The organism is Ewingella sp. AOP9-I1-14, assembly GCF_052375995.1.
GTDB lineage: Bacteria > Pseudomonadota > Gammaproteobacteria > Enterobacterales > Enterobacteriaceae > Ewingella > Ewingella allii.
Genome location: NZ_JBQSVA010000002.1, coordinates 740370 through 855712, shown reverse-complemented (window position 1 = coordinate 855712; position 115343 = coordinate 740370). Strand labels below are relative to the sequence as shown.

Below are 115343 nucleotides of genomic sequence, written 5' to 3'. Positions count from 1 at the left end.
TCTTATGTCTTTCTCCGCCCATAAAATCTATGGCCCGAAAGGCATCGGCGGCCTGTACGTTCGCCGCAAACCCAAGGTGCGGATTGAAGCGCAGATCCACGGCGGCGGGCACGAGCGCGGTATGCGTTCCGGGACTCTGCCGGTGCATCAGATTGTTGGCATGGGTGAAGCTTTCCGCATTGCTAAAGAGGAGCTGGCCGATGAGGCGCAGCGCCTGCATGCATTGCGTGACCGTCTGTGGCAAGGTATCCAGCAATTAGAGGGCGTGCAGATTAATGGCTCGCCTGAGCATAGCGCGCCAAACATTCTTAACGTCAGTTTCAGCGGCGTTGAGGGCGAGTCGCTGATTATGGCGTTGAAAGATTTGGCCGTTTCTTCTGGCTCTGCCTGTACTTCGGCAAGCCTCGAACCATCTTATGTTTTACGTGCACTGGGGTTAGGCGAGGATCTGGCTCACAGTTCTCTGCGTTTCTCCCTCGGACGTTACACCACGGCGGAAGAGATAGATTACGCTAGCAACCTGATTGTGAAATCAGTCCGTCGTTTACGCGAGCTACCGCCGGTATTCTCGTCTTAAGTGACCCGATCACAGCAACAATGTATTAGAGAACGTCAGGGCTAAACGCCTGTTATTGAAGATAATACTTTCATTGAAAAATAAAAAAGCAGGAGTGCAGTTATGAGTTCCGAAGTCACCACCAATGAATCCATGCCGATTTTCTTGTCTTCTCAGCCTGCCGACACACGCTGGGGCGAAAAAGCGATATTAAGCACGAATGCCGAAGGCATGATTATTCATTTGACCTCCGACAACCCGCTGGTGACCATTGCCCGCGCAGCTCGCCGTATCGACGGTCAGGGTGTGAAAAACGTAGCGCTGGCCGGTGAAGGCTGGGATCTGGAAAACAGCTGGGCGTTCTGGCAGGGCTTCCGCGGGCCAAAAGGCAGCCGCAACGTTGAGTGGGCTGAACTGTCAGCTGAAGACACTCAAACCCTGAATCAACGTCTGAAAATTATCGACTGGGTTCGCGACACCATCAACCTGCCAGCAGAAGAGTTGGGGCCAGAGCAGTTGGCGACTCGCGCCGTGGATTTGATGTGCGAATTCGGCAATGGCCATGTTAACTATCGCATTACGAAAGGCGACGACCTGCGCCAGCAAAACTACGCGGGTATCCACACCGTGGGCCGTGCTTCAGACCGCGCTCCGGCATTCCTGGCGCTGGATTACAACCCTAGCGGCAATGCCGATGAGCCGGTGTATGCGTGTCTGGTCGGCAAAGGCATCACCTTTGATACCGGCGGCTACAGCCTGAAACCAAGTGCAGGCATGGACTCGATGAAGTCCGACATGGGCGGCGCAGCGACGCTGACGGGTGCTCTGGCACTGGCTGCGGCTAATGGCCTGAACAAACGCGTTAAGCTGTACCTGTGCTGCGCGGACAACATGGTCAGCGGCAACGCGATGAAGCTGGGCGATATCATTCGCTATCGCAATGGCAAAACTGTTGAAGTGATGAACACCGACGCCGAAGGCCGTCTGGTGCTGGCTGATGGCCTGATCGACGCTTCTGAACAGAATCCAGAGTTGTTGATTGATGCAGCAACCCTGACCGGTGCTGCCAAAATGGCGCTGGGCAACGATTACCACGCGCTGTTCAGCTTCGACGATGAGCTGGCCGCTGAGCTGCAAAACAGCGCGAAAGAAGAGTTTGAACCCTTCTGGCGTCTGCCTCTGGCTGAGTTCCACCGTTCATACCTGCCATCCAACTTCGCTGAATTGAACAACATGGGCAGCCCGTCACACACTGCCGGTGCCAGCAACGCAGCGGGCTTCCTGTCCCATTTCGTCAAGAACTACAAAAAAGGCTGGTTGCACATCGACTGTTCAGCCACTTACCGTAAAGGTGCCGTAGACCAATGGGCCGCTGGCGCTACCGGCATCGGGGTGCGTACCGTAGCTAACCTGCTGTTGGCTAAAGCAAAATAAATCAATCGGTAAGATAGAAAGACCCTAGCGGGGCACTGAGAAGTGCCCCGTTTTATCGGAGTGAAACAACATGAGTGTCCCGCACGATCACCTGCCAGCGGCAGCCGCGGCCAATAATGGCGAAAATGAACTTGAGCGTCTGCTGCGCCTTTCCGTGACAGAAGCGGCTTATCGCCCGGCGTTTTACCAGACTCTATTAGAAGCTACTGTCTACGTGCTGGGTGACGCGGGTCAGGAAGAAGAGGGCGCGGGAGAAGTCGCGATCCACGCGGGTAGCGAGTTGAACCTGCTGCATTGGGAAAAGCAGGATGGCACCTCCATCATTCCTCTGTTTTCCTCGCTGGAAGTGCTCGAGCGCGCCAGTGCGGGTGAAAGCCCCGACGAGCAGGCTTTTGTTGCCCTTCCTGCGCGGGTGTTGTTTGAAATGACCCAGGGCGAAGAGCTGTTCCTCAATCCGAAGTCAGAATACGGCAAAGAATTCACCCCAAGTGAAGTGACGCTGCTGCTGAATACCGGCGGTTTGACCGCACCGGCCGAGCTGGTGTTGGACAAAGAGAGCCAGATAATGATTGGTCAGCCAGAAGAGTATCCCTCAGCGATGATTGATGCGCTGACCACCCTGTTCAGCCAGAAAAAGCCGGTGCGCCGTGCCTTTCTGGCACTGATTCATGACAAAGCCGTGGATGAGCTGCCAAACCTGCTGGTGGGCGTGGAAGCTGATGGTACTGACGCCGAAGTCGACGCGTTAATCCGCGAAGCGGGCAACGTGGCGAGCGAAACCTCGCCAGACGACCAACCGGTTGATTTCTGTATTGTTTCTGAGAAAGAACGCGGCATTAGCCACTATCTGATCAGCCACACTCAGCCTTTCTATCAGCGTAAGTGGGGCAGTTGGCTGCGTAACATTATTCCGTCTTCCGGCAAGGCGTAATGATCATGAAAGTGGGCTTTAGGTTACAGATGTAGTCTCAGCTCACTTTTTTTTAACGAAATGTTGTGATTCGGGTAGGCAAGCGTAACTTCGCCCCCTATAATCGGCGCCATTTTACGGCAGGTATAACATTAAATTAACCGGCCCTACCTATAAGAGTCAGCCAGAGGTTTTTCATGACTATCGAACGTACTTTTTCCATCATCAAGCCAAACTCAGTAGCTAACAACGACATCGGCGCAATCTACGCGCGTTTCGAACGTGCTGGTTTCACCATCATTGCTTCTAAAATGCTGAAACTGACCAAAGAGCAGGCTGAAGGCTTCTACGCAGAACACAAAGGTCGTCCTTTCTTCGACGGTCTGGTTGAGTTCATGACTTCTGGTCCAATCATGGTTCAGGTTCTGGAAGGTGAAAACGCCGTTCAGCGTAACCGTGACATCATGGGCGCAACTAACCCAGACAACGCACTGGCTGGCACTCTGCGTGCTGACTTCGCTGACAGCTTCACTGCTAACGCCGTTCACGGTTCTGATGCAGTTGAATCTGCACAGCGCGAAATCGCTTACTTCTTCACCGAAAGCGAAATCTGCCCGCGTTAAGATTTTCTGGCCGGGCTTTTTTGCCTCTGTTCACTCATATGTACAATAAATATGTGAGTGAGACGCGGCAAACATAGCAACCTCGCCTTAAAATTTGTACAATGTTGCGCCCCGAATGAGTCAGTCTCTTCGGGGCGCAAGTATTTTAAATACCAAATATTGAAATACACTACATTGCAGGTCGCCACTCAATGACTCTGCACTTCCCTGACGCCATAACGTGTAACAACGAGGCTAATTCGAATTATGTTTGAAACAAACACGCCTGAGCAAAACTTGTCTGATATGACTGCACAACCGACTCCACAGCCAGCCGATGCAGTGAATACTGTCAAGCCTGACGCTGCCAAAATTAACCTTCTTGACCTTAACCGTAAGCAAATGCGCGAGTTCTTCATCAACATGGGCGAAAAACCGTTCCGTGCTGATCAGGTCATGAAGTGGATGTACCACTATTGCAGCGATGATTTCGAGCAAATGACCGATATCAACAAAGCGCTGCGTGAGAAGTTGGCCCGCGTTGCTGAAATTCGCGCGCCGGAAGTAGCTTCTGAACAACGCTCCACCGATGGCACCATCAAATGGGCTATTCAAGTCGGCGGGCAGTTGGTCGAAACCGTTTATATCCCTGATGGCGATCGCGCCACGCTGTGCGTTTCTTCCCAAGTAGGTTGTGCCCTTGAGTGTACTTTCTGCTCCACGGCGCAGCAGGGCTTCAACCGTAACCTGCGCGTGTCTGAAATCATCGGGCAAGTCTGGCGTGCGGCGAAAATCATTGGTGCCGCTAAGGTTGCCGGGACCCGCCCAATCACCAACGTGGTGATGATGGGGATGGGGGAGCCGCTGCTTAACCTGAACAACGTGGTTCCGGCAATGGAGATCATGCTGGACGATTTCGGTTTCGGTCTGTCAAAACGTCGCGTTACGCTGTCAACCTCAGGCGTCGTGCCTGCGCTGGACAAGCTGGGCGACATGATTGACGTCGCGCTGGCTATCTCTCTTCACGCGCCGAATGACACCATTCGCGATGAAATCGTACCGATTAACCGCAAATACAACATTGATACTTTCCTCGCCGCCGTTGAGCGTTACATTGGTAAATCCAATGCTAACCAAGGCCGCGTGACCATTGAGTACGTGATGCTTGACCATATTAACGATGGCACCGAGCACGCGCACGAATTGGCTGAACGCCTGAAGAACACCCCGTGCAAGATCAACCTGATCCCATGGAACCCGTTCCCAGGCGCGCCATATGGCCGCAGCTCTAACAGCCGTATCGATCGCTTCTCTAAAGTATTGATGGATTATGGATTTACCGTCATTGTGCGTAAGACCCGTGGTGATGATATCGATGCCGCTTGTGGTCAGTTGGCGGGCGATGTTATCGACCGTACTAAACGCACGCTGAAGAAGAAAATGGCCGGTGACGCTATCGCTATTAAAGCCGTCTAAATTCAGCAGCCTATCTATAATAGGCGAGTAACTAGTTGTGTTTTCTGGAGCCCGGTCAGCCAGATCGCCGGGCTTAATCTGAACAGCATCTGCTGGAGCCAATAGGCTTCACCAAGATGAAACGTGGTCGGTGGCAGAATAAAGGGATTTAGCATGACGATTAAAACCAGATGGACCAAGGCAATTGCGCTAAGCTTTACAGTCTGCCTGTTGGCGAGCTGTTCCAGCTCTCCCAAGGAGTCTGAGCTCGCCGCGCCGGGCAGTGCTTCACAGACCCGTTTGCAGTTGGGCATGGCCTATTTGTCTCAGGGCAATATGGCCAGTGCGAAGCAGAATCTACAGAAAGCAGTGGATAGTGCACCAAACGATTATCGCACCCAGTTAGGCATGGCGCTTTACGAGCAAAAAAACGGCGATAATGGTGCAGCAGAAAGCCGTTATCAGCAGGCATTGAAGCTGGCTCCGCAAAATGGAACTGTGCTTAATAATTACGGTGCGTTTTTGTGTGGTTTAGGGCAGTATGTACCGGCACAACAGCAGTTTAGCGCCGCTGCCAATGTCCCTGATTACGGTCAGGTGGCTGACAGTCTGGAAAACGCAGGCTACTGTTTTCTGAAGGCCAATCAGAATGAGGAAGCACGTGTGTTACTGAGTCGGGCATTGAAAATTGATCCTGATAAAGGTGCGCCTTTGCTCACTGAGGCAACCAAACAGTTTGGTGAAGGGAACCGCGCTCAGGCGCAAGTGTTGCTCGATGTCTACCAACATGTTCTGCCAGCCAGTGCTGAAAGCCTCATGTTACAAATTCGTTTCGCTGCGTTAGCAAGCAACCCGGTTAGCGTTCAACGCTACGGCAAGCAGCTGGCGCGAAGTTTTCCACAATCCCAACAGTACCAGCAGTTCTTAGCTAATGAATACTGAAGCCTCTCAAGAAAATAAAGCCACAATGACGACGGGCGAACGCCTGCGTCAAGCTCGTGAACAGCTGGGACTTAGTCATCAGGCCGTTGCAGAACGCCTATGCCTGAAAGTCTCGACTATTCGCCAAATTGAAGAAGAAACCACGCCGGCCGACCTCGCGCCGACTTTCCTGCGTGGCTATATTCGCTCGTACGCTAAATTAGTTCACGTTCCTGAAGAAGAGCTTTCAAGCATGATTGGCAAACAAGCGCCAATCAAAGTGCCGAAAGTTGCCTCGATGCAAGGGTTCGCACTCGGCAAATCTCGCAAGAAGCGCGATGGCTGGTTGATGGGCTTTACCTGGCTCGTGGTGTTCGTGGTGATTGGTTTGACTGGTGCGTGGTGGTGGCAAAATCATCAAGCCCAGCAGCAAGAAATCGCCACGATGGCTGACCAGTCAACGGCTCAGCTGAATCAGGACAACGGCCAGGGGCAGTCTATTGCTCTGAATACGGGTGATAACCCAAATTCAGCCCCGGTTGAAACCACGCCAACGCAGGGTACAGCACCTGCTGACGCCACGGCGGGCGCGGCTTCTTCACAGCCAGCTAATTCAGTTCCTTTAGATACGTCTACTGCAGCCAATGCACCGGCCAGCAATACTGAGCAAGCGCCTGCTGCCGTATCGCCAAGCCAGCCAGTGGCTCAAAACGGCCTGCCGACGGGAAATGCAGACTCTGCTACCCCAGCGGCCGACGCCGATGCTGTTGCGATGACCTTTAAGTCAGACTGCTGGTTGCAGATTGACGATGCCTCTGGCAAGACTTTGTTCAGCGGCATGAAGAAGGGCGGTGAAACCTTGAGCGTTAAAGGTACTGCGCCTTACAAATTAAAAATCGGGGCACCTGCTGCTGTTGAAATTCAGTATCAAGGTAAGCCGGTTGATTTAAGTCGTTTTATCAAGTCCAGCCGTGTTGCTCGTCTGACTTTGGCTGCCGAATAATCGGCAGCTGTTCAGATTCTTTGCAACTGTGGAGAGTAAGTAATGCATAACCAAGCACCCATCACCCGTCGGAAATCAACCCGGATTTACGTCGGCAAGGTGCCTATCGGTGATGGTGCGCCGATTGCTGTGCAATCAATGACCAACACCCGTACCACCGATGTCGCCGCAACCGTGGCACAGATCAAAGCCCTTGAACGTGTTGGCGTTGATATCGTCCGTGTTTCTGTTCCTACCATGGACGCCGCCGAAGCTTTCAAACTCATCAAGCAGCAGGTTAATGTCCCGCTGGTCGCTGATATCCATTTTGACTACCGTATTGCGCTGCAAGTTGCCGAGTACGGCGTTGACTGCTTACGCATCAACCCGGGTAATATCGGTAATGAATCTCGCATTCGCTCGGTAGTCGATTGCGCTCGTGACAAAAATATCCCGATTCGTATCGGTGTTAACGGCGGCTCGCTCGAGAAAGACATTCAGGAAAAGTACGGCGAACCTACGCCGGAAGCCCTGCTTGAGTCGGCGATGCGCCACGTTGATATCCTTGATCGCCTGAATTTCGACCAGTTTAAAGTCAGCGTGAAAGCCTCCGACGTGTTCCTCGCCGTGCAGTCTTATCGCTTACTCGCTGCACGCATTGATCAACCTCTGCACCTTGGGATCACCGAGGCGGGTGGCATGCGTAGTGGATCGGTTAAGTCAGCGATCGGCTTGGGTATGCTGCTTTCTGAAGGGATCGGCGACACGCTGCGTATTTCTCTGGCGGCGGATCCGGTGGAAGAAGTTAAAGTTGGCTTCGATATCTTGAAGTCACTGCGCATTCGTTCGCGCGGTATTAACTTTATTGCTTGCCCGACCTGCTCACGTCAGGAGTTTGACGTCATTGGTACCGTGAACGCCTTGGAACAGCGCCTTGAAGATCTGATCACGCCGATGGACGTGTCGATCATTGGCTGCGTGGTTAACGGCCCTGGCGAAGCGCTGGTGTCGACCATTGGTGTGACCGGCGGCCACAACAAGAGCGGTTTCTATGAAGATGGCGTGCGCCAGAAGGATCGTTTCGACAACGAGCAAATGATCGACCAGCTCGAAGCCAAGATCCGCGCCAAAGCAGCCATTATGGATGAGAGTAAACGTATCGTTATCAATCATCTTGAAAAGTAACATCGGTTGCAGGCGCCCATCCGCGCCTGCATTATATTGAACCCGACTATCGGGTTCATTTTTTATAAAAACGATAGAGAATTGACGTGGCAAAGAATATCCAGGCCATCCGTGGCATGAACGACTACCTGCCGGAAGATACCGCGCTGTGGCAACGTGTCGAAGGCATCCTTAAGCAGGTGCTGGGTAGTTACGGTTACAGCGAAATCCGTATGCCGATTGTAGAGCAGACCCCGTTATTCAAACGCGCCATCGGTGAAGTTACCGACGTGGTCGAAAAAGAGATGTATACCTTCGAGGACCGCAATGGCGAAAGCCTGACCCTGCGCCCGGAAGGGACTGCTGGCTGCGTGCGCGCCGGTATTGAACATGGTCTGCTGTACAATCAAGAACAACGCCTGTGGTACATCGGCCCGATGTTCCGCTACGAGCGCCCGCAAAAAGGTCGCTATCGTCAATTCTTCCAGATGGGTGTTGAAGTCTTTGGCCTGCAAGGCCCGGACGTTGACGCTGAACTGATCATGATGACTGCACGCTGGTGGCGTGCGCTGGGTATCGCCGATCACGTTGCGCTGGAACTGAACTCTATTGGCTCTCTGGAAGCGCGTGCGAACTACCGTGAAGCACTGGTGGCTTTCCTTGAGCAGCATAAAGAGAAGCTGGACGAAGACTGCAAACGTCGCATGTACACCAACCCAATGCGCGTTTTGGACTCAAAAAATCCAGACGTTCAACTGTTGTTGAATGACGCGCCGGCGCTGGCGGACTATCTTGATGCTGAATCTAAAGAACACTTTGCTGGCTTGTGTGAACTTTTAGAGCAAGCAGGTATCCCATATACGGTTAACCAGCGTCTGGTTCGCGGTTTGGATTACTACAACCGCACCGTGTTCGAATGGGTAACGACTAGCCTCGGCTCACAGGGTACTGTGTGTGGCGGCGGCCGTTATGATGGTTTGGTCGAACAACTGGGTGGGCGTGCAACGCCAGCCGTCGGTTTTGCTATGGGGCTTGAGCGTCTGATCTTATTGATTCAGGCTGTTAACCCAGACTTTAAAGCACCTGCGACAGTAGATGCTTATGTGATTTCTGTCGGCGCTGGAACTCAGGGCGCAGCAATGCAATTAGCAGAGTCACTGCGTGACGAGCTTCCTGCATTAAGAGTGATGACTAACTACGGCGGCGGTAATTTCAAAAAGCAATTTGCCCGCGCTGATAAATGGGGAGCGCGCGTCGCTCTGGTATTAGGTGAAAACGAAGTCGCGGCCCGTCAGGTAGTGGTTAAAGACCTGCAAAGCGGTGAGCAAGAAACGCTGGCGCAAAGCGAACTCGCTGCGCGCTTGGCCTCGATGATAGGTTAAGGAGAAGGACCACGTGGAAATCTATACCACTGAAAACGAACAAGTTGACGCTGTACGTCGTTTCTTTGCAGAAAACGGTAAAGCGCTGGCGATTGGCGTTGTACTCGGGATCGCCGCTCTAGGTGGTTGGCGTTATTGGCAGTCTCATGAGAGCTCGGCCATGGCTGACTCTTCTGTTGCTTTCCAGCAGGCCAATCAGGCCGTAACTGATAAGAAAGCGCAGGGCGTTGAAGATTTAGAGAAATTCGCGCAGAGCAATAAAAACAACTACGGCGTGTTCGCTTCGCTCCAGCTTGCTGATCATTTCGTGGAAGCGAAAGATTTCGCTAACGCGGAAAAGCAGCTGGTTGCCGCACAATCTCAGGCGAAAGAAGAGAATTTACTCTCTCTGGTCAGCCTGCGTTTGGCTCGCGTTCAATCGCAGCAAAAGAAATTTGATGACGCACTCAAAACGCTCGACGGCGTTAAGGGTGAGGGCTGGATTGCACTGCAACAAGATGTTCGCGGTGACGTTTTGCTGGCGAAAGGCGATGCCAAGGGCGCGCGTGAAGCCTTCAGCAAAGGCCTTGATTCTAAACCTTCTCAGACGCTACAGAACGTGTTGCGTATGAAATTGAACAACTTATCCAGCTAAGGGGAACCCCGATGCAATTGCGTAAAACACTCTTGGTAGGATGGGTTTCCGTTGCCCTGTTGAGTGGCTGTTCTTTGTTTAACAGCGAAGAAGACGTCGTTAAGATGTCCCCGTTGCCGAAAGTTGAAAATCAGTTCACACCAACCAAAGTGTGGAGCACGTCGGTGGGTGATGGCGTAGGCGATTTCTACTCTCATCTGCGTCCGGCCTGGCAGGACAATACTATCTTCGCCGCCGATCGTTTCGGTATTGTGAAATCTCTGGATGCTGACAGCGGCAAAGAAAACTGGAAAGTGGATCTGTCGGAAAAAACCGGCTTCTTCTCCAAAAATCGTCCTGCTCTGCTGTCTGGCGGCGTGACCGCTGCTGGCTCACATATCTACGTGGGCAGCGAAAAAGCGATCGTTTATGCACTGAACAGCGCTGACGGTACTGTGGCATGGCAGACCAAAGTGGCGGGTGAAGCACTCTCTCGCCCAGTGGTCAGCGACGGTCTGGTGATCATCCACACCGGCAACGGTATGCTGCAAGGCTTAAGCGAGACTGACGGGACTATCCAATGGACCGCCAACCTCGATATGCCAACGCTGTCACTGCGCGGTGAGTCAGCCCCTGCAACTGCCTTCGGTGCAGCCATTGTCGGTGGCGACAACGGACGCGTGAGCGCGGTGCTGATGAAAGAAGGCCAGCTGATCTGGCAGCAACGTATTTCTCAGCCAAGCGGCGCGACTGAAATCGATCGTCTGAGCGACGTGGACACCACGCCAGTTATCGTTGACGGCGTAGTTTACGCGCTGGCTTACAACGGCAATCTGGTGGCAATGGATCTGCGTTCTGGCCAAATCATGTGGAAACGTGACGTTGGCTCTATCAATGACTTCATCGTCGACGCCGGTCACATCTATATGGTTGACCAAGATGACCGCGTGATGGCGCTCGACACCCAAGGCGGCGTTAGCCTGTGGCGTCAAAGTGATTTGCTGCACCGTAACCTGACCGCGCCAGTGTTGTATAATGGTTATATTGTGGTTGGTGACTCGGAAGGCTACCTGCACTGGATCAACACCACTGATGGCCGTTTCGTGGCTCAGCAGAAAGTTGACAGCTCCGGCTTCTTGGCTGCGCCAATCGTGGCAAGCGACAAGCTGGTCGTGCAGGCGAAGGGCGGTGAGGTTTACTCCTTCACCCGCTGATCGTCGCAAATAGTCGCTCGTCGCGTCTGGCCCAGTCGGGCTTAAAAACGGCTCCTGAAAAAATCAGGGGCCGTTTCGTATTCTGAAATATGCGCAGGTGAATTTCACAGCTTGCGATGTAATGATTTGATTTATAGCGTTTTATGGCTTTATGCCGTGCTGTAACTCTTTGCGTTTTGCACTTAGTTTATAAAAACAGAGGCTTTAAAATGATACCTGTCGTCGCGCTTGTTGGGCGCCCGAATGTGGGTAAATCCACCTTATTTAACCGTTTAACCAAGACGCGTGACGCGCTGGTTGCGGATTTCCCGGGGCTAACGCGTGACCGCAAGTACGGTCGTGCTGAAATTGAGGGTAATGAGTTCATCATTGTTGATACCGGCGGTATCGACGGCACTGAAGATGGTGTCGAAACTCGCATGGCAGGCCAGTCTCTGTTAGCCATTGAAGAAGCCGACATCGTGTTGTTCATGGTGGATGCGCGCGCGGGCCTGATGCCTGCCGATCAGGGCATCGCCCAGCATCTGCGTAGCCGTGAAAAAGCCACCTTCCTGGTCGCTAACAAAACTGACGGTCTGGACCCAGACACCGCCACCGGCGATTTCTACTCGCTGGGCCTTGGTGATGTGTACGCCATTGCTGCCTCACATGGCCGTGGTGTAACTCAGCTTATCGAACACGTATTAGTGCCGTTCGTCGGCGAGAAGCCTGAAGAAGTTGAGCTGACTGAAGAAGAAGCCAACGCCGCGTACTGGGCTGAGTTGGAAGGCGGTCAGGACGACGATGAGATCCCAGCCGACGTTGAAGATGACTTCGACCCGCAATCTCTGCCAATCAAACTGGCTATTGTCGGCCGTCCGAACGTAGGGAAGTCCACACTGACTAACCGTATTCTCGGCGAAGAGCGGGTGGTGGTGTACGACATGCCGGGCACCACTCGCGACAGTATCTACATCCCGATGACCCGTGATGAGCGTGAATACGTTCTGATCGACACCGCAGGTGTGCGTAAGCGCGGAAAAGTCACTGAAATCGTTGAGAAGTTCTCAGTGATCAAGACCCTGCAAGCGATTGAAGATGCCAACGTGGTGATGCTGGTTATCGACGCCCGCGAAGGCATCTCTGACCAAGACCTCTCGCTGTTAGGCTTTATCCTCAATAGTGGGCGCTCACTGGTTATCGTGGTGAACAAATGGGATGGCATGAGCGAAGATGCCCGTGCTCAGGTGAAAGACCAGTTAGACCTGCGCCTCGGCTTTGTCGATTTCGCCCGTATCCACTTCATTTCTGCTCTGCACGGCAGCGGCGTAGGCAATCTGTTCGAATCCGTCATTGAAGCCTATACCTGTGCTACCACCCGTGTAAGCACTTCCTTACTGACGCGCATCATGCAGATGGCGGCCGACGACCATCAGCCACCGTTGGTGAATGGTCGCCGCGTGAAGCTGAAATATGCGCATGCCGGGGGGTATAACCCGCCTATCGTGGTTATCCACGGTAATCAGGTGAAAGATCTGGCCGATTCGTACAAACGCTATCTGATGAACTACTTCCGTCGTTCACTGAAAGTGATGGGTACGCCAATTCGTATTCAATTTAAAGAAGGCGAAAACCCGTATGAAGGCAAGAAGAACACGCTCTCTCCGCACCAGCAGCGTAAGCGTAAGCGCCTGTTACAGCACCTGAAAAATAAATCTTAATCTGATGAGGTACATGAAAATGTACCTCGTTTTTTTTGGCCTCGACGGCAGGGAAGGAACGGATGTTTTGGGAAACCTGGAGTTTTGCGTTTGGCGTTACGGTTCCTAATTTATTGATATTAATCCTCGGCATGTGGTTGCGTCGTACCGGACTGATGGACGACAACTTCAATGAAAAAGCCAGTCGTCTGGTATTCAATATCGCGCTGCCCTGCCTGCTGTTTTTCAGCGTGGCGCAAGGGCACGACACCTCGGGTTCTAACCTGCCGCTGGCGGTCTATGGCGCAGTCGGTACTATCATTTCATTTCTGCTTCTAGAACTGGTCGCCATCAAGCTGGTGAAAGATCCGCGCGAGCGGGGCATCTTTGTGCAAGGCGGATTTCGCGCCAACACGGGGATTGCTGGGCTGGCCTATGCCTCGCTGGCTTTCGGCAATGACGGCATCGCGCTGGGGTCGATGTATCTGGCGGTCACGGTGATTTTGTTCAACGTGCTTTCGGTCATAACCTTAACCCGCAGTTTGCAGGGCGGCTCCGGCAAGCGCGTCGGGCTACGCCCGATTCTGCGCGGCATTGTCACTAACCCACTGATTATTGGATTGCTGCTCGGGCTGGCCTTCCAGTACAGCCACCTGCCGATGCCTGACACCATTGGCAAAACCGGCGAATTTATTTCAGGCATGGCGCTGCCGTTGGCGATGCTCTGTGCCGGAGCCAGTCTGGATTGGCGAACCATGTTCCGCAGCTCAAACGTGGCGGCCTGGTCCTCGGCGTCGCGGGTGATTTTTGTCCCAGCGTTGATGACGTTAGGCGGCTGGCTGCTCGGCTTTCGCGGCGCGGCGCTCGGGGTGATTTTCCTCTTCTCCTGTACGCCAACGGCGGCGGGCAGCTATGTTATGACGCGCGCGTTGGGCGGAAATGCTACGCTGGCTGCCAACATTATTGCTGTAACCACGCTAGGTTCATTTTTCACCACCGCGCTGGGGCTTTATCTGTTACGAGCCTTGGGCGTGATTTAACGGGAGCGAGAGAAGATGGAAGCACTTTGCCCGGTTTGCACTCAACCTATGAGTTGGGTGAGCAATCACTTTCACTGTGACAGCTGTAACGCCGACTATCAGCAGACGGCGCTCTGCCCGGATTGCCAGCAGCCGCTGCAAACCCTAAAAGCCTGCGGCGCGGTGGATTATTTCTGCCAAAACGGCCACGGCATGATTTCCAAAAAGCGCGTGCTGTTCAGCTATCAGCCCTACAGCGACTAGCCCTCGGGCTGGGCCGATTTCCACAATTCGATTAGCTCAGCGGGTGTCTGGGTCTCCGGAATAATCAGCACCAGACTGCCCGATTGCTGGGCAGTAGCATAAGAGATCTCCAGCCGGTAATAGCGCTGGTCGCCGCGCCCGGCCTGCTCCGGCGGCTCGGCGTAGGGCAGCGACTGATTGATTAATTGGCAGATCTGCTGGCGTTTGTCCTCACTCATCCCCGCCATAGCGACTCGGCGGGGACCGTTGAGTTTAGGGATAAACGCCATGCCGCCTTCGCGATACATTTCGATGACGGCGCTGCTTTCCAGCGATTCCAGTGGTTTCATTAGATAACCCCAACTTGCCCCCACGCCTCTTTCACCGCCTGTGCTACGGCGGCGTCGAAGCGCTTCTCAGCATGTTCGATTGTTTTCTTGGCGAAAGTTGCAAAATCGGCATCCTGCGGCAGCGATTTATCACACACGGTGTCGTACCAGACGTAGCCCGCGCGCTCCCACGCAAAGCCGCCCAGCGCGGTGGCAGCCAGATAGAAGGCGCGGTTAGGGATGCCGGAGTTGATGTGGACGCCGCCGTTGTCGTCCCGGGTGTTCACATAGCCTTTCATGTCGGCGGGCTGTGGGTCTTTGCCAAGCAGCGGGTCGTTGTAAGCTGTCCCCGGATGCGCCATCGAGCGCAGCCCCTTGCCTTTAATTCCCTTAGCTAACAGGCCTTCGCCGATGATCCAGTCGGCTTTATCCGCCGTCTGTTTTTTGCTGAACTGCTTGACCAGAGAGCCGAACACGTCGGACAGCGATTCATTCAACGCGCCAGACTGGCCGCTATAAACCAGCCCGGCCTCGCTCTCGGTCACGCCGTGCGACAGTTCGTGGCCAATGACGTCGATGGCGATGGTGAAACGGTTAAAAATCTCACCGTCCCCGTCGCCAAATACCATCTGCTGGCCATTCCAAAAGGCGTTTTGATACTCCTTGTCGTAATGCACCGAGCCAAGCAGCGCCAGCCCTTTATTGTCCAAAGAGTTGCGTTGGTAGGCCTGCCAGAAGAAATCATAAGTCACGCCAAGATAGTCATAGGCTTCATCAACCGCCACGTCGTCATTGCTCGGCTGCCCCTCTTTTCTCACCGACTTGCCGGGCAGGCGAGTGCCGTTTTCGGCGTCATAAATATCACGCTCGACATGACCCGCCTTGGCGGTTTTCACGCCTTTGGGTTTGGCGTAAGCCTCGGCCATCAGGGTGTTGACGTGAACCAGCGTCTGGCGCGCGCACTTCTTCTGCGGCTCTGAGCCGTGCTCAATAATGCGATTGAGGATATAGGGAGGAATAACGCCGAGGGGGGATCTCTGTTTGGTACCGTGACTCATAACAACTCTCCTTATCGATAAGTGAAGCTTAAGAGTGACAAGTATTCATTGATATTGAGTATAGTCCGGTCGCGCTCCCCGCCAGCAAAAGATGGGATTTATCTGTTCTCTACCGCCTCTTGGTTATCATCATAAAGCTGATGATTGTGCGAGGTGACGGCAGGATGAAGCGCGCTGCCTCTGACCTTGCGCACGGAGTTGCGTGTCACCAGCTTGCCCTGTAGCAGCACGCTAGAGCAGGGGGCTTCGGGGCGGAACAGGCGGCGCTGGAGCAGGGCGATTGCTTCCACACCCAGCTCGTCGCGCGGCACGTGCACGGCGGTGAGCGCCACATCGTGAATTTCTGCCAGATTAAAGCCGTCGGTGCTCATCACGCTGATGTCCGTCGGCACCGCAAACCCGCGTTTTACCAAGGCCGCCACGGCACCGGATGCCATAAAATCGCCTCCCGCCAGAATCGCCGTCGGCATGGGCTGGCCGCCGGGCAGGGTATCCAGATAATTCAGCATGGCCTGTTCAGCTTCCTGCGCGCCAAACCCCGATGTCGTGACCAGATGCTGGCCGTCGTCAAAGGCCAGATTATGCCGCGAGAAGGCCTCTTTGATGCCCGCCAGGCGCAGCTCCATGGTGTGGCGGCGCAGACATTGCAGGGTCAGAATTCGGTGATGCCCTTGGGTGAACAGGTAGTCGGTGGCGAAGTCGCCCATGGTTTGATGATCCGGCGACACGCTGTCGTGGCGCATCAGCCGATCGTGGCAGTTGATCAACACGCAGGGTTTAGCCAAGTCGGCGGCAAGCTGGTGGATATGCACATCGTCAATGCCAACCAGCAGCGCGGCGTCGGTTTGGGGATCGGTCATTTTGGCGATAAACAGCGCGACGTCGGCGTCACTCTCTTCTAACGCGCAGTAGCGAACCCGCACGTCGTGCTGGCTGACGGCGGCGACAATCCCCTGAATCACCTTGTAGTAGAAGATATCGCTGCGAGCGTCGAAGGCACGGGCCGGGGCGAAGACCACGATGTTATTGAGCATGAGGCGCCCGGTGGACAAGCCGCTGAGTACGCCCTGTGATTTTGCATAGCTCAACACCTGCTCTCTGGCCCGCGCGCTGGTATTGCTTTTTCCAGCCAACACGCGCGAAACCGTGCTGATCGACAGCCCCGTATGGTCAGCAATTTGCTGGATTTTTAGCTTTCCGTTCAAATTGTGATCTCCTTCAAATTCGAAAATGAAAAAATTTTCATAAAGGATTTTGTCCGTAATCTTAGGCTTTTTCAGGGCGAGGCTCGCAAATCCGGCCACTCCATGAAAATTCTTGCAAAGAATCACGTTCCGCTCACAAATCAGCCTGCATACAGTCGTCTAGGGTACTCAAACAATAACCATCACTGGCAGCTAGAGTGCTGACCCGTGAGGAGAAATTAACAATGACGATTGAGATCAATACCGACGTCGTGACGGCAGGAAGACGCAAAATCAGGGCCTTACGCTGGTGGATGCTGGCGCTGTTTCTACTCGGCGTGACGGTCAACTACATCACCCGCAACTCACTGGGGTTGCTGGCGGCTGAACTGAAAACCAGCCTGAATATGACCACCGAACAATACTCTTACATCGTGGCGGCGTTTCAGGCGGCCTACACCATTTTCCAACCGCTGTGTGGCTGGCTGATTGACGTCATTGGCTTGAAGCTGGGCTTCCTGATTTGTGCCTCGGTCTGGGCCGTGGTCTGCATGCTGCATGCCGGAGCAGGCGGCTGGATCCAACTGGCTATCCTGCGCTTCTTCATGGGCAGCGCCGAGGCCGCGGCCACGCCTGCCAACGCCAAAGCCATCTCCGACTGGTTCCCGCGTAAAGAGCGCCCGGTGGCCGCAGGCTGGGCTGGGGTAGGCTTCTCCATTGGTGCCATGCTGGCTCCGCCGATTATTCTGGTGGCTCATCTCTCTTTCGGCTGGCGCGGCGCTTTCCTGTTCTGCGGCATCTTGTCGATGCTGTGGGTGCTGCTGTGGTGGAAGTTCTACCACGCGCCGGAAAATCACCCCAACCTGAGCAAAGAAGAGCTCGCGCTGATTCGCCAAGACAATGAGCCTCAGCAGACCCGTTTACCTTTCATCAAATCGCTAAAAATCGTCTGCAAAAACAAGAAATTCTACGGCATTGCCATCCCGGCATTTCTGGCGGAACCCGCGTGGGCGGTGTTCAGCTTCTGGGTGCCGCTGTATCTGGCAAACGAGCGCGGCATGGACCTCAAGCACATTGTGATGTTCGCGTGGTTGCCGTTCTTGGCGGCGGATTTAGGCAGCGTCGCCAGTGGCTATCTCACCACGCTGTATCGCAAATTCTTCGGCTGCACCCGCATTAACTCGATTGTTGCCAGCTCGGTGACCGGCGCTTTCTTGATGCTGTCGCTGGCGATGATTGCACTCACCGAAAGCCCGTACGCCGCCATCGCGCTGATCTCCATCGGCGGCTTTGGGCATCAGGTTATCTCCTGCATGCTGAGTGCGGTGGTGGTGGAGTCATTCGATAAAAGTCAGGTGGCGACGGTCAACGGCATGCGCGGCTCCTCCGCGTGGATCGCCAGCTTCTTGTTTTCATTATTGATAGGTGCGGTGGCCGACAATATCGGCTTCAACCCGCTGTTTATCGCGATGGGATTTTTTGACCTGATTGGGGCGGTTTTCCTGATTGCCCTGATAGCAGAACGCCGCACACCGGCAGATAAAAGGAAAAGTGCATGAAGACGTTAAAGCATTGGGTGCTGGCAGCACAGGACGCCGCGGGCGTGGAGCTGCGGGTGGACGATCAACATCTGTTTTGCCTGCGGATACTGGAGCAGGGCCTATTCCGCGTGCTGATCAAACGCCGTGGCGAGCTGGCGCTGGACCGAACCTGGAGCATTGCGCCAACGGACGATGTGCCTTGGGAGGGGCGCGATCGTCTGAGTAATCATGGATTTAGTCTGCCGGGCTACACGCTGGAGCAGTTTGAGGATCGGCTGGTGATCAGCAGCGAAAAGCTGCGGGTGACGGTTCACCAGCCTTTGTGGCTCGAATGGGAATATCGCCACACCGATGGCAGCTGGCAACCGCTGGCCAGTGACCGTAAAACCGGGGCCTATATGCTGTCGGTGAAGGGCGACGGTTCGGCCCACTATCAGCGCCGCTATCCCGAAGAGAGCTATTACGGTCTGGGGGAAAAAGCCGGGGATCTCAATCGCGCTGGTCGCCGTTTTGAAATGCGCAATCTGGACGCCATGGGCTATAACGCCGCCAGCACCGATCCGCTCTACAAGCATATTCCCTTTACGTTAACGCGACGGGGTGATGTCAGTTTTGGCCTGTTCTACGATAATCTCAGCAATGTCTGGCTTGATCTCGGCCAAGAGCTGGATAATTACCATTTGCCTTATCGCCGCTTTAACGCCGAAGCGGGGGATCTCGATTACTATATGTTCCTCGGCCCGACGGCCCTTGACGTGACAAAAGCCTTGGTGCGGCTGACCGGCAAAACTACCTTTGGCCCGAAATGGAGCCTCGGCTACAGCGGCTCGACCATGTACTACACCGACGCGTCAGACGCCCAGCAGCAGCTGATGAAGTTCATCAACCTGTGCCGCGAGCAGGATATTGCCTGCGACTCGTTCCAGCTCTCTTCCGGCTACACCTCGATTGGCAATAAGCGTTATGTGTTCAACTGGAATTACGACAAAATCCCTGAGCCGAAAGCCATGTCGCAGGCCTTTCTCGACGCGGGGATCCGCCTGGCCGCCAACATCAAACCCTGCCTGTTGCAGGACCACCCGCAATACGCGCTTGTCGCCCAGCAGGGGCTGTTTATTCGCGATTCGCAAGAGGATGTCCCTGAGCGCTCGGTATTTTGGGACGACGAAGGCTCCCATCTGGACTTCACCAATCTAGCGACCATTCGCTGGTGGCAGCACGGCGTTACCACGCAACTGCTGAAAAACGGCATTGGCTCAACGTGGAATGATAATAATGAATATGAAGTGTGGGACAGCAACGCGCGCTGCTTTGGCTTCGGAAAATCCATTGCTATCAAGCACATTCGCCCGGTGATGCCGCTGTTAATGATGCGCGCCTCCTTCGAGGCTCAGCAGGTATTTGCGCCCAACCTGCGGCCTTATCTCATCTCCCGTTCTGGCTGCGCCGGGATGCAGCGCTACGTGCAAACATGGAGCGGCGATAACCGCACTTGCTGGCAAACGCTGCGCTACAACACGCGCATGGGGCTGGGCATGAGCCTCTCCGGCTTGTACAACGTGGGTCATGACGTCGGCGGCTTTGCCGGGGATCGCCCGGATGAAGAGCTGTTTGTGCGCTGGGTGCAGAATGGCGTGATGCACCCGCGCTTTACTATTCACTCTTGGAATGATGACGGCACGGTGAATGAGCCATGGATGTTTAGCCAGAGCACGGCGTTGATCCGCGACGCCATCAACCTGCGCTATCGCCTGCTGCCTTACTTCTACACCTTGCTGTGGCAGGCCCATGAGGATGACGAGCCGATGCTGCGCCCGACCTTCCTCGACCACGAGCACGACGCCAACACCTTCGCCGAAACCGACGATTTTATGCTGGGCAAAGAGCTGCTGGTGGCAAGCGTGGTGGAGCAGGGGCAGCGTCAGCGCGAGGTTTATCTGCCTGCCAACGAGAGCGGCTGGTGCGATTTCTACAGTGGAAAATGGTTCGCCGGTGGGCAGAGCATCAAGCTGGACGCGCCGCTGGATCGCCTGCCACTGCTGGTGCGCGCCGGTGCGGCACTGCCCATGTCTCAGCGCACGGCTTATGTCGATCAGCAGCAGGACAAGGTGCGCGAGCTGCACATTTTCCCAAGCCCGGCGGCCACGTCTTATGGCATGCTGTTTGAAGATGACGGCGAGAGCCACGGCTGGAAAGAGGGCAATGCGCTGTGGCTAAGCTGGGAGATTAAAACGGACGGCGAGAAAATCAGTATCGACTTTACTCAGCGCGGCGATTTCAGACCGGCGTGGGACAGTTTGGGCATCGTGCTGCCAGCCGGAGAGACGCGCCCGCTGTGGATTAATGGCGCGAAGTCAGACAGTTATAGGTTGTAAGCTTTTAGCGCCTCCCCCGAAAAAAGGGGGAGGCTGGGAAGGGGTATACAGCGACCGTTATTGCTTCGCAGCGGGCTTGCGCGTTTTCTTCGCAAGCGTCACGGCTTTCACTTCACTCTCAATCCAACCATCCGCCAGACGGGTTTTCAGCGTGTCGCCCGGCGCGGTCTGCGTGGTTTTCTTCAGCAATTCACCCTTCGGCGTGGTGGTCACGCTATAACCGCGCGCCAGCGTGGCCAAAGGACTCACGGCTTCCAGCTGGGTACAGGCCGTGCCAAAACGCTGGCGGCTATTGGATAGTTGCAGGGCCAGCGCCTGTTGCAGACGGTACTGCAATTGCTGGACTCGCTGCTGGGCGCGATGAATGCGCGACTGCGGCTGCTGCTGGTTCAGGCGCTGCTGCAGGCGATCGATGCGACGCAGCATCTGGCGCAGCTGGTTTTGCATGGCCTCATCAAGCCGACGGCGCAGTTTGAACAGCGCGGTTTGCTGGCGAGCCAGGCGCAGGTGCGGGTGCTGTTGCTGCAAACGATGGTTCAGGCGAGTAAAACGCTGAGCCAGCTGGGCGAGGTAATAGTCCATCGCCATTTCCAAACGCTGCTGCTGAGATTGAATCTGGCGCAGCAGTTCCAGCTGATTGCGGCTGATTAACTCGGCGGCGGCAGACGGCGTCGGCGCGCGCAGGTCGGCCACAAAGTCGGCAATAGTGACGTCGGTTTCATGGCCGACGGCGCTAACAATCGGGATGGCGCTTTTGAAAATAGCGCGCGCCACGCGCTCATCGTTAAAGCTCCACAAGTCTTCTAATGAGCCGCCGCCGCGCCCGACAATCAACACATCCACTTCCTGACGCGAGTTTGCCAGTTCGATGGCGCGGACGATTTGCATCGGCGCATCGACACCCTGCACCGCGGTCGGGTAGATGATGACCGGCAGTGACGGGTCACGGCGTTTCAGCACGTTTAATACGTCATGCAGCGCCGCGCCGCTCGATGAGGTGATCACCCCGACACACTTGGCAGGCGAGGGCAGGGGCTGCTTGAATTGGGCGTCGAACAACCCTTCGGCGGCCAGCTGCTGCTTGAGCAGGTCAAATTTCTGCTGCAACAGCCCGTCACCGGCTTCCTGCATGCTTTCGGCAATCAGCTGATAGTCGCCGCGCGGTTCATACAGCGTAATAGTGGCGCGAACCAACACCTGCTGGCCGTTTTGCGGGCGGAAGGTGGTGCGGCGATTGGTGTTGCGGAACATGGCACAGCGAACCTGCGCCCGGTCGTCTTTCAAGGTGAAATACCAGTGACCGGAGGAAGGTTGAGAGAAGTTGGAGATCTCGCCTGAAAGCCAGACCTGGCCCATTTCGTTCTCCAGCAGCTGTCGAACCGTCTGATTCAGGCGGCTTACGGTAAAAATTGGCGGGGAAGAAGGTAGTGGCATGTGATCCAGATCAAATTCAAAAACAGAGACTTAATCGGTCGATACTACATGCCCAAAAAAGGTAATCAAGAAGTTTCGTAAATAGTACTAGTCGCAATGGGCCCTCACCTGTATAATCCCGCTGCAATATTTTATCCTTTCCGCATCCACCTTGGTGAGATATTGCCCATGCTACGTATCGCAAAAGAAGCTCTAACGTTCGACGACGTCCTCCTTGTACCAGCTCACTCCACAGTTCTGCCTAATACTGCCGACCTAAGCACTCAGCTGACCGCTAAAATCCGTCTCAATATTCCAATGCTCTCTGCAGCAATGGATACCGTGACTGAAGCGAATCTGGCGATTGCTCTGGCGCAAGAGGGCGGTCTGGGATTCATTCACAAGAACATGTCCATTGAACGTCAGGCCGAAGAAGTTCGCCGCGTTAAGAAGCATGAAAGCGGCGTGGTCGCCGACCCGAAAACGGTCACCCCTTCTACCACCCTGCGTCAAGTTAAAGAACTCACCGAAATCAACGGCTTTGCTGGTTATCCTGTTGTAACCGAAGGCAACGAACTGGTCGGCATCATTACCGGTCGTGACGTGCGCTTCGTGACCGATTTGGAACAGCCAGTGACCGCAGTGATGACCCCGAAAGAGCGTCTGGTGACGGTCAAAGAAGGCGAAGCACGCGAAGTTGTGTTGCAGAAAATGCACGAAAAACGTGTTGAGAAAGCGCTGGTTGTTGACGCGCAATTCCACCTGCTGGGTATGATCACCGTTAAAGACTTCCAGAAAGCGGAACGTAAACCTAACGCCTGTAAAGATGAGCACGGCAGCCTGCGCGTTGGCGCGGCAGTTGGCGCTGGCGAAGGCAACGAAGAGCGTATCGACGCACTGGTTGCAGCGGGCGTTGACGTCCTGCTGATCGACTCCTCACACGGCCACTCCGAAGGCGTTCTTTCCCGTATTCGCGCAACTCGCGCTAAATATCCAGACTTGGAAATCATCGGCGGTAACGTGGCGACCGGCGCTGGCGCACTGGCGCTGGTGGAAGCTGGCGTGAGCGCGGTGAAAGTGGGTATCGGCCCTGGCTCAATCTGTACCACGCGTATTGTGACCGGCGTGGGCGTTCCACAAATCACTGCCGTTTCTGACGCAGTGGCTGCGCTGGAAGGCACCGGTATTCCGGTTATCGCTGACGGCGGTATCCGCTTCTCTGGCGACATCGCTAAAGCTATCGCCGCTGGCGCAAGCTGCGTGATGGTTGGCGGCATGCTGGCTGGTACTGAAGAATCACCGGGCGAAATCGAGCTGTACCAAGGCCGTGCATTCAAATCTTATCGCGGCATGGGTTCTCTGGGCGCGATGTCCAAAGGCTCTTCTGACCGTTATTTCCAGACGGATAACGCCGCTGACAAACTGGTGCCGGAAGGTATCGAAGGTCGCGTAGCCTATAAAGGCCGTCTGAAAGAGATCGTTCACCAGCAAATGGGTGGTCTGCGCTCATGTATGGGCCTGACCGGTTGTGGTACTATCCACGACCTGCGTACCAAGGCTGAATTTGTTCGCATCAGCGGTGCGGGGATTCAGGAGAGTCATGTTCATGATGTGACTATCACCAAGGAATCGCCGAACTACCGCATGGGTTCCTAACCCCATCGGCGCTGCTGCGCGTTGGTGATGCTGCGTTGGAAGTCGGCTTAAAATGCTCATTTACTTATGTAAACTGCGCTTTTTCGCCAACTTCCGCCTTGCCTCACCTTAGCTCGCGAGCGCCTTGTATCGAGTTATAAAGTAAGATTTTCCAGTCCGGCTTACACCGGACTGATTAATATTCCGTTTTTAATGCTTTTATTGCTTTCTGGAAAACGCCCCCTCATGAGCGAAAATATTCACAAGCACCGTATCCTGATCCTCGATTTCGGCTCCCAGTACACCCAACTTGTTGCACGCCGCGTGCGTGAGCTGGGCGTGTATTGCGAACTCTGGGCTTGGGACGTAACCGAAGCCCAAATCCGCGAATTCAATCCGAACGGTATTATCCTGTCCGGTGGCCCGGAAAGTACTACCGCCACCGACAGCCCGCGCGCACCGGACTACGTGTTCGAAGCTGGCGTACCGGTTCTCGGCGTATGCTACGGCATGCAGACCATGGCAATGCAACTTGGCGGCCATGTTGAAGGTTCCAACGAGCGTGAGTTCGGCTATGCGCAGGTTGAAGTTCAGACCGAAAGCGCGCTGATCCGCGACATTCAGGACGCTCTGAGCGACAGCGCCAAGCCGCTGCTCGACGTGTGGATGAGCCACGGCGATAAAGTCACCGCTATCCCGTCTGACTTCGTGACCGTTGCCAGCACCGATACCTGCCCATTTGCCATTATGGCTAACGAGGAAAAACGCTTCTACGGCGTACAGTTCCACCCAGAAGTGACGCACACCCGTCAGGGCCTGCGCATTCTGGAGCGTTTCGTGATGGACATCTGCCAGTGCGAAGCCCTGTGGACGCCGGCTAAAATCATCGAAGACGCCGTTGAACGCCTGCGCGAGCAAGTGGGCAACGACCATGTGATCCTCGGCCTGTCCGGCGGCGTTGACTCTTCCGTTACTGCCATGCTGCTGCATCGCGCCATCGGCGACCGTCTGACCTGTGTGTTTGTCGACAACGGCCTGCTGCGTCTGAACGAGGCCGATCAGGTGCTGGAAATGTTCGGCGACCGTTTCGGTCTGAACATCGTTCACGTGGCGGCGGAAGATCGCTTCCTGTCTGCTCTGGCCGGCGTTGATGAGCCAGAGGCTAAGCGTAAAATCATTGGTCGCGTGTTCGTTGAAGTGTTCGACGAAGAAGCCTGCAAACAAGAAGAAGTGAAATGGCTGGCACAGGGCACCATCTACCCTGACGTGATTGAGTCTGCGGCCTCTGCCACCGGCAAAGCGCACGTCATCAAGTCACACCACAACGTGGGTGGCCTGCCGAAAGAGATGAAACTGGGTCTGGTTGAGCCGCTGAAAGAGCTGTTCAAAGACGAAGTGCGCAAAATCGGTCTGGAACTCGGCCTGCCGTACGACATGCTGTACCGCCACCCGTTCCCGGGTCCAGGTTTAGGTGTTCGCGTACTGGGCGAAGTGAAGAAAGAGTACTGCGACCTGCTGCGTCGCGCCGATGCTATCTTCATCGAAGAGCTGCATAAAGCCGACCTGTACAACAAAGTCAGCCAAGCTTTCACCGTCTTCCTGCCAGTTCGCTCTGTCGGCGTAATGGGCGATGGCCGTAAATACGACTGGGTTGTTTCACTGCGCGCAGTAGAAACCATCGACTTCATGACCGCGCACTGGGCGCACCTGCCGTACGATTTCCTCGGCCGCTGCTCCAACCGCATCATCAACGAAGTCGACGGCATCTCCCGCGTGGTTTACGACATCTCCGGTAAACCGCCAGCTACGATTGAGTGGGAATAACCCCCCAACCGCAGCCAGCCTGACGGCGTTCAAATAAAACGAAAGCCCGCAATCGCGGGCTTTTTTTTGTACTGAATTCAGCAAGCAGCCATCAACCATCAACAATCAGAGCTTTTCGCCGTTGGTGGCAATCACCTCTTTATACCAGTTAAAGGACTTCTTACGGCTGCGGTTCAGAGTGCCGTTGCCGTCATTGTCTTTATCGACGTAGATCAGGCCGTAGCGTTTTTTCATCTCGCCGGTACCGGCGGAGACCAAATCGATACATCCCCACGGCGTATAACCCATCAGCTCGACGCCGTCCTCGACCACGGCTTTCTTCATTTCGGCAATATGAGCGGACATATAGTCGATGCGGTACTGGTCATTGACCGTGCCGTCGCTCTCTTGCACGTCAATCGCGCCGAAGCCGTTTTCCACGATAAACAGCGGCAGTTGATAGTGATCCCAGAACCAGTTCAGCGAATAGCGCAGGCCGACGGGGTCAATCTGCCAGCCCCAGTCGGACTTCTGGACATAAGGGTTAGAGACCAGACTCTTGGTTTCGTCGTAATCCAGCTGCGGGTTGTCGTCAGTGGCTTTGGTAGCAAACGACATGTAGTAGCTAAAGCCGATATAGTCGACGCAGCCCTGTTTGAGTGCCGCCAGATCGTTCTCGGTGATATCTAGCTCGAAGCCCCGGCGTTCGAAATATTTCAGCAGGTGCTGAGGATATTCGCCGCGCACATGAACATCGGTGAACCAGTAGCGGCGGTGCATCGCGGTCATCGCCATCATCATATCGCGCGGCGCACAGGTCAGCGGGTAGATAGGGCACATGGCTATCATGCAGCCAACCTGCAAATCTGGGTTAATGGCCTTGGCGGCGCTGACGGCAAGCGCACTGGCGACCAGCTCGTAATGGGCGGCCTGATACATCACCGGCTCGCGATCTTCCCCCGCGACATACTTCAACCCGGAGTTGGTGAAGGGGGCGAAATCTTCGTGATAGTTGGCCTGATTATTGATCTCGTTGAAGGTCATCCAGTACTTCACTTTGTGCTGGTAGCGCGTAAACACTACTTTGGAAAAGCGCACGAAGAAGTCGATCAGCTTGCGATTGCGCCAGCCGCCGTACTCGGCCACCAAGTGATAAGGCATCTCGAAGTGCGACAGGGTGATCACTGGCTCAATGCCGTGTTTCAGGCACTCGTCGAACAGGTCATCGTAAAATTGCAGGCCCGCCTCGTTTGGCTCTAACTCATCCCCCTGTGGGAAGATGCGCGTCCAGGCAATGGAGGTGCGGAAGCATTTAAACCCCAGCTCGGCGAACAGCGCGATATCTTCTTTATAGCGATGATAAAAATCGATGGCTTGGTGGTTAGGGTAGTTTTTGCCCGGCAACACGCCATCGGTGATCACGCGCGGGACGCCGTGCGCGCCAGCGGTCATGACGTCAGCCACGCTGACCCCTTTGCCACCTTCTTTCCAACCTCCTTCCAGCTGGTGCGCGGCCACCGCGCCTCCCCACAGAAATCCTTCTTTGAATCCGGACATATTCTTTCCCTCAATTAGAGATCGCTTATCGGCGACCGATACTGTTGATTGAAATGGTAGACCGCGCCGATGAGTCCGGCGTCATTGCCGTGGCTGACGATATCGACATAATCATCAATCCCGAACCAGGCCAGATGTTGACGAAGTAACGCAAGAAATCCGGGGCGCTCAACAATGCCGCCGCCCACCAGAATGATTTGGGGATCAAACAAATTCACCAGGTTGTAGAGGCCGCTGCCGATATCATTCAAAAACTCGGACACCAAGCGCTGGCAGACGACGTCCCCGGCCTCGTAGCAGTCGAAGATCTCCTCTCCGCTCACCTCATTGAGCGACTTACCAACGTGCCCTGCGTAGTTCTGGCGCAGAGTGCGCAGGGTGCAATTGTCATTCATGGTGTACTGGCGAACATCGCGCGGGCCTGGGCGCTCGGTCAGCATGTAACCGAATTCTCCGGCGCGAAATCGGGCACCGTGAACCAGCTGGTTATTGCAAAAAATAGCCCCGCCGATGCCCGTGCCGATGGTCAGCACCAAAAAGTTAGCCATCTCGGTGGCCTTGCCTTGCCAACGCTCGGCAAGTAGCGCGCAGTTGGCGTCATTTTCGATGGCGACGGGAAGCTGCGTTTGCTGCTCGAGCCACTCTTTCATGGCGAAATTATCAAAGCGGCGAATGGCTCCGCCCATTTCGATAAAGCCGGTATGAGGATTCACATAACCCGGCGCGCTGATGGCGATCCCTTCACAGTCAGGATGCGCCGCGACCCATTGCACCATCGCCTGTAAAATCTGTTCTCCGTCGCTGTCGTTAATGGGCTGGTTGGCCTTTTCTTGTACTTTTCCATCAGAGGTAAGGACGCCCATTTTTAACGCCGTGCCACCAATATCAAATGCGGCAATCTTCATGTGGTTAATTCCTTCTGAGTTTTTATTTCTGCACAGTGAAAGAATTCAATCTTATTTATTTTTAATTATTCGTTCTGAAAGCGAATAAAAGCTTAATCAATTGAAAGGAGGGTAGGCAAGGTTGTGCCTCATCTTGAATTGCACCTCTTTTGCACCTCTTTAACAGTAGGTTATACAAAGAGTTATGTCTTCTTTCAGGGGCTTAAAGGAGGGAGGTTCATTTATTATCTGATTTATGCACCACTTTTTTGAGCGGAACTGTGATCAATATGACGCTAGGGGACCAAACCCAAGCGTCGGATTTGGTCGATTAAATTAAATAACTTTTATTGAGCCATTAAGCTGGCTGGCGGGCCATCTTGCGCGGAAGGAAATACTTCACTTGGAATTCAAACACATTGGTATAGAGGATGGAAAAATCGATGGGCGCATGGTTGGCATCAACAGATTGGGTTTCCATTCTGATAATTGGATCCCGGACGCTGATATTGAGCATTTTGGCCACTTCGAGGGGAGGAAGCACGGGGTGGAGTGATTCATAGCAGCCGTGTATTTTGACGCCACACTCATGCTCGATATAGAAAAACTTGGATTTTTTCATATGGTTAATCGTCAAATCTGGGAAGCGATTAACCGAAAGCCACGTCTCCTCCAGTTGCATCGGAACATTGTCGATGTAACGCAACCGTTTGGCATAATAAACCGGTTCGCCGATAGCTAAATGCAGGCGACTGGCAATGTCCTCGGAGGCTTGCTGCAATTCAAATCTCAGGACCTGACTGGTCGGTTTTTTCCCTTCGCTTTTGGCAATTTCGGTAAAACTGTCCAGGTGGGTGACCGAGGCTTGAAAATGTTTATTGCGCAGATAGGTGCCCGAGCCGTGCCTGCGCTCAATAAGCTCTTCATCTTCAAGAACTTTCAGCGCCTTTCTCATGGTATTTCGCGACACATTATAAAGTTTAGCCAGCTCTATTTCCGCCGGAAAGATATCGCCAATATTGTATGTCGGACTACTAATTCTTTTTTTTAGTAAGTTCACAATATCTTTGTATACCACTTTTGAACCTCCTTAATTCTTTATAAAACAGTAAACTACAAGTTTCCGAGACAAAAAATTAATCACACGTTCATTTTTATCGATTTTTTTAAACAACTCCGCTCTTACTAACTGTGATCGCAATGGCAATTTCTTTCATTGAAATTCATTAAGTTACCCGACGGGTAGACCATCAACATATATTAATTGGGTGACAAATGAAGAATATTTTATTGGTATGCGCTGCTGGCATGTCCACCAGTATGCTGGTCAAGCGAATGAGAGAACACGCCGAGGCGGGAAACGTTGCTGTAAATATCGACGCTTTTTCCGTTCCTGAGGCCAAGGAAAAAATAAAAAGAAATGAGGCTGACGTTGTCCTATTAGGACCGCAGGTTCGCTTCCAAAAAAGTGAAATAGAAACTGCTGCTCAAGGGAAAATCCCCGTTGCGGTGATCGATATGAAACATTATGGGCAGATGGATGGTAAAGCCGTTTTAGAGAGTGCTTTAGCGCTTTTGTCAGGCAACTAAACTATTACGCTGTAGATAATTAAAAAATAAATTAAATTTCACCGAGGTGTATTTCGGTGATTGCTTATGGACACAATATAGTCAGGCGGCTTTTAAAAATATAATGCCTGATTTTATCAACTGATCAAAGTGCACGTTTAATAATTCATTCTACTATAAAAGGACTCATCATGAGTTTAATGAATGCCTTTGAACGCGGTATGGAGAAGATCCTTGTTCCAATCGCGATTAAATTAAATTCTCAGATACACGTCTCTGCTATTCGCGATGCGTTTATTTTGTCATTCCCCATCGTAATGGCAAGCTCCCTTATCGTGTTAATTAACTTTGCGATTCTCTCGCCGGAAGGCTTTATTGCTTCTATTCTGCATTTGGGGACGATATTCCCGAATTTAGCCGAAGCACAAAATATCTTTGCGCCGGTGATGAATGGCTCGGTGAATATCATGTCCATTATGATCACCTTTCTGGTAGCAAGAAATATCGCGATTAGCTATCAGCAGGATGACCTATTATGTGGTCTGACGGCCATCGGCGCTTTCTTTGTGGTTTATACCCCTTATCATATGGAAGGGGAGCAAGCCTATTTAACCACGCAATATCTGGGTCCACAGGGGCTATTTGTTGCCATTATAGTGGCGATGCTAACCAGCGAGATTTTCTGCCGTCTGGCGCGCAACCCTAAAATTACCATCACCATGCCGGACACGGTTCCGCCAGCCGTGGCGCGCTCCTTTAAAGTCCTTATCCCCATTTTCTTCGTGATGGTGTTTTTCTCGGTGGTTAACTACTGCTTGACGAAAATATCACCCAATGGCCTGAACGAGCTAATTTACAACTTCATTCAAGCCCCGCTGAAAAATATGGGCACCAATATCGTTACGGTTCTAATACTTGGCGTGGTGGCTAACTTCCTGTGGGTGCTGGGAATTCATGGCCCGAACACCGTAGCGGCGGTCCGTGAAACGATTTTCTCCGAAGCCAATCTGGAAAATCTCTCTTTCGCCGCCAACAACGGCACCACTTGGGGCGCACCATATCCCATCACCTGGGGCGGCATTAACGATGCCTTCGCCAACTATGGTGGTTCGGGCATGACGCTGGGTCTGGTGCTGGCGATTTTTATTGCCTCGCGCCGCGCTGATTATCGCGATATGGCAAAAATGGCCTTTGTGCCAGGGTTGTTTAATATCAATGAGCCGATTATTTTTGGCCTGCCCATCGTGCTTAACCCCATTCTTATTATTCCCTTTATTATGGCGCCGTTTGTTAACTCCATTGTTGGCTATTTCTTTGTGAGCTTGGAAATTATCCCGCCAATTGCTTATGCCGTCCCTTGGACAACGCCCGGACCGCTAATTGCATTCTTTGGGACAGGAGGGAACTGGATGGCGCTATTTGTCGGCATGCTCTGCCTGGCGATATCGACGTTAATTTATTTACCTTTCGTCATCGCTGCAAATAAGGTTAACGCCGCGCAGGCAGCACAATAATAGATCAAGGAGAAGCAAGATGTTTGCTGATGAAAGTACCGTTATGGAGTTACTTATCTACGCCGGTCAGGCGCGTTCCGATGCCATGGAGGCGATACGTGCCTCACGCCAAAAATTATGGGACGAGGCTGAACAGCTAATGGCCTCGTCGGAAGCGGCCTGTCGCGAGGCACACAAAATCCAAACAGCGCTTATTGGGCTGGATGAAGGTTGCGGAAAAATAAACGTCAACCTGATTCTGGTTCATGCTCAAGACCATTTAATGACCGCCATGCTGTGTCAGGATTTAGCAAAAGAGATTATTAGTTTACGAAAAGAAGTCTTTGCTTAATTTCACCCGCCTTTAGTCGTAAAGGCTAAAGGCAAAATAATAACTATATTTCTGGGATACTATAATGCATTCAAGTTCATTGAAAGTTAGATTATTATATTTATCAATCCTTCTTGCTTTATCCTCTACTGATGCCACGGCTGCTAAATTAACCGTTGAACAGCGCCTTGAACTTCTAGAAAATCAATTATCAGAGAATAAATCAGAGCTTAAAAAAACGCAGGCAGAGCTGGCGGTTTATAAAGATAGAGTGACGCTTTTACAAGGTGGCGCTCAAGGGAATAAACCAACAGTAGAATCTCCGACCACACAAACAGCACTTTCACCGGTGGCGGACAATATCAAAAATGAAAATAATGAGATTGGTACCGCGCCAGCGCGAACGCCGGTGAAAGGATCGCAGAGCGTCGCGGTAGTGAATAACGATGGCGGGAAAACCAGCGTTGAAAACGTCACCCTGACTGACATCAGTAAATTCGTTAAAGAGGATATCGGATTCAGCTACGAGGGTTATTTCCGCTCCGGCTGGGCGGCCTCTAATCGCGGATCGGCACAAACTTATGCCGCAGGCTCGCTGGGCCGTTTCGGCAACGAAATGAGCGGCTGGTTCGATTTAACCCTCAACCAGCGCGTCTATAATCAGGACGGAAAAACCGCCAACGCCATCGTCACCTATGATGGCAACGTCGGCGAGCAGTATAACGATGCCTGGTTTGGCGATACCAATAATGAAAATATCCTGCAATTCAGCGATATATTCCTGACCACCCGAGGATTCCTGCCATTTGCCCAAGAGGCTGATTTTTGGGTAGGCAAACATAAATTGCCGGAATACGAAATCCAAATGCTTGACTGGAAATCGTTAACTACCGACGTCGCCGCCGCCGTGGGGATTCAAAACTGGGACTTGGGGCCGGGCCAGTTAGACGCGTCACTGAGCCGTAATGACGTGGATGTTTATTCGCGGGATTTCAACCGCACCACGCAGATGAACACCAACTCAGTGGACTTACGCTATCGCAATATTCCGCTGTGGCAGGATGGCTCGCTGTCACTGATGGCGAAATATGCTTTCGCCAATAAAACTGACGAACAGAAGGACAACGAAGACAGTGGCGACTTCTTTAAGCTGAAAGACACCTGGATGACCACCGCCATCGTGCGCCAAGAGCTGCCTCGCGACGCATTCAACGAGTTCACGCTACAGGTGGCCAATAACTCCTATGCTAGCAGTTTCGCCAACTTCTCTGGGGCCAGCAACTCCATGGCGCAGGGGCGTTACTACTATGGCGACCAAACCAACGGCATCGCATGGCGCCTGATCTCGCAGGGGGAAATGTATCTCGCCGACAGAATCATCATGGCTAACGCGCTGGTCTGGTCGCACGGCAGTGATGTCTATAGCTATGAGAGCGGGGCGCACAGCGACTTCAACAGCTTCCGCGCTGCCGTTCGCCCGGCATGGATTTGGGATACCTGGAACCAAACCGGCGTCGAGTTAAGCTGGTTTACCCAGAAAAACAAAACCGAACAGGGTGAAGACCTGAAAGAGTCTGGCTATAAAACCACGCTCTACCACGCGCTGAAAGTCGGCCCAAGCCTGCTCGGCTCCCGCCCAGAAATCCGTTTCTACGGCACTTATCTCAGCATTCTGGACAACGAACTGTCGCAGTTCAGATTCAATGACAACAGCAAAAACGAGTTCATGGCCGGGGTGCAAGCCGAGGTGTGGTGGTGATGGTTTGGTAAACTGTTTAGCCCGCAAATGCGGGCTTTTTTATGCCTTCCTTCACGCCAGCTTCAATTAAAAAACGCCAGCTTTATCGCGAAGATAGTGAGGAACAGCCCGGCGGTTTTCTCCAGCAGGAAGATCATGCCGGGGCGGGCTTTGACCGTTTCGGCGAGGGATGAGGTCAGGGCAATCATTATGGCACCGTAGAGTAGCGTCAGTACCGCGGCGGTGCCCGCCAGCGTGGCGAAAGTCAGCAGGCCCTGGCTGTGAACCGGGTCGATAAACAGCGGCAAGAACATCACGTAAAATAGAATCGGTTTGGGGTTAGTGAGGGTAATAACCATGCCTTGCAGGAAAGGCGTTCTCTTGCGCGTTACCGGCGGTGGTGGGGCGGTGGCGCGCGATTTCATCAGCAGTTGTATACCCAGCCACAAGAGGTAAGCCGCCCCCAGCCATTTGATAGCCTGAAACACATGGGGAGAGGATTCCAGCAGGGCTGCCACGCCTGCAATCGCCAGCCACAGCAGCACCTGATCGCCGAAAATGATTCCAAACAGGCTGAGCAATCCGCTGCGCGCCCCGCCTTTACTGGTGCTGGTGATCAGTACTAGATTGCCCGGCCCTGGGATAATTAACATAAAAATGAATGACAGGATGAAAGTCCCGTAGTTGATAATGCCCGGCATACTCAGATGTCCTTTAAAAATCCATTGCGTAAGGTGATTTCTTATTGGTTTGGTTTTACAGAGAGAGGAGTAACACTCCCGCTCTGCCTACATCATGAAAATCCCTCCCATGACCGGCAACCGAAAATCGTGATATGTTTGATGTTTCTATGAAGAAATTCGATTTGTCATTGCAAACTGATCCTGAGAACTGACTGACACAATGTCCAAGATAAAGCTCAATCAGCTGGAAATGTTGATTGCTGTAGTGGAAAACAACGGTTTTAGCGCCGCTGCTGCGGTATTAGGCTGCACGCAGTCGCGCATCAGTCACGCCATTGCCGAGCTGGAGCAGCACCTCAAGACTAGACTGTTACACCGTTCCCGCACCGGATGTGTGCCGACTCCGGCTTGTACTCGCATCCTGCAAGATGCGCAAAAAGTGATGCAACTGCTGGCGGGCATTGAGCAAGTCGCCGCAGAGATGCCGCAAATCGCTGGCCGACTGCGCGTCGCCTGCTTTCGCAGCGCGACGGCTTATATCCTGCCACCCTGTCTGGAAGCGTTGGCGAAGTCGTGGCCGGACATTCATCTGGACATTGATGATAGCGCCACCGAGTACCACCACATCGACGAAGCCGTGGCGTCGGGCCGCGCCGATATTGGTGTGACGATAAACGGTCAGTTGCCCGATATGCACAGCGTGCCCTATGTCAGCGACCCTTATGTGTTGATGATCCCGCGCTCGTTCCGGCTAAAACATCCGTTAAGCTGGCAGCAGCTGGAAACTCTGCCTTTCATCCAGCCCAGCGTGAATACATTGACCACGGTGATTGAACGATGTCGTGAAATGGGCCTGCGCAATGAGGCCACGCACAAACTTGCCAGCGATAGCGGCATTGTTGGGCTGGTAAATCAGGGGATTGGTTTTTCGGTTATGCCGTGGCTGTCGGTGCTGCCGGTGCCTGAAAATATCCGTATTCTGGAGTTGCCTCAGCCCTTGCGCCGCCACTCTTACATCATAACTCGCGCCGAAAATCGCCACGACCGGCTTATCTCAACCCTGATTAATTTCCTACGAGATAAATCCCTGATCCTCACCACCAGCGTCTGGCGCTCCGGGATGATGGCCTTGGATTATTGATAATGCCCTCGAGCAATGAGGGCCTTTCTCCTCAGGTCGAAGTTCATTACCCGCTAAAACTGTGTTCTCCCGACTAGTCATTTTATGCCTTTGGTGTCTTTTTAGCCGCTCCCCTCATTGTGTAACGCGTTACACCTAATCTAAGATGCCACGACAGTGAAAGGTGAGCGCCGTCAAGTTTTGCAGACTGAAACGCCGTCGTGCCGCCTGCTGAGCATCCTCAACATTTGATGAATCCTATGAACTCAACTTCAACATCAACTGATTCACAGACTGCGATTCACCCTGCGTGGGGCGCGGTATTCGCTATGGCGATGGGCGTTTTCAGTCTGGTCACGGCGGAGTTTTTGCCTGCCAGTTTATTAACCCCGATGGCAATCGGACTGCATATGTCAGAAGGGTTGGCAGGGCAGGCCGTGACCACCACGGCGGCGGTGGCGTTGGTCACCAGCCTGCTGATTTCAGCCGCGACCAAGGGTATTGATCGCAAATACGTGCTGCTGGCTTTCTCATTGCTGCTAGTGGTCGCTAACCTGTTCGTGGCGCTGGCGAATGGCTTTACTGCCGTGTTGATTGGCCGAGTGCTGTTGGGTGTCGCGCTGGGCGGTTTTTGGACCATGGCCGCGGCCACGACAATGCGACTGGTGCCTGAAGATAAAGTGCCAAGGGCGCTGTCGATCATCTTTAGCGGCGTGTCCGTTGCCACTATCGCGGCGGCGCCGATGGGTAGCTACTTCGGCAATCTGTTCGGCTGGCGCAGCGTGTTTTTCGCTGCCAGCGCGCTCGGCGCGGTGACTTTTGTCGCCCAGTTGCTGACCCTGCCTTCACTGCCCGCTAAAGGCAGCGCCGGGTTGAAAACGATTATCGACGTGCTGCGCCGTCCCTCGGTCGGCATTGCTATGGTGGCGACCATTCTGGTCTTCACCGGCCACTTTATTTTCTTCACCTATATGCGGGCTGCTTTGGAGCAGGCGGCAGGTGTCGGCGTGAATACGCTGTCGGCGATTCTGTTGGGCTTTGGGGTAGCGAACTTTATCGGCACGGCGCTGGCTGGCCGAGTGCTTGAGCATCGGCTGCGTTTAATGCTGATTGCCATGCCCGCGCTGATGGCCGTTCTTGCGGCTCTGTTAGCGCTCTTCGGCTCATCTTCGGTGCTGGACTTCGTGCTGGTGGCGCTGTGGGGCATGGCCTTTGGTGGCGTTCCCGTTGCCTGGTCAACCTGGGTAACGCGCGCAGTGCCCGACGAAGCAGAAAGCGCCGGTGGTCTGATTGTGGCGGCGATTCAGTTGGCCATCAGCCTCGGTGCGGCCTTTGGTGGAGTGATGTTTGACCTCAACGGGGCCAACGGCATCTTCTCCTCTTCGGCGGTGATCTTACTGCTCGCCATGCTGCTGATTATGTACAGCGTACCCTCAAAAGCACCGGCACAGGGCGCCAAAGCCCAGAGTTTTCATTGAGTAAACTGCGAGAGGCGTGATCGTTTTTGCACCTGGAGACATGTTATCCTGCGACTGTTTCAAGACCTTTATCTCAAGAGAAGGCAACATGAGCAGGATAAACATACGGCAAGTGGCGAAGGCTGCGGGTGTTTCGACCGCGACTGTATCGCGGGTGATTAATGGCACCGGGCCGGTAAAGCCAGAAACTCGTGAAAAAGTCATGCGCGTCGTTGAGCAGGAAGGCTTTTATCCTAATCGTCTCGGTCAAAAGTTGAGGAATTCCCACAGCGGCATGCTGTTGGTAATGGTTTCAAGTATTGGCAATCCGTTCTGTGCGCTGGTGGTCTGCGGAATCGAGTCCGAGGCCGAGCGGCGCGGATATCACATCATTCTGTGCAATTCAGAATCCAGCCCGCAGCGGGAAGCCGCCTACCTGAAGTTGCTGCACGAGCGCACCGTGGACGGCGTGATCACCATGGATGCCACCACCCAAATTGATGCGCTGAAAGAGCATATTGGCCACCACCCTTGGGTGCAGTGTGGTGAGTACAAGCAGGGCGCTGCGCCTTTTGTTTCTATCGATAGTTATTCCGCTGCCCGTGCCGCCGTCGACCATTTAGTTCAATCCGGCAAAAAGCGTATCGCGATGATCAGCGCCCGCGAAGGCTATAAGTACGCGCAAGAGCGTGAGCAGGGCTATCTCGACAGTCTCGCCGAGGCCGGGCTGTCATGGCATAAAATTGTTCATGCCCGCAATGTAATGAGCTTCACCGACGGGGCATCGGCCTATGAGGCGCTGACGTCAGGCGATGAGCCTTGCGATGCGATTTTTGGGATCTCAGATATCCTGGCCTGTGGCGCATTGAACGCCGCAGTTAAAGCAGGTAAAGCCATTCCCGATCAACTGGCGCTGGTGGGTTTTGACGGCGTGCCCTGTTCTGAAATCACATTGCCAATGCTAACCACTATTCAGCAGCCGATGTTGGAGATGGGGTGTAGAAGCGCGGGATTGTTAATCGATCAGATTGAAGGGAAGGCGTTGACCAGCCACGAAAGCGAGCTTCTTCTCCCTTGGAATCTGGTTCCGAGGGATTCCACCTAATAAAGCCAGTGGTGTTTGTGCCGCCATTCGTGACTGTTTATTCAGGCATTGATGTCAGATCAATGCCTGTTCAGGGAACCGATTTCTAGTTTTCAAGCTGATAGTCGAGGGTGATTTCGGCTTTCAGCAGCTTAGAAACCGGGCAACCGGCTTTGGCTTTCTGAATGATCTCGTCGAACTTTGCCTTATCAATCCCCGGCAGCTTCACTTTGCTTTGCAGCGCGACTTTGCTAATCGCGAATCCGCCGTCCACTTTATCTAACGAGACGTTAGCCTCGGTATCAATGCTTTTGGCGACATGCCCGGCTTCTGTGAGCATCAAAGAGAGCGCCATAGAGAAGCAAGCCGCGTGCGCCGCGCCAATCAGCTCTTCCGGGTTAGTGCCGGGTTTACCTTCAAAGCGAGTGTTGAAGCCATAGGGTTGTTTATCCAGAGCGCCACTCTCCGTGGAGATAGTCCCTTTACCTTCCTTAATGTTACCTTCCCAGTGAGCCTGTCCTTTCTTGTGAATGGTCATGTTAATCCTCCGGTTTGTGAACATTGAGGATAAGTATAGTCATGAACTCGGAGGTTGAAGGGCTGAAGGGGATTAAACAGATTTATCTGTGTGCATTGGGTCATACACCATGCGTGAGAGCATATCGTTAATCCATTGATTAACACTTTTGCCTGAAATCTCCGCGGCAACATTAATGGCTGAATGGACTTCAGGTGGGATGCGTAAACTGATTTTTCCGCTGGCTGGGCGCTGTGGTGACCTGCCTTGTTCGGCGCAATAGCTGAGATAGTCATCGACAGCTTCCTCAAAAGCATTTCGCAAATCAGTCACATTATCGGCATGAAAGCCTATGACGTCCCTAATGCCAGCGATATGCCCGATCAGGCATTGGTCTTCTTCGCTGTATTCAATTTTTGCCGCATAACCCTGATAAATCATGGTACTCATGGAATGACTCCTATTGTTTCAAGAAAGATTCTGGCACTTCTGACTTGATAAACTTTTGCCTCTTTCTCTGGATGGGGACGATGAAATGAGGCAACCACTCGCTGAATTTCAAACCTCACTCGCGATCCTTTCCCTTCTGTAACGAGTGCGCCAAGCGCAACAAATAAATTCTCGATCTTACGCCATTCCAGCGTGCGAGATGTTGGTGTGGAAAAGATGATATTCAATGTCTTTAGATGGTTAGCGTTCAACATGCTGGTGCCCTAAATCCTTTTAGTTGCAATGCGCCATGTTGGCTTAATGATATCATTTTTTGATATCGCCTGCGGCATTTGAGTTGAATTATTAATCAATAACAATATTCAAGGATTAGAGACCAATCTCGGCGCTACATAAAGTCATTGGCTTAATTTTCAAAAAATTACATGCTTATTTGCGAGACATTTTCCAACCATTTTCTGATTTTTTTCCAACACCCGTCCTAAAAACAAAAAAAGCAGCCCGCAGGCTGCTTTTTCACTTCCACTCGAACACTTACTTTTGCGGGGCTGGGTTGAACTGCACGGCGTCGGTCGCCAGGCTGTCTACCACGCCTTTCAGGTCGTTCAGGGTCACTTTTTGGCTGTCGTTAGAGACTTGTTTACCCAGGCCTTTACGCACCACTTTCACAACCACTTTACCGGTGCTGGCGTCGATCAGCTCAGCTTCGAAATAGAGTTCGGTATCGCGGGTGCGGTGGCCACTGGCGGTTTCTGCGCCAGCAACAACTAACGCCACTGGGATCACTTCATAGAACTGCAAACCCTCTGCCGCAGTGCTCACCCCGGTGATGGCACCTTTAAAGATTAAGGTGCGAGGACCAGCGTGGTCGGTCAGCGGAAGACGCTGCGCGATAGACGATTTCAGACGGTTATTGGTGTAATCCAGCACGCCATCCAAGGTCTGTTTGTCGATTTGCGCATTTGGCTGAGGCTGCGGGTAGAAGGTGATTGGCTGGTAGAGAACATGTGAATAGTTAGAAGCGTTGAAGGACGGATCAACCCAGCGTAATACCGTTTTTCCGGACGGTGTTTTGGTCTCTTTTAAACCAGAATAATCGCCGAGGAAGCCAGAATATTTATCCGATTTAGTGATCTGACTTGTACACCCTGCAAGCAATACTGCACCGGCAATGAGCGCAGCTTGCAAAATCTTCGTTTTTTTCATTGGAGGAGCCTTAAGTGTGTAAGTGGCTTGTCAAATTATGTATAGCACTAAAAGCAAATTTCACCGTGCGATAATCATCAAAAACGGCGTGAAAGCAGAATAGCAAAATAAAAGTCTGTGCTATCAACAACAACAAGATTTTTTGACGTAGAGGGGTAAAAAATTACGGTTGCCCTGAGACAGCTAAAAAATGCGCATCAAACAAGAAAAATTTGCTGATTTATTTCACGCTATAAAATAAATAAAAAACAACTAAATACTTGTATTTATTGATTTAATTTTTTGTGTAAATCAATATTTAGCACGAAATGAACCACATCAACATATTATCCCTGCATATCGTGTTGTATCATGCCGACGTTTCTTTACATATCGGCTACTTTTATAACAATGATGCGCATAAAAAATAATCCTCTCCGCATCATACAAGCCGGTAGATAACACCGCGTACAACCATTGAATTGTGCACTTTACTCACCCGTTAGGGTGACAGCGCGTTGATGAAGGGCGCAGCCCACGGATGTCCGTTCATCCGCCATCCCGCTGTTTTTTAGGAGAAAATGCAATGTCTGATACCCCTTCGAAGACGCTTCGCGTCAGCGGCGTTTCACGTCGTCGCTTATTGGGTTATATCGGCGTCGGACTGGCCAGCAGCCTGATGATGCCTATTCCGCTAAAAGCTTTTGCCGCCGACGGCGAACCTTCGCCGGTCGATGTCGACAAGTTCTTACGTATTTCCCGCGCACTGACCGGCAAAAAGCACCTCAACCCGGTGATTGGCCAACGTCTGTATGCGGCGATTTTACAGCGCAAACCTGACATCGCCGCGCAGTTGGACTCACTGCAAACACTGCCTGCCGGGGCGCCGTCGAGCTGGGCTCAGCCACAGCAAGACGCCGCGCGCATTATCCTGCAAGGCTGGTATTTGGGGCAGGTGGGCGAAGGGCAAGACATTGCAGTCGTGACTTATGAAAAAGCGCTGATGTTTGAGGCGGTCTCCGATGTGCTGGTGATCCGCTCTTACTGTACCAATCGTCCTGGCTACTGGGCTGCCAAGCCCGATGTCGCGCTTTAATTAAGGAAAAAAGAACATGGCTGACACATTAAAAGCTGACGTCGTTGTCATTGGCTCAGGCGTTGCCGGTGGTTTAGTGGCAAACGAGCTGGCGAAGGCGGGGAAAAACGTCTTAATTTTGGAAGCAGGCCCGCGCCTGTCTCGCTGGGAAATTGTCGAGAATTTCCGCAATCAGGCCGACAAGTCGGACAACATGAAGCCGTATCCGTCTACCGACTACGCGCCGCATCCTGAAGCGAATCCAAGCAATAACTATCTGATTCAGAAGGGTGAACACCCGTACGACGCGCAGTTTATCCGCGTGGTGGGTGGCACAACCTGGCACTGGGCGGCCTCCGCGTGGCGCTTCCTGCCGAACGACTTCAAGATTAAATCTCTCTACGGCGTTGGCCGCGACTGGCCGATGGAGTACGGCGAGTTGGAGAAATGGTACTTCCGCGCCGAGCAAGAGCTGGGCGTGTGGGGGCCGAACAATGAAGAGCTGGGTTCGCCGCGCAGTGCGCCATACCCAATGGAACCTCTGCCGCTCTCTTATAACGAACAGCGCCTGAAAACCGTGCTCAACAACAATGGTTACTATGTAGTGACTGAGCCGGTGGCGCGTAACAGCCGCCCTTACGATGGCCGCCCGACCTGCTGTGGTAATAACAACTGCATGCCGATCTGCCCGATTGGCGCGATGTACAACGGCATCACCCACGTTGAGAAAGCCGAGAAAAACGGTGCAGTTCTGCGTCCTGAATCCGTGGTGTACAAGCTGGAAGTCAATGACAAGCAGGAGATCACCGCCGCGCTGTTCAAAGACCCGCAGGGCAATGAGCATCGTGCTGAAGCGAAATACTTCGTGTTGGCGGCGAACGGCATCGAAATCCCTAAACTGATGCTGATGTCCACCAATGACAAGAACCCGAACGGCGTGGGTAACAGTTCTGACCAAGTGGGCCGCAACCTTATGGACCACCCGGGCGTCGGCGTTGAGTTTTACGCCAACGAGCCGCTGTGGCCGGGGCGCGGGCCGCAGGAGATGACCTCCATGGTGGGCTTCCGCGACGGTGACTTCCGCAAAGAGTACGCCGCGAAGAAAATCCACCTGTCGAACGTCTCCCGGACCGATCAGGAAGCAGGGCGTCTGCTGAGCCAAAAGGGCGAGCTGATCCTTGGGCCAGACCTCGACAAGCGTATTCGCGATCGTTCTTCGCGCTACGTGCGTTTCGACAGCTTTCACGAGATCCTGCCGCACGCGGAAAACCGCATCATTCCGAGTGCCACTGAGAAAGACAAACTGGGCATTCCGAAGCCGGAGTTCTACTACGCGATGGACGACTATGTGCGTAAAAGTGCTGAGCACACCTACAAAGTCTATGCCGATGCTGCGCGCCTGATGGGCGGCACCGACATCACTTACTTCAAAGACTTTGCCAACAACAACCACATTACCGGCACCACTATCATGGGCCACGACCCGAAAGACTCGGTGGTGGATACCGACTGTCGCACCCATGACCATAAGAACCTGTTTATCGCCAGTAGCGCGGTCATGCCGACCGTCGGCTCGGTAAACTGTACCTTGACCATTGCGGCGCTCTCGCTGCGGATTGCAGAAACATTAAAGGCGGAGGTGTAATGATGAAAAAGTTAACCCTTAGCCTGATGGCAGCTGTCGGTTTGTTCAGTCTGGCGGCGCAGGCCGAAGAGTCTGGCGTGGACCTGATTAAACGCGGTGAATACCTGACGCAGGCCGCGGACTGCGTGGCCTGTCACACCACCAAAGACGGTAAACCTTTTGCCGGCGGCTTAGCCTTTAAAACCCCAATGGGTACCCTATATTCGCCAAATATCACGGCGGATAAAGAGACGGGCATCGGCACATGGAGCGACGAAGACTTCCTGCGCGCGGTCCACGAGGGTAAGAACAAAGAGGGTCAGCACTTGTATCCAGCCTTCCCGTACACCTCTTACACGCTGTTGAAAGATGACGACGTGAAAGCCATTAAGGCCTACTTGTTCAGCCTGCCGCCGGTGCATCAGCAAAATCGTGAAAACGAGATGCCGTTCCCGTTCAACCAGCGCTGGGGCATGTGGTTCTGGAATCTGGTGAACTTCGACAGCAAGCGTTTTGAGCCAGACACCGCGCAGTCTGCCGAGTGGAATCAGGGTAAATATCTGGTCGAAGGCTTAGGTCACTGCGGCGAGTGCCACACCCCGCGTAACATCACCATGGGGATGAAAGACGGCAAGCCTTACGCCGGAACCGAGGTTGACGGCTGGACCGCGTTCAACATCTCTTCCGACAAAAACGCCGGGATTGGTAGCTGGAGCAAAGGCGACATCGTGCAGTATCTGCGTTCTGGTCACGTCAGTGGCAAAGCGCAGGCCGCAGGCCCGATGGCGGAAGTTATCGAGAACAGTACTCGTCATCTGACCGATGCCGACCTGAACGCGATGGCGACTTACATCCAGACGCTGAAGCCGCAGGCGGATTCATCCGTCACCAAGAGCCGTTCTGATTGGGGCCATGAGAGCACCAGCGTAGACAACCTGCGCGGCGTGCCATTCAAAGCCAGTCAGGAAACCGACGGCGCGCGCCTGTTCCTCGGCAACTGCGCAAGCTGCCACAGCTTCGGCGGTCAGGGCAGCCAAGACGGCTATTACCCATCGCTGATGAAAAACAGCGTAGTAGGTGCCCAGACGCCAAACAACTTGGTCAACGTTATCCTGCACGGCGTATCGCGCAAAACTAACGACGGCGACGTGTTTATGCCGGGCTTTGCTGACACCCTGAGTGACAAGCAGATCGCCACGCTGAGCACTTATATGTTTAAAGAGTTTGGTGCTCAGCCAGCGTTAAATGTGAAAGATAAAGATGTGAAGGATTTGCGCGGGGAGTGATCCCCGGCTGATCATCACTGCCCAGTGAAGGGGGGAGTGGGGTAAACGTTGCGGCGTTTAATCCCGCTTTCCCCTTTTTCTATTGCATCTTTAAATTCAAATTCAAATTCAAATTCAAGGTCGTGGGCGTCGGCCCACACCGACCAAGGGAGGCGTAAACGCGCCTCCCTTGGAACCCTGCGTTTTTATTGCTGTGTGATCGAGGCTTCGCAGGAGCGGGATGGACGTGTTTCAGCGGCCACGGTGATTGTCGCGAAGTGCCGCCGCTTAGGCGGTTCCCGAATTTCAGGCTTCGAGACCTTAGGCTCGAAGCCTGAAGCGAAGGCACCGCCTAAGCGGCGACATTTTGCGGTGGAGAACTGAATTACCTGAAACACGTCCGCCTAACGAGCGGAGCGCGCAGTAAAGAGCCGGGGATTCTCAAGGGGCGCGGCGATAGGCGCCCCTTGAGGCCGGTGTGGCGGCAGCGCACGGTTTTGAATTTGAATTTGAATTTAAAGATTTAGGCCGCCCGCCAAGGGCATTATTTCTTCAAGAAATGAAAAAGATAATAATCCCCTTTTGGACTCTCGCCCTCGGCGACAACCTCCCATCCCTTGGCGAGATAAAATCCGACGGAGTTTTTACTCTTGAGCAAACACTTCAGTGAACCAGTGCCGGTGAACATGGCTTCGCTGGCGTGGAGCAGGGCGCTGCCGACGCCGGTGCCTTTGTGGGCGGGGTCTACGAACAGGTTATGCAGGAAATTCTCTTGAGTGAAGATGGAAGCGAAACCTAGCAGTTTCCCTTGGTGTTCGGCGACGATCACCGTTTCTCCAAGGATGGCGCGGTCGAAATCTTCGAGTTGAAAATCATCGGTGTCCATCCAAGTCCACGTATCCTTGCGTGACGCGAGGTACAGGGTGCGTAAAAAAGGGCGATCGGCTTCTTCATAAGGGCGTATCTGCAAGACATCTTCTCCATTGTTACCCGCTTCGACGATTCTAGGTTGATCTTCCAGACGTGCCAACCAATAATGGCTTTCGTTGACTCGGGGTGTCCTTCTTGTGAAAGAAAGGGCTGAGACCTTACCCGTATTACCTGATCTGGATTATGCCAGCGTAGGGAAGTCAGGTATCTCTCCCGATACCGCCTTCTTTAGCGCCGGTTGGGAGAAATATGAACACTCGACCTTCCGTTTTTTCCGGCAACTCTGCTGCCGCTGCCCTCGAAAACCTGCGTCACGCTAAGCCGCTGGTTCACTGTCTGACTAATGATGTTGTGCAATCCTTTACGGCCAATGTGCTGCTGGCGTTGAATGCCTCCCCCGCGATGGTGGTGGACCCAACCGAAGCCGCGCAGTTCAGCGCCATTGCTGATGCGGTGCTGATTAACGTCGGGACGCTGACTCAGCCTCATGCCGACGCCATGCTGGCGGCGGTTAACTCGGCTAATCAAGCTGGGAAGCCTTGGGTGCTGGACCCGGTGGCCGTCGGCGGGCTGGGTCTGCGCACTGAGTTTTGCCGCCAGTTAATCAAACTTCATCCTGCCGCGATTCGTGGAAACGCCTCTGAGATCCGTGCGTTAAGTGGCTTAACCTCTACCGGGCGCGGCGTGGATAGCGGCGACGACTCGCTCTCCGCGCTGCCCGCCGCCGAAGCCTTGGCTCGCGAAACCGGGGCTATCGTGGCGGTGACGGGGGAAGTTGATTATGTCACTGACGGCGCGCGTAGCCTTGCTGTGACAGGCGGCGACGCCCTGATGACCCGCATTGTCGGCACCGGCTGCGCGCTGTCGGCGGTGGTGGCGGCTTTTGTTTCCCTGCCCGGCGATCTGCTGGATAACGTCGCGGCGGCTTGCCGGGTGATGTCGTGCGCGGGCGAAAGAGCTTGCCACGAGGCGCGCGGGCCGGGCAGCTTTACCCCGGCTTTCCTCGACAACCTGTGGCTGCTGAATGGTGAGATGCTGACGTCGGGGGAAGCAGTATGAAGCGTATCAATGCTTTAACCATTGCCGGGACTGACCCGAGCGGCGGTGCGGGGATTCAGGCTGACCTGAAAACCTTCTCGGCGCTGGCGGCTTACGGCACCAGCGTTATCACCGCGCTGGTGGCGCAAAACACCCGTGGCGTGCAGTCGGTTTACAACATCGACCCGGCTTTTGTGGCGGCGCAGCTGGACTCGGTACTCGGCGACGTGCGCATTGATACCGCCAAAATCGGCATGCTGGCTAACAGCGATATTGTCGACGCCGTGGCCGAGCGCCTTCGGCACTATCAGCCGCCGTTTGTGGTGCTGGACACCGTGATGCTGGCTAAAAGCGGCGATCCGCTGCTGTCGGCGGATTCGGTTGAAGCTTTGCGACGCCTGCTGCTGCCGCAGGTAGCGATTATCACGCCAAACCTGCCGGAGGCGGCGGCGCTGCTGGAGTGCGACATGGCGCAGAATGAGCAAGAGATGCGAGAGCAGGGAGAAGCGTTGCTGGCGATGGGCTGTGACGCGGTGCTGATGAAGGGCGGGCATTTAACGGATAGCGAAAGCCCGGACTGGCTGTTTATGCGCGGATCCCGCGAGCGCTTTACCGCGCCGCGGGTTGAGACTCGACACACTCATGGCACAGGCTGCACGCTGTCGGCGGCGTTGGCGGCTCTGCGCCCGCGCCACGATAACTGGCCGGACACCGTCCGCGCCGCGAAGGCTTATCTGCAGCAGGCGCTGGTGCAGGCGGATTCGCTGGAGGTGGGGCAAGGTATCGGCCCGGTTCACCATTTTCACCAGTGGTGGTAACCGCGCGAACTCTGCCGTCAGGCTCGGATCTTGTTATGGCATAACTCAGGTTCTACCTGCTTGAACATCGACAGCGCCTGCTGCAAATGCTCGGCGTCGAACGGGTTCAACGGGTAGAACTTCTCCTCTTTGCGCGGGCGCAGCGACAGCCGAATCTGGTTGGCGGTCACCCGTTCATAGAGGTAGCTGGCGATGTCATCATTCTCCTCGTCGCGCCAGGAAATCAGCAGCGCCGCGTGCTCGCCAGTGCGGCGGCCGAGGAAACGATTCTTGGTCCACATCCCTTCAAAATCGCCATCCTTTTGCAGTTTCTTACCGCTGAACAGATCGCTGTCAGCCAGATACCACAGGGCCTGCGGCGAGATCTCCCGCTGCACGCTGCGCCACATTGGCTGATTGTTTTCCATCTGCCAGCACGCCATGCCGAGGTAGTCATTAAGCTCGCGCCAGTCGTTTTCCAACTGTTGTTTCAAACTTTTGTCGGCCAGCGTGTGGAACTGCTGCAAGCCGGTAGCCTGTGCGCCAAGGCGGGTATAACCGACCACCGACATGGTGCGCGGCCTGCGGCGCAGCGTCATCCACAGCAGGAATTTCGGAATGCGGAACTTGATGGCCTGCACGCTGAGCTTGTAACGCTGGCCGCGTGACATCACCAAGCCGTTAGACGCGCCGCGTTTGTCTTGATAATTGCGTACCAGCACCACGCTGTTTTGCCCCATCCAGCCGGTGACGTAATGCTCTTTGTCGCTGGCTGAAATATCCAAATCACGGGCGATCTGCTCGATTTTCTCCACGTCCAATTGGCCGAGGGAGAGGCTTTGATCCGCGCTGTAATAGCTCTTCTTTAAAACGGAGGAGGTCGGGTGAGTGGCTAACGACATAACCGGGCTTCCAGCAAAATGACATTATTTATAGCGTAGCCTAAGTTGTCGGACATATTTATGTCAGTGCTAGCAAAAACCACAATTTTAATATCCCGCGCCCAAAATAAGGCGCGGGGGAAGGGCGTTACGTCAGACTGCCTTCAATACGCAGTTCGTGTTCATCGGGGATTTCATTGAAGGAGAGCACGTGCAGCCCCGGCGCGAATAAACGGGCATAGCGCGACAGCAGCGGGCGCAGCTGCGGCGGCACCAGCAGCACCGGCTCTTTACCAATGGCTTTCATCTGCTCTTTGACTTTTGGCAGCGTATTTTGGAACTGTGTCAGCAGGTTAGGGTCCAGCGGAATGCTGTCGAGCGGCGTTTTACCCGCCGTTTGCGTCTGATTAAAGGCCGTCATCAGCAGCGTTTCCAGCTCGTGATGCAGGGTGTAAACCGACAGCGCGCTGCCCTGCACCATGCTCGCCGTGATGCTGCGGCGTAGGGCATAACGCACGTCGGCCGCCAGCAGGAAGGCGTCTTTGGTGGTGGCTGCGCTTTCCAGCAGCGTAGTGCCGATCACCACGATATCGCGCAGCGACACCCCTTCTTGCAGCAGCATGCGATAGATGCGCAGCAGCTGGCTGTAATTGAGGGCGCCGTTGAGATCTTCCGCCAGTTTGGGGGACATCGACGCCAGCCGGTTGTGCAGCAGGGTGATGTCGTCATAGTTAAACAGGTCAGGAATATGCTGGCGCAGCACCTTGTTGACGTGAGTTGCCACTACGCTGGCGCAGTCCACCACCTGATAGCCCAGATTAAGCGCGTGCGGCTTCTGGTCCGGCGTTATCCAGGTCACCGGCATGCCGTAGGCCGGGTCATTATCGAGCTGGCCGTCCACCTCGCCATAGGTTTCGCTGGAGGGTAGCGCCATCAGTTTATCGGCGGGCAGCGTGCCGCTGGCCTGCTTGATGCCGTTAACGGTAATAATGTACTGGGTCGGCTTTAGGCGGAAATTCTCACGAATTCGCACCTCGGGCAGCAGCACGCCGTAGGTTTCTGACACCACCTGCCGCACGCCGCGTATTCGCTGAGTGAGCGGGCTGCCTTTGGACTTATCAACCAGCGTCACCAGCTTGTAGCCAAGGCTAATCGCCACTGGCTCAATCAGCGGAATGCTTTCCCAACTGACAGTTTGCTCGATATCTTCGCTGATATTTTTCGAGATTTCCGCCAGTTGCTCGGCTTCATTGACTGCCGCCTTAGGCTGGCGGCTGATGCGCCACGCGGTGTAAGCCAGCATCGCGGTGAAAGAGAGGAACGGCAGATGCGGCATGCCTGGCACCACCGCCAGCACAAACATCACGCCCGCCGCCGTGTAGAGCGTCATTGGCGAGGCCAGCAACTGACGCTTCATCTCCGTGGCCATATCGCCGCTGTCGTTGACGCGGGTAACAATAATTGCCGCTGCGGTGGAGAGCAGCAGGGACGGGATTTGCGCCACCAAACCATCACCGATGGTCAGCAAGACATACTGCTGGAAGGCGGCGCTGGCGCTCAGGTCATATTTAAAGATACCGATACAGATACCGCCGATCAGGTTGATCATTAAGATCATCATCCCGGCGATGGCGTCCCCACGGACAAACTTCGACGCCCCGTCCATTGCGCCGTAGAAATCCGCCTCGCTGGCGATCTCTTTGCGGCGGGTTCGCGCCTGCTCTTGGTTGATAAGCCCGGCATTCAGGTCGGCGTCGATCGCCATCTGTTTGCCCGGCATGGCGTCGAGGGTGAATCGCGCCGATACCTCGGAAATACGCTCGGCCCCCTTGGTCACCACCACGAAGTTGATTGTCAGCTCAGTTAACCAAAAAGAGCGCGAAGAGATTGTCGCCGCGCTGCATGACCAGTCGATTTTCAAAGGCAATGTGTTTGCCCCCCTTAGCTCGATTGGCAAGAACAATTCTGTTATCGCCAAGCCGCTGCCGGTGACCTATAAAGAGCCGCAAAAAACGCCGCCGGTCATTGAGAAACCTAAGCCGACGCCGCCAAAACCGGAAGAAAAGCCGCCGGTGAATGTGCGCCAGCAAGAGGTGAACGCCGCCGACAAGATGGACGCGCTAAGCAGCAAAAAATCGGCCCGCGAGCTGAGTGAACTGGCGGCCAATATCAACACCATCGCCAAGAAAAACCATATGGAAGCCAATTTGGAGATTGAAGTGATCCCGCAGGGCTTGCGAGTACTGATTCAGGACGGCCATGATCGCGATATGTTCCAGCGCGGCAGCGCCAGCCTGACGCCGTTCTTCCGCACCTTGCTGACCGAATTGGCGCCGACCTTCAACAACATTGATAACAAAATCATTATCAGCGGCCACACGGACGCGGTGATGTACAAAAACCAGGCGATGTACAACAACTGGAATCTGTCCGGTGACCGCGCACTGGTGGCACGTCGCGTGCTAGAGCAGGCCGGCCTTGCCAAAGGCAAAGTGCTACAGGTTAACGCTATGTCCGATCAGATGCTGCTGGACCCGAAAAATCCAGAAAGCGCTCGCAATCGCCGGATAGAAATCATGGTGCTAACCAAAACCGCGTCAGATTCGCTGTATGAATTCTTTGGCGATCGCGGCGATAAAGTGGTCGAGCCGCTGACGCAAAAAATAGAGAAGCGGGAGGGGCTGTCGGCATCGACTTCGGCGTCCGCAGAGTAAATGTGATGAACATCTTCAACCTGATATGTGAACCTTCGGTGCTCTTGCCGACGCTGCATGAGCCGGGGGCCTCAACGGCACGTCGCCTGCTGGCTGCTTTTGTGATGAGCGGCTGTCTGCTGCTGGCGATGACGCCGCTGCGCGCCATCGCCGCGCCGACCCAGCGTAGTCAGGTGGTGAAGAAGAAGGTGCACAAAGTCAGCAGTAAACCCAAGATAACCAGTAACAAGAAAACCCCTGCGCCGACGGTGAAGCTAAGCTTCGCCGCCCAGCAGCGGGCCAAAAATCGTGAGCTGCTGATGCACCATCCGGTCAAGGTGGTAGCGACCAGCTACGGCGATAAGCCGCTGAAAACGGCCAGCACCTCAAACCTGCACAGCTCGGCGGCGCAGCGGCAGGCTAATCGCCAACTTATCGCCCAACATCCCGACTGGTTTAGCCATCAGAAACGGGAAAGCGTAGCTCCCGAGGCGCTAGGCAGCGACAGCATTGCGCTGGCTTATCGCGACCATCTGCAACAGACCACGCAAAAAGCCATGTCGACCCTGATGAAACAGTTGGGGAAACCCTATGTCTGGGGAGGAACCTCGCCGAGAATTGGCTTTGATTGCAGCGGATTGGTCTACTTCGCCTACCATGGCCTGCTGACGGAAGGGATGCCGCGCACCGCCAACGGCATGTATCGCCGAGCCAGAGGCAAGACCATTACTCAGAGCCAGTTAAGGCGCGGAGATCTGATCTTCTTCCACATCCATACCCAGCAAAACGCCGACCATGTGGGCGTTTATCTCGGCGACGGCAAATTTATTGAATCGCCGAGAACCGGCGAGGATATTCGCATTAGCACTCTGAATGAGCCTTTCTGGCAGGATCACTATCTCGGTGCCAAACGGGTGCTGACACCGGAAACCATTATCTAAACCGCCGTTTACTCCGCATCAAACCAATCGTGGTTCTGCTCGGCAATCGGCGTGATGGTGGAAATCATCTCTTGCAGGTGAATACGCATCGCGCGCTCGGCAGCGTCAGGATTGCGGGCTTTCAGCGCGCTAAGAATGTTGTCGTGCTGCTCAATCAGGCTCTCCGGCGGCGAGACTTTGCTCAGCGTCAGGAAGCGTACGCGGTCCATAGTCGCCTTAATATGCTCCACCGTTTCCCATGCCAGGCGGCAATCAATGATCTGCGCGATTGAGCGATGAAACTCATCATCTAACAGCAAGAACTCCTGCGTTTGTTGGCTCTTCGCCGCCAGCCGCTGGCGCTGCAAATTGTGCTCCAGTATCAACAGGTCATTGTCAGTGGCGACACTCGCCGCGCGGCGCACCACGGCGGTTTCCACGGCTTCGCGAATAAAGCGGCCATCGGCGACGCGCTTGGCTGAAATCTTCATCACAAAGGTGCCGCGCTGTGGCAAGACCTGCACCAAGCCTGCTTCCGCCAGCTTAATAAAGGCTTCGCGCACCGGCTGGCGCGACACGTTGAACCGCGACGAAATCTCTTTCTCCGATAACAGGGCGCCGGGGGGGATCGCGCAAGTGACAATATCCTGACGCAGGGTGCGGTAGATCTGCTGGTTAACCGGCACATTATTGAGAAATTCGTAAGTTTCAGTCATGGGCACATTGATGTTGTAGCGGCTGGAATAGGCCGAATAGTACCATGACTTTTCACAGGATTTTGCGAATGCATTAGAAGGGCGTGAACCAAGGGGCAAAAACAACAGATAAAAAAATCCCGCTCAAGGTGGGCGGGATGTCGTAATGCTTTACGAGGGGATAGTCCAATGAGATGCAACGTCTTATAGGGGAATAAGTGCTTGCAGACTCATAATAACGTTCGGTATTAAAGCATCAAGGTGAAACTGATGAATTTCACTTAAGTTTGGTGATTCAGGATTTATCCTAGCGTACGGCGCGGAGCCCGTTTGCCTGTCGCGGGCAGGGTCAAAACCAAAGCCGCTGGTTATGTGCGCCATTAAAGCCTACTCTCTAAAGGTAAGAAATGGGTACTTTGAAGTTAAGCGATTGTAAGTATTAAGGATTAATATGAGCGAAGTCGAAAGTTCGATCAGTGTAGGCGATATTATTACTGTTAAGAACGGCTCTACCCACGAGGTAACAGGCTTTGTTAAAAAAGGGGAAAGGATTTACCCGACGATCAAAACCGATCATGGCAATACTAATTACAGCCAGATCAAAGAAATTGTCTCAGTGAGTAAAAGCTGATTTTAATTAGCTGAGCGCGACCACGGCCTGCTGCATCTGTGATGCTGGCGGGCTGTGTAAAACAGCCACCTTTGCCTTATCTCTACTCCTCCCGCCATGGCGATATATTCTCTTCCGACCTTTATCTCATTATAAATTAAAACTATTTATCCTCCGTGGCGAATCTCTTTATAGTAAGAATGCTGTAATGCGGCTTGAGATTCCTTCTATTTATGATGGGTCGTTCCTCATCGATTAATTGATTTCAGGGTAGGGAAGAATGAATAAAATTTTGCACGGAGTAATAGGGCTGACGCTGGCCTGTGGCGTTTTCACCACCTTGCCGGTGGCGGCGGCGGTCAAGAGCTGTATTGAGAATCGCGCCGGGATAGATATGGGGTCCGGCAGCACCAAGATTCAGGTGACACAGGTGGATGTATGCCAGCATCGGCTGGGCAAGGTGCTGTATGAAGATCAGCGCCCGGTGGGTTTTAACGCCGATTTGGCGAAATCGACCAATAACCAGCTGAGCGAGGAGATCCAGCAGCAGGGCGTCGCCGCGCTGTCTGAGATGGTGAAGAAGGCCGAAAGCTTTAGGCCAACCCGCGTGACCGGCGTAGCGACGGCGGTATTCCGCACGGCGTCTAACGGCGAGCAGGTGATTGATCGCTTCAACCAGCAGGCACATGTGAATTTGAAGATTATCACTCAGCAGCGGGAAGCCGAGCTGGGATTCCAGTCTGCCAAGGCCGCGCTGAATGAGCCAAATGTCAAAGATGAGGATCTGCTGGTGTGGGATATTGGCGGGGGATCGATGCAGATGACCTCCTACCACGAGCAGGCGGGCAAACCCTCAGTGGAGGTTTATCAGGGCAAGCTGGCCTCGGTCACGCTGAAAGACTTCATCACTAATGTGCTACAGAACAAAGATTTAGCGGCTGATAGCACGCCAAACCCCATTGGCTCGCTGCGCAATACCGTGCTGCGTTATGTCAATTTCTATGCTCGCACCCATGTCAGCGCGCAGATGAAAAAGGATGCCCAGACCAAACGGGTGATTGGCATTGGCGGCGTGCACGGCTTCTCTATCAAGAGTCAGGTGCATTTGCACAACAACAGCTATGGCCTTGCTGACCTCGAGCAGGCGTCGAAAAATAACGTCTGGAAAGGGGATTCTGAGTTAAAAGGTGACTACCGCGCGACCGACGTCAGCAACCTGTTGCTGGTAGAAGGTTACATGCAGGCGCTGAATATCCCTCAGGTTACCGTGGTGAAAGCCAGTCTAATTCAGGGTATTTTGTTGCAGTAAGCCATTAAACCTAAGGCAGCAGGCTGAACGCTTAACTTTCAATTTTGCAGGAGCAAAGATTATGACAGTAGGAAAAAAAGAGTTAGTCGCAGTTCAAGATCAGGATGATTTTATCTGGCTGGAGGGCATTCGCGACCAGCCTGCGCTGGAGTGGGCAGAGCAGCAAAACCCGAAAACCACCGCGCAGTTCGCCACTGGCGAAGATTTCGAGCGCATTCGCCAGCAGGTGCTGACCGGCCTGAACTCCCCGGCGCAGATCCCCGGGATCACTAAGCGTGGCGAGCACTGGTACAACTTCTGGCAGGATGAGAAAAACCCGCGCGGTCTGCTGCGCCGCACCACCCTTGAGGAGTACCGCAAGGCCGAGCCTGCGTGGGAAACCGTGCTGGACATCGACGCGCTGGGCGCAGCCGAAGGGCAGGACTGGGTGTACCACGGCATGTTGCACCTCAAACCCGACTATCGCCGGGCGCTGTTACTGCTTTCCCCAGACGGCGGCGATGCTTCGGCAGTGCGCGAGTTTGATCTGCAAACCCTCAGTTTTGTCGAGGACGGCTTTAATCTGCCGGTGGCGAAAAGCCTTATCTCGTGGATTGATCACGACCACCTGTTTGTCGCCACCGATTTTGGCGAAGACTCGATGACCACCTCGGGCTACCCGCGCACGGTGAAAATCTGGCAGCGCGGCACGCCGCTCAGTGCCGCTGTCACCCAGTTTAGCGCACAGAAAAGTGACATGATGGCGTTGGGGTATCACGCCGATAGCACGGGCTTTGAGCAGGACTTTATCATTCGGGTGATCGACTTCTATCGTCGTGAAGCCTTTTTGATTGATGCCGAGCAGGGGCTGGTGGCCGTCGATTTACCCGCCGACGCCAAATTCAGCCTGTGGCGCGAGTGGATGATTGTCGAGCCGTCGAGTGAGTGGCAGGTTGGGGGTGAAACCTATCCGTCTGGCTCGCTGTTGGCGATTGATTTCGCAGCCTTTATGGCCGGAAAGCGCCGGATGACCAGACTGTTTGTGCCGGGGGAAACCACGGCGCTCAGCGGCTACTCCTCGACCCGCGACCACTTTATTATCAGCGTGACCCAAGACGTGGTGAACCAGCTGGAAGTGTTGACCCCGCGCGAAGGGGAGTGGCTGCGCGAAAGCATTGGCGACGCGCCTGATCTGAGCGAAATCCAGATTTATGGCATCGACGAAGAGACGAACGACTACTTCATGACGGTCAGCGGCTTCTTGCAGCCGACCACGTTGTACATCGGCAGTCTGGACGATAGCCAGTCGCCGCCGGAGGTTCTCAAGCAGGACCCGGCGCACTTCGACGCCTCAGGGTATCAGGTGAGCCAGCACTTCGCCCAGTCTGACGATGGCACCCGCGTGCCGTACTTCGTGGTGTCGAGCAAAGAGGTGGTGTACGACGGTAAAAATCCGACGCTGCTGTATGGCTACGGCGGTTTTGAAATCTCGCTCACGCCTTATTATCTCGGCACCAGCGGCCTGTCGTGGCTCAATCGCGGCGGCGTGTATGTGTTAGCGAATATTCGCGGCGGCGGCGAATACGGCCCGCGCTGGCATCAGGCCGCGCTCAAAGAGAATCGCCTGCGCGCCTATGAAGATTTTTCCTCAGTGGCCAAGGCGCTAATCGCCAGCAACATCACGTCGGCCAAGCATCTGGCGGCGGAGGGCGGCAGCAACGGCGGCCTGCTGGTGGGCAATATGCTGACACTTTACCCTGAACTCTTTGGCGCGATTGTTTGTGAAGTGGCCCTGCTCGATATGCAGCGCTACACGCAGATCTCCGCCGGGGCATCGTGGATTGCCGAGTACGGCGACCCTGCAATCCCGGAAGAGTGGGCGTTTATTCGGCAATTCTCGCCTTACCACAATCTGGATGCCGGCAAAAAGTACCCGCCAATCCTGATAACCACCGCCACCAGCGACGACCGCGTCGGTCCCGGCCACGCGCGTAAAATGGCCGCAAAAATGCAGCAGTTAGGCATTCCTGACGTCTGGTTCTTTGAAAACACCGAAGGCGGCCACAGCGCGGCGGCAGACAAAGCCCAGTCCGCCTTCAAGCGCGCCATGGTCAGTGAGTTCTTACTGCACTATATCGGCCGCGACGCGCACTAATCCGCGTGTTACGACGAGTATCCCGCCCGGCTATCCTTGCCGGGCGGGGTATCTCTGCATTCCCTCTTTTCTCCCCCGCAATTTACATTTCGACATGTTTTATCAACCTGTTAGCAACAAAAAACGTTTCCCTGCTAATTAGTGTTTGTTTATGATTTGGGCATTATTTGATAATGGTTATCAAAATCAATTTTATTCCATTCTCATCTCAGGTTTTTTTCAAGCTCATTTCAAAGGAACAAACATGCTCAAGAATACTGTCCGCACGCTTTCTGTTGCCGGCCTGCTCGCTACCTCCTTTGCCAGTTTCGCTACCACTTATCCGTTGAATGTGACTGACCTTGATGGTCAAAAGCTCACTTTTGAAAAAGCGCCGCAGCGTATTATTTTGCAGGATGGTCGCGATATTCTCTCTCTGGCGGTGTTGGATAAATCCAATCCGTTCCAGCACGTGGTGGCGTGGAATAACCTGCTGAAGAAAACCGATATCGGCACCTGGGACATGCTGAAAAGCAAATGGCCGAGCGCGGACAAGATCCTCGACATGGGCTTTAGCGACAAAGGTCAGGTGGATCTCGAGACGGTGATTGCTCAGAAGCCTGACCTGATGATTGCCCAGCTGCGTGCCAAAGCGTCTCTGCAACAGGCGGGCGTGCTGGATAAACTCAAGTCCCTGAATATCCCGGTGCTGTTTGTTGATTATGAGCTGGACCCGGCCAAGGACACCGCGCCAAGCATCGACCTGCTGGGTAAAGTGCTGAACCAAGAGAAAAACGCCAAAGCCTATTCTGATTTCTACACCCAGCACTACCAGCATCTCCAACAGGTGGTGGCGGCGGTGAATCCAAAACCTAAAGTCTTTGTGGAAGCCATTGCGGGCCGCTCCGACTCTTGCTGCTTTACCCACGGCGACGCGGGCTGGGGCAAGTTGGTGAAAGCCGTGGGGGCGACCAATATCGGCACCGAACTGCTGCCGGGCGCGTCTGGCGATGTGTCGCTGGAGAAGGTGATCAGCATGAAGCCTGATGCCTACATCATGACCGGCTCATCACGCCCAAGTAACGGCAGCGTGTCGCACATCCTGCCGCTGGGCTACGGCGCAGAGCAGGCCAGCGTGGATAAAGAAGCCAAGGCGCTGCTGGCGCGCAACGGCATTTCGCAGATTTCTGCCGTGACCGACAATCGCGCCTATGGCATCTATCACCAGTTCTACAACCATCCGTACAACATCGTCGGCATGGAATATCTGGCGAAATTTATCTATCCGCAGCAGTTTAAAGATCTCGACCCAGCGAAGACTTACCGCGATCTGGTGCGCAACTACACCGACCTGCCGGACACCGGCTTTATCTTCGGTTGGTCGCAAGCCAAGTAATCCCCTCTATCCCTTCCAAGCCGGCAAGATTGCCGGCTTTTGTATGTCGCCAGACCAGTCATACGGCCTATCTTTACGTGGATCACATTTGTTGACACTCGGTTAATTCATCCCTGAAACTAATTGTATTAGTGTGACTGATAGACTCCTGCTATTGGTGAACGCTTTGCCATCGCAAAGCTCAAGGGCGGAGTAATACCTAAAGAGAAGGTGAATTTATGCAATCTGAAGAACAGCGTTTAATCGAAGGGCTTTTTAGTCGTCTGCAACAGGCTGAGTCCGCAACGGCACCGCGTGATGCCGAGGCAGAGCGCGTGATTCAGGCCTGCGTCAGCAAGCAGCCCGCTGCGCCTTACTACATGGCGCAGGCGATGATTATTCAAGAAGCGGCGTTGACTAAGCTGAATCAGCAGATTCAGGCGCAACAGCAGCAGATAGCGCAACTGCAAGAGCAGGCGAAGAACGCCCGCCCACAGAGCACCGGTTTCTTGGCCGGGCTGTTTGGCGGCGGCGCGGCGTCACAAGCGCAGCCTCAGGCCGCACCGCAGAGCAACTCAGGCAGCCAGCCGATCCCAGGCACCAGCGGCTGGGACAACCGTGGGCAGCAGCAGGGCTACCAGCAGCAACAGCCCTACCAGCAGGCGGCTCCACAGCAGGCCGCACCTCAACAGCCGGGCTTTTTGGGCAGCGCGCTGCGTACCGCCGCGGGCGTGGCGGGTGGGGTGGTGTTAGCTGAGATGCTGACCGGCATGTTCCATCAGAGCCAGCCACAGGAGATTGTGAATATTATCGAAGAGCCGCCGGTGCAGAATCTGAACGACACTGACAACGGTTTCCTCGGCAATAATGACGTCCAGCAGTCTGATTTCCAGCAGCAGGATTTCAACAGCGGGCAGCCTTCATGGCAGGACGCCTCCCTGCGTGATGATAATTCAGACTTAGGATTTGGCTCGGACAGCTTTGACTCTTCCGATTACAGTAATGATGACGACGACTCCTTCTTTTGAATGTTTTGCATTTAAGAGTGCGGTTTGCCAGTAGGAATTGTCGTACAAAGTCTAAGAGTGAGAGGTTTATCGCTTATTGCTTTGCACATTCTGGACAAAACCTGAATCTGCTGCTGTACTCTACTTGACACACATTTTGTGTCTTACATTCACGTAAAGGTAAGTTTGATGTCAAAGATTAAAGGTAGCGTTAAGTGGTTCAATGAATCTAAAGGTTTTGGTTTCATTACCCCTGAAGATGGCAGCAAAGATGTTTTCGTGCACTTCTCTGCTATTTCCAGCAACGGTTTCAAAACCCTCGCTGAAGGCCAACGTGTAGAGTTCGAAATCACACAGGGCGCCAAAGGCCCATCGGCTGCTGACGTTAAACCTATCTAACTCTAGCCAAATTTTGAAAAACCCGCTGATGCGGGTTTTTTTTGGTCTTTTGTTAGCTGACGCTCTTGTTACGCCGTCCGTGGTTTACGCACCAGCGTGGTAAACAGCAGGATGGCAATGGCGAAGCAGCCCATAATAGTGAAGCCCATCGACAGCGCCGAGGTGCCACCCAGGCCACTGATCGGCACGCTAATTGAACCCAGCGCGAACATACACACCCCAATCAGCGCTGACGCGCTACCGGCGTTTTTCCCCTGAGTTTGCATCGCCAGCGATGAGGCGTTCGGGCCGACAATCCCGATGGTGATCACCGAGAAGAATAGCGGCACCAGCAGCGTCACCAGCGGCGCGTGCAGGCTGGCGGCGATAACCAGTGAAATCGAGCCGAGCGCCGCAATGGTCAGCCCAGCCTTGACCAGCGCCAGTTCGCCAAACTTGCCACTCAGGCGGGTAGAAATTTGTGCCGCCAGCACCAGACCCACGCCATTAATCGCAAAGCACAGGCTAAACATTTGCGGGCTGAGGCCATAAATCTGCTGTAAGACGAAAGGCGACGCGCCGATATAGGCAAACATCCCCGCCATGGTGAAGCCCTGCGCCAGACACAACCCCATAAACTGGCGATCTTTGAGCAGTCCGCCGATGGCGCGCACCATCGCCATCACGCCGCCCTGCGAACGTCTTTCGGCTGGCAGGGTTTCATGCAGCTTGAGCAGCGACGAGGCGAACAGCAGCACGGAAATCACCCCCAGCGCGCCAAAAATCCCGCGCCAGTTCATGAAATTCAGCAGCCCGCCGCCGAGTACCGGCGCGACTATCGGTGCCAGCCCGTTGACCAGCATCAGCAGCGCGAAGAACTTGGTCAGCTCGTGGCCGTTATACATATCGCGGGCCACCGCGCGCGAAAGCACCGCGCCGCCTGCTCCGGCGATGCCCTGAAGCAGACGGGCGGCGATCAGCTGTTCAATGCTAGGAGCCACGGCGCACCAAACGGACGCGGCAAACAGCAGGGCCAGCGACCAGAGCAGCGGGCGCAGGCGGCCATATTTATCGCTCAGCGGGCCAAAGATAAGCTGGCCCAGGCCTAGCCCAAGCAGGCCGGTGGTCAGGCTGAGCTGGCTGGTGGCGGTGTTGGTGTTGAGTTCATGGGCCATTTGCGGCAAGGCCGGCAGATATAAGTCAGTGCATAGCGGGCCAAGTGCGGCAAGTGACCCTAAGACCAAGATATAGCCCAGGCGTTTTTCTGTCAGGTGAGCGCTCATTAATTTTCCGTTTCCCGGTTATTTTGTGGTGGTTAAAACGATGTGTGTGACATTAGGATTGGCCCGGCGATGGCGGGTTAAACAGTTGACCAAACAATTGGTTGTAGAGCTTTTCTAGCGCCTGAGCGTTGGCATGTTGGGTGGTGAGATGGCGGAAGGCGGTGCCTTCGCAGATAACCGCCACCACTTCGACGCGGTTATTCAGCTCTTCGTCGCTCCAGTGCGGGTAGGCTTTGGACATGGTGGCTTTTGCCTGATTGAACAAATCGCACTCTGATTCGCGCCAGATCTTCTCCACCAGCGGATTGCGCGTCGCTTCGGCGGCCACTTCCAGCATCAGTGCGTGGTCGATTTCCGTCTGCTCGTCCGGGGTTTCTTGCTCGCCCGCGCGCGGCTCGGTGAGGTGGAACTCGCCGATGCGGCGATTGGCGAGATTCTCCGCCATTTGCAGCAGGTTGTGGGCATTGCCGGTGATCAGCGCAATCTTCTTCGCCACCATGCGGCGCACTATCTCTTCGATAATGGCCTCTTTATTGGCGAAATAGCGATAAATCTGCCCCACGCTAAGCTGCGATAATTTGGCGATCTCGGCCATTCCCGCGCCGTGAAAACCGTGCTTACGAAAGCAGATCCGCGCGGCGGCAATGATCTGATCGCGTCGGGCGCAGATGCGTTTTTCCTTGGTGTCCTGTGGAGGCAACATAGAAGTCCTGATGGCAAGAGCTGGCAAAATAAAAATGAGTATGAACGTTCATTCTCAATTATAAGCAGACATGGCTAGCAGGTAAATATCAAAACAAACGGCGCAGCGTGTTAAGCGCTGCGCCGTTGGCGAAATGAGGTAAACGAGGGGACTTAGGCGGCGAAATAGGCCTGCAAAAAGGCGGCGACGATCAGCACGCACAGTGAAGTCACCATAATTTCAGATAACGTTTTAGGGGTAGTAAACATAATCACTCCAGATGGCATCATTAAAATGAATCAATGGAGACGATTGTGCAGATTTAAGATGAAGGAAACATTAAGACGCGCTTAAAAGGTGAAAAAATGTTCGGCGCCAGCGAGAAGGAAATCATTGAAGATTCACGATGCCTTTGTCATAAAAAAGGCATCGTTGAGGGATAGAATCAGTGCGCGTTGTACCAGCTGACCACCATAAAGCCCAGCAGGGTAAGGGCGAGGGAGCCAAACAGGTTCAGGGAGATGTTCAGCACGGCATCACCGAAACGCCCGGCTTGCAGCATGTAAACCACTTCCAGAGAGAAGGTGGAGAAAGTGGTGAAGCCACCGCAAAAGCCGGTGGTGATCACGGCTTTGAGTACCGGGTCGACATTGCTCATGCGGCCAAAAATCGCGATGGCGAAGCCAATGACAAAGGCACCAATCAGGTTAACGGCCAGCGTGCCAAGAGGAATGGTCGGCGAAATGCTGTTCATCTTCAAACCGAGATACCAGCGCGCTGCGCTGCCGACACCGCCCGCAATGAGGACTGCAAGAAAAGTAGTAAACATGGAAAACCTTTATAAACAGGTGGAATTCAGAAAGGTCCGGGCACGACGCTACGAACCTCTCGCGAGATTGCGTAGACATCATTAGCCCGTAAAGGCGGTTTCGGAGGAATGTCATCTCCATCATTTTGCCGCGCAATTTTACACCGCAGATCAAAATTTTGTAGTGCTTTGTGAAAAGCCGCTGAGAATAAAAAGGAAACACAATGTTAATACGCGATGCGCTTGCCGCCGATGCTCCTATTATCACCGAGCTGTTGGCCGATCTGGATTATCCCAATGACCCACAGGACGTGGCGGCGAGAATCGTCAACATGGCGAACAACCCGGACAGCCGCCTGCTCCTGGCGGAAGAGCAGGGTGCAGTGGTCGGCTTTATCTCATTGCACTTTATCCCGCAGATTGCGCTGGCCGGGGAGTTTTGCCGCATCAGCTATCTGTGCGTCAGTGGTGAAAGCCGCGGTGGCGGTATCGGGCAGAAGCTGGTGGACGAGGCCGAACGCCTGTCCATCGAGCGCGGCTGCGACCGGATGGAAGTGCATAGCCACAGCCGCCGCGTGCGGGCACATCAGTTTTATGCCCGCGCCGAATATGAAGAATCGCCGAAGTATCTGATCAAAAAGTTCCCAACCCGCGTTTAACCCAGCGCCAGCACAATGGCGTCGGCAATGACATCCACCTGCTCCGCTTTTAGCTGAGAGGTGCTGATGCGGATAAACTGCCCCGGCCCGATGCGGCTGCGCTCGCCGGGCAGTACCGCAATTCCCCGCGCTGCCAGCGTTACTAAAGCAAACTGCTCTGAAGGGACGGGGATCCACATCGCCAGCCCGTCGCGGTGTGGAATATGCACGCCGCGCAGTTGCAGCGCGTCGGACATCGCTCTTCGCCGCTGGGCGTAAACCGCTTTGGCGTAGGCAATCCCCTGCTGGGTTTTCTCATCCTTAATCAGATAGGCCAGAGCCTGCTGCAAAATGCGGCTTGACCAGCCTGCGCCGAAATTACGGAATGAAATCACTTGTTTGATCAGCTCCCGCGAGCCGGAGAGCACCGCCAGGCGCAGATCCGGCCCGTAGGCTTTGGAGTAAGAGCGCACGTGCACCGTGCGTTTGGGTAGCACGCTGCCCATGCTCAGAGGCGCGGTGTGGGAGAGCTGGCCGATGCCATCATCTTCAACAATCAGCGCATTGCTCTCGGCCAATAGTGCTGCCAGCTCGGCGAAACGCTCGGCGTTCATCACGTGCCCGCAGTGCGAATGGGTGCTTGGCTGATAGATAAAGGCTGACGGATTTTTGGCGAGCGCCGCCTGAAGCGACTCGGGGATCGGCCCGAACTCATCGCATTTTACCGGCAGAACCTGCGCATTAAGGTTATCGAGCATATCCAGCAGGCGGCTGGCGGTCGGGTCTTCAATGGCCACCACCGAGCCTTGCATCAGCAGGGTTTGCAGCGTCAGGTTCATGGCGTCAAAGCCGCCGTCAGTCGCCATAAAAGCTTCGGCGGCATAGGGCCAGTCAGATTGAACCGCCGCCAGCAAGGCCGGGGAGATGGCTTCGCGGTGATAACTATTGAGATTTTCCGCCGACATGCCCGACAGCAGGGCTTCGCGCAGGTCCGGCAGTAATTGCGGGTCTGGCGCTGACAGCGTGAGGTCGGCGCTGATGTGCTCGCCAAAGTTACCGATTTTTTCAAAACGCGCCGGGCGGGGGGAGAGAGTATCGCCGCAGACCCAGACGCCGTTGCGCCCGCGCCCGGCAATCACTTTCTGCCGACGCAGCTGGCCCCAGGCGGCGGAAACTGTCGCCGGGCTGACGCCTAATGACTGCGCCAGCTCGCGAACTGCGGGCAAATGGGTGCCGATTTCAATCACGCCGGAACGGATCATCGCCGCCGTCTCCAGCGCGATGCCGCGCATCGACCTATCCTGCAAATGCCCTGCGAACCACTCTGCATCCAGCGCTTTTACCAACGGATTATCAGCCATTTCTTGCCTTTTGTTCAGTAACAAAGATTCTATTGTACATATTTATTTATGCTATTAGTATCAAACTTAGCCAGTTGAGGCGATAAAAACAGCACTTTGTTGGCAATCTGTTCGCCATTGGTCAAAAGAACTTAGCAAACCGAATTTTGCACACCTATAAGGGGAATCTCGTGGCGTTGACCATCAGACTGGCTGTTCGTGACTGGGATTATTTTACGCCGCTGGCCTTGGGCGATATCAAACCAGAAGGTTTTAACCTAGAAATTGACCGCGTGGGCACGCTGGTGGATGACTTAGCCACCAGCCCCGACTACGAGGCCGGAGAAGTCTCCTTTAGCCGTTACGCCCAAGGGCGCGCGCGCGGCGAGCAGGATCTGCTGGGCATTCCACACTTCCTTATGCGCGGATTCCGCCAGCGCTGCATTATTACGCGTCAGGACAGCCCGCTGACTGAACTCTCCCAGTTAAAGGGTAAGCGCATCGGCCTGACGGGCTGGCAAGATTCAGGGAATACTTGGACGCGCACGGTTTTGGCGCTGGAAGGGGTGCAGATTGAAGATGCGCGCTGGTACGTGGGCCGCCTGACCGAGCAGCACCCGATTGTTGACCGTCTTGCAGGCTTTGGTCAGCCGGGGCGGATTGAAGCTGTCCCCGAAGAGCGCCCGATGATGGAGCTGCTGCAAGAGGGTTGGCTCGACGCGGTGTTTACGCCATTTATGCCTGAAGGCTTCTTCAAACCGGATTCTGGCTTCCGCCAATTCCAGCCTGATTTCCGTCAGGCCGAGTTGGATTATTTTAATCGAGTGGGTTACGTGCCGGGCATTCACCTGCTGGCGATTAAACCGGCGCTGGCCGCCGAACACCCTTGGCTGCCGCAGGCACTGAGCGACATTATTGAGCGTTCTTACCACGTTTGGATGGAGAAGCGCGCCAAATATGCCGATACCACGCCGTGGCTGCTGGATGACCTGCGCCGCACGGTGGTGGACTTGCCCGCTGACTGGAACGCCAACGGTTACGCCGCCAATGAGCAGATGATTAATGATTTTGGCGCCGAGCTGCATCGGCAGAATTTGACCGCACAGCGCCTGACCGCCGCCGATCTTTTCCCGCATTTTGCCGGTTAATCAAGATTAAGGAGTGATGATGAAAGTTGCATTAGGCCAGTTCGCCGTCGCCAAAGAGTGGCAGGCTAACGTTGAAACCTGTCTGTCACTGATGAAGAAGTCAGAGCAGGCCGGTGTGGATCTGCTGGTGCTGCCAGAGGGCATTCTCGCCCGCGACATCACTGACCCCGATTTAGTGCTGAAAGCCGCGCAGCCGCTGGACGGGCCATTTGTCAGCCAACTGCTGGCCGCCAGCGTCGGTAGCCAAATGACCACCATGATGAGCGTGCACACCCCGACGCCAGATGGCCGGGCGTGGAACGTGCTCATCTCTCTTCGCGACGGCAAGATCATTTCTGAATACCGCAAGCTGCACCTGTATGACGCCTTTTCAACCCAAGAGTCGAAGAACGTCACGCCGGGCAAAGATATTCCGCCATTAGTTGACGTCGCGGGCTTTAAAGTCGGCCTGATGACCTGCTATGACGTGCGTTTCCCTGAACTCGCCCGCCGTTTGGTACTCGACGGCGCGGACGCGCTGGTTCTACCCGCCGCGTGGGTGAAAGGGCCACTGAAAGAGATGCATTGGGAGGTGTTGGTCACCGCCCGCGCGCTGGAAAACACCACTTACGTGGTGGCGGTGGGCGAGTGCGGCGAGCGTAACATCGGCAACAGCATGGTGGTCGACCCGCTTGGCGTGGCCATTGCCCGCGCCGCCGAAGCTCCGGCCCTGGTCTTTGCCGAGCTGGATAAAGCCCGTTTAGCGCACGCCCGTAAAGTGCTGCCGGTGCTGGATAACCGCCGTTTTGATGTTCCACAGCTACGTACTGACAAGTTCTAAAACCCGTTATTTAAGAGTCAGGCAGTACCCCTCGCGGCAGCCACGGTCCTCAACGTGCGCCGCAGGGTCAACAAGCGCGAACCACACCAGGGAGCGCCGCATTACCCTTGCTCGGTCAGCGCCTGACCCAGTGAGAAATAAAAAATATCCTTACGGCGTTATCAACACCAGGGAAGGTGTTAACAATAAATCACTGATTTTGAAATTAATTGCACAACATTCACCACAACTTTTCGACAGAGGGCATTGCAATGATGGCAAGAAAATTACGTCCGGCTACCGCACTGACGGCTGCACTACTTTCAATACTTTCGACCTCCGCTTTTGCTGCTGACAGCGTCGCTATTCCCGCGCAAACGGTGGATGCCGCGCTGCATGCCAAATTGCCAGCGGATATTCAAAAATCCGGAGTGATGACGTCGGTCAACAACGGCTCTTTCCCTCCTTATGAAATTGTCACCGGCAACAATACTCTCGACGGCGCGAGTTCTGACTTGGCCGACGCGCTGGCTGGCGTGCTGGGGGTGAAGATTGAACACGCCTCGGTCAGCGGCATGTCTGGCATTCTGAGCGGCATGGCTGCCGGGCGCTACCAGTTGGCGATGGGGCCGATTGGTGATTACCCGGACCGTCAGGCCAAAAACGATTTCATCGATTTCGTCAAGGAGTACGTGGTGTTTGCGGTGCATAAAGGCAACCCGCAAAACATTAACTCGCTGGACGATACCTGCGGCAAACGCATTGCCGTGATGGCGGGCGGCTCGGCGGAGCAGGTGATCCGCAAGCAGTCCGACGTCTGCGTGAAAGCCGGTAAACCGGCGGTGACTATCCAGTCGTTTAGCGACCAGCCAACCTCGATTCTGGCCGTGCGCTCTAACCGTTCTGACGCCTTCTTCTCCTCGCAGGCGCCGTTGACCTATTTCGTCGACAAAGCCAGCGGCCAGTTGGAATTGGCGGGCAAAGGCAAATCTAACGGCTTTGGCGACATCTATCAGGGCACCTTAGTGCCAAAAGATTCGGCCATTCGTGACGTGATTTTGGCGGGCTACCAGAAGCTGTTCGACAACGGCACTTACGCCATCATCATGAAAAAATGGGGTCTGCAAGACAACATGGTTGCAGCGCCAGGGATCAACTTGGCAAAGGCGCAACCTTAATGACGGAAAATACCTTTCGAGTTAAACCGCCGGATAGCCATGAGGCCGGCAACCCGCGCCGCAACGTGGAGCTTGCTCATGCGCCGCGCAACTATGGCCGCTGGATCTCATGGATTATTGTCACGCTGATCGCCATTGACGTGGTGTGGAACGTGGCGCGCAATCCTAATTTCGAATGGCACGTGGTGGGTCAGTGGTTTACTGAAGGTACGGTGGTGAAGGGGCTGGGCGTGACGCTTGGCCTTACCGTGGTTTCAATGCTGCTTGGCGTGTTTCTGGGCCTGATGTTGGCGATTGCTCGCCTGTCGCAAAGCCAGTTGCTGCGCCGCCTCTCCGGGCTGTATATCTGGTTTTTCCGTGGTACGCCGCTGCTGGTGCAACTGCTGTTCTGGTACAACATGTCGACGCTGTTCCCACGGGTGGTGCTCGGTATTCCCTTTGGCCCGGAGTACATGAGTTGGAACACCAATGACCTGATCACCCCGCTGACGGCGGCGATTGCCGGTTTGGCGCTAAACGAAGCGGCCTATATGGCGGAAATTATTCGTGCTGGGCTGCTGTCGGTGGACAACGGGCAGGGGGAAACGGCACAGGCTTTTGGCATGAGCCGTGGCCGCGCCCTGCGCCGCATTATTATCCCGCAGGCGATGCGCTCGATTATCCCTCCCACCGGCAACCAGCTGATTAGCATGATTAAAGCTACCTCGCTGGTCAGCGTTATTGCCATGGGCGATCTGCTGTACTCGGTTCAAACCATTTATAATCGCACCTTTGAAGTGGTGCCGATGCTGATGGTGGCGGTGATTTGGTACTTGCTGATCACCTCGATACTCAACGTCGGTCAGTCGGCCATTGAGCGCTATTACGCCCGCGGCACCAGCCGTTCCGGCTCGGCCACCAAGCGGCGTCAGGTGTCTGGCGAAGAGAAAACCATTCCTATCGTCAATGCCCCAAGCCAGACCCACGAGGAGGAGCGATGAGTCAGCACACTTTAGAGAGCCAATCGCCACTGGTTGTCGCGCGCAACGTGCATAAAAGCTATGGCGATAATGAAGTGCTGAAAGGCATTGATCTGGAAGTGAAACCGAGCGAAGTGGTGGTGATCCTTGGCCCGTCAGGCTCGGGGAAATCCACTTTCCTGCGTTGTATCAACCATTTGGAAGATATCGATCGCGGCGCGATTATGGTCGGCGGCGAGCAGATTGGCTATGAGCTGCGTGGCGACAAGCTGCACAAGTTGCCGGAAAAGGCCATTGCGCGCCAGCGTCGTGATATCGGCATGGTGTTCCAGCAGTTCAACCTCTATCCGCACATGACGGTGTTGCAGAATATCGTTGAAGCGCCCATCGGCGTGCATAAGGAGAGCCGACAGGACGCCGAGAAGTACGCCCGCGAGCTGCTGCAAAAGGTGGGGCTGAGTGACAAAGCCGATGCCTACCCGCGCCATCTCTCCGGCGGCCAGCAGCAGCGGGTGGCGATTGCTCGCGCTTTGGCGGTGAAACCCAAGCTGATGCTGTTCGACGAGCCGACCTCGGCGCTGGATCCGGAGCTGGTGGGCGAAGTGCTTTCCACCATGCGCGATCTTGCCCAGCAGGGGTTAACCATGATTGTGGTGACGCACGAAATTGGCTTTGCTAAAGAGGCGGCGGATCGGGTGGTGTTTATGGATCGCGGCTACGTGGTGGAGCAGGGGTCTGCGCAGGAGGTGCTGGTCAATCCACAGCATCCGCGCACTCAGGCTTTCCTCAGCCGATTTATCTAGTCAGCCCTTTGTTCAGCAAGCACAGCATTTGGATTTCTGTCTGAGCATTTCTGTTACATTTTTAGGTTGTATTTACACCCAGATTATTCGTAAATAACCTTAAATTGTTTGGGCTGTTCTGTCAGTTAAAAGCGCAACTAAACAGTTCAGATAAACAGTTTCGCAAACCGTGAAAAGAAGGTGTGTATGGAAGGTTTAAGCATTACTAAATTGTTAGTTGTGGGTGTTCTGATCGTTCTGCTGTTCGGTACCAGCAAACTGCGCTCTTTGGGCGGAGATCTGGGCGCTGCGCTGCGTGGCTTCAAGAAAGCCATGAATGATGATCCAGCCCCTGCTGCCAAAACTGACGCACAGCCTGCTGAGCGCGTAGAGCACAAAGACTGATTTGTGTGCGGGTTAACGCCCGCCGTTCTGCTGTTGTAGCCAGACACTTCGCGGCGGTTTTGGTCGCCGCAAATAAAAAACGGCTGCTCGTGTGAGCAACCGTTTTTTGTCGTTTCTATTGGCTGAAAAGTAACAAAGTGTGACAGCCTCTACCTTCAAGACTTAAGCTTGCGGCGCGTTAACTCAGGTCGCGGCGCCGCGATAAGGCTTATTTTACTTCGATGCCTTTGGCCTGCAGATCAGCATGGTAAGAAGAACGCACGAAAGGACCACAAGCCGCGTGGGTGAAGCCCATTTTCAGCGCTTCTTCTTTCATGTAATCGAACTCTTCCGGGCTGACATAACGCTGTACCGGCAAGTGGTGACGGCTTGGCTGCAAGTACTGGCCGAGGGTCAACATAGTCACGCCGTGACGACGCAGGTCGCGCATCACTTCTATGATCTCTTCATTGGTTTCGCCCAGACCGACCATCAAACCAGACTTGGTTGGGATATCAGGATGAGCTTCTTTGAAGCGTTGCAGCAGGGTCAGTGACCACTCGTAGTTAGCACCAGGGCGCACTTGACGGTAAACGCGCGGCACGTTTTCCAGGTTGTGGTTGAACACGTCTGGTGGCGTGGCGTTGAGGATATCCAACGCGCGATCCATACGGCCACGGAAGTCCGGCACCAGTGTTTCAATCTTAATGGTTGGATTCTTCTCGCGAATAGCGGCGATACAGTCGGCAAAGTGCTGAGCACCGCCATCGCGCAGGTCATCGCGGTCAACCGAGGTGATAACCACGTAGCGCAGGCCCATATCGGCGATAGTCTGTGCCAGCTTCTGCGGCTCATTGGTATCTGGCGCGGTTGGGCGGCCGTGGGCAACATCACAGAATGGGCAACGGCGGGTACAAATCGCGCCGAGGATCATAAAGGTAGCCGTACCGTGGTTGAAGCATTCGGAGAGGTTAGGACAAGCGGCCTCTTCACAAACGGAGTGTAATCCGTTTTTACGCAAGGCGGCTTTGATGCCCTGAATGCGGCTCGAATCAGCCGGCAATTTGATTTTCATCCAAGCCGGCTTACGTAACATTTCCTGCCGGTCAGTGGCCACGGTTTTCACCGGGATTAACGCCATCTTATCTGCATCGCGGTATTTAACGCCGCGTTCCATCTGAATCGGTTTACTCATAAGCTTGCAGGTTCCAGGTTTGTCACTCGTTACTCGAGTTTTGTCAGGACATTCAATGAACTGGATGATTCATTAAAAAAAATCTGAATAATTGCAGAAATTATAACACTTATGCCGCTCACTATTCAGCCCCAGAAGTGCTCATAAGCAACAAAGTCTACATTTCTTTAACATTAATAGTCTTCGGCCTGCCATGGCAGATAATCCACTTGCTGGTAATTCAGTAAGTTATTGAAAGATTTCACCAGCACCGGCATGACGTCATCGACCGTCAGCCCCGGTTTTTCACGACTGACCTGCGTCATTTCCAACCCGGCATAGCCACAGGGATTGATGCGTAGGAAAGGCTCGAGATCCATATCAATATTCAGTGCCAGGCCGTGCAGCGAGCAGCCTTTGCGGATACGCAGACCCAGCGAACAGATTTTTTTGCGATCCACATAGACGCCGGGGGCATCGGCACGCGGGTAAGCATCAATTGAGAAGTGGGCGAGGGTATCCACCACGGTTTGCTCAATGGCGGTCACCAGCTGGCGTACGCCCAACTTTTTGCGCTTCAAATCCACCATCACGTACATCACTTGTTGGCCGGGGCCGTGATAGGTGACTTGCCCGCCGCGATCGCTCTGAATGACGGGAATATCGCCCGGCAGCAGCACGTGCTCTGCCTTACCCGCCTGACCCTGAGTGAAGACCTTGTGGTGCTCGACCAGCCAAATTTCATCTTGGGTTTCAGGGGTACGGTTGTCAGTGAACAGATGCATCGCGCGGGACACTGGTTCGTAAGGCTGTAGACCCAGCTGACGTAACACAATGCGTTGTTGCAGTTTATCTTGTTGCACAGCAGCTATCGCCATTTAAAAAGAGGGGCACAGAAAAAGCAATGCAGCACCGATTAGGGCGCTGCATTAGGCAATTCACAAGAAGGGATCACAATACCATGCGGACAATTTCGAGATTACCCAGCTCGTCGTACAGGGTTTCGACCTGATCGATATGCTGCGCGTTGATCGTAATTGATACGGAGTGGTAATTCCCTTTACTGCTCGGTTTTACCTGAGGATTGTAGTCGCCAGGCGCATGGCGTTGCACGACTTCCACAACCTGATCAACCAACTCGGGCTGTGCCAGACCCATTACTTTATAAGTAAAGGGACATGGGAATTCGAGCAGTTCGTTAAGTTTGGTTTTCATGTGCACTCCAGCGTGTTTACAGCAGACGGATTATTGTTATTAAAATTACACTCCCGCCGAAGCGGGAGTGTGATCAATATCACAATAGTAATATTAACTATGTGGGGGGTAAAGGCGGCTTTTCAAGCCCGCGCTTAGCCGAACCAGTGGTGGAACATCAGTTTGATATAATCCACGATGCGGCCGAAGAAGCCCCCTTCTTTGACTTCATTCAGCACCACCAGAGGGCGCTCGTCAATGGTTTTACCATCAAGCTGGAAGTTGATAGAGCCAACTACCTGATTTTTCTGCAATGGTGCGTGCAGCTCAGGGTTGGTCAACACGTAGCTGGCTTTCAAATCTTTCATACGGCCGCGTGGAATGGTCAGGAAAGCGTCTTTATCAACGCCCAGCGCGACGCGGTCGGTGTCGCCAAACCAGACTGGCTCAGAGGCAAATTCTTTACCGGCTTTCAGTGGAGAGACGGTTTCGAAGAAACGGAAGCCCCAGGTCAGCAGTTTTTTACTTTCAACTTCACGGCCTTTATAGGTGTGACCCCCCATCACGGCGGAGATCAGGCGCATCTGGCCTTCAGTTGCTGAAGCCACCAGGTTGTAGCCCGCGGACTCAGTGTGACCGGTTTTGATACCGTCAACGTTCAGGCTGGTGTCCCACAACAGGCCATTACGGTTGGTCTGGCGGATGTTGTTGAAGGTGAACTCTTTCTCTTTGTAGGTCGCGTACTCTTCCGGCACGTCACGGATAAGCGCCTGACCGATCAGCGCCATGTCGCGCGCCGAGCTGAACTGCCCTGCGGCGTCCAGACCGTGAACCGTGCCAAAGTGGGTGTTTTTCAGACCCAGCGCGTTCACGTAGTTGTTCATCAAGCCAACAAATGCGTCTTGGCTGCCCGCAACGTAGTCGGCCATCGCCACACAGGCATCGTTGCCGGATTGCAAAATGATGCCACGGTTCAGCTCAGAAACCGCGACGCGATCGCCCGGCTTGAGGAACATCAGGGAGGAGCCTTTGAATACCGGGTTGCCGGTCGCCCACGCGTCCTGACCCACGGTAACCATATCGTTTGGCGTGATTTTGCCCGCTTTGATGGATTGACCGATAACATAACTGGTCATCATTTTGGTCAAGCTGGCTGGGTCACGGCGTGCGTCAGCATTCATTTCAGCCAGCACTTTGCCTGAGTTGTAATCGATCAGGATATAGGCTTCAGCATCAATTTGCGGGACGCCGGGGATCATCGTCTTTAAATTAACATCGTCGGCATAGGCGGACGCTGCACAAAGGCTCAGAGCTGTGCCAAAAGCCAAGCTTTTGACGAGAAGTGGGGTAGTTACAAGTTTCATGATAGGGACAGCAACATCCGTAGAAGTAAGTTAAAAACGTGCCACACTATAGCAGAAGCGACATATTCAGACATCTGCGATTACAGCGGCTTGAAAGTGTTTACCCTTTTTTACCAATTTCACATTGGTGGAAAAAACGGGGCCGTAGCCCCGTTAAGGAAATGCATCTCGTCTCGCGATGATTTAGCGCATCACAGGGCTGAGACAACAAACGACTGCTGCTGGGCTTCGCTAGCCAGACGTTGTTTAAGCTGTTCTGCCTGCTGGCGGCTCATCGGACCCAGCTGTACACGGTACATACTGCCATTAGGTTGAACTTTGCCCGGCACGGAGAACTTCTGGCTCAGGCTTTTTTGCCATAGCGCGGCGTTTTGCGGATTGCTCAGCGCGCCGACCTGCACCATGTAGTTGCCGCCCGCCGTGTGGTTTGATGATGTCGCACGAGGAGCCGATGCGGCTGCCACGGCGGCAGGCGCAGCTACTGCGGCCATTGCCGGAGCAGGGCTTGGAGAAGCGACGGGGGCTGGATCATCATGTTCCAAAATACCCTGTGGCACAGGTTTTGGTGATTGCAGGAAGCCACCACCGCCGTTGCCGCCATTCCCCGCCGCGCCGGTAGTGGCGACGGTATCATTATCTTCGGCGTTGGTCAGGGTGCTGTTATCAATGGGGCGAACTGCCGCACCTGTGTCAGTCGGCGCACTTTGCACCGGCGTACCGATACCGCTAGCACCCAATTCCGGGCGCGCTGGCAGAGCATAAGACTGTTTGGCGACGGTAGTACCAATGGTGCCTGGGCCAGACAGCGTGCCGTCTGGAGCAACATTGATGAAGTCGATTCTGACTTTGGTGCTGTTAGTCAGGTTCAGACGCTCGGCGGCGGCCTGGGATAAATCAATAATGCGGCCCGGCGTATAAGGGCCACGGTCGTTAACGCGAACCACCAACATGCGGCCGTTGGCGACGTTGGTCACGCGAACATAGCTTGGGATCGGCAAAGTAGGGTGCGCGGCGGTCAGGGCGTTCGGGTCAAACTCTTCGCCAATAGCCGTGGTGTTGCTGCCGTTTTCTTGCCCATACCAAGAGGCTAAGCCGACCTGAGAGAAGTTAGACGGGTCTTTGACAATTTTGTAGGTTTTGCCATTGACTGAATAATCCTGACTGGTGCCCGGATTATAAGGTTCGTAACGCGGATCAGCGCCGCCGATTTCAACCACGGGACCGTTATAGGTCTGCGGTGGGGCCGGTTGTTGTTGCTGTGTGTCTTCGGTACTACAGGCGCTCAATAACAACCCGATAATGACGGCTCCAAGCCACTGCTTACGCATCGCCCACCTCTTATAAGTTTTTTGATAACATTTTTCGATGAGTATGTATCGACATGACGATACCAAACCCTGCCATCAGCACGATGAGCGCTGAGCCACCATAGCTGACCAGTGGCAAAGGTACCCCAACCACTGGGACAATACCACTGACCATGCCGATGTTAACGAACACATAAACGAATAAAATTAACATCAGCCCACCGGACATCACTCGTCCAAATGTGGTTTGCGCGCGAGCCGCAATCACCAGCCCACGCATAATCAAGCATAGATAGAGCGCGAGCAGCACCAAAACCCCCACCAGTCCTAGCTCTTCGGCCAATACGGCAAAGATAAAGTCGGTATGGCGTTCGGGCAGGAATTCGAGCTGTGACTGGGTGCCGTGCAGCCAGCCTTTGCCGGAAAGGCCGCCAGAACCAATAGCGATTTTCGACTGAATGATGTGGTAGCCCGCACCCAGTGGGTCGCTCTCGGGATCGAGCAGCATCATCACGCGGTCGCGCTGGTAATCATGCATCAGGAAGAACCACAGAATCGGGATGAAGGCGGCAACCAGCAGGGCGGCGACGGCGATAAGCTTCCAACTCATGCCCGATAAGAACAGGACAAACAGGCCAGAGGCGGCGATAAGAATAGACGTCCCGAGGTCGGGCTGCGCGGCAACCAGTAGGGTGGGAATGAAAATCAACGCCAGCGCGATGGCGGTATTCTTCAATGATGGCGGGCAGACGTCGCGGTTGATAAAGCGCGCCACCATCAGCGGCACGGCGATTTTCGCCAATTCAGACGGCTGGAAGCGAACCACCCCGAGATCCAGCCAGCGCTGCGCCCCTTTACTGATGGTGCCGAAGGCATCCACCAGCACCAGCAACAGCACGCAGACAATATAGAGATAGGGTGCCCAGCTTTCATAGACGCGTGGCGGGATCTGCGCCATGACCAGCATGATGATAAGCCCCATCACAATCTGACCAATTTTGCGCTCCATCATGCCGATATCCTGGCCGCTGGCGCTCCACATCACGAAGGCGCTATAGGCCAGCAGGGCAAGCACAATCAGCAGCAGTGTGAGGTCGATATGCATTTTCGACCACAGCGACCCTTTTTGTTGGTTTTCAGTCATGTTCGGTTAATCACCTTCGATTCCCGGCGGAGCTGGCGCTTCAGCCGGTAATTGTGTCGTATTATCGCCCAACAAAATATGGTCGAGTATCTGGCGGGTAATGGTACCCACGGCCGGACCGGCGCCACCGTTTTCAAGGATCACCGCGACGGCTACCGTCGGGTTATTGAATGGCGCAAAGGCGGTCATTAATTTATGGTCGCGAAGATGTTCGGATATCTTATTCGCATTATAGATTTCATTGGCTTTCAAACCGTAAACTTGTGCTGTACCGGATTTGGCGGCGGCTTTATAAGGCGCGTCGGCGAAGCTCTTACGCGCGGTGCCGTTAGGGCGGTTAGCCACGCCGTACATCCCGTCTTTGGCGATTTCCCAATAGCCTGAATGCACATCACCAATCTGCGTGGTTTCCTGCTGCTGGTAGGGAACCAGCTTGCCGTCGACTTTGGTGCTTAGCAGCAAGTGCGGCGTTTTCACCGTGCCGTCATTGATGAGCGTGGTCATGGCTTTCATTATCTGGATTGGCGTTGCCGTCCAGTAGCCTTGGCCGATGCCGACCGGAATGGTGTCACCCTGATACCAAGGTTTTTTAAAGCGTTTGAATTTCCAGTCCCGGCTCGGCATGTTGCCGTTGCGCTCTTCGGACAAGTCGATACCGGAATACTGGCCATAGCCGAATTTGCCCATCCACTCCGACAGGCGGTCTATGCCCATGTCGTAAGCCACTTGGTAGAAGAAGGTATCCGCCGACTCTTCCAGCGATTTAGTGACGTTTAGGCGGCCGTGGCCCCAGTGTTTCCAGTCGCGATAGCGTTTGTCAGAGCCTGGAAGCTGCCACCAGCCTGGGTCAAACAGCGAGGTCGCCTTGGTGATCACGCCGGCGGTCAGCGCCGAGACGGCAATATAAGGTTTCACCGTCGACGCCGGAGGGTAAACCCCCTGCGTCGCGCGGTTTATCAGCGGCTTGTTCGGGTCATTCAACAGGCCGCTGTAGTCCTTGCTCGAGATACCGTCGACGAACAGGTTGGGGTCATAGCTCGGGTTGGAAACCAGTGCGCGGATGCTGCCGTCGCGCGGGTCGGACACCACCACGGCGGAACGGCTGCCGGTCAGCAACTCTTCAATATAGGTTTGCAGGGCGAGATCTATGGTCAGGTAGATGTCTTTACCAGCCTGCGGCGGCTCTTCGTGCAGCTGGCGAATAACCCGCCCGCGGTTGTTTACTTCGACTTCTTCATAGCCCGTTTTGCCATGCAGCGTGTCTTCGTAATAACGCTCGATGCCCAGCTTGCCAATGTCGTGCGTCGCGGCGTAGTTAGCCAAAATGCCGTCTTTATCCAGACGCTCTACGTCACGGTCGTTGATCTTCGAGACATAGCCAATCACGTGGGTGAGGGCTGAGCCGTAAGGGTAATAGCGGCGCTGATAGCCTTTGACTTCAACGCCGGGGAAATTGAATTGGTTAACAGCAAAGCGCGCCACCTGGACTTCGGTCAGGGCGGTTTTTACGGGAATAGAAGTGAAGCGGCGCGAACGTTTGCGCTCTTTTTGAAAGTTTTCAATATCTTCGGGAGTCAAATCGACAATAGGCTTCAGGCCTTCGAGGATGGCGGCGAGATTGTCGACTTTTTCCGGAACCAGTTCGAGCTGGTAAATGGTGCGGTTCAGCGCCAGAGGTGTGCCGTTGCGGTCATAAATGATGCCACGGCTCGGCGCTATTGGGACCAGTTTGATGCGGTTATCGTTGGAGCGGGTTTGGTAATCCTGAAAGCGAACAATCTGTAAGTTGTACAGATTGAATGCCAGCACACCGCTGAGTAGCAGAATACCTGTGAACGCCACCAGTGCACGGCGCACAAAGAGGGCTGATTCAGCCGTATAGTCGCGAAAAGGGTTACGATCTATTTTCATCCCACTACTTAATTCATGTTGCTGACATTCACCAACCGATTATTCCCGGTGGTATGGATGATTTGTGGTGATACTCCATGCACGATAAAGGCTTTCCGCCACCAACACCCGAACTAACGGATGGGGCAGGGTCAGCGGAGAGAGCGACCAGCTCTGCTCGGCTGCGGCTTTACACGCAGGTGCTAGTCCTTCAGGGCCGCCAATCAACAGGCTGACGTTGCGGCCATCCTGCTTCCAGCGCTCCAGTTGTTGGGCAAGCGTTGGGGTTTCCCAGGGCGTACCTGGAATATCCAGCGTCACAATCCTGTTGCCTTTCCCGACCGCAGCCAGCATCTGCTCGCCTTCTTTTTCAAGAATGCGTTTGATATCGGCATTTTTGCCCCGTTTCCCAGCCGGGACTTCGACCAGTTCAAAAGGCATATCTTTAGGGAAACGGCTGAGATAATCGTTAAAACCGGTCTGAACCCAGTCGGGCATTTTGGTTCCGACAGCGACGAGTTGCAGTTTCACGAATTAAGCCCAGAGTTTCTCAAGCTCATACAGCTGGCGGCTCTCTTCCTGCATGACGTGAACAATCACTTCACCCAGGTCGACAACAACCCAATCCGCCTCATTGATGCCTTTAACGCCCATGGCGTCTAAGCCAGCGGCTTTCACTTCTTCTACCAGATGCCCTGCAATAGACATCACGTGACGGCTGGAAGTGCCGGTACAGATGATCATGCAGTCAGTAATGCTGGATTTACCGATAACATCAATGGCAATGATGTCTTGTGCTTTCAGGTCATCGACTTTATCGATAACAAAATCTTGGAGCGCTTTACCTTGCAAAGGTTCCCCCTGGGGATGTTGAAACGGGTTAGCTTGATGAAAACCTTCTGCTGCATGAGCGCAAACGCTGCGTGCAGGAGAGGGCTTTCAAAAAAGAGTGTACGTCGAAATACGGAGTTAATGCCGAAAAAACACGATGAATCAAATGATTACGTTCGTTATCGCCACAGCTATACCGCAAGCCGAAATTAAGCGGCGCAGTATACCACGCGTTACCCACGGGTGATATAAACCCACCTTACTGTGACTCAAATCATTTAGTGTAAAGACTATTTGACTCAATATAGCGCTCAACGGCGTCCGGCACTAAATCGGCGAAACTTTTCCCCTCGTGCCGACGCTGGCGAATTTCAGTCGCCGAAATATCCAGCAGTGGGGTATTCGCCTGATAAATGTATCCGTGCGGGCGTTGCTTGAGTTTTGCCGCATCCTCGACGTGGTGTTGGTCATACCAACGTTGCAGCTCAGGCGTATCCAGACGTTCCGCGTAACCCGGTCTTGCCATCACCAGCAGATGACACACTCCCAGTAAATCTTCCCAGCGATGCCATTTATGCAGGGTTAGCAGCGAATCCTGGCCGATGATAAACGCCAGCGGGCGGTCAGCGCCATACTCTTTACGTAACGTTTCAAGTGTCACGATGCTGTAGGAGGGCGTATCCACTTTCAGTTCACGATCGTCGACCGAAAACAGCGAATTTCCCTGCACCGCCAGCCCAACCATTTTTAGCCGCTGCTGGGGCGAAGCCTCTGGCTGCGGGCGATGTGGCGGAACATTGTTGGGAAGTAACACCACGCGATCCAGATGGGCTTCTTTCGCCAATTGCTCAACCGGCTTGAGATGGCCGTAATGAATAGGATCAAAGGTGCCGCCAAACAGCGCCAACAGGGAGTCGCGAGATGAGGTGTCGTGGGTCATCAATATAGCTTCCTGATTGATCACTGGCCGAGGTCGATAAAGCTCTCTGGCAACGGCTTGCCGCAGATCAGCATCGACAGGCTTTCAAGTTCAGGCCAGATGGATTGACCGTAGTCCTGTTTTAACGTGATTTCCATTTTTGTCAGCAAGTGAACCGCCTGTTGCAGCTGGCGCAAAGAGAGTCTTTGCAGGGCCTGCGTCACCAAGGTGCGGCGGTTTTGCCACACTTTATATTGGTCGAACAGGGCGCGCAGCGGCGTGGTGTCCATCTTTCTTTTCAGCGTCAGCAGCATCAGCAGTTCACGCTGCAAGGTGCGTAGCAGGATAACCGGCTCGCTATCTTCTTGCTGAAGCTGGCGCAGGATGTGCCACGCGCGTTTGCTTTTACCGGCCAACAGCGCATCCAGCCAATGGAAAGGGGTGAAGTGCGCGGCGTCGTAAACCGCTTCTTCTACTCGCAGCAGGGTCAGTTTGCCGTCGGGGTAGAGCAGGGAGAGGCGCTCAAGAGACTGGGCCAGCGCCAGCAGATTCCCTTCGTAGCAATAGCAGAGCAGCTGGTTGGCTGGCTCATCAAGCTCGAGGGATAACTCTTTAGCGCGTTTTGCCACCCAGCGAGGCAACTGCGCCTGCTCGGGCGTTTGGCAGCTAACAAAGACGCCGCGATCGCTCAGGGCTTTAAACCAGGCGCTGTTTTCTTGGGCTTTGGTGAGCTTTGTGCCGCGCAGCACCAGCAGAATATCGTCGTGCAGCAGCTGAGTGAGTTTGACTAACTGCTCACTCATAGGCGCAGGTGGGCCGTTCTCTGGCAAGATAAGCAGCAGTGTTTGCCGTGAAGCAAACAGACTTAATGCCTGACAGATGCTGAAGATAGCATCCCACTCGGTATGGGCATCAAGGGTAAACGTGTAGTGTTCTTCGAAAGCTGCCGCTTGGGCCGCTTTGCGAATGCTGTCCTGACTTTCCTGGATCAGCAGGGGATCATTTCCACATAATAAATAACAAGCGCGCAGCCCCTCTCGGAGCTGCGCGGCAAGTTGTTCAGGATAGAGTCGAATCATGGAGCCGAAGAACTGACCGGCTTAGGCGCAAACATGTCGCGACCTGCTGCATTTTCCGCATCCTGCTTTTTCATTTCTTCTGCTGCAGATTGGGTTGTGATAACCACCGGCGTTGCATCTTTCACTGCCTCGGACTGCTTCTCTTTTTCCGAAGCATGGACGGTCAACAGTTTACGGATCAGCTGCTGGGAAGCCTGAGTACGCATTTCGCTGATAATGATGTCTTGCTCGTTATCTTTCGCCAACGCGGTCAACGGGTTGTCGAAGAATGCACGGAATACGGTCACACGGATAGGATAGAGGTCCTTCCCAGGCAACAGTACCTGCGCATTAACCGTCATCTGCATTTGGTACTCGGCAGTACGGCCATCCTGGAAGATGGAGGCGGTAGCCTGATAGATAAGTTCACCTTGTAGGCGCAGAGATGGAATATCTTTACGCTTTGAATCTTCCACAATGGTGACATTATTCAGACGCAATTGCGTACGGACATCACGCGCCAGTGGCCCATACGGGTCACCACTCTCAAGCGTGATAGTTTTCATCTCCTCCGGCACGTCAGTGGTGCCGCGTAAATGAAAACCACAGCCCGACGTCACCAGAACTACAGTACCTAATAACAGCATCAGTATACGATGTCGCACAACCCCTCCTTGACTCAACCTACAACCAGATTAAGCAGTTTGCCTGGAACGTAGATGACTTTACGCACAGTCACGCCATCCAGATATTTAGCGACCAGATGTTCTTGTGCAGCACGCTCGCGTACTTGCTCTTCGGTAGCATCCGCAGCAACGGTAATTTTGCCACGCACTTTGCCGTTAACCTGCACAACCACCAGTTTAGAGTCTTCAACCATAGCCTGCTCATCAGCTTGTGGCCAAGGTGCAGTATCAACGTCGCCCTCACCGCCCAGTGTCTGCCAAAGGCTGAAGCACACGTGTGGAGTGAATGGATACAGCATACGCACCACGGCCAGCAGCGCTTCTTGCAGCAGGGCGCGGTCTTGATCGCTTTCTTGCGGCGCACGGCCAAGCTTGTTCATCAGCTCCATCACGGCAGCAATCGCGGTGTTGAAGGTCTGACGGCGGCCGATATCATCGGTCACTTTGGCGATAGTTTTGTGCAGGTCGCGGCGTAAATCTTTCTGTGCTTCAGTCAGCGAAGCCGCGTCAAGAGCCACGGTAGCGCCTTTCTGCGTGTGTTCGAAGGCCAGCTTCCAGACACGTTTCAGGAAGCGGTTTGCCCCTTCCACGCCAGATTCTTGCCATTCCAGCGTCATTTCTGCCGGAGAAGCAAACATCATGAACAGACGAACGGTGTCCGCACCGTATTTCTCAACCATAACCTGAGGGTCGATGCCGTTGTTCTTAGACTTGGACATCTTGCTCATGCCAGCATAAACCAGCTCGCGACCTTCTGGGTCAGTGGCTTTAACAATGCGGCCTTTCTCGTCACGTTCAACAGTAGCATCTACCGGAGAAACCCAAACGCGCTCGCCGCTGTTGCCGGTGTAGTAGAAGGCGTCAGCCAGCACCATGCCTTGGCACAGCAGGCGTTTAGCCGGTTCGTCAGAGTTGACCAGACCCGCGTCGCGCATCAGTTTGTGGAAGAAGCGGAAGTACATCAGGTGCATGATGGCGTGTTCGATACCACCTACATATTGGTCCACTGGCAGCCAATAGTTAGCTGCCGCCGGGTCCAACATGCCTTGGTCGTACTGCGGGCAAGTGTAGCGCGCGTAGTACCAGGAAGACTCCATAAAGGTGTCGAAGGTGTCGGTTTCACGCAGGCCAGGCACGCCGTTGACCGTGGTTTTTGCCCACTCTGGGTCAGCTTTGATTGGGCTGGTGATGCCGTCCATGACCACGTCTTCCGGCAGGATAACTGGCAGTTGGTCTTCTGGCGTTGGGATCACTGTGCCATCTTCCAGCGTGATCATTGGGATTGGTGCACCCCAGTAGCGCTGGCGTGAAACACCCCAGTCACGCAGGCGGTAGTTCACTTTGCGCTCGCCCACGCCTAAAGCAACCAGCTTATCGGCGATGGCGTTGAAGCCCGCTTCGTGGCTCAGACCGTCAAATTCTCCAGAATTATACAGGGTGCCTTTTTCGGTCAACGCTGCAGCAGACACGTCTGGCTCAGTGCCGTCAGCGTTCAGAATGACCGGAACGATTGGCAGGTTATATTTGGTGGCGAACTCCCAGTCACGCTGGTCGTGGCCTGGAACCGCCATTACTGCGCCGGTGCCGTATTCCATCAAGACGAAGTTAGCGACCCAGATTGCCACTTTCTTGCCCGTCAGCGGGTGAATAGCAAACAGGCCGGTATCCATGCCGCGTTTTTCCATGGTCGCCATTTCTGCTTCGGCAACTTTGGTGTTACGGCATTCGTCGATGAAATCAGCCAGGGCCGGTTGAGTTGCCGCAGCTTGTAAAGAGAGGGGGTGACCTGCTGCAACGGCAACGTAGGTGGCGCCCAGGAAGGTGTCAGGGCGCGTGGTGTACACGGTGACTTTCTCTTCACTGTTTTCGACGTCGAAGGTGATTTCTACGCCTTCAGAGCGGCCAATCCAGTTACGCTGCATGGTTTTGACCTGCTCAGGCCAGCTTTCCAGCGTATCCAAATCGTTAAGCAGTTGATCGGCATAGGCAGTGATTTTAATGAACCACTGTGGAATTTCTTTGCGTTCCACCTTGGTATCACAGCGCCAGCAGCAGCCGTCGATAACCTGTTCGTTAGCTAAAACGGTCAGATCATGTGGGCACCAGTTAACGGCAGAAGTCTTCTTATAAACCAAACCTTTTTCATATAGCTTGGTGAAGAACCACTGTTCCCAACGGTAGTAGTCAGGCTGGCAGGTCGCCAGTTCGCGATCCCAATCATAGCCGAAGCCCAGCAGTTTAAGCTGGTTCTTCATGTATTCGATGTTTTCGTAGGTCCACGGAGCCGGTGCAGTATTGTTTTTTACCGCAGCGCCTTCCGCCGGTAGCCCAAATGCGTCCCAGCCGATTGGCTGTAGAACGTTTTTACCCAGCATACGCTGGTAGCGGGAGATCACGTCACCGATGGTGTAGTTACGTACGTGGCCCATATGTAGGCGGCCGGACGGGTATGGCAACATGGAGAGACAGTAGTACTTCTCTTTACCAGGCTGCTCGGTAACTTTAAAGGTCTGCTTCTCTTGCCAGTGAAGCTGAACGTGTGACTCTATTTCTTCTGGGCGGTATTGCTCTTGCATGGCGGCCGGTGGTCCTGTGAGTGAAAACAGCTACGCCTGTAGCTCAAATAGTTTTAATCAAAAGATCCGCATAGCATAGCTGATAAGCGCCTGAGGCAACAACACCAAGCGCGTCGTCAATGGGGATTTCTGCATGTTGCAGAGGGAATATTCTCAAAGTGCGAGACATCTCGGGATATTGTCCGTACCGGATCAGTGATTTACGACTAAAATAAGTCCCATGGCTCATGACTGAATGTTCGTTCACGTCGCTTTGACTTAGGGGAAATTATGAACAATGTCGCACAGTATTATCGCCAGTTGGTCAGCTCGTTAACCGAGCGTCTACAAAACGGCGAAAGGGATGTGGATGCCTTGGTTCAGGATGCTCGCGAAACGTTGCAAAGAGAAGGCAAGCTAACGGATTTGCAAATTGAGCAATTAACTTACTCCGTTCGTCGCGATTTGCGCGAATTTGCCCGCAGCTATACGGAAAATAGGCAGGCCGCCACTGTCGAAGACACGGAAGAAGATAGCGTCTTTATGCGCATCATTAAAGAGAGCCTGTGGAAAGAGCTGGCGGACATGACCGACAAAACCCAACTTGAATGGAAAGAGGTGTTCAAAGACGTCAATCACCACGGGGTTTATCACAGTGGTGAAGTGGTCGGGTTGGGCAATCTGGTGTGTGAAAACTGCCACTTTACGCTGGCGGTTTATACCCCGGAAGTGCTGAGCAAGTGCCCGAAATGCAATGGCACCGAGTTCACCCGCAAGGCGTTTGAGCCTTAATCTTCGGTCTGCTAACACCACATAAACAAAAACCGCCAGCATTGGGCTGGCGGTTTATTAAAAGCGAAAAGCAGAGCTGATTAGTGGAGGATCTTCGCTAAGAAGTCGCGCGCGCGGTCAGACTCTGGATTGTTGAAGAAATCGTCTTTATTACGGTCTTCAACGATTTTGCCTTCATCCATGAAAATCACGCGGTTTGCCACTTTGCGAGCAAAGCCCATTTCGTGGGTCACCACCATCATGGTCATGCCTTCGTTCGCCAGTTCAACCATAACGTCCAGCACTTCGTTGATCATTTCTGGGTCAAGGGCTGAGGTCGGTTCATCAAACAGCATGGCAATTGGGTCCATACACAGCGCACGGGCGATAGCCACGCGCTGCTGCTGGCCGCCAGAAAGCTGGCCGGGGAATTTATTAGCGTGAGCCGATAACCCGACGCGATCCAGCAGTTTCAAGCCTTTGTCTTTGGCTGCGGCTTTATCACGCTTTAAGACTTTGACCTGCGCCAGAGTCAGGTTGTCGATGATAGACAGATGCGGGAACAGCTCAAAATGCTGGAACACCATGCCAACTTTGGCACGCAGCTGCGCCAGATTGGTTTTCTTGTCATTAACCGGCGTGCCGTTAACCAGAATGTCACCTTTCTGCACTGGCTCAAGCCCGTTCACGGTTTTGATAAGCGTTGACTTACCTGACCCCGAAGGACCGCAAACCACCACAACTTCACCTTTTTTAACCTCGGTGCTGCAGTCGGTCAGCACCTGGAAGTGACCATACCATTTAGAAACATTCTTCAGTGAAATCATGAAACTGTCCTTTTCTTCAAATAACGCACCAGCAAGGAAGCGGAAAGGCTGATAACAAAATAGATAGCTCCGGCGAACAGAACCATTTCGACGAGTGTGCCGTCACGGTCGCCGATGTTAGAGGCGCTGCGGAAGAAGTCCGCCAGACCAAGCACGTACACCAGCGAGGTGTCCTGGAACAAAACAATCGCCTGAGTCAGTAGCAGGGGCACCATCGCACGGAACGCCTGCGGCAGAATAACCAGTTTCATGGCTTGCCATTGAGTCATCCCCAGCGCCAGCGCGGCTGAGGATTGGCCGCGAGCAATACTGATTATCCCGGCACGAATAATTTCAGAATAATAGGCCGCTTCGAACAGGGCGAAAGCCACCATCGCTGAAATTAAACGAATGTCGGTTTTTGGTGACAGGCCAAGTACTTTTTGCAGGAAACTTGGCACGATCAGATAGAACCACAGCAGCACCATAACCAATGGAATGGCACGGAAAATATTCACATAGGCCGTGGCGAACCAGCTGATGGGCTTGAATGATGATAGGCGCATTACCGCCAACAGCGTGCCCCAGAGGATACCCACGACGATAGCAATCGCGGTGATTTCCAGCGTGATCAGCATGCCTTGCCATAAATAGGGCAGGCCAGGGCCAATAGAACTCCAGTCGAAATCATGCATGATTATTTACCTCCCATGTTGCCCGGCAGGCGGACTTTGCGTTCTACAAAATGCATCAGCAACATGATCACTGCATTGATGAGCACGTAGGCAACAGTAATGGCAGTAAATGATTCATAGGCGTGAGCAGAGTAATCCAGCAGTTTTCCGGCCTGTGCTGCCATGTCGACCAGGCCAATGGTGGAGGCGATCGCGGAGTTCTTCACCAGGTTGACCATTTCAGAGGTCATTGGCGGAACAATCACGCGATAAGCATTCGGCAACAGCACGTAGCGATAGGTTTGCGGCAGGGTCAGGCCCATCGCTAAACCGGCGTTACGCTGGCCGCGAGGCAGTGACTGGATTGCGGCACGAACCTGCTCACAGACACGCGCTGCGGTGAACAACCCGAGGCAGATAACCGATGAGGAGAAGAACTGCACGTTTGGCGGAAGTTCTGATTTAAACCACATGCCAATGCTTTCCGGCAGCAGTTCAGGAACCACCAGATACCAGGTAAAGAATTGGACGATCAGGGGGACGTTACGAAACAGCTCAACGTAGCAAGTACCGATACCCGAGAGGAAACGGTTAGGGACGGTACGCAAAATACCGAACAGAGAGCCGACAAAGAAAGCGATAACCCAGGCACACAGCGACAGTGCGACGGTGACCTGAAATCCATTCCAAATCCAGCCAAGATAAGTGGTATTCCCGAAGGGGGCTTGTTGCAGAAAAATGCCCCAGTTCCAATCTATAGACATAAAAACTCCATAATGCGCGCGAACGCAACCCTACTGAGTGATGACGAACCAATCCCATGCTGAGTGACGCAAAAAATGCGAGGTGGGGAACGACCACCCCGCATTCCGGTCTTGCTGCCTTTTCAGGCTGTCATCACAAGGCTGGTGGGCCAGCCCTTTATTTCCCCGCGGCAATTGGTAAATCACGTTGGGGCCTTCCCGTCTGTCTTATTATCTGACTACGAAACTTACAGCGCTTTGTCGTTAGGCGCTTTGAACAGAGCTTGCATGTCGTCTGACAGTTCGAAGTTCATGTTCAGGTTCTTTGGTGGAATAGGCTGCTTGAACCATTTATCAAACCACTTGGCGGCTTCGCCCGAGGTCTGGGTTTTAGCGATGGTGTCATCGACCAGCGTTTTAAAGCCGGCGTCATCTTTACGCAGCATACAGCCGTAAGCTTCTTTGGATTGAGGCGTGCCGACGATGGTCCAGTCATCAGGCTTTTTAGCTTTAGCACGTTCGCCAGCCAGCAGAGCATCGTCCATCATGAACGCCACTGCGCGGCCGGTTTCCAGCGTACGGAAGGAGTCACCGTGGTCTTTTGCGCTGATGATGCGCATGCCCAGTTTCTTCTCTTCGTTCAGCTTGTTGAGCAGGATTTCAGAGGTAGTCCCTGAAGTCACCACCACGGTTTTGCCTTTCAGGTCATCGAAATCTTTAATGTCAGACCCTTTTTTCACCAGCAGGCGGGTGCCGATGATGAAGATAGTGTCGGAGAAAGCCGCTTGTTGCTGGCGTTCTACGTTGTTAGTGGTTGAGCCACACTCAAAATCGTAGGTGCCGTTTTGCAGCAAAGGAATACGGTTTTGCGAGGTGATTGGCATCAATTTGACTTGCAGATTAGGCAAGTTCAGCTTTTTCTTTACCGCCTCAACGATAGCGTTGGAGTAGTCCTGAGAGTAACCCACCACTTTTTGATTATTGTCGTAATAAGAAAATGGCACAGAAGACTCACGGTGACCGACGACGATAACGCCGTTATCTTTGATTTTCTTCAGGGTACCGTTCAGGTCTTCTGCATGGGCTACGCTACTTGCTGCCAGGCCTGCCAGCAGTACCGATAACGCCAATTTGCGCATTTGCATTGTCCAACTCCTTTGCTGTCGTTAAAGATCCACACCGAGGGATCAGGAAGCACTTATGAATCGTAAAGCTCATAGCCAATTCGAACTTACTCAGCATCGAAAATAGCTGAATGTGAAGATAATGAAACCACAATGTTTCTTTTTTGAGACGAGACACGCACCAAATCAATGCAAGAAAACATTCATGCACCGCGTATGAGTATGTTTTTTAAACGTTTGGTTCCACTATGGTGCACCGTCTTAGTAAAAATAAGTAAAAGCATAGCTTTCATAGAGATAAAGCAATAAACGTGCCAGTGGGGTATTGATTAGGCGAATTTATGGCAAAAAAAACGGGCGCCGTTTGGCACCCGTAGAGGAGGTATTGCGAAGCTTATTGGCGTTTATGCCGCTGATTCAAGAACAGCGAGATGCCCGCCAGCAGCAGCGTGAGGATCCACGTCGGCCACCAGCCAAAGCGTGCATATGGCGTAATGCCGGTGGTTGGCGTCACTTCCACATTCAGCACCTGACGAGTAAATTGCGGTAATTCAGCAATCATATCGCCATTGGCGTCTACCGCCGCGGTCACGCCATTGTTGGTACTACGCAGCAGAGGTCGGCCCAATTCCAAGGCGCGCATGCGGGCCATTTGGAAGTGCTGCCACGGACCGATTGAGTGACCGAACCAGGCATCATTAGAGATCGTCAGCAGGAAATCAGTATCAGGCTGGAAGTTATCCCGCACTTGCTCGCCAAAGACGATTTCATAACAGATGGCGGTGGTCAGATTCATCCCGCTAACCATCAGTGGCTTCTGCACATAGGCGCCGCTGCTCAGACCGGACATTGGCAGGTCAAAGAACGGGGCTAACGGGCGCAGAATGGCCTCCAGCGGAACAAATTCGCCGAAAGGCACCAGATGGTGTTTATCAAAACGGTTGCTGTCCGGGTAGCGATAAGGCTTATCGCCACCAAGCACAATGGCGCTGTTATACACGTGCATATCCTGACTGGTGCGACGCGCGTCAATGATGCCGGTCACCAGCTGGGAGCCTTGCGAACGGTACAGATCATCCATCATGGTCAGGAACTGCTGCTGGTCAGATTCAATGTCCGAAATCGCTGATTCCGGCCAGATAATCATCTTCGCTTTACCCAAATAAGGCCGGCTAAGGTCCATATAGGTTTGCAGCGCGCTGACTAAGGCTTTCGGGTCCCATTTCATGGACTGCGGGATGTTGCCCTGCACCAGCGCCACGTCGACTTTCTTCTGCTCTTGCGGCTGATACCAATGCACGCCGCGCAACGACAGAGGCAATAGCAGCAAGGCGAAAGCCACCACTGCAGCAATAACTTTGCGCTGATAGACTGCGTAAACCAGCAGGCCGCTGATGGAGGTGAGCAGCAGGGTAATGCTGTCGACCCCGGCAATAGGGGCCAGACCTTTCAGCGGGCCATCAATTTGGCTGTAGCCAAACTGCAGCCATGGGAAGCCGGTGAGCACCCAACCGCGCAGAAACTCGGTGATTTGCCACAGGGCAGGGGCGGCCAGAGCCAGCTTCCACCAGGTGGTTTTCGGCCACAGTCGCGCCAGCAAGCCGGCGAACAGCATAGTATAGAGCGACAGGTAGCACGCCAGCAGCACCACTAAAAAGAGGTTGATGGCTTCCGGCATGCCGCCAAAGGTGGCGATGCTGACATACACCCAGTTTACGCCGCTGCCGAACAGACCCATCCCCCAGAAGAAGCCTATCCACGCAGCCTGAGACGGACGGCGATCCAGCGTTAGCGCGAATAAACCAAACAGGGAGACCAGTGCCGCGGGCCAGTGATCGTAAGGGGAGAAGGCCAGGGTGCCAAAGGCACCGAATAAGAGCGCCAGCAGGATGCGAACCCGCTGGCGTTGGTATAAAGAGGCAATTGCCATGGAGTAATTATTCTTCCAATATCGGTTGCGGCGCGTCGTCCGGTATTTTTACGTGAACCTGAATAATACGTCGGCTGTCGGCCATGGCAACTTTGAACAGGTAACCGTCAATTTCAATGGTTTCGCCACGTGCTGGCAAATGACCAAACGACTGCATCACCAGGCCACCAATTGTATCGACTTCATCGTCGCTGTAGTTGGTCTGGAAGACTTCATTGAAGTCCTCGATAGGCGCCAGCGCACGGACGGTATAGGTGTGGCGGCTGAGCTGGCGGATATCTAAGTCTTCCGCTTCGTCATACTCGTCATCGATTTCACCCACGATAAGCTCGAGGATGTCTTCGATAGTGACCAGACCAGATACGCCGCCGAACTCATCGACCACGATAGCCATATGGTAACGCTGTGAGCGGAACTCCTTCAGCATGCGGTCAACGCGCTTGCTTTCCGGCACCACCACGGCGGTTCTCAAAACTTTATCAATGCTGAAGGGTTCGGATTCTGTGCGCATGAACGGCAACAGGTCCTTGGCCATCAGGATGCCTTCAATGTGGTCCTTATCTTCGCTGATCACCGGGAAGCGTGAATGCGCTGACTCAATGATGACGTCAAGACACTCTTCCAGCGGCTGGTTGCGTTTAAGCGTGATCATTTGCGAACGCGGGATCATGATGTCACGAACGCGCTGCTCGGCGATATCCATCACGCCTTCCAGCATGTCACGGGTATCGGGATCGATCAGGTCGTTTTGTTCGGAATCACGGATCAGCTCGACCAGATCGCCACGGTTTTTTGGTTCACCGTGAAATAACTGGCTGAGAATAAGGGAAAAGAAGCCCTTCTTGGGACTGGGGCTATCACTATTTTGTGAATGGTCATCGCTCATGGCGTTTGGTTAAATTTACTCATATAAAGGGAAATAATAACTAACAGAAACGGAAGTCCCCCAAGGCTTGTGGCGATGGGGGAGGCGTTAACGCTAGTCTCGAATGTCGTCTTTCTCGTCATCTTCAATGAAAATATACGGGTCTGGATAACCCAGACTCTGCATAATTTCTATCTCGATGGACTCCATTTCTTCGGCTTCTTCATCGACGATGTGGTCATACCCTAGCAGATGCAGACTGCCGTGAACAACCATATGCGCCCAATGCGCCAGCAGTTCTTTTTGCTGCTCCTGAGCTTCTTTTTCAACTACCTGACGGCAGATGACCAGATCACCCAGCAGAGGCAATTCCATACCCGGCGGAGCCTCGAACGGGAAGGATAACACGTTGGTCGATTTGTCTTTACCACGATAAGTCATATTCAGCTCGTGACTTTCCGCCTCATCAACCAAACGGATGGTCACTTCTGACTCTTCCTGAAACTGTGGCAGGACGACGTCCAGCCATTTTTGGAAATCACTTTCCGTGGGTAAACCCTCGCTGTTTTCACATGCGATTTGCAAATCGAGAATAACCTGAGTCATTGATTAACCTGTTGTGACGGCGGCTGATGAGATTCCTGACGACGTTGTTCAGCAATAGCATCGCGACGTTTTTGATCTTCTTCTTCCCAAGCCTCATAGGCTACCACGATACGGGCTACCACGGGATGACGGACCACGTCTTCGCTATGGAAGAAGTTGAAACTAAGTTCATCAACCGACGAAAGCACCTCGATAGCATGGCGCAGGCCAGACTTCTGGTGGCGCGGCAGGTCAATCTGGGTAACGTCGCCGGTGATCACGGCTTTGGAGTTGAAACCAATGCGCGTCAGGAACATTTTCATCTGTTCAATCGAGGTGTTCTGGCTTTCATCCAAAATGATAAAGGCGTCGTTGAGCGTACGGCCGCGCATGTAGGCCAGCGGGGCGACTTCAATCACGTTGCGCTCAATCAGCTTTTCCACTTTCTCAAAGCCGAGCATTTCGAACAGCGCGTCATACAGCGGGCGCAAATAAGGGTCAACTTTCTGGCTGAGGTCGCCCGGCAGGAAGCCCAGTTTCTCACCGGCTTCAACCGCTGGTCGAGTCAGCAGGATACGTCGCACGTCCTGACGCTCAAGGGCATCGACGGCCGCCGCCACGGCGAGATAGGTCTTACCCGTACCCGCAGGCCCGATACCAAAGGTGATATCGTGGTCGAGGATGTTGGCGATGTACTGCGCCTGATTTGGCGTGCGTGGCTTCACCATGCCGCGCTTGGTTTTGATGATCACCGCTTTGCCATAGTCAGGCACGCTCTCGGCGGTCTGTTCCAGCACGCGGCTCTCTTTAATGGCCAGATGGATTTGCTCAGGATCGATATCCTGAGTTTCTCCCCGCAGCGGCGCGGTATCCACGTATAAATCACGCAGAATATTGACCGCGGCGGTCACAGGCAGACTTTTTCCTACCAGTTTAAAGGCGTTATCACGACGGTTGATTTCGACGCCCAACCGACGTTCCAGTTGTTTGATGTTGTCATCAAACGGCCCGCACAGGCTCAGCAAACGCTGATTGTCTTCGGGCTCTAGCAAAATCTCTTGTGTTACAACGTTCAAACTTTTCCTCTGGGCCACGAAGGACCTGTTGATGTGTCTGACTTTTGTCGTCTTAGCTGGCGTTGCTCACACCAATAAAACTCACAATACCTTGGTTAATAATACATGCCCTTGGCAAAATATGCCTTGTTAGCCACGGGATGGCGTACACCTTAGTGACAATATGCGGCCTGTCTCGAAAAATTAAACCTTATCACTGTTCTGATAGGGGAGTTTTCGACTAAAAACTGTAAAAACAAACAGGACGCCGAAGCGTCCTGTTGCGGGATCTAAGCCTTTATGGGCTGCCAGATTATGGCTGGTAGAGACTCACGCCAATCTCATTCTCTTTGCGAGTACGGGCAATGACCGACTGTGGCGATTCGTGCAGGCGCAGCGCCATCTGGTCTTCCGTACGCACCACGACGCCGCGCAGCGAGTTGGCATAAACATCAACGATTTCAACGTCGACGAACTTGCCAATCATGTCCGGCGTGCCTTCGAAGTTCACCACGCGGTTGCATTCGGTGCGCCCGGTCAGCTCCATAATGCTCTTGCGCGACGTGCCTTCGACCAGAATACGCTGCACCGTGCCCAGCGTTGCGCGGCTAAAGCGCACCACCTGCTGAGTGATGCGGTCTTGCAGGATTTGCAGGCGCTGCTTTTTCTCTTCCAGAGTGACGTCATCGACCATGTCGGCCGCAGGCGTCCCCGGGCGAGGGGAGTAGATGAAGCTGAAACTGACGTCGTAGTTCACTTCGGCAATCAGCCTCATGGTCTTTTCGAAGTCGTCGTTGGTTTCGCCGGGGAAGCCAATGATGAAGTCGGAACTCATATGGATATCAGGGCGCACCGCGCGCAGTTTGCGGATAATCGCCTTGTACTCCAGCACGGTGTGTGGACGCTTCATCATGGTCAGAATGCGGTCGGAGCCGCTCTGGATCGGCAGGTGCAGGAAGCTCACCAGCTCTGGCGTGTCTTTGTACACTTCGATGATGTCGTCGGTGAACTCCACCGGATGGCTGGTGGTGAAGCGAATGCGGTCGATGCCGTCGATTGCCGCCACCAGGCGCAGTAACTCTGCGAAGCTGCAAATGCCGCCATCATAGGTCGCGCCGCGATAGGCATTCACGTTCTGCCCGAGCAAATTAACTTCACGCACGCCCTGAGCGGCCAACTGGGCAATTTCAAACAGTACGTCGTCGCTTGGGCGACTGACTTCCTCACCACGGGTGTAGGGCACCACGCAGAAGCTACAGTACTTGTTGCAGCCTTCCATAATGGAGACGAACGCCGTTGGGCCTTCGGCACGCGGCTCTGGCAGGCGGTCGAATTTTTCGATTTCAGGGAAGCTGATATCGACGATAGGGCTTTTGGTGCCGCGCACGTGGTTAATCATTTCCGGCAGGCGGTGCAGGGTCTGCGGGCCGAAGACCACGTCGACGCAAGGCGCACGCTGGCGCAGCATTTCGCCCTCTTGTGACGCCACGCAGCCACCCACGCCAATAATGAGGTCAGGGTTCTTCTTCTTGAGTAATTTCCAGTGGCCCAGCAGGCTGAACACTTTTTCCTGAGCCTTTTCCCGAATAGAACAGGTGTTCAGCAACAGAATATCTGCTTCTTCAGCGACGTCGGTCAGCTGATAACCGTGTGTACTTTCGAGCAGGTCGGCCATTTTAGATGAATCATATTCATTCATCTGGCAGCCCCAGGTCTTTATGTGCAGTTTTTTAATCATCGACTTGTCATTACTCAATGCGGGTAGAAAAGCGTTATATCTGTGTCCGTGCTGAAGAGCAGAACCACGGGCTCGGGCGACGGTGACGTCCAGGGGCGTATTGTAAACCCTCGCTCCAGTGGTGACCAGTGCAGTTAAACAGCTTAGGTTCTGATACCAACATAAAAATCCGGTATCATTCAGGGAATGAATTCCATTATCAAGCTGGATGAAAATGAACCCTTCTGAAAAATCCTTTGATGCGGTCGTCGTCGGTGGTGGCATGGTGGGAGCCGCGGCGGCGCTAGGGCTGGCCCAACAGGGCCTTCGCGTGGCCCTGATTGAAAACCAGCGCCCGGCTGAGTTCGACGCTCTCGCGGCAATTGATCTGCGTATTTCGGCCATTGGCTGCGCCTCGGTGCGTTTCCTGCAAAGCCTTGGCGCGTGGACTGCTATCGAAAGCATGAGACTGACGCCTTATCGCCGTCTGGAAACCTGGGAGAACGAGGGATCTGAAGTGCGTTTCGACGCCTCCTCCCTAGGTTTGTCAGAGTTGGGCTTCATGGTGGAGAACCGCGTCTTGCAGCTCGGCCTGTGGCAGCAGTTTGATGCTTTGCCGAACCTGACTCTGTTTTGCCCGTCCAAGCTTCGTCACCTTTTACAGCACGATGATAAAAGCTGGTCGTTGCAGCTCACCACCGGAGAAGTGCTGAAAACGCAGCTGGTGGTTGCCGCCGATGGAGCAAACTCGCTGGTGCGCCAATTGGCAGGGATTGGCGTGGATGGTTGGCAGTATCGCCAGAACTGCATGCTCATTAATGTGGAAACGGCGTCAGCAGATCAAGACACCACTTGGCAGCAGTTTTACCCTTCAGGCCCGAGAGCCTTCTTGCCGCTGTCTGGCAATAACGCCTCGTTAGTGTGGTATGACAGCCCGCAGCGTATTCGCTATCTGCAGACGCTGAACATGAAGCAGCTAACGGATGAGGTCAGCCGTGCCTTCCCGAGTCGCTTAGGGCCTGTTAAGGCGCTCTCCTCGGGTTCATTCCCGCTGGTTCGCCGCCACGCGCAGCGCTACGTGTTGCCAGGTCTGGTATTGGTCGGAGATGCCGCGCATACCATCAATCCGCTGGCCGGGCAGGGCGTTAATCTGGGCTATCGCGACGTAGAGGCTTTGCTCGACGTGGTGAAGAAAGCGCGCGAAAGCGAAGAGAAGTGGTTTGAAGAGCGCGTGTTGTTGAGGTATCAGCGCCAGCGCCGTCTGGATAATTTACTGATGCAGAGCGGCATGGACTTGTTCTACACCGCCTTCAGCAATGACTTACCGCCGGTGAAGATCTTGCGCAATCTGGCCCTGATGACCGCCCAACGCGCAGGCGCACTCAAAACCAAAGCGCTGAAATATGCTCTGGGAATTTAAAATTAAGTTTTAGAAGTTGGGCTTGATGTTGCGAACGTGCAGGTCCCCAAAATAATTCGAGTTGCAGGACTAATCTGCTGCAAGCGGATTTGAACGCTGCTTGCAGCGGCCCTTTATGGGCGAGGACTGGTGACAGGCCAAGTAACGCGGCAAGTGAGAGTATCCCGATGAGCTTACATCAGTAAGTGATTCGGGTACCCGAGCGCAGCCAACGCATCTGCAGCTCGAAGTATGAAGGGGATGCAATACAAAGCAAAAAGCCCGCCTAAGCGAGCTTTTCTAAATATGGCTGGGGTGCCAGGATTCGAACCTGGGTATGCTGGTATCAGAAACCAGAGCCTTACCGCTTGGCGACACCCCAAAAGAACTGCTTTACTAAAACACTCATGCAGACAATAAAATGGTGGCTACGACGGGATTTGAACCTGTGACCCCATCATTATGAGTGATGTGCTCTAACCAGCTGAGCTACGTAGCCAAATTTTACTGACTTAACTCTAAAACTCAAGCGCTGATTTGATTAACTTAATAATAAATTTCAATCGCTTGCCAATAAGAAGTATGGCTGGGGTACCTGGATTCGAACCAGGGTATGCTGGTATCAAAAACCAGTGCCTTACCGCTTGGCGATACCCCAATAAAACTACTTCAAATTGTATTTTTTCATGCAATATCAAAGATAAAACAAGAAAAAATGGCTGGGGTACCAGGATTCGAACCTGGGAATGCTGGTATCAAAAACCAGTGCCTTACCGCTTGGCGATACCCCAACTGTGCTTACCGATATCAGGAAATGGTGCGGGAGGCGAGACTTGAACTCGCACACCTTGCGGCGCTAGAACCTAAATCTAGTGCGTCTACCAATTTCGCCACTCCCGCATGAAAAAAGTTTGGTGGCTACGACGGGATTCGAACCTGTGACCCCATCATTATGAGTGATGTGCTCTAACCAACTGAGCTACGTAGCCATCTTTTTTCTTGCAACCTTCATCGGCGTTGCGGGGCGCATTATGCGTAGTTGGCCGTTTTGCGTCAACCACTTTTTTGACGAAAAATGTCTTAGAGCAATCATTTGTCTGGCTTATAACCAGTGTGGCGATAAATTCAGCAAAAGACGTTATTTTTATTGGCTTTTGTGACGAAAAAACGGGCCATAGGAGGCCCGTTAATCGAAATAAAACCCGGTTATTTATTCTAAATTAGTAGGCGGACTGGTGAACGCCCACCGCACGACCAGACGGATCGTTCATGTTTTTGAAGGATTCATCCCACTCAATCGCCTTAGCAGAAGAACAGGCTACCGACGGGCCGCCAGGAACGCACTCAGCAGCGCTTGGTACTGGGAACAGCTCTTCAAAAATGGTGCGGTACAGATACGCTTCTTTGGAGCCCGGCGTGTTATACGGGAAGCGGAAATGTGCAGTTTCGAGCTGTTGGTCGGTAATTTGCTGCCCAGCGACCTCTTTTAAGGTATCAATCCAGCTATAACCTACGCCGTCAGAGAACTGTTCTTTCTGGCGCCATGCCACGCTGTGTGGCAGATAAGACTCAAAACATTCGCGCAGGATATGTTTTTCCATCTTGCCGTTGCCGCACATCTTGTCTTTCGGGTTGATGCGCATCGCCACGTCGAGGAATTTCTTGTCGAGGAATGGCACACGAGCCTCGACGCCCCATGCGGACATCGCTTTGTTGGCGCGAGCACAGTCATACATGTGCAGGGCCAGCAGCTTACGCACGGTTTCTTCGTGGAACTCTTTGGCGTTTGGCGCTTTATGGAAGTAAAGGTAGCCGCCCAACACTTCATCTGCGCCTTCACCGGACAGCACCATCTTGATGCCCATCGCTTTGATTTTACGCGACATCAGGTACATCGGGGTCGACGCGCGGATAGTAGTCACGTCATAGGTTTCGATGTGATAAATCACGTCACGAATGGCGTCCAGACCTTCCTGCACGGTGAAGTGAATTTCATGGTGCACGGTGCCCAAATGGTTAGCCACGGCCTGTGCGGCGCGCAGGTCAGGAGAACCTTCAAGGCCGACGGCGAAGGAGTGCAGCTGTGGCCACCAGGCTTCGCTTTGGTCTTTATCTTCGATACGGCGACCGGCGAATTTCTTAGTAATGGCGGAAATCACCGAGGAATCCAAACCGCCGGATAGCAACACGCCGTAAGGCACATCGGACATCAGATGGCTTTTCACTGACTCTTCCAGCGCGTCGCGCAGCGCGGCCGCGTCCGTTGGGTTGTCTTTAACGTTGTCGTAATCGAACCAGTCGCGGCGGTAGTATTCGCGAATTTGGCCCTCTTTGCTCCACAGGAAGCTGCCCGCAGGGAATTCCTGAATGGTGCGGCACACCGGCACCAGCGACTTCATTTCAGAAGCAACGAACAGGTTGCCGTGCTCATCGTGACCATAATAAAGAGGGATGATGCCCAAATGGTCGCGACCAATCAGGTAGGCGTCTTTTTCTGTGTCATACAGAATGAAGGCGAACATGCCTTGCAGCTCGTCGAGAAACTCTGGCCCTTTCTCCTGATAAAGCGCGAGGATCACTTCACAGTCAGATTCGGTCTGGAACTCGTAACGGTGGCCTAACTCAGCGCGCAGTGCCTGATGGTTGTAGATCTCACCGTTAACGGCCAATACGTGGGTGTGCGCGGCGTTGTACAGCGGCTGTGCGCCGTTGTTCACGTCGACAATCGACAGACGCTCGTGGCAAAGAATGGCTTTATCGCTAGCGAAAACGCCAGACCAATCCGGGCCGCGATGGCGCATCAGACGGGATAACTCCAACGCTTTCTTACGCAACTCAGCGGAGTCGGTCTTGATATCGAGCACACCGAAAATTGAACACATATCTGTTTCTCCTGACCACTTATAAACGATTATTTTGTTGTGTTTGCTTTACGCTTTGCCGATTTCTCATTAAAGGTTCGGCTTTACTGCGCGGTTGATTAAGAAAATGCGACAAAACCCCTCATCTGTGCAAGTGGTTTAGCATTCTTCTGAAAAATAGTTGTTGAGGTAGGTCAGATCTTTGATGGATTTTCAGTTTAGGGCTATTTAAATTGCGGAATATGCAATTTTTCTCGCTGATTTGAGCTGTGGGCAAAAATGGGGAATGAAAAGAAAATAGCGACAAGTGGTAGAAGTCCGTCTGGTCGAATGACCAGACGTGAGAAAGCAGGGGAAGCGGGTGAAACTAGATAATGTCGATATCAGCGACAGAAGGGTAGATCCAGGTTGGGCGGAATGGCATCTCTTCGACATCATTCAAGGTCGACACGCCCGACAGCACCAGAATAGTATCCAGACCTGCCTGGAAGCCAGCCAGAATGTCGGTGCGCAGGTTATCGCCGACGATTACCGTTTCTTCCGAGTGTGCTTGCATTTTGTTCAGTGCAGAGCGAATGATCCACGGGCTTGGCTTGCCGACATAGAAAGGTTTGCGGCCGGTGATTTTTTCAATGGGGGCGCACAGCGCGCCGCAGGCTGGCGAGAAGCCGTGACCATGACTATCCGGGTTGGTGGCAATAAATCTCGCACCGTTGGCGACGAAGAAGGCGGCTTTATGGATCATATCCCAGTTATACGAGCGGGTTTCGCCGACGATAACAAAGTCAGGATTGATATCAGTGATGGTAAAGCCTGCTTTATAAAGCTCGTGAATTAATGCGCCTTCGCCCACGACATAGGCTTTCTTGCCTTCCTGCCGTTTGAGAAAGTCAGCCGTTGCCATGGCGGAGGTGTAAAAAGCACTTTCAGGGACGTCAAGCCCGGCGGCGGTAAAGCGATTCGCTAAATCCTGCGCGGTCTGAGAAGGATAGTTGGTCAGCACAACCAACGGCATGCCCTGTTCCTGGATGCGTGCGAGGAAAAGATCTGCACCCGGGACCGGCGTATTGTCGTGGAGCAGTACGCCGTCGATATCACAAATTACGTTTTTTAAAGTCATAGGTCCCTAATCCAATCCATTCTGGCAATCCCGAACTATAGCACGGCTTAATTTTCCATCAGACGTTGCAACAGCACGCCATTGAGCATAGCCCGCTTGACCAGCGCGAAGGCGCCGATAGCAGACTGATGGTTTAACTCTGATTTCACCACCGGCAGGTTACGGCGGAAATCCTTCAACACCTGCGTGTTAATGCAGCTTTGAATCGCTGGCAATAGGACTTTTTCTGCCTCGGTAATTTCCCCGGCTATCACCACTTTCTGTGGGTTGAACAGGTTTATCGCGATGGCAACGCCTTTGCCTAACTGGCGTCCGACGTGCTCGATCACTTCACAGGCCAGGCCGTCGCTGCGATTCGCTGCTTTGCAAATCGCGGTTATAGAACAGTCTTCGAGACTTAATTTGCTCGGATAACCTTGAGTGAGCAGGGCACGTACCCGATTTTCAATGGCTGAGTTGGCGGCGACGGTTTCTAAGCAGCCGAAGTTGCCACAGTGGCAGCGTTCGCCCAGCGGGTCTATCTGGATATGGCCGATTTCGCCGACGTTGCCGTTGCTGCCGAGGAAAATTTGCCCATTGACGATGATCCCTGCACCGGTACCGCGGTGTAAACGAACCAAAATGGAGTCCTGACAGTCGCGGGTTGCCCCAAAATAGTGCTCTGCCAAGGCTAAACTGCGGATATCGTGGCCGACAAAGCTGGTGACTTTGAACTTTTCTTCCAGCGCATCGACCAATTTCCAGTTGCCCACGCTGATGTGCGGCATGTAGCGCACGATACCTTTATTAGGGTCGACCAGGCCGGGCAGGATGACGGAGATAGCAATCAGCTCGCGGATTTTACGCTGATTAAGCTCCATAAATTCCTTAATGGCTTTAATCAACGCGTTCTCGAGCGTCTCTTGGGTGCGTTCCGGCAGGGCGTAGTGGTGTTCGGCGATAGATTTCGCGCTGAGATCGTACAGCGTGATGGTGGCATCGTTGCGTCCAAGGCGGACGGCAATAGTATGAAAAGGGCGGGTTTCGGTGATAATCGAAATAGCGCGGCGGCCCCCGGTGGAAGCCTGTTGATCCACTTCTTTGATCAACCCGCGCTCTAACAGCTGGCGAGTAATTTTGGTGACGCTGGCGGGAGCCAACTGGCTGTGATCTGCAATCTGAATGCGAGATATTGGCCCTTGCTGATCAATCAGGCGGTAAACCGCCGCGCCGTTTAACTGCTTTACCAGATCAACGTTGCCGATTTGTGCCTGTCCGTCAGTCGTCATCAATACTTTTATCCGCTCAATTAAACTTCGTCACCATTAACGATAGTTTTCGTGATTTTGAAATCATGGGTGAAGGCGGTGAGGTTGGCGACTTTACCGGCTTCAATACTGCCCAGTTGCGCATCCACGCCAATCGCACGTGCGGCATACAGAGTTGCCATGCGCAGTGCTTCGTCCAGAGCTATACCAACATGCTCAACGCTGTTTTGTACAGCTTCGATCATGGTTAGCGCTGAACCACTCAGTACACCGTTCTCATCAACACAGAGTCCATCACGATAGTATATTGTTTTACCTGCGAAAATGAACTCTTGAATGTCGGCACCGGCTGGCGCAGTGGCGTCAGTCACCAGAACCAGTTTGTCACCTTTGAGTTTTTTCGCGTTACGCACGTTCGCCCAGGCGACGTGGTGGCCGTCAACGATAATGCCGGTATAGACTTCTGGCGTATCAAAAATCGCGCTGACTAAGCCCGGCTGGCGGCCAGTAATGGCTGGCATGGCGTTGAACAGGTGAGTGGTGAAGGTGATACCCGCCGCAAAGCCTTTGCGCGCTTCTTCATAAGTGGCATTGGAGTGTCCACCAGAAACGATGATGCCCGCGTCGCGCAGTTGGCGAATATACTTATCTTCGGCCATTTCTGGTGCCAGCGTCACCTTAGTGATGACATCCGCATTGGCGCACAGATAATCAATCATCGCGCTGTCAGGTTTGCGAATAAACGCCGGATTATGGGTGCCTTTCTTAAGCGGGCTGAGGTACGGCCCTTCAAGATGCAGGCCCAGCGCCTGATGCGGATACTTTTTCAAGTAGTCGCGCATCACGTTGATCCCGTGCTTCATGTAGTCATCGCTACAGGTGATCAGCGTCGGTAAATAGCTAGTACAGCCGGACTTCTCGTTGGCTTTCTGCATGATTTCTAACGTCTTAACTGAAATCGCTTCCAGAGAATCGTTAAATTGCACGCCGCCACAGCCGTTCAGCTGTAAATCGATAAATCCGGGGGCAAGGCTGGCGCCATCCAGATCGCGAGTTTCCATATTCGCCGGCAGTTCAGCTGCCAGACAGACACGTTCGATCTTGCCGTCGGCAATGACGACCGCGTGGTTATCCAGAACGTCGTGGCCAGTATAAATGCGGCCATTAATCAGTGCGTACATCCTACCCCCTATTCCCCTGCATCCTTCAAGCCGTGGCTGCGTTGGCTGCCTTCAGCCACCCCAGTCACTTACTTCAGTAAGCTCCAGGGGTGACTTCAGTTGCCGCCTTGCCACAACTCGAATGATTGTGGGGAATCAATTATTTATTCAAAGATTCTTCATATTTTCCGCTTCTAACTCGCGGAAATATTTAACAGTTTTAACTTTAAGTTCCATGGTGGACGGTTCGTCACAAACTACCACGGATTTCGCGTGAAGCTGTAAGCAGCTGATGGTCCACATGTGGTTGATGTTGCCTTCAACCGCGGCAGCCAGCGCCTGTGCTTTAGCATGGCCGGTAACCAGAATCATCACTTCTTCGGCATCCAGCAGGGTGCCCACGCCAACGGTCAGTGCGAATTTAGGCACTAAAGAGACGTCGTTGTTGAAGAAGCGTGAGTTGGCGATGCGAGTATCGTGAGTCAGGGTCTTGATACGCGTGCGTGAAGCCAGAGAAGAAGCTGGTTCGTTGAACGCGATGTGACCGTCGTTGCCCACGCCGCCCATGAACAGGTTAATTTTGCCGTAGGACTTTATTTTTGCTTCATACTGGCGGCACTCTTCGTTTACATCGGGTGCGTTGCCGTTGAGCAGGTTGATGTTTTCACGTGGAATATCAACATGGTCGAAGAAATTACGGTACATGAATGTGTGATAGCTTTCTGGATGTTCCTGCGGCAAGCCAACATATTCATCCATATTGAAGGTAACCACATTCTTAAAGCTTACTTGGCCCGCTTTATGCATAGCGATAAGATGTTTATAAGCTTCGAGAGGGGTACCACCAGTAGGTAAGCCAAGTACGAAAGGACGGTCAGCGGTAGGTTTGAAAGCGTTGATACGTTCGACGATATGACGAGCTGCCCACTTACCGACTTCAGTAGTGTCATTTAAAGGAATTAATCTCATTACACACCTCTTAGTTTTCAGAACTTGAATATACTTGAATTGGATTTGAAAGCTGTGTTTAAAAGTCCGTCATTGTAAGCGTAACCCAACGATGACATGCGGGAGAGGCACAATGCCGTCTAGATTTTTTTAATGATAAAATAAGTTTTGCAAATTGCCTAGGGTTGTGGCCTGTTAATAGTGTTTTTTGGTGATAATTATCACAAAAAGCGAGGTTTTAATTTGCGATACGAAATATTTTTTTTACACTCCGCAGTGCAGTTGGTTGAATGAGATTTTAAAGGTAGTAACCATACTTATTAAACTACTTAGGTGATTCGCTCACAGGGCGAATTAGGGGGAAATGTGAATATTCTTGGATTCTTTCAACGGTTAGGCAGAGCGCTTCAGCTGCCAATCGCTGTGTTGCCAGTCGCGGCACTTTTGCTGCGCTTTGGACAACCAGATCTGCTCAATATGCCGTTTATTGCGCAAGCTGGTGGGGGTATCTTCGATAACCTCGCTCTTATCTTTGCCATTGGTGTGGCGTCTAGCTGGTCAAAAGACAACGCGGGTGCGGCTGCTTTAGCAGGCGGTATCGGCTATTTCATTTTGACCAAAGCAATGATCACCATTAACCCAGCAGTCAACATGGGTGTCTTGGCGGGTATCATCACTGGCCTGGTCGGCGGTATGGTTTACAACCGCTGGTCTGATATCAAACTTCCAGACTTCCTGAGCTTCTTCGGTGGGAAACGTTTCGTTCCTATCGCAACGGGCTTCTTCTGTCTGATCCTTGCTGCTCTGTTCGGTTACGTTTGGCCTCCTGTTCAAGATGCTATCCGCGCCGGCGGTGAGTGGATCGTGGGCGCTGGCGCATTCGGTGCGGGCATCTTCGGTTTCGTAAACCGTTTGCTGATCCCAACGGGTCTGCATCAGGTTCTGAACACCATCGCATGGTTCCAGATTGGTGACTTTACCAACGCAGCAGGTACCGTGTTCCACGGTGACATCAACCGCTTCTACGCGGGCGATACCACTGCGGGTATGTTCATGTCCGGCTTCTTCCCAATCATGATGTTTGGCCTGCCAGGTGCAGCCTTCGCCATGTATTTCGCCGCGCCGAAAGAACGTCGTGCATTAGTTGGCGGTATGTTGGTGTCTGTAGCAGTAACAGCATTCCTGACCGGTGTTACCGAGCCGCTGGAATTCCTGTTCATGTTCTTGGCTCCGCTGCTGTACTTAGTCCACGCGATTTTGACCGGTATCAGCCTGTACATCGCCACCGCGCTGGGTATCCACGCTGGCTTCTCTTTCTCTGCGGGCGCCATCGACTATGCGTTGATGTACAACCTGCCAGCGGCCAGTAAGAACGTCTGGATGCTGTTGGTGATGGGCGTTATCTTCTTCATCATCTACTTCGTGCTGTTCAGCGTGATCATTCGTATGTTCAACCTGAAAACCCCAGGTCGCGAAGATCCAAGCGAAGCCGTGACGGAACCAGAAGCTAATAGCAATACTGAAGAAGGCTTGAACCAGCTGGCGCTGAGCTACATCGGTGCACTGGGCGGTTCAGACAACTTCAAAGGTATTGATGCTTGTATCACTCGTCTGCGTCTGACTGTTAAAGATGCCGGTGTGGTGAATGATGCAGCCTGTAAACGTTTGGGCGCGTCAGGTATCGTCCGTCTGAACAAACAAAGTATTCAGGTTATCGTTGGTGCTAAAGCCGAATCACTGGCTGATGCGATGAAAAAACAGATTGCTCGCGGTCCAATCCCGGCATCAGCGGCCACTGTAGCTCCGGCTGCGGCAGCGGTAGCGCCCGTGGCTCAGGCTGTACCTAATGTTGCGAAGAAAACCGTAGAAACGCTGGTTTCTCCAGTAACGGGTGACATCGTGGCGCTGGAACAGGTTCCTGACGAAGCGTTCGCCAGCAAAGCGGTAGGTGACGGTGTGGCAATTCGCCCAACCGACAAAACCGTGGTTTCTCCGGCGAGTGGTACCGTGGTGAAAATCTTCAACACTAACCACGCATTCTGCTTAGAAACGGATACCGGCGCTGAGATCGTGGTGCACATGGGTATTGATACCGTGGCCCTCGAAGGCAAAGGCTTTACTCGTCTGGTTGAAGAGGGCGCGACAGTGACTGCTGGTCAGCCTGTGCTTGAACTGGATCTGGAATTCCTGAACGCCAACGCACGCTCAATGATTAGCCCGGTTGTTGTCAGCAACATCGACGATTACTCAGGCGTTGTTGCAGTAGCCAGCGGCTCAGTCGTTGCGGGTCAAACTAAACTGTTCGAGATTCAGTCCAAGTAATCCCCCACTGAACTCGCAGTGATGCAGTAAATAAGACGGGAAGAGAGCAATCTCTTCCCGTTTTTTTGTTTCAAACCCAGATAACCTCTATTTTATGTAACTAACGGTTGTTTCCCGACGTGGCTTGTTGGAACATATGCGGTTAGTCATTCGAGCCAATGTCGCGTAGAGGAATTGCACAATGAGTGAGGCTGAAGCCCGCCCAACAAATTTTATCCGTCAGATTATTGATGAAGATCTGGCGTCCGGGAAACACAACACGGTTCACACCCGTTTCCCGCCTGAGCCTAATGGCTATTTGCATATCGGTCATGCCAAATCAATTTGCCTGAACTTCGGTATTGCTCAAGATTACCAGGGCCAATGCAACCTGCGCTTTGACGATACCAACCCAGCGAAAGAAGATATCGAGTTCGTTGAGTCCATTAAGCACGACGTTAAGTGGCTGGGCTTCGAGTGGAGCGGGGAGATTCAATACTCTTCTAACTACTTCGACCAACTGCACAACTACGCTGTAGAGCTTATCAACAAAGGCTTGGCCTACGTTGACGAACTCTCTCCAGAGCAGATCCGCGAATACCGTGGAACCCTGACTGCGCCGGGTAAAAACAGCCCTTACCGCGATCGTACGCCAGAAGAGAACCTCGCGCTGTTCGCGAAAATGCGCAACGGTGAGTTCGCTGAAGGTAAGGCGTGTCTGCGTGCCAAAATCGATATGGCTTCGCCATTTATCGTGATGCGTGACCCGGTGATTTACCGTATCAAGTTCGCGCATCATCACCAGACTGCTGACAAATGGTGCATCTACCCGATGTACGATTTCACCCACTGCATCTCCGATGCGCTGGAAGGGATCACGCATTCGCTGTGTACGCTGGAGTTCCAGGACAACCGCCGTCTGTACGACTGGGTGCTGGATAACATCACCATTCCTTGCCATCCGCGTCAGTATGAGTTCTCTCGCCTGAATCTCGAATACGCCATCATGTCTAAGCGTAAGCTGCAGCTGTTGGTGTCTGAGAAGATTGTAGAAGGCTGGGATGACCCTCGCATGCCAACGGTGTCAGGCCTGCGTCGCCGTGGCTACACTGCGGCTTCTATCCGTGAATTCTGCCGCCGCATCGGCGTCACCAAGCAAGATAACAACGTTGAAATGATGGCGCTGGAATCCTGTATCCGTGATGACCTGAATGAAAACGCGCCGCGCGCGATGGCGGTGATCAATCCGGTTAAAGTGGTGATTGAAAACTTCACCGGTGAAGATGTGCAGTTGGTGACCATGCCAAACCATCCGAACAAGCCAGAAATGGGCAGCCGCGAAGTGCCGTTTACTCGCGAGATCTACATCGATCAGGCTGACTTCCGCGAAGAAGCGAACAAGCAGTACAAGCGTCTGGTGCTGGGCAAAGAAGTGCGCTTGCGCAATGCTTACGTGATCAAAGCTGAGCGTATTGAGAAAGATGCAGAAGGTAATATCACCACCATCTTCTGTAGCTATGATGTTGATACACTGAGCAAGGATCCTGCCGATGGCCGCAAAGTGAAAGGCGTCATTCACTGGGTTTCTGCAACAGAAGGCAAACCGGCCGAGTTCCGCCTGTATGACCGCCTGTTCAACGTGCCAAACCCGGCGCAGGCTGAAGACTTCCTGACCACCATTAACCCTGAGTCACTGGTGATTGCGCAAGGTTTTGTCGAGCCAAGCCTCGGTGCTGCGCAGCCAGAAGTGAGCCTGCAGTTTGAACGTGAAGGTTACTTCTGTGCCGACAGCCGCTACTCCAGTGCAGAACATTTAGTGTTCAACCGTACTGTTGGCCTGCGTGATACGTGGGAAAGCAAACCGGCTGTTTAATCGCGCGAGTGATTAACCCTGTTAAAAACGCAGCCTTGGCTGCGTTTTTTTATGTCCAAAATTTCCCTTCAGTCACATTCATTCCCTTCTTTATTTTATTTATCCAAAACGCTAAGCATAAAAACGATCAAAATTTTATTTCTTAACACGAATTAATGCTTGCGGATAAATATGTGATCGCTGATGCATTTTCATGAATTATCACTGAAATATTACACTGTCAGAGTTTTGTTTTTATTTAATTATCTGATTTTAATGGGTTATTTTTAGCAATTAAATTAAATTCAACCTTTTCATCCTTTTGTAACACAAATACATATTTATGTGCACTTTGTCATGTTTCTGATATTTGTATTTAATTACTGATTGATAATTCGCGCCGCGAAAAATAGTCTAAACCTTGTTTACAGTGCTGGTTTCGCCATTAGCGACTGGCCTATTACCCGTTTGGGTTTGCGTTAACTTTCAAGTCAAAAAGAGGATTTCCCATGTTGAGTCAATTTAACAGGGGCAGGGCTGCGGCTGGCCTTAACCCGATAGCAAGAATGAAACCGATTTCTCTGGCGCTGGCTGGAACCTTGTTAGGCGGTGGTTTGATGAGTATACCGGACGCCCAAGCGGCAGGCTTTATTGACGATTCATCGCTAACCGGCGGCATCTATTACTGGCAGCGTGAACGTGACCGTAAAGATCTGAATAAAACCAAAGAAGAAACCCGTCCTGACGGCAGCAAAGTGACGGTAAACAACCCCGATTATAATAAATACTCCACCAACCTCTCTCACTCTACCGCTAACTTAAACCTCGATTTCTCATCAGGTTACGCTTGGGATATGTTCGGTATTGACCTCGCGGCGTTCACCGCGGTCGAGCTTGCCGAAGCCAGTGACAGCGGCCACCCGAACGAAATCGCGTTCTCCTCCAGCAACCACGCTTATGATGAAGACTACTCCGGCGACAAAGGCGGGGTCAGCCTATACAAAGCAGCGGGTAAATTCAAATATGGCGGTTTCTGGGGCCACGCGGGTTACATCCAGCCAACAGGCCAGACGCTGATCGCGCCGCACTGGAGCTTTATGCCGGGTACCTATCGCGGTGCCGAAGCGGGCTACAAACATGACTTTGGCGACCCGGGCGAACTGAGCTTCTCCTACATGTGGGCCGACGAGTACAAATCCCCGTGGCACCTTGAGATGGATGATTTCCGCCGTGCTGACCGCACTACTGGCGTCTCTTACATTCATTCACTGGGCGCCAAATACGACTTCAAAAATGACTTCGTGCTGGAAGCGGCTTTTGGTCAAGCCGAGAACTATGTTGACCAATATTTTGGTAAGGCTTCTTACAAACTTGAGCTGGCGGGCAACCCATTAACTACCAGCTACCAGTTCTACGGTTCGAAAGACAAGATTGGCGACAGCAACGATCCAAACAGTCTGTACGACGGCATGGCTTGGTTGCAGGCGCTGACCTTCGGCTACACCACCGGGCAATTTAACTGGCGCCTCGAAGGCACCATGGTTAAGGCGGATGGCAACCAAGGTTATTTCCTGCAACGCATGACCCCTACGTATTCTTCTTCTAACGGCCGTCTTGACGTGTGGTGGGACAACCGTTCCGACTTCAACGCCAACGGCGAGAAAGCTGTGTATGCGGGCGTGCTGTATGACTTAGCGAAATGGGATCTTCCGGGCTTCGCGGTGGGCGGTTCTTATGTCTACGCATGGGATGCAAAACCAAGCTCCAACCCGATTTATGACCAGAGCCAGCGTTTGAAAGAGAGTGCGTGGAGCCTCGACGCGCTGTACACCGTGCAGGGCGGCCGTGCCAAAGGCACCTTGTTCAAGCTTCACTATACCCAGTATGACAACCATTCCGACATCCCAAGCTGGGGCGGTGGCTACGGCAACATCTTCCAGGATGAGAAAGACGTGAAGTTCATTGTTATTGCGCCATTCACCATTTTCTAATATCGGACTCTGGGTAAAAAATAATGAAAATGAAATCGATTAAAAATGTGTTGTTGGTGGTGGCTTCTGTCACTTTGCTGGGCGCCTGTTCTGACCCGAGTGCCAGTAAGGCCGACCAGCTTCGTCACTCTTACACCAACTGTATCAATACCTCGAATGGCGAAGCCGATAAGCTAGCGACCTGCCAGACCATTCTGGAATCGCTGCAGAAAGAGAAAGCCCATGAGGCGTTTGCGAAGAAAGAAACCGTGCGGGTTATCGACTACCAGAAATGCCTGACGGCGCGTAAAACCGGCGATGGTCAAAGCTATGCCGAGGATTGCGGTAAAATCTGGCAGGAGATCAAAGCCAACAACTCGCCGAGCGCCATGAAGTAAGGTGAGTTGACGGGCGCAAGCGGCAGGGCAGTCAGCCTCGCCGCCAGCCACAATGAAGAACCCCGATTTCTGATGCAGAGATCGGGGTTTTTTAATGTCTGAAGCGAGAGGGGGAGGAAATTAGGCATAAAAAAAACCGCTTTTCAGCGGCTAATTTTAGTTCTGCTCCATCTCAGGCAGAACATAACGCATGACTACAGAACTGCAATTACAGTGCTGGTTTATCGTTATGCAGGCTGTCATCTTCACGGCAGTCACCCAGTTCGCAGTGGCCGTACAGATAGAGGCTGTGGTTAGTCAGTTTAATGCCATGTTTCTTCGCAATCTCACGCTGACGCGCTTCGATTGACTCATCGCGGAATTCAATAACGCGGCCGCAATCAAGGCAAATCAGGTGGTCATGGTGATGCTGTTGGGTCAGTTCGAAAACAGATTTGCCGCCTTCGAAGTTATGACGGGTAACGATACCTGCGTCATCAAATTGGTTCAGAACGCGGTAAACCGTCGCCAGACCAATCTCTTCACCCATATCAATTAATTGTTTGTACAAATCTTCCGCGCTGACGTGATGACCTTCCGGCGCTTGCAGCACTTCCAGGATCTTAAGTCGCGGAAGCGTGACTTTTAAGCCAGCTTTCTTCAGTGCGGTATTATTGTCAGTCATGCGGATTCAGTCCTGTTACTATGCTTGTCACGTTGAGGCATGAAGCCTGTGGTATCAGTTCATGGTGAATAGGGGGATCTGTTAACGAAGATCACGCTTTTCACGACTGTCGCGATCAGATCGCAACGGCTTGATCAATAGAATAAACCAAGATCTAAGTGTACCTTGATACCGCTGAAAGTTACAATTTTGTAGCGGTTAAATTGTTAATTTCAGTAATAGATTGGCCCTTTCGACGTGTAATCAACGACTCAGGGCCTTTCTTGCTATCAGCTAATGATCAGCCAATGATTTCAGCTAAACTTAATTCTTCGGTGATCTGTTTCACCCATGCATCCACGCGCTCATTGGTCAGTTCTGGTTGACGGTCTTCGTCAATCGCCAGACCGATGAAGTGAGTGTCATCCGCCATACCTTTTGAGGCTTCGTAGTGATAACCGGCTGTTGGCCAGTGTCCTACAATAACCGCGCCGCGTGGCTCGATGATGTCACGCACGGTGCCCATCGCATCACAGAAGTATTCGGCATAATCTTCCTGATCGCCACAGCCAAACAGGGCAACCAGCTTACCTTCGAAATCTATCTCTTCCAGCGATGGGAAAAAGTCGTCCCAGTCACACTGTGCTTCGCCGTAATACCAGGTTGGAATGCCGATCAGCAAAATATCGAATTTTTCCAAATCCTCTTTGCTGCTTTTCGCAATGTCATGTACCTCGGCAACATCTTTACCCAACTGCTTTTGGATCATTTTTGCGATGTTTTCGGTGTTACCTGTATCGGATCCAAAGAAGATTCCTACTACGGCCATAAGATTTCTAACCTCTTGTTCTCAATGAAAAGCCTGATCCTAACTATCCGTTGCGTCGGCCATTTGATTGGCGGAGTGGGGATAGCGGAAATATACCCTAGGCAATAATGCCGCAAATAATAACAAACTCATCACGCAGAGAACATGCCTCTACGCAGCTTGCAGTTAACTAACAAGTTTATCGAGCATTGCCGGCGAGCGTTATCGCCTTTGTGTGTTTTGTGTGGCTATTCGGCTCATACAAAGTGCGCACTCCCTAAGCAAAACTGAAAGAATTTCACGTTGCTCCTAAATTTTACCCACCCAGCGCCGATAGATGAAGCGAGAGGAAACTCGTCAGTACAAGCAATCGATGCCCGGAGAGGTGTTCACCATGTCCCGCGGCCTATGCCTTCCGGCGACCTGTCTTGATTCTCCGCATCCCCGTTAATACACATAAAAAGAAACAGAGCTGTTTCACGAGAGGCACATCGTGCAATTTTTGAAAAATATTACCATCAGGACCGCAATACTAGTCATTCTCGGTACATTTAGCGTCATGTGGGCGGGCGTGGCTATCTATACCGTAACTTCACTCAACTCTCTGACCAGAAATGCCGAGATTAACGTGGCATTAGTCAACGATCTCACCTTGATTCATAAAGGAAGCGATCAATATTTTAGAACCCAAACGCGTTTGACTCGTGCGATGTCAGCGTTACAAAACGACCCTAACCAGAAACCGGAGTTATTCGATGGCGCGAAACTGGCGCTGACCAATATGACTGACGCACTGGCTGCGTTTAAAAAATCCCCGCATCCGGGACTGGATGACGCCGTGGTGCAGCAGCTTATTACTGACTGGACAAATCTGGCGGAGCAGGGCGCTACGCCGCTGTTCAACGCCGCGAGCAGCAAGAACGCCGAGGCTTATAAGCAGATTTCTACCGTCAACGTTGTGCCGTACAGCGTCAAGTTCGGCGCCTCGGTTGAGAAAGCCAACGCATTGATTGCTGAAGCATTAAAGCGCACTGAAGCCCAATCAGCCTATTTGACGCAAATGAGCAAAATCATTCTGCTGGTGGCTTTCGTGCTGGGCATGGTGATTCTGTTTATCACCGATCGCTATCTGGTGTGGGGATTAGTTAAACCGCTGAATAAAATCCGTGACCAATTTGCGGTGATTGCGCGCGGCGACCTGACCCACAACCTGGAAGAGTTTGGTAAAAACTGCGCCGGGAAGCTGATTCCATTGCTCAACGTGATGCAAAACAGCCTGATCAACACCGTGCAAACCATTCGCAACTGCACCAATAGCATCTATCAGGGCGCTTCTGAAATTTCTGCCGGTAACAATGACCTCTCCTCGCGCACCGAGCAGCAGGCCTCGGCGCTGGAAGAGACGGCCGCCAGCATGGAGCAGCTGACCGCGACGGTGAAACACAACGCCGACAATGCTCATCACGCCAGCCAGCTGGTGGTGGAAGCCTCTGCCACGGCGCGCAAGGGCGGCACCATTGTCGCTGACGTGGTTAGCACCATGAAGGACATCTCCGGCAGCTCGAAAAAGATTGCTGAGATAACGGCGGTGATCAACAGCATTGCTTTCCAGACCAATATTTTGGCGCTGAATGCGGCGGTTGAGGCAGCGCGCGCGGGCGAGCAGGGGCGCGGTTTTGCCGTGGTTGCCAGCGAAGTGCGTAATCTAGCCCAGCGCAGCGCGCAGGCGGCGAAGGAGATTGAACAGCTGATCAGCGAGTCCGTCTCCCGCGTGGATAATGGTTCGAAATTGGTGGAGCAGGCGGGTAACACCATGGATGACGTGGTGCGCTCGATAACTCACGTCACCGACATCATGGCGGAAATTGCCTCGGCGTCGGATGAGCAGAGCAAAGGGATTAGCCAGGTGGCCGTGGCGGTGACGCAGATGGATAGCGTGACGCAGCAAAACGCCGCGCTGGTGGAAGAGGCGTCGCAGGCCGCGGTATCTCTGGAAGAGCAGGCGGCATTGCTGAACAACGCTGTGGCGACCTTCAAACTGCGCGACAGCGTGACGCGCGTGGGACAGCATCAGGTTGCATCTCAGCGCGCACCTTTACTGCGCCCGGACTTGGGGGCATCTGCCGCCAAAAGCAGTGAAAATTGGGAAACGTTTTAACTAAGGCTGGCGGGTTGCAAGCAACCTAAAATGAGCGGGTAGCCAGAACTGGCTGCCCGCTGAGGTTCAGCTTTCGTGATGATTCAGATGCGCCAATAGCATCTCTTCAATCAACTCACTACGACTGATATTGCGTTCTTCGGCAAGCTTGTTGAGCGTATCAACAGCTTCTGCATTAATTTTTAGCTCGACGCGTCGCAAACCGCTCGCTTTATCGCGACGAAGTTGATTGCGCTTATTAATCCTAAGCTGCTCATCTCGTGAAAGCGGATTTGTTTTCGGACGCCCCGGACGGCGATCATCTGCGAACAGATCAAGCGTCGTGCGATCCAGTTGTTCTTTTGCCATAGGTAGCGGTAAAACCAGGAAAGTTACATCGGAAAACGGCACGCCGTTTCTGACGATTGCCTTACATATTTCGGGCTAATCACCCAACCCAACTTCGAGACGCCCCGCACAACTTATACCCAGTTTGGGGCGGCAAAATTTTAGCGCGCAATCATACCCTAGCCGCGCCGCGATTCACAACGGTTAAAAGCCCAAATTTATAGCTAAATGATTAAGTTATGCAGGCTTTTTGCACAATTTATCCCCAGCTTATTAAACATCAAGCCTCATCGATGAAACGGTGTACAGCACGAAGCACCGCGTCAGGTTTTTCTGCATGAACCCAATGGCCGGTTCCGGCGACCACGTGGGCGCGCGCCTGAGGGAATTGGCTGGCAATGGCGTCGCGGTACTTATCTTGCACATAAGGCGACAGGCCGCCACGAATAAAGAGCGCAGGGTGGTTCCACGCGGGAATGTTTTCCCAGCCGATGATTTTCGCGTACTCGGCCATCAGCACAGGCACGTTGAAACGCCACTCGCCCTGCTGGAAGGATTTCAGCAAAAACTGAATCACGCCTTCTTCTTCTATATATTGACGCATGCACTCGGCAGCGGACTGGCGGTCGCCAGCCTTGGTGTCGCTCACGGCGTTAACCGCGGCAAAAATTTCGTCGTGGCGGCGAGTGTCATAATCCACCGGCGCGATATCAATCGCCACCAGCTTTTCAATCCGCTCGGGGGCCAGCGCGGTCATCGCCATGGCGGCTTTGCCACCCATCGAGTGGCCAATCACTAAGGCTTTTTCGAAGCCGACGTCATCCATGGTATCCAATAAGTCCTGCGCCATGGCGGCATAAGACATGTCATCCGAACGCCCCGACTGGCCATGGTTACGCATATCTACCTGCAGCACCTGATGCTGCTGTTTCAAGTCGCGCGCCAATACCCCGAGATTATCCAGCGTGCCAAACAGGCCGTGGATCAGCAAAACGGGCAGGGTTTGATTCTCGGGCTGGGCAGATTCTTGCAGACGATAATGTAATTTCATGGTGAAGTTCATGCAGATAAACAATCTCATTAGGTTATCATGAGTTGCTGAAAATTTTTAAACCGGAAAGTTTTAGCCAGATACCTGATTGGGATTTCGCGCTGCGAAGCCGTTTGCAGCAGGCGTGAGCAGAAAGCGGGGATAAATCTGCTTTTTGTGTTGCGGCCTGTTCGTTAACGCGCAGAAGTTTGTATAATCCTTTTCGAACGAATTAAGTAGAAAAAACAGTACTGGAAAAAGATGAAAACTATTGAGGTTGACGAAGAACTCTACCGTTATATTGCCAGCCATACGCAGCATATCGGTGAAAGTGCGTCGGATATTTTGCGCCGTATGCTGAAGTTTTCTGCCGGGCAGGAAGCGAAAACCCCTCCTGCCAATGCGGGCGCGCAGGTTGCTGCCGCCACTGCCGCAGAGAAAACGCCTGTCGTTGCTGCTAACACCGCGCGTGATAAAGTCCGCGCCGTGCGCGAACTGCTGCTTTCTGATGACTATGCAGAACAGACCAAGGCAGTGAACCGTTTCATGCTGATCCTGACTACATTGTACTGTCTGAATCCTAAAGAATTTGCTGCGGCGACGGACTCTCTGCACGGCCGTACGCGCACCTATTTCGCCGGCGACCAGCAGACATTGCTGCAAAACGGTAACCATACTAAGCCTAAACACGTTCCTGGAACGCCGTATTGGGTTATCACGAATACCAACACAGATCGCAAACGCAGCATGATTGAACACATCATGCAGTTGATGCAGTTCCCACAAGAACTGACCGACAAAGTCTGCGGTACCCTCTAATTTCAGCGTAAGGGAGATGCACACGTGGCTAAAAACCCTCGTGCAGGACAACCTGCTCAGCAAAGCGATTTAATCAATGTGGCGCAGTTGACGTCACAATATTACGTTCTGCAACCGGACCCGACGAACACTGCCCACGCGGTGAAGTTTGGGACTTCCGGCCATCGCGGTAGCGCGTTGCGTCATAGCTTCAACGAAAACCACATTCTGGCGATTGCTCAGGCAATTGCTGAAGTGCGCAAAGAGCAGGGCACCACGGGTCCTTGCTACGTGGGCAAAGATACCCATGCGCTGTCCGAACCGGCCTTTATTTCCGTGCTGGAAGTGCTGACGGCCAACGGCGTTGACGTGATTGTGCAGGAAGATAATGGCTACACGCCGACGCCTGCGGTTTCTCACGCTATCCTAACGCACAACCGCAAAGGCGGCATTTTGGCTGATGGCATCGTCATCACCCCATCGCACAACCCGCCAGAAGACGGTGGCATCAAGTACAACCCAACCAACGGCGGCCCGGCTGATACTGACCTGACGTCAGTGATCGAAAAACGTGCCAATGCGCTGCTGGCGGCCAAGCTGGCCGGCGTTCAGCGTCAGTCTCTCGACGCGGCGTGGAAAAGCGGCCATCTGCAAGCCGTAGACTTGGTTCAGCCTTATGTGGAAAGCCTTGGCGAAATCGTCGACATGAAGGCGATTCAAAAAGCGGGCTTGAAGCTGGGCGTTGACCCACTCGGCGGTTCCGGTATCGAATACTGGAAGCGTATTGCTAAGCATTACGAATTAGATTTGACGCTGGTGAACGACTCAGTCGATCAGACTTTCCGCTTTATGCATCTCGACCACGACGGCGTGATCCGCATGGACTGCTCGTCTGAATCCGCGATGGCGGGCCTGCTGGCGCTGCGCGACAAGTTCGATTTGGCCTTCGCCAATGACCCGGATTACGACCGCCACGGCATCGTCACCCCGGCCGGTTTGATGAACCCGAACCACTATCTGGCGGTGGCGATTCAATACCTGTTCCAGCACCGTCCGCAGTGGGGCAAAGAGGTCGCCGTCGGCAAAACGCTGGTCTCCAGCGCGATGATTGACCGCGTGGTCGAAGATCTGGGCCGCAAGCTGGTGGAAGTGCCAGTGGGCTTCAAATGGTTCGTAGACGGCCTGTTTGACGGCAGCTTCGGCTTCGGCGGCGAAGAGAGCGCCGGGGCGTCCTTCTTGCGTTTCGACGGCACGCCTTGGTCCACCGACAAAGACGGCATCATCATGTGCCTGCTGGCGGCTGAGATCACCGCCGTCACCGGCAAGAATCCGCAAGAGCACTACAATGCGCTGGCGGCTCGCTTTGGTGCGCCAAGCTACAACCGTATTCAGGCGCCTGCGACACACGCGCAGAAAGCCGCGCTGTCCAAGCTTTCTCCTGAGCAGGTGAAAGCTGACACGCTGGCCGGTGACCCAATCACCGCCCGCCTGACCAACGCGCCGGGCAACGGGGCTTCCATCGGCGGTCTGAAAGTGATGACCAAAAATGGCTGGTTCGCCGCGCGTCCGTCCGGTACTGAAGAAGCTTACAAAATCTATTGTGAAAGCTTCCTGGGTGCCGAGCATCGCGAAAAAATCGA

The 115343-nt window shown here is 53.5% G+C and carries 104 protein-coding genes, 6 tRNA genes, 1 pseudogene and 2 riboswitches (2 of these 113 cut by a window edge); of the genes and pseudogenes, 54 read left to right on the top strand and 57 right to left on the bottom strand.

Annotated elements, in window-relative coordinates; all coding sequences use genetic code 11:
- From ACT3RT_RS09165 to ACT3RT_RS09100, 14 genes are all read left to right on the top strand, one after another.
- Positions 1 to 577 carry the 3' end of an IscS subfamily cysteine desulfurase gene (locus ACT3RT_RS09165; protein ID WP_353501228.1) on the top strand. The gene continues 593 nt to the left of window position 1, outside the view, so 577 of the gene's 1170 nt are visible here — the last part of the coding sequence; its start codon lies beyond the left edge, outside the window; it ends in the stop codon at positions 575 to 577.
- 102 nt (positions 578 to 679) lie between these two features.
- Positions 680 to 1990: an aminopeptidase PepB gene (gene pepB, locus ACT3RT_RS09160; protein WP_496202842.1), complete on the top strand. Its 1311-nt coding sequence runs from the start codon at positions 680 to 682 to the stop codon at positions 1988 to 1990.
- Between the two features lie 70 nt (positions 1991 to 2060).
- Positions 2061 to 2921, top strand: coding sequence for an enhanced serine sensitivity protein SseB (sseB, locus tag ACT3RT_RS09155; RefSeq protein ID WP_396130146.1), 861 nt, complete (start codon positions 2061 to 2063; stop codon positions 2919 to 2921).
- Between the two features lie 176 nt (positions 2922 to 3097).
- Complete coding sequence (ndk, locus tag ACT3RT_RS09150) at positions 3098 to 3523, top strand: nucleoside-diphosphate kinase (RefSeq protein WP_013574367.1); 426 nt, start codon at positions 3098 to 3100, stop codon at positions 3521 to 3523.
- 246 nt (positions 3524 to 3769) lie between these two features.
- Positions 3770 to 4978 carry a dual-specificity RNA methyltransferase RlmN gene (locus ACT3RT_RS09145; RefSeq protein WP_034788173.1) on the top strand — a complete coding sequence of 403 codons (1209 nt, stop codon included), beginning with the start codon at positions 3770 to 3772 and terminating at the stop codon, positions 4976 to 4978.
- A 153-nt stretch (positions 4979 to 5131) separates the two neighbouring features.
- Entirely contained in the window at positions 5132 to 5899 is a 768-nt protein-coding gene (pilW, locus tag ACT3RT_RS09140; protein WP_353501231.1) for a type IV pilus biogenesis/stability protein PilW, read from the top strand.
- Complete coding sequence (rodZ, locus tag ACT3RT_RS09135; protein WP_486032065.1) at positions 5889 to 6881, top strand: cytoskeleton protein RodZ; 993 nt, start codon at positions 5889 to 5891, stop codon at positions 6879 to 6881. Before pilW ends, rodZ begins: the two co-directional genes overlap by 11 nt.
- A gap of 42 nt (positions 6882 to 6923) precedes the next feature.
- Positions 6924 to 8045, top strand: coding sequence for a flavodoxin-dependent (E)-4-hydroxy-3-methylbut-2-enyl-diphosphate synthase (gene ispG, locus ACT3RT_RS09130; RefSeq protein ID WP_353501233.1), 1122 nt, complete (start codon positions 6924 to 6926; stop codon positions 8043 to 8045).
- Positions 8046 to 8131: 86 nt separating this feature from the next.
- Positions 8132 to 9406, top strand: a complete 1275-nt coding sequence (gene hisS / locus ACT3RT_RS09125) for a histidine--tRNA ligase (protein WP_353501234.1) — start codon at positions 8132 to 8134, stop codon at positions 9404 to 9406.
- Between the two features lie 13 nt (positions 9407 to 9419).
- On the top strand, positions 9420 to 10040 hold the full coding sequence (locus ACT3RT_RS09120) for a YfgM family protein (RefSeq protein ID WP_485901720.1): 621 nt from the start codon (positions 9420 to 9422) through the stop codon (positions 10038 to 10040).
- An 11-nt stretch (positions 10041 to 10051) separates the two neighbouring features.
- Positions 10052 to 11233 carry an outer membrane protein assembly factor BamB gene (gene bamB, locus ACT3RT_RS09115; protein ID WP_353501236.1) on the top strand — a complete coding sequence of 394 codons (1182 nt, stop codon included), beginning with the start codon at positions 10052 to 10054 and terminating at the stop codon, positions 11231 to 11233.
- Between the two features lie 209 nt (positions 11234 to 11442).
- Positions 11443 to 12933: a ribosome biogenesis GTPase Der gene (gene der, locus ACT3RT_RS09110; protein ID WP_353501237.1), complete on the top strand. Its 1491-nt coding sequence runs from the start codon at positions 11443 to 11445 to the stop codon at positions 12931 to 12933.
- A 62-nt stretch (positions 12934 to 12995) separates the two neighbouring features.
- A complete protein-coding gene (locus tag ACT3RT_RS09105; RefSeq protein WP_353501238.1) occupies positions 12996 to 13952 on the top strand; it encodes an AEC family transporter in 957 nt (318 codons plus the stop codon).
- A 15-nt stretch (positions 13953 to 13967) separates the two neighbouring features.
- Complete coding sequence (locus ACT3RT_RS09100) at positions 13968 to 14195, top strand: zinc ribbon domain-containing protein (protein ID WP_353501239.1); 228 nt, start codon at positions 13968 to 13970, stop codon at positions 14193 to 14195.
- On the opposite strand, the gene ACT3RT_RS09095 is transcribed toward ACT3RT_RS09100, so the two are convergent.
- The 3 genes from ACT3RT_RS09095 to ACT3RT_RS09085 all read right to left on the bottom strand — a co-directional run bounded on the left by ACT3RT_RS09095 (position 14192) and on the right by ACT3RT_RS09085 (position 16766).
- Positions 14192 to 14524, bottom strand: a complete 333-nt coding sequence (locus ACT3RT_RS09095) for a protealysin inhibitor emfourin (RefSeq protein WP_396130151.1) — start codon at positions 14522 to 14524, stop codon at positions 14192 to 14194. The two genes, ACT3RT_RS09100 and ACT3RT_RS09095, sit on opposite strands and share 4 nt — an antisense overlap.
- Positions 14524 to 15561: a M4 family metallopeptidase gene (locus tag ACT3RT_RS09090; RefSeq protein ID WP_496202841.1), complete on the bottom strand. Its 1038-nt coding sequence runs from the start codon at positions 15559 to 15561 to the stop codon at positions 14524 to 14526. The genes ACT3RT_RS09095 and ACT3RT_RS09090 overlap by 1 nt, the downstream gene beginning before the upstream one ends.
- 98 nt (positions 15562 to 15659) lie before the next feature.
- Positions 15660 to 16766: a LacI family DNA-binding transcriptional regulator gene (locus ACT3RT_RS09085; protein WP_496202840.1), complete on the bottom strand. Its 1107-nt coding sequence runs from the start codon at positions 16764 to 16766 to the stop codon at positions 15660 to 15662.
- Between the two features lie 224 nt (positions 16767 to 16990).
- On the opposite strand from ACT3RT_RS09085, the gene ACT3RT_RS09080 reads away from it, so the two are divergent.
- Both ACT3RT_RS09080 and ACT3RT_RS09075 read left to right on the top strand, forming a co-directional pair.
- A complete protein-coding gene (locus ACT3RT_RS09080) occupies positions 16991 to 18304 on the top strand; it encodes an MFS transporter (protein WP_496202839.1) in 1314 nt (437 codons plus the stop codon).
- On the top strand, positions 18301 to 20661 hold the full coding sequence (locus tag ACT3RT_RS09075) for a TIM-barrel domain-containing protein (protein WP_496202838.1): 2361 nt from the start codon (positions 18301 to 18303) through the stop codon (positions 20659 to 20661). The genes ACT3RT_RS09080 and ACT3RT_RS09075 overlap by 4 nt, the downstream gene beginning before the upstream one ends.
- 57 nt (positions 20662 to 20718) lie before the next feature.
- Here ACT3RT_RS09075 and xseA read toward each other — a convergent pair whose 3' ends face one another.
- Positions 20719 to 22095, bottom strand: a complete 1377-nt coding sequence (xseA, locus tag ACT3RT_RS09070) for an exodeoxyribonuclease VII large subunit (protein ID WP_496202837.1) — start codon at positions 22093 to 22095, stop codon at positions 20719 to 20721.
- A gap of 168 nt (positions 22096 to 22263) precedes the next feature.
- On the opposite strand from xseA, the gene guaB reads away from it, so the two are divergent.
- Together guaB and guaA are read left to right on the top strand one after the other, a co-directional pair.
- Positions 22264 to 23730: an IMP dehydrogenase gene (guaB, locus tag ACT3RT_RS09065; protein ID WP_034788222.1), complete on the top strand. Its 1467-nt coding sequence runs from the start codon at positions 22264 to 22266 to the stop codon at positions 23728 to 23730.
- A 225-nt stretch (positions 23731 to 23955) separates the two neighbouring features.
- Positions 23956 to 25533: a glutamine-hydrolyzing GMP synthase gene (gene guaA, locus ACT3RT_RS09060; RefSeq protein ID WP_034788227.1), complete on the top strand. Its 1578-nt coding sequence runs from the start codon at positions 23956 to 23958 to the stop codon at positions 25531 to 25533.
- Positions 25534 to 25638: 105 nt separating this feature from the next.
- On the opposite strand, the gene ACT3RT_RS09055 is transcribed toward guaA, so the two are convergent.
- From ACT3RT_RS09055 to ACT3RT_RS09045, 3 genes are all read right to left on the bottom strand, one after another.
- Positions 25639 to 27069: a 6-phospho-beta-glucosidase gene (locus ACT3RT_RS09055; RefSeq protein WP_485901702.1), complete on the bottom strand. Its 1431-nt coding sequence runs from the start codon at positions 27067 to 27069 to the stop codon at positions 25639 to 25641.
- A 14-nt stretch (positions 27070 to 27083) separates the two neighbouring features.
- Positions 27084 to 27974 (bottom strand): beta-glucoside kinase BglK, encoded by an 891-nt coding sequence (bglK, locus tag ACT3RT_RS09050; RefSeq protein ID WP_496202836.1) that lies wholly within the window; start codon positions 27972 to 27974, stop codon positions 27084 to 27086.
- 337 nt (positions 27975 to 28311) lie between these two features.
- Positions 28312 to 29031: a GntR family transcriptional regulator gene (locus tag ACT3RT_RS09045; protein WP_034788239.1), complete on the bottom strand. Its 720-nt coding sequence runs from the start codon at positions 29029 to 29031 to the stop codon at positions 28312 to 28314.
- Positions 29032 to 29228: 197 nt separating this feature from the next.
- On the opposite strand from ACT3RT_RS09045, the gene ACT3RT_RS09040 reads away from it, so the two are divergent.
- The 4 genes from ACT3RT_RS09040 (at position 29229) to ACT3RT_RS09025 (ending at position 33105) form a co-directional block, all read left to right on the top strand.
- On the top strand, positions 29229 to 29543 hold the full coding sequence (locus ACT3RT_RS09040) for a PTS sugar transporter subunit IIB (RefSeq protein WP_353501250.1): 315 nt from the start codon (positions 29229 to 29231) through the stop codon (positions 29541 to 29543).
- A 170-nt stretch (positions 29544 to 29713) separates the two neighbouring features.
- The gene (locus tag ACT3RT_RS09035) at positions 29714 to 31036 is read left to right on the top strand and encodes a PTS sugar transporter subunit IIC (RefSeq protein WP_353501251.1); all 1323 of its coding nucleotides are present in this window, start codon (positions 29714 to 29716) and stop codon (positions 31034 to 31036) included.
- A 19-nt stretch (positions 31037 to 31055) separates the two neighbouring features.
- Positions 31056 to 31367 carry a PTS lactose/cellobiose transporter subunit IIA gene (locus ACT3RT_RS09030; RefSeq protein ID WP_496202835.1) on the top strand — a complete coding sequence of 104 codons (312 nt, stop codon included), beginning with the start codon at positions 31056 to 31058 and terminating at the stop codon, positions 31365 to 31367.
- 64 nt (positions 31368 to 31431) lie between these two features.
- Positions 31432 to 33105: a carbohydrate porin gene (locus tag ACT3RT_RS09025; RefSeq protein ID WP_485901694.1), complete on the top strand. Its 1674-nt coding sequence runs from the start codon at positions 31432 to 31434 to the stop codon at positions 33103 to 33105.
- Positions 33106 to 33167: 62 nt separating this feature from the next.
- Here the strand turns inward: ACT3RT_RS09025 and ACT3RT_RS09020 are convergent, their stop codons facing one another.
- Positions 33168 to 33785, bottom strand: coding sequence for a LysE family transporter (locus tag ACT3RT_RS09020; protein ID WP_496202834.1), 618 nt, complete (start codon positions 33783 to 33785; stop codon positions 33168 to 33170).
- A gap of 202 nt (positions 33786 to 33987) precedes the next feature.
- Between ACT3RT_RS09020 and ACT3RT_RS09015 the strand changes: the two genes are divergently transcribed.
- The 3 genes from ACT3RT_RS09015 to ACT3RT_RS09005 all read left to right on the top strand — a co-directional run bounded on the left by ACT3RT_RS09015 (position 33988) and on the right by ACT3RT_RS09005 (position 37449).
- Positions 33988 to 34908: a LysR family transcriptional regulator gene (locus ACT3RT_RS09015; RefSeq protein ID WP_496202833.1), complete on the top strand. Its 921-nt coding sequence runs from the start codon at positions 33988 to 33990 to the stop codon at positions 34906 to 34908.
- A gap of 239 nt (positions 34909 to 35147) precedes the next feature.
- Positions 35148 to 36365 (top strand): MFS transporter, encoded by a 1218-nt coding sequence (locus tag ACT3RT_RS09010; RefSeq protein ID WP_485901689.1) that lies wholly within the window; start codon positions 35148 to 35150, stop codon positions 36363 to 36365.
- Between the two features lie 88 nt (positions 36366 to 36453).
- A complete protein-coding gene (locus ACT3RT_RS09005; protein ID WP_485901687.1) occupies positions 36454 to 37449 on the top strand; it encodes a LacI family DNA-binding transcriptional regulator in 996 nt (331 codons plus the stop codon).
- A gap of 85 nt (positions 37450 to 37534) precedes the next feature.
- Here the strand turns inward: ACT3RT_RS09005 and ACT3RT_RS09000 are convergent, their stop codons facing one another.
- The 4 genes from ACT3RT_RS09000 to ACT3RT_RS08985 form a co-directional block, all read right to left on the bottom strand.
- Complete coding sequence (locus tag ACT3RT_RS09000; RefSeq protein ID WP_034788271.1) at positions 37535 to 37966, bottom strand: OsmC family protein; 432 nt, start codon at positions 37964 to 37966, stop codon at positions 37535 to 37537.
- 72 nt (positions 37967 to 38038) lie between these two features.
- Positions 38039 to 38395, bottom strand: a complete 357-nt coding sequence (locus ACT3RT_RS08995) for a type II toxin-antitoxin system HicB family antitoxin (RefSeq protein ID WP_353501258.1) — start codon at positions 38393 to 38395, stop codon at positions 38039 to 38041.
- Positions 38392 to 38649: a type II toxin-antitoxin system HicA family toxin gene (locus tag ACT3RT_RS08990; protein ID WP_154146338.1), complete on the bottom strand. Its 258-nt coding sequence runs from the start codon at positions 38647 to 38649 to the stop codon at positions 38392 to 38394. Before ACT3RT_RS08990 ends, ACT3RT_RS08995 begins: the two co-directional genes overlap by 4 nt.
- 280 nt (positions 38650 to 38929) lie before the next feature.
- A complete protein-coding gene (locus tag ACT3RT_RS08985) occupies positions 38930 to 39601 on the bottom strand; it encodes a DUF3313 domain-containing protein (protein ID WP_485901684.1) in 672 nt (223 codons plus the stop codon).
- A 565-nt stretch (positions 39602 to 40166) separates the two neighbouring features.
- Between ACT3RT_RS08985 and ACT3RT_RS08980 the strand changes: the two genes are divergently transcribed.
- The 3 genes from ACT3RT_RS08980 to ACT3RT_RS08970 are packed head-to-tail and all read left to right on the top strand — an operon-like array spanning position 40167 to position 43565.
- Positions 40167 to 40676 (top strand): sugar dehydrogenase complex small subunit, encoded by a 510-nt coding sequence (locus ACT3RT_RS08980; RefSeq protein ID WP_496199557.1) that lies wholly within the window; start codon positions 40167 to 40169, stop codon positions 40674 to 40676.
- Positions 40677 to 40692: 16 nt separating this feature from the next.
- Entirely contained in the window at positions 40693 to 42300 is a 1608-nt protein-coding gene (locus ACT3RT_RS08975; protein ID WP_353501261.1) for a GMC family oxidoreductase, read from the top strand.
- 26 nt (positions 42301 to 42326) lie between these two features.
- Positions 42327 to 43565 (top strand): c-type cytochrome, encoded by a 1239-nt coding sequence (locus tag ACT3RT_RS08970; protein WP_485901942.1) that lies wholly within the window; start codon positions 42327 to 42329, stop codon positions 43563 to 43565.
- Between the two features lie 523 nt (positions 43566 to 44088).
- Here the strand turns inward: ACT3RT_RS08970 and ACT3RT_RS08965 are convergent.
- On the bottom strand, positions 44089 to 44514 hold the full coding sequence (locus tag ACT3RT_RS08965; RefSeq protein ID WP_496202919.1) for a GNAT family N-acetyltransferase: 426 nt from the start codon (positions 44512 to 44514) through the stop codon (positions 44089 to 44091).
- Between the two features lie 72 nt (positions 44515 to 44586).
- Positions 44587 to 44689, top strand: a riboswitch (TPP riboswitch).
- A gap of 34 nt (positions 44690 to 44723) precedes the next feature.
- Here ACT3RT_RS08965 and thiM point away from each other — a divergent pair.
- Positions 44724 to 45533 (top strand): hydroxyethylthiazole kinase, encoded by an 810-nt coding sequence (thiM, locus tag ACT3RT_RS08960; protein ID WP_353501263.1) that lies wholly within the window; start codon positions 44724 to 44726, stop codon positions 45531 to 45533.
- The gene (gene thiD, locus ACT3RT_RS08955) at positions 45530 to 46330 is read left to right on the top strand and encodes a bifunctional hydroxymethylpyrimidine kinase/phosphomethylpyrimidine kinase (RefSeq protein ID WP_485901679.1); all 801 of its coding nucleotides are present in this window, start codon (positions 45530 to 45532) and stop codon (positions 46328 to 46330) included. The genes thiM and thiD overlap by 4 nt, the downstream gene beginning before the upstream one ends.
- Positions 46331 to 46347: 17 nt before the next feature.
- On the opposite strand, the gene ACT3RT_RS08950 is transcribed toward thiD, so the two are convergent.
- Positions 46348 to 47211, bottom strand: coding sequence for a hypothetical protein (locus ACT3RT_RS08950; RefSeq protein ID WP_485901677.1), 864 nt, complete (start codon positions 47209 to 47211; stop codon positions 46348 to 46350).
- 127 nt (positions 47212 to 47338) lie between these two features.
- Positions 47339 to 49048: pseudogene (locus ACT3RT_RS08945) on the bottom strand (flagellar biosynthesis protein FlhA); the annotation flags it as partial.
- Here ACT3RT_RS08945 and ACT3RT_RS08940 point away from each other — a divergent pair.
- The gene (locus ACT3RT_RS08940) at positions 48981 to 49904 is read left to right on the top strand and encodes an OmpA family protein (RefSeq protein ID WP_496202832.1); all 924 of its coding nucleotides are present in this window, start codon (positions 48981 to 48983) and stop codon (positions 49902 to 49904) included. The pseudogene ACT3RT_RS08945 and the gene ACT3RT_RS08940 sit on opposite strands and share 68 nt — an antisense overlap.
- Positions 49905 to 49909: 5 nt before the next feature.
- Positions 49910 to 50824 (top strand): C40 family peptidase, encoded by a 915-nt coding sequence (locus tag ACT3RT_RS08935; protein WP_485901938.1) that lies wholly within the window; start codon positions 49910 to 49912, stop codon positions 50822 to 50824.
- Between the two features lie 8 nt (positions 50825 to 50832).
- Here the strand turns inward: ACT3RT_RS08935 and ACT3RT_RS08930 are convergent, their stop codons facing one another.
- The gene (locus ACT3RT_RS08930; protein WP_353501310.1) at positions 50833 to 51519 is read right to left on the bottom strand and encodes a GntR family transcriptional regulator; all 687 of its coding nucleotides are present in this window, start codon (positions 51517 to 51519) and stop codon (positions 50833 to 50835) included.
- Between the two features lie 430 nt (positions 51520 to 51949).
- On the opposite strand from ACT3RT_RS08930, the gene ACT3RT_RS08925 reads away from it, so the two are divergent.
- From ACT3RT_RS08925 to cspE, 6 genes are all read left to right on the top strand, one after another.
- Positions 51950 to 52129 (top strand): hypothetical protein, encoded by a 180-nt coding sequence (locus ACT3RT_RS08925; RefSeq protein ID WP_185688334.1) that lies wholly within the window; start codon positions 51950 to 51952, stop codon positions 52127 to 52129.
- A gap of 259 nt (positions 52130 to 52388) precedes the next feature.
- Positions 52389 to 53417 carry a Ppx/GppA phosphatase family protein gene (locus ACT3RT_RS08920; RefSeq protein ID WP_496199572.1) on the top strand — a complete coding sequence of 343 codons (1029 nt, stop codon included), beginning with the start codon at positions 52389 to 52391 and terminating at the stop codon, positions 53415 to 53417.
- Positions 53418 to 53478: 61 nt separating this feature from the next.
- A complete protein-coding gene (locus ACT3RT_RS08915) occupies positions 53479 to 55551 on the top strand; it encodes a prolyl oligopeptidase family serine peptidase (RefSeq protein ID WP_496202831.1) in 2073 nt (690 codons plus the stop codon).
- A 244-nt stretch (positions 55552 to 55795) separates the two neighbouring features.
- Entirely contained in the window at positions 55796 to 56926 is a 1131-nt protein-coding gene (locus ACT3RT_RS08910; RefSeq protein WP_353501313.1) for an ABC transporter substrate-binding protein, read from the top strand.
- 218 nt (positions 56927 to 57144) lie between these two features.
- Entirely contained in the window at positions 57145 to 57933 is a 789-nt protein-coding gene (locus ACT3RT_RS08905; RefSeq protein ID WP_496202830.1) for a DUF2076 domain-containing protein, read from the top strand.
- A 168-nt stretch (positions 57934 to 58101) separates the two neighbouring features.
- Positions 58102 to 58311, top strand: a complete 210-nt coding sequence (cspE, locus tag ACT3RT_RS08900; RefSeq protein WP_353501315.1) for a transcription antiterminator/RNA stability regulator CspE — start codon at positions 58102 to 58104, stop codon at positions 58309 to 58311.
- A 68-nt stretch (positions 58312 to 58379) separates the two neighbouring features.
- On the opposite strand, the gene ACT3RT_RS08895 is transcribed toward cspE, so the two are convergent.
- The 3 genes from ACT3RT_RS08895 to crcB all read right to left on the bottom strand — a co-directional run bounded on the left by ACT3RT_RS08895 (position 58380) and on the right by crcB (position 61084).
- Positions 58380 to 59573: a multidrug effflux MFS transporter gene (locus ACT3RT_RS08895; RefSeq protein WP_485901628.1), complete on the bottom strand. Its 1194-nt coding sequence runs from the start codon at positions 59571 to 59573 to the stop codon at positions 58380 to 58382.
- Positions 59574 to 59625: 52 nt separating this feature from the next.
- Positions 59626 to 60276 carry a TetR/AcrR family transcriptional regulator gene (locus tag ACT3RT_RS08890; RefSeq protein WP_496202829.1) on the bottom strand — a complete coding sequence of 217 codons (651 nt, stop codon included), beginning with the start codon at positions 60274 to 60276 and terminating at the stop codon, positions 59626 to 59628.
- A gap of 424 nt (positions 60277 to 60700) precedes the next feature.
- Complete coding sequence (crcB, locus tag ACT3RT_RS08885) at positions 60701 to 61084, bottom strand: fluoride efflux transporter CrcB (protein WP_353501318.1); 384 nt, start codon at positions 61082 to 61084, stop codon at positions 60701 to 60703.
- A 65-nt stretch (positions 61085 to 61149) separates the two neighbouring features.
- Positions 61150 to 61212, bottom strand: a riboswitch (Fluoride riboswitch).
- A 75-nt stretch (positions 61213 to 61287) separates the two neighbouring features.
- Between crcB and ACT3RT_RS08880 the strand changes: the two genes are divergently transcribed.
- Positions 61288 to 61722, top strand: coding sequence for a GNAT family N-acetyltransferase (locus ACT3RT_RS08880; protein ID WP_496202828.1), 435 nt, complete (start codon positions 61288 to 61290; stop codon positions 61720 to 61722).
- Here the strand turns inward: ACT3RT_RS08880 and ACT3RT_RS08875 are convergent.
- Positions 61719 to 63062 (bottom strand): aminotransferase-like domain-containing protein, encoded by a 1344-nt coding sequence (locus ACT3RT_RS08875; protein ID WP_496202827.1) that lies wholly within the window; start codon positions 63060 to 63062, stop codon positions 61719 to 61721. The two genes, ACT3RT_RS08880 and ACT3RT_RS08875, sit on opposite strands and share 4 nt — an antisense overlap.
- Positions 63063 to 63232: 170 nt before the next feature.
- Between ACT3RT_RS08875 and ACT3RT_RS08870 the strand changes: the two genes are divergently transcribed.
- The 6 genes from ACT3RT_RS08870 to tatA all read left to right on the top strand — a co-directional run bounded on the left by ACT3RT_RS08870 (position 63233) and on the right by tatA (position 68312).
- Positions 63233 to 64189: a nitrate ABC transporter substrate-binding protein gene (locus ACT3RT_RS08870; protein ID WP_496202826.1), complete on the top strand. Its 957-nt coding sequence runs from the start codon at positions 63233 to 63235 to the stop codon at positions 64187 to 64189.
- A 19-nt stretch (positions 64190 to 64208) separates the two neighbouring features.
- Positions 64209 to 65009, top strand: a complete 801-nt coding sequence (locus tag ACT3RT_RS08865) for a deaminated glutathione amidase (RefSeq protein WP_353503921.1) — start codon at positions 64209 to 64211, stop codon at positions 65007 to 65009.
- A gap of 251 nt (positions 65010 to 65260) precedes the next feature.
- Complete coding sequence (locus ACT3RT_RS08860; protein WP_034788349.1) at positions 65261 to 66166, top strand: ABC transporter substrate-binding protein; 906 nt, start codon at positions 65261 to 65263, stop codon at positions 66164 to 66166.
- Positions 66166 to 67146 carry an amino acid ABC transporter permease gene (locus tag ACT3RT_RS08855; protein WP_496202825.1) on the top strand — a complete coding sequence of 327 codons (981 nt, stop codon included), beginning with the start codon at positions 66166 to 66168 and terminating at the stop codon, positions 67144 to 67146. Before ACT3RT_RS08860 ends, ACT3RT_RS08855 begins: the two co-directional genes overlap by 1 nt.
- Entirely contained in the window at positions 67143 to 67928 is a 786-nt protein-coding gene (locus ACT3RT_RS08850; protein WP_496202824.1) for an amino acid ABC transporter ATP-binding protein, read from the top strand. The genes ACT3RT_RS08855 and ACT3RT_RS08850 overlap by 4 nt, the downstream gene beginning before the upstream one ends.
- A gap of 186 nt (positions 67929 to 68114) precedes the next feature.
- Positions 68115 to 68312 carry a Sec-independent protein translocase subunit TatA gene (tatA, locus tag ACT3RT_RS08845; RefSeq protein WP_034788352.1) on the top strand — a complete coding sequence of 66 codons (198 nt, stop codon included), beginning with the start codon at positions 68115 to 68117 and terminating at the stop codon, positions 68310 to 68312.
- 208 nt (positions 68313 to 68520) lie between these two features.
- Here the strand turns inward: tatA and lipA are convergent, their stop codons facing one another.
- The 13 genes from lipA to leuS form a co-directional block, all read right to left on the bottom strand.
- Positions 68521 to 69486 (bottom strand): lipoyl synthase, encoded by a 966-nt coding sequence (gene lipA / locus ACT3RT_RS08840; RefSeq protein ID WP_034788353.1) that lies wholly within the window; start codon positions 69484 to 69486, stop codon positions 68521 to 68523.
- Between the two features lie 173 nt (positions 69487 to 69659).
- Positions 69660 to 70343 (bottom strand): lipoyl(octanoyl) transferase LipB, encoded by a 684-nt coding sequence (lipB, locus tag ACT3RT_RS08835; RefSeq protein ID WP_486032130.1) that lies wholly within the window; start codon positions 70341 to 70343, stop codon positions 69660 to 69662.
- Between the two features lie 73 nt (positions 70344 to 70416).
- Positions 70417 to 70680 (bottom strand): DUF493 family protein YbeD, encoded by a 264-nt coding sequence (ybeD, locus tag ACT3RT_RS08830; protein WP_353501326.1) that lies wholly within the window; start codon positions 70678 to 70680, stop codon positions 70417 to 70419.
- A 134-nt stretch (positions 70681 to 70814) separates the two neighbouring features.
- The gene (dacA, locus tag ACT3RT_RS08825) at positions 70815 to 72023 is read right to left on the bottom strand and encodes a D-alanyl-D-alanine carboxypeptidase DacA (protein WP_496202823.1); all 1209 of its coding nucleotides are present in this window, start codon (positions 72021 to 72023) and stop codon (positions 70815 to 70817) included.
- Positions 72024 to 72214: 191 nt separating this feature from the next.
- Entirely contained in the window at positions 72215 to 73351 is a 1137-nt protein-coding gene (rlpA, locus tag ACT3RT_RS08820; protein WP_496202822.1) for an endolytic peptidoglycan transglycosylase RlpA, read from the bottom strand.
- A 10-nt stretch (positions 73352 to 73361) separates the two neighbouring features.
- A complete protein-coding gene (mrdB, locus tag ACT3RT_RS08815; protein ID WP_034788358.1) occupies positions 73362 to 74474 on the bottom strand; it encodes a peptidoglycan glycosyltransferase MrdB in 1113 nt (370 codons plus the stop codon).
- A gap of 6 nt (positions 74475 to 74480) precedes the next feature.
- Positions 74481 to 76385 (bottom strand): peptidoglycan DD-transpeptidase MrdA, encoded by a 1905-nt coding sequence (gene mrdA, locus ACT3RT_RS08810; protein WP_353501329.1) that lies wholly within the window; start codon positions 76383 to 76385, stop codon positions 74481 to 74483.
- A 39-nt stretch (positions 76386 to 76424) separates the two neighbouring features.
- Positions 76425 to 76895 carry a 23S rRNA (pseudouridine(1915)-N(3))-methyltransferase RlmH gene (rlmH, locus tag ACT3RT_RS08805; protein ID WP_485901603.1) on the bottom strand — a complete coding sequence of 157 codons (471 nt, stop codon included), beginning with the start codon at positions 76893 to 76895 and terminating at the stop codon, positions 76425 to 76427.
- Positions 76896 to 76898: 3 nt separating this feature from the next.
- Positions 76899 to 77216: a ribosome silencing factor gene (gene rsfS, locus ACT3RT_RS08800; RefSeq protein WP_100937776.1), complete on the bottom strand. Its 318-nt coding sequence runs from the start codon at positions 77214 to 77216 to the stop codon at positions 76899 to 76901.
- 253 nt (positions 77217 to 77469) lie between these two features.
- Positions 77470 to 78135 (bottom strand): nicotinate-nucleotide adenylyltransferase, encoded by a 666-nt coding sequence (nadD, locus tag ACT3RT_RS08795; RefSeq protein ID WP_353501330.1) that lies wholly within the window; start codon positions 78133 to 78135, stop codon positions 77470 to 77472.
- Positions 78136 to 78155: 20 nt separating this feature from the next.
- Entirely contained in the window at positions 78156 to 79193 is a 1038-nt protein-coding gene (holA, locus tag ACT3RT_RS08790) for a DNA polymerase III subunit delta (RefSeq protein WP_396130191.1), read from the bottom strand.
- The gene (gene lptE / locus ACT3RT_RS08785; protein ID WP_496202821.1) at positions 79190 to 79837 is read right to left on the bottom strand and encodes an LPS assembly lipoprotein LptE; all 648 of its coding nucleotides are present in this window, start codon (positions 79835 to 79837) and stop codon (positions 79190 to 79192) included. The genes holA and lptE overlap by 4 nt, the downstream gene beginning before the upstream one ends.
- A 14-nt stretch (positions 79838 to 79851) precedes the next feature.
- A complete protein-coding gene (gene leuS, locus ACT3RT_RS08780; RefSeq protein ID WP_486032141.1) occupies positions 79852 to 82434 on the bottom strand; it encodes a leucine--tRNA ligase in 2583 nt (860 codons plus the stop codon).
- A 267-nt stretch (positions 82435 to 82701) separates the two neighbouring features.
- On the opposite strand from leuS, the gene ACT3RT_RS08775 reads away from it, so the two are divergent.
- Complete coding sequence (locus ACT3RT_RS08775) at positions 82702 to 83205, top strand: zinc ribbon-containing protein (protein WP_236942800.1); 504 nt, start codon at positions 82702 to 82704, stop codon at positions 83203 to 83205.
- An 80-nt stretch (positions 83206 to 83285) separates the two neighbouring features.
- Here ACT3RT_RS08775 and ACT3RT_RS08770 read toward each other — a convergent pair whose 3' ends face one another.
- From ACT3RT_RS08770 to miaB, 9 genes are all read right to left on the bottom strand, one after another.
- Complete coding sequence (locus ACT3RT_RS08770) at positions 83286 to 84011, bottom strand: amino acid ABC transporter ATP-binding protein (RefSeq protein WP_353501334.1); 726 nt, start codon at positions 84009 to 84011, stop codon at positions 83286 to 83288.
- Positions 84008 to 84685 carry a glutamate/aspartate ABC transporter permease GltK gene (gene gltK / locus ACT3RT_RS08765; RefSeq protein WP_353501335.1) on the bottom strand — a complete coding sequence of 226 codons (678 nt, stop codon included), beginning with the start codon at positions 84683 to 84685 and terminating at the stop codon, positions 84008 to 84010. Before gltK ends, ACT3RT_RS08770 begins: the two co-directional genes overlap by 4 nt.
- 2 nt (positions 84686 to 84687) lie before the next feature.
- On the bottom strand, positions 84688 to 85428 hold the full coding sequence (locus ACT3RT_RS08760) for an amino acid ABC transporter permease (protein ID WP_353501336.1): 741 nt from the start codon (positions 85426 to 85428) through the stop codon (positions 84688 to 84690).
- A 227-nt stretch (positions 85429 to 85655) separates the two neighbouring features.
- Positions 85656 to 86552: an amino acid ABC transporter substrate-binding protein gene (locus tag ACT3RT_RS08755; RefSeq protein WP_353501337.1), complete on the bottom strand. Its 897-nt coding sequence runs from the start codon at positions 86550 to 86552 to the stop codon at positions 85656 to 85658.
- Positions 86553 to 86925: 373 nt separating this feature from the next.
- The gene (lnt, locus tag ACT3RT_RS08750) at positions 86926 to 88461 is read right to left on the bottom strand and encodes an apolipoprotein N-acyltransferase (RefSeq protein WP_496202820.1); all 1536 of its coding nucleotides are present in this window, start codon (positions 88459 to 88461) and stop codon (positions 86926 to 86928) included.
- Positions 88462 to 88468: 7 nt separating this feature from the next.
- Positions 88469 to 89347 carry a CNNM family magnesium/cobalt transport protein CorC gene (corC, locus tag ACT3RT_RS08745; RefSeq protein ID WP_353501339.1) on the bottom strand — a complete coding sequence of 293 codons (879 nt, stop codon included), beginning with the start codon at positions 89345 to 89347 and terminating at the stop codon, positions 88469 to 88471.
- A gap of 93 nt (positions 89348 to 89440) precedes the next feature.
- Entirely contained in the window at positions 89441 to 89932 is a 492-nt protein-coding gene (gene ybeY / locus ACT3RT_RS08740) for an rRNA maturation RNase YbeY (protein WP_396130196.1), read from the bottom strand.
- Complete coding sequence (locus ACT3RT_RS08735) at positions 89929 to 91005, bottom strand: PhoH family protein (protein WP_353501341.1); 1077 nt, start codon at positions 91003 to 91005, stop codon at positions 89929 to 89931. Before ACT3RT_RS08735 ends, ybeY begins: the two co-directional genes overlap by 4 nt.
- A gap of 274 nt (positions 91006 to 91279) precedes the next feature.
- Positions 91280 to 92704 (bottom strand): tRNA (N6-isopentenyl adenosine(37)-C2)-methylthiotransferase MiaB, encoded by a 1425-nt coding sequence (gene miaB, locus ACT3RT_RS08730; protein ID WP_496202819.1) that lies wholly within the window; start codon positions 92702 to 92704, stop codon positions 91280 to 91282.
- 214 nt (positions 92705 to 92918) lie between these two features.
- Here miaB and ubiF point away from each other — a divergent pair, with 214 nt between their 5' ends.
- Positions 92919 to 94103 (top strand): 3-demethoxyubiquinol 3-hydroxylase, encoded by a 1185-nt coding sequence (ubiF, locus tag ACT3RT_RS08725; protein ID WP_485901585.1) that lies wholly within the window; start codon positions 92919 to 92921, stop codon positions 94101 to 94103.
- A 286-nt stretch (positions 94104 to 94389) separates the two neighbouring features.
- Here ubiF and ACT3RT_RS08720 read toward each other — a convergent pair.
- The 11 genes from ACT3RT_RS08720 to nagB all read right to left on the bottom strand — a co-directional run bounded on the left by ACT3RT_RS08720 (position 94390) and on the right by nagB (position 101439).
- Positions 94390 to 94464: transfer RNA gene (locus tag ACT3RT_RS08720), tRNA-Gln, on the bottom strand.
- Between the two features lie 40 nt (positions 94465 to 94504).
- Positions 94505 to 94581, bottom strand: a tRNA-Met gene (locus tag ACT3RT_RS08715).
- Between the two features lie 84 nt (positions 94582 to 94665).
- Positions 94666 to 94740 (bottom strand) — tRNA-Gln (locus ACT3RT_RS08710).
- Between the two features lie 58 nt (positions 94741 to 94798).
- A tRNA-Gln gene (locus tag ACT3RT_RS08705) sits at positions 94799 to 94873 on the bottom strand.
- Positions 94874 to 94897: 24 nt separating this feature from the next.
- Positions 94898 to 94982 (bottom strand) — tRNA-Leu (locus ACT3RT_RS08700).
- A gap of 12 nt (positions 94983 to 94994) precedes the next feature.
- A tRNA-Met gene (locus ACT3RT_RS08695) sits at positions 94995 to 95071 on the bottom strand.
- Positions 95072 to 95302: 231 nt separating this feature from the next.
- Positions 95303 to 96964, bottom strand: a complete 1662-nt coding sequence (gene asnB, locus ACT3RT_RS08690) for an asparagine synthase B (RefSeq protein ID WP_034788380.1) — start codon at positions 96962 to 96964, stop codon at positions 95303 to 95305.
- A gap of 346 nt (positions 96965 to 97310) precedes the next feature.
- On the bottom strand, positions 97311 to 98063 hold the full coding sequence (locus ACT3RT_RS08685) for an HAD-IIA family hydrolase (protein WP_185688304.1): 753 nt from the start codon (positions 98061 to 98063) through the stop codon (positions 97311 to 97313).
- A gap of 47 nt (positions 98064 to 98110) precedes the next feature.
- Entirely contained in the window at positions 98111 to 99331 is a 1221-nt protein-coding gene (gene nagC / locus ACT3RT_RS08680) for a DNA-binding transcriptional regulator NagC (RefSeq protein WP_486032149.1), read from the bottom strand.
- A gap of 20 nt (positions 99332 to 99351) precedes the next feature.
- Positions 99352 to 100491, bottom strand: a complete 1140-nt coding sequence (gene nagA / locus ACT3RT_RS08675; protein ID WP_485901579.1) for an N-acetylglucosamine-6-phosphate deacetylase — start codon at positions 100489 to 100491, stop codon at positions 99352 to 99354.
- Positions 100492 to 100638: 147 nt separating this feature from the next.
- Positions 100639 to 101439 (bottom strand): glucosamine-6-phosphate deaminase, encoded by an 801-nt coding sequence (nagB, locus tag ACT3RT_RS08670; protein ID WP_396130202.1) that lies wholly within the window; start codon positions 101437 to 101439, stop codon positions 100639 to 100641.
- Between the two features lie 345 nt (positions 101440 to 101784).
- Between nagB and nagE the strand changes: the two genes are divergently transcribed.
- The 4 genes from nagE (at position 101785) to chiQ (ending at position 107939) form a co-directional block, all read left to right on the top strand.
- Positions 101785 to 103740, top strand: coding sequence for a PTS N-acetyl glucosamine transporter subunit IIABC (nagE, locus tag ACT3RT_RS08665; protein WP_353501346.1), 1956 nt, complete (start codon positions 101785 to 101787; stop codon positions 103738 to 103740).
- A gap of 181 nt (positions 103741 to 103921) precedes the next feature.
- The gene (gene glnS, locus ACT3RT_RS08660; protein ID WP_485901576.1) at positions 103922 to 105592 is read left to right on the top strand and encodes a glutamine--tRNA ligase; all 1671 of its coding nucleotides are present in this window, start codon (positions 103922 to 103924) and stop codon (positions 105590 to 105592) included.
- A gap of 545 nt (positions 105593 to 106137) precedes the next feature.
- Positions 106138 to 107562 (top strand): chitoporin ChiP, encoded by a 1425-nt coding sequence (chiP, locus tag ACT3RT_RS08655; protein WP_496202818.1) that lies wholly within the window; start codon positions 106138 to 106140, stop codon positions 107560 to 107562.
- A 38-nt stretch (positions 107563 to 107600) separates the two neighbouring features.
- On the top strand, positions 107601 to 107939 hold the full coding sequence (gene chiQ / locus ACT3RT_RS08650) for a ChiQ/YbfN family lipoprotein (RefSeq protein WP_496202918.1): 339 nt from the start codon (positions 107601 to 107603) through the stop codon (positions 107937 to 107939).
- A gap of 208 nt (positions 107940 to 108147) precedes the next feature.
- Here the strand turns inward: chiQ and fur are convergent, their stop codons facing one another.
- Positions 108148 to 108603: a ferric iron uptake transcriptional regulator gene (gene fur, locus ACT3RT_RS08645; RefSeq protein ID WP_034788397.1), complete on the bottom strand. Its 456-nt coding sequence runs from the start codon at positions 108601 to 108603 to the stop codon at positions 108148 to 108150.
- 280 nt (positions 108604 to 108883) lie between these two features.
- Entirely contained in the window at positions 108884 to 109411 is a 528-nt protein-coding gene (fldA, locus tag ACT3RT_RS08640) for a flavodoxin FldA (protein ID WP_034788400.1), read from the bottom strand.
- Positions 109412 to 109883: 472 nt separating this feature from the next.
- Here fldA and ACT3RT_RS08635 point away from each other — a divergent pair, with 472 nt between their 5' ends.
- On the top strand, positions 109884 to 111548 hold the full coding sequence (locus ACT3RT_RS08635; protein WP_496202817.1) for a methyl-accepting chemotaxis protein: 1665 nt from the start codon (positions 109884 to 109886) through the stop codon (positions 111546 to 111548).
- A 66-nt stretch (positions 111549 to 111614) separates the two neighbouring features.
- Here the strand turns inward: ACT3RT_RS08635 and ybfE are convergent, their stop codons facing one another.
- Both ybfE and ybfF read right to left on the bottom strand, forming a co-directional pair.
- Positions 111615 to 111896 (bottom strand): LexA regulated protein, encoded by a 282-nt coding sequence (gene ybfE, locus ACT3RT_RS08630; protein WP_034788646.1) that lies wholly within the window; start codon positions 111894 to 111896, stop codon positions 111615 to 111617.
- 259 nt (positions 111897 to 112155) lie between these two features.
- Positions 112156 to 112938, bottom strand: coding sequence for an esterase (gene ybfF, locus ACT3RT_RS08625; protein WP_353503923.1), 783 nt, complete (start codon positions 112936 to 112938; stop codon positions 112156 to 112158).
- Positions 112939 to 113166: 228 nt separating this feature from the next.
- On the opposite strand from ybfF, the gene seqA reads away from it, so the two are divergent.
- The gene (seqA, locus tag ACT3RT_RS08620; protein ID WP_353501350.1) at positions 113167 to 113724 is read left to right on the top strand and encodes a replication initiation negative regulator SeqA; all 558 of its coding nucleotides are present in this window, start codon (positions 113167 to 113169) and stop codon (positions 113722 to 113724) included.
- 24 nt (positions 113725 to 113748) lie between these two features.
- Positions 113749 to 115343, top strand: the 5' portion of a protein-coding gene (gene pgm / locus ACT3RT_RS08615) for a phosphoglucomutase (alpha-D-glucose-1,6-bisphosphate-dependent) (protein WP_353501351.1). The gene runs 49 nt beyond the window's last position; only the first 1595 of its 1644 coding nucleotides appear in the window; its start codon is at positions 113749 to 113751; the stop codon falls past the right edge of the window.

What these genes read in the sequence shown, in the direction of transcription:
- ACT3RT_RS08760 (WP_353501336.1), bottom strand. Translation starts at nt 85,428, where the DNA reads ATGTCTATAGATTGGAACTGGGGCATTTTTCTGCAACAAGCCCCCTTC.
- ACT3RT_RS08905 (WP_496202830.1), top strand. Translation starts at nt 57,145, where the DNA reads ATGCAATCTGAAGAACAGCGTTTAATCGAAGGGCTTTTTAGTCGTCTG.
- tatA (WP_034788352.1), top strand. Translation starts at nt 68,115, where the DNA reads ATGGAAGGTTTAAGCATTACTAAATTGTTAGTTGTGGGTGTTCTGATC.
- ybfF (WP_353503923.1), bottom strand. Translation starts at nt 112,938, where the DNA reads ATGAACTTCACCATGAAATTACATTATCGTCTGCAAGAATCTGCCCAG.
- leuS (WP_486032141.1), bottom strand. Translation starts at nt 82,434, where the DNA reads ATGCAAGAGCAATACCGCCCAGAAGAAATAGAGTCACACGTTCAGCTT.
- ACT3RT_RS09000 (WP_034788271.1), bottom strand. Translation starts at nt 37,966, where the DNA reads ATGACCATTCACAAGAAAGGACAGGCTCACTGGGAAGGTAACATTAAG.
- asnB (WP_034788380.1), bottom strand. Translation starts at nt 96,964, where the DNA reads ATGTGTTCAATTTTCGGTGTGCTCGATATCAAGACCGACTCCGCTGAG.
- ACT3RT_RS08910 (WP_353501313.1), top strand. Translation starts at nt 55,796, where the DNA reads ATGCTCAAGAATACTGTCCGCACGCTTTCTGTTGCCGGCCTGCTCGCT.
- ACT3RT_RS08985 (WP_485901684.1), bottom strand. Translation starts at nt 39,601, where the DNA reads ATGAAAAAAACGAAGATTTTGCAAGCTGCGCTCATTGCCGGTGCAGTA.
- ACT3RT_RS08950 (WP_485901677.1), bottom strand. Translation starts at nt 47,211, where the DNA reads ATGTCGTTAGCCACTCACCCGACCTCCTCCGTTTTAAAGAAGAGCTAT.
- thiD (WP_485901679.1), top strand. Translation starts at nt 45,530, where the DNA reads ATGAAGCGTATCAATGCTTTAACCATTGCCGGGACTGACCCGAGCGGC.
- ACT3RT_RS08860 (WP_034788349.1), top strand. Translation starts at nt 65,261, where the DNA reads ATGATGGCAAGAAAATTACGTCCGGCTACCGCACTGACGGCTGCACTA.
- ACT3RT_RS08975 (WP_353501261.1), top strand. Translation starts at nt 40,693, where the DNA reads ATGGCTGACACATTAAAAGCTGACGTCGTTGTCATTGGCTCAGGCGTT.
- chiP (WP_496202818.1), top strand. Translation starts at nt 106,138, where the DNA reads ATGAAACCGATTTCTCTGGCGCTGGCTGGAACCTTGTTAGGCGGTGGT.
- ACT3RT_RS09080 (WP_496202839.1), top strand. Translation starts at nt 16,991, where the DNA reads ATGACGATTGAGATCAATACCGACGTCGTGACGGCAGGAAGACGCAAA.
- ybfE (WP_034788646.1), bottom strand. Translation starts at nt 111,896, where the DNA reads ATGGCAAAAGAACAACTGGATCGCACGACGCTTGATCTGTTCGCAGAT.
- corC (WP_353501339.1), bottom strand. Translation starts at nt 89,347, where the DNA reads ATGAGCGATGACCATTCACAAAATAGTGATAGCCCCAGTCCCAAGAAG.
- ACT3RT_RS09095 (WP_396130151.1), bottom strand. Translation starts at nt 14,524, where the DNA reads ATGAAACCACTGGAATCGCTGGAAAGCAGCGCCGTCATCGAAATGTAT.
- guaA (WP_034788227.1), top strand. Translation starts at nt 23,956, where the DNA reads ATGAGCGAAAATATTCACAAGCACCGTATCCTGATCCTCGATTTCGGC.
- ACT3RT_RS08855 (WP_496202825.1), top strand. Translation starts at nt 66,166, where the DNA reads ATGACGGAAAATACCTTTCGAGTTAAACCGCCGGATAGCCATGAGGCC.
- ACT3RT_RS08755 (WP_353501337.1), bottom strand. Translation starts at nt 86,552, where the DNA reads ATGCAAATGCGCAAATTGGCGTTATCGGTACTGCTGGCAGGCCTGGCA.
- bamB (WP_353501236.1), top strand. Translation starts at nt 10,052, where the DNA reads ATGCAATTGCGTAAAACACTCTTGGTAGGATGGGTTTCCGTTGCCCTG.
- ACT3RT_RS08875 (WP_496202827.1), bottom strand. Translation starts at nt 63,062, where the DNA reads ATGGCTGATAATCCGTTGGTAAAAGCGCTGGATGCAGAGTGGTTCGCA.
- ubiF (WP_485901585.1), top strand. Translation starts at nt 92,919, where the DNA reads ATGAACCCTTCTGAAAAATCCTTTGATGCGGTCGTCGTCGGTGGTGGC.
- ACT3RT_RS09075 (WP_496202838.1), top strand. Translation starts at nt 18,301, where the DNA reads ATGAAGACGTTAAAGCATTGGGTGCTGGCAGCACAGGACGCCGCGGGC.
- ACT3RT_RS08685 (WP_185688304.1), bottom strand. Translation starts at nt 98,063, where the DNA reads ATGACTTTAAAAAACGTAATTTGTGATATCGACGGCGTACTGCTCCAC.
- lnt (WP_496202820.1), bottom strand. Translation starts at nt 88,461, where the DNA reads ATGGCAATTGCCTCTTTATACCAACGCCAGCGGGTTCGCATCCTGCTG.
- nagC (WP_486032149.1), bottom strand. Translation starts at nt 99,331, where the DNA reads ATGACGACTGACGGACAGGCACAAATCGGCAACGTTGATCTGGTAAAG.
- ACT3RT_RS08935 (WP_485901938.1), top strand. Translation starts at nt 49,910, where the DNA reads ATGAACATCTTCAACCTGATATGTGAACCTTCGGTGCTCTTGCCGACG.
- ACT3RT_RS08915 (WP_496202831.1), top strand. Translation starts at nt 53,479, where the DNA reads ATGACAGTAGGAAAAAAAGAGTTAGTCGCAGTTCAAGATCAGGATGAT.
- pilW (WP_353501231.1), top strand. Translation starts at nt 5,132, where the DNA reads ATGACGATTAAAACCAGATGGACCAAGGCAATTGCGCTAAGCTTTACA.
- ACT3RT_RS08850 (WP_496202824.1), top strand. Translation starts at nt 67,143, where the DNA reads ATGAGTCAGCACACTTTAGAGAGCCAATCGCCACTGGTTGTCGCGCGC.
- ACT3RT_RS08925 (WP_185688334.1), top strand. Translation starts at nt 51,950, where the DNA reads ATGAGCGAAGTCGAAAGTTCGATCAGTGTAGGCGATATTATTACTGTT.
- rodZ (WP_486032065.1), top strand. Translation starts at nt 5,889, where the DNA reads ATGAATACTGAAGCCTCTCAAGAAAATAAAGCCACAATGACGACGGGC.
- ACT3RT_RS08930 (WP_353501310.1), bottom strand. Translation starts at nt 51,519, where the DNA reads ATGACTGAAACTTACGAATTTCTCAATAATGTGCCGGTTAACCAGCAG.
- ndk (WP_013574367.1), top strand. Translation starts at nt 3,098, where the DNA reads ATGACTATCGAACGTACTTTTTCCATCATCAAGCCAAACTCAGTAGCT.
- ACT3RT_RS08880 (WP_496202828.1), top strand. Translation starts at nt 61,288, where the DNA reads ATGTTAATACGCGATGCGCTTGCCGCCGATGCTCCTATTATCACCGAG.
- ACT3RT_RS08895 (WP_485901628.1), bottom strand. Translation starts at nt 59,573, where the DNA reads ATGAGCGCTCACCTGACAGAAAAACGCCTGGGCTATATCTTGGTCTTA.
- xseA (WP_496202837.1), bottom strand. Translation starts at nt 22,095, where the DNA reads ATGCCACTACCTTCTTCCCCGCCAATTTTTACCGTAAGCCGCCTGAAT.
- bglK (WP_496202836.1), bottom strand. Translation starts at nt 27,974, where the DNA reads ATGAAGATTGCCGCATTTGATATTGGTGGCACGGCGTTAAAAATGGGC.
- ACT3RT_RS08995 (WP_353501258.1), bottom strand. Translation starts at nt 38,395, where the DNA reads ATGAGTACCATGATTTATCAGGGTTATGCGGCAAAAATTGAATACAGC.
- dacA (WP_496202823.1), bottom strand. Translation starts at nt 72,023, where the DNA reads ATGAAACTTGTAACTACCCCACTTCTCGTCAAAAGCTTGGCTTTTGGC.
- pepB (WP_496202842.1), top strand. Translation starts at nt 680, where the DNA reads ATGAGTTCCGAAGTCACCACCAATGAATCCATGCCGATTTTCTTGTCT.
- ACT3RT_RS08920 (WP_496199572.1), top strand. Translation starts at nt 52,389, where the DNA reads ATGAATAAAATTTTGCACGGAGTAATAGGGCTGACGCTGGCCTGTGGC.
- ACT3RT_RS09100 (WP_353501239.1), top strand. Translation starts at nt 13,968, where the DNA reads ATGGAAGCACTTTGCCCGGTTTGCACTCAACCTATGAGTTGGGTGAGC.
- ACT3RT_RS08990 (WP_154146338.1), bottom strand. Translation starts at nt 38,649, where the DNA reads ATGTTGAACGCTAACCATCTAAAGACATTGAATATCATCTTTTCCACA.
- nagB (WP_396130202.1), bottom strand. Translation starts at nt 101,439, where the DNA reads ATGAGATTAATTCCTTTAAATGACACTACTGAAGTCGGTAAGTGGGCA.
- crcB (WP_353501318.1), bottom strand. Translation starts at nt 61,084, where the DNA reads ATGTTTACTACTTTTCTTGCAGTCCTCATTGCGGGCGGTGTCGGCAGC.
- gltK (WP_353501335.1), bottom strand. Translation starts at nt 84,685, where the DNA reads ATGCATGATTTCGACTGGAGTTCTATTGGCCCTGGCCTGCCCTATTTA.
- ACT3RT_RS09025 (WP_485901694.1), top strand. Translation starts at nt 31,432, where the DNA reads ATGCATTCAAGTTCATTGAAAGTTAGATTATTATATTTATCAATCCTT.
- ACT3RT_RS09035 (WP_353501251.1), top strand. Translation starts at nt 29,714, where the DNA reads ATGAGTTTAATGAATGCCTTTGAACGCGGTATGGAGAAGATCCTTGTT.
- ispG (WP_353501233.1), top strand. Translation starts at nt 6,924, where the DNA reads ATGCATAACCAAGCACCCATCACCCGTCGGAAATCAACCCGGATTTAC.
- lipA (WP_034788353.1), bottom strand. Translation starts at nt 69,486, where the DNA reads ATGAGTAAACCGATTCAGATGGAACGCGGCGTTAAATACCGCGATGCA.
- lipB (WP_486032130.1), bottom strand. Translation starts at nt 70,343, where the DNA reads ATGGCGATAGCTGCTGTGCAACAAGATAAACTGCAACAACGCATTGTG.
- ACT3RT_RS09145 (WP_034788173.1), top strand. Translation starts at nt 3,770, where the DNA reads ATGTTTGAAACAAACACGCCTGAGCAAAACTTGTCTGATATGACTGCA.
- ACT3RT_RS09010 (WP_485901689.1), top strand. Translation starts at nt 35,148, where the DNA reads ATGAACTCAACTTCAACATCAACTGATTCACAGACTGCGATTCACCCT.
- mrdA (WP_353501329.1), bottom strand. Translation starts at nt 76,385, where the DNA reads ATGAAAATAGATCGTAACCCTTTTCGCGACTATACGGCTGAATCAGCC.
- fur (WP_034788397.1), bottom strand. Translation starts at nt 108,603, where the DNA reads ATGACTGACAATAATACCGCACTGAAGAAAGCTGGCTTAAAAGTCACG.
- seqA (WP_353501350.1), top strand. Translation starts at nt 113,167, where the DNA reads ATGAAAACTATTGAGGTTGACGAAGAACTCTACCGTTATATTGCCAGC.
- ACT3RT_RS09015 (WP_496202833.1), top strand. Translation starts at nt 33,988, where the DNA reads ATGTCCAAGATAAAGCTCAATCAGCTGGAAATGTTGATTGCTGTAGTG.
- mrdB (WP_034788358.1), bottom strand. Translation starts at nt 74,474, where the DNA reads ATGACTGAAAACCAACAAAAAGGGTCGCTGTGGTCGAAAATGCATATC.
- nadD (WP_353501330.1), bottom strand. Translation starts at nt 78,135, where the DNA reads ATGACCCACGACACCTCATCTCGCGACTCCCTGTTGGCGCTGTTTGGC.
- glnS (WP_485901576.1), top strand. Translation starts at nt 103,922, where the DNA reads ATGAGTGAGGCTGAAGCCCGCCCAACAAATTTTATCCGTCAGATTATT.
- nagA (WP_485901579.1), bottom strand. Translation starts at nt 100,491, where the DNA reads ATGTACGCACTGATTAATGGCCGCATTTATACTGGCCACGACGTTCTG.
- sseB (WP_396130146.1), top strand. Translation starts at nt 2,061, where the DNA reads ATGAGTGTCCCGCACGATCACCTGCCAGCGGCAGCCGCGGCCAATAAT.
- fldA (WP_034788400.1), bottom strand. Translation starts at nt 109,411, where the DNA reads ATGGCCGTAGTAGGAATCTTCTTTGGATCCGATACAGGTAACACCGAA.
- miaB (WP_496202819.1), bottom strand. Translation starts at nt 92,704, where the DNA reads ATGATTAAAAAACTGCACATAAAGACCTGGGGCTGCCAGATGAATGAA.
- ybeY (WP_396130196.1), bottom strand. Translation starts at nt 89,932, where the DNA reads ATGACTCAGGTTATTCTCGATTTGCAAATCGCATGTGAAAACAGCGAG.
- ACT3RT_RS08980 (WP_496199557.1), top strand. Translation starts at nt 40,167, where the DNA reads ATGTCTGATACCCCTTCGAAGACGCTTCGCGTCAGCGGCGTTTCACGT.
- ACT3RT_RS09040 (WP_353501250.1), top strand. Translation starts at nt 29,229, where the DNA reads ATGAAGAATATTTTATTGGTATGCGCTGCTGGCATGTCCACCAGTATG.
- ACT3RT_RS08770 (WP_353501334.1), bottom strand. Translation starts at nt 84,011, where the DNA reads ATGATTTCACTGAAGAATGTTTCTAAATGGTATGGTCACTTCCAGGTG.
- ACT3RT_RS09090 (WP_496202841.1), bottom strand. Translation starts at nt 15,561, where the DNA reads ATGAGTCACGGTACCAAACAGAGATCCCCCCTCGGCGTTATTCCTCCC.
- thiM (WP_353501263.1), top strand. Translation starts at nt 44,724, where the DNA reads ATGAACACTCGACCTTCCGTTTTTTCCGGCAACTCTGCTGCCGCTGCC.
- ybeD (WP_353501326.1), bottom strand. Translation starts at nt 70,680, where the DNA reads ATGAAAACCAAACTTAACGAACTGCTCGAATTCCCATGTCCCTTTACT.
- ACT3RT_RS09105 (WP_353501238.1), top strand. Translation starts at nt 12,996, where the DNA reads ATGTTTTGGGAAACCTGGAGTTTTGCGTTTGGCGTTACGGTTCCTAAT.
- rlpA (WP_496202822.1), bottom strand. Translation starts at nt 73,351, where the DNA reads ATGCGTAAGCAGTGGCTTGGAGCCGTCATTATCGGGTTGTTATTGAGC.
- holA (WP_396130191.1), bottom strand. Translation starts at nt 79,193, where the DNA reads ATGATTCGACTCTATCCTGAACAACTTGCCGCGCAGCTCCGAGAGGGG.
- ACT3RT_RS08970 (WP_485901942.1), top strand. Translation starts at nt 42,327, where the DNA reads ATGGCAGCTGTCGGTTTGTTCAGTCTGGCGGCGCAGGCCGAAGAGTCT.
- cspE (WP_353501315.1), top strand. Translation starts at nt 58,102, where the DNA reads ATGTCAAAGATTAAAGGTAGCGTTAAGTGGTTCAATGAATCTAAAGGT.
- ACT3RT_RS09055 (WP_485901702.1), bottom strand. Translation starts at nt 27,069, where the DNA reads ATGTCCGGATTCAAAGAAGGATTTCTGTGGGGAGGCGCGGTGGCCGCG.
- ACT3RT_RS08890 (WP_496202829.1), bottom strand. Translation starts at nt 60,276, where the DNA reads ATGTTGCCTCCACAGGACACCAAGGAAAAACGCATCTGCGCCCGACGC.
- ACT3RT_RS09030 (WP_496202835.1), top strand. Translation starts at nt 31,056, where the DNA reads ATGTTTGCTGATGAAAGTACCGTTATGGAGTTACTTATCTACGCCGGT.
- ACT3RT_RS09020 (WP_496202834.1), bottom strand. Translation starts at nt 33,785, where the DNA reads ATGCCGGGCATTATCAACTACGGGACTTTCATCCTGTCATTCATTTTT.
- ACT3RT_RS08865 (WP_353503921.1), top strand. Translation starts at nt 64,209, where the DNA reads ATGAAAGTTGCATTAGGCCAGTTCGCCGTCGCCAAAGAGTGGCAGGCT.
- ACT3RT_RS09005 (WP_485901687.1), top strand. Translation starts at nt 36,454, where the DNA reads ATGAGCAGGATAAACATACGGCAAGTGGCGAAGGCTGCGGGTGTTTCG.
- der (WP_353501237.1), top strand. Translation starts at nt 11,443, where the DNA reads ATGATACCTGTCGTCGCGCTTGTTGGGCGCCCGAATGTGGGTAAATCC.
- guaB (WP_034788222.1), top strand. Translation starts at nt 22,264, where the DNA reads ATGCTACGTATCGCAAAAGAAGCTCTAACGTTCGACGACGTCCTCCTT.